Genomic DNA, 112,506 nt, shown 5'->3' on the forward strand with positions numbered 1-112,506 from the left:
CGAGATCGAGATGGCGGCCACCGCCGTCACCGAGATGAGCCAGGCGGTGGACGAAGTGGCCGGCAATGCCACCTCCACCTCGTCCGAATCGCGCCAGGCCGCCGATACCGCGCGCCAGGGCCAGCGGCAGCTGGGCGATACCCTGGGCGCCATCGAGGTGCTGACCGAGAACGTGCTGGGTGCCAGCGAACAGGCCCGCCAGCTGGCCGAGCAGACCCGCAACATCAGCCAGGTGCTGGACGTGATCCGCTCGGTGGCCGAACAGACCAACCTGCTGGCGCTCAACGCCGCCATCGAAGCCGCGCGTGCCGGTGATGCCGGTCGCGGCTTCGCCGTGGTCGCCGACGAGGTCCGCGCCCTGGCCCATCGCACCGGCGAATCCACCCGCGAGATCGAAGGCATGATCGGCAGCATCCAGTAGGGCACCGGCCAGACCATCGATGCCTTGCTGACCAGCGCCGACCAGGCGCGCCAGACCCGCGAGCAGGCGCAATCGGCCAACGCCGCCCTGGCCGCCATCGCCCAGTCGGTGTCGGGCATCGACGAGCGCAACCTGGTGATCGCCAGCGCCGCCGAAGAGCAGGCCCAGGTGGCCCGTGAGGTAGATCGCAATCTAGTGCGCATCCGCGATCTGTCGGTGCAGACCGCCGCCGGTGCCGAACAGACCCGCGCCGCCAGCCAGCAGCTCTCCGAGCTGGCAGTGGAGCTCAACGGCCAGATCCGCCGCTTCCGCGTGTGACCTGTCCGGCAGGGAAACCCCTGCCGGACCCCGTCGCGGTGGCAAAACCGGGAGGCGACCGCTACGCTGGCGCCTTCGCCCACCGCGCCTCTCTCGCATGAGCTATCGCTACGTCATCTTCGACTTCGACGGCACCCTGGCGGACAGCCTGCCCTTTCTGCTGAGCTGCCTGGGCGAGCTGGCGCGAACCCATGGCTTTCGCCAGCCGGCCGCCGACGAGTGGCCCCGGCTGCGCGCCGCCTCCCTGACCGGTCTGCTCGACAGCCTGGATATCCCCCTCTGGCAGGTGCCCCGCATCGCCCGGCACTATCGCCGGCTGCTGGCCCAGCGGGGCGATCAGGTCCTGCCCTTCGCCGAGATTCCCGCCACTCTCGACCGCTTGCAGGCCAGCGGCCTGCAGCTGGGCCTGGCGACCTCCAATTCCGCCGCGGCCGTCCACCAGGTACTGCCCCAGGCCGGACGTCTGTTCGCCGCTGGCGAATTCGACATCCCCCTGCTGGGCAAGGCCCGACGCCTGACCCGTCTGCTGCGCCGCCAGGGTGTCGCGCCGGCCGATGCGCTCTATGTGGGCGACGAGCTACGCGACCTCCAGGCCGCGCGCCACGCCGGTCTGGGCTGCGCGGCCGTGGCCTGGGGCTATGGCTGCCCGGCGACACTGCGCGCCCAACATCCCGATCTCTTCTTCGAACAGCCGGCCGAGCTGCTGCGGCTGACGCCCTCTCCCTGCTGAAGGAATGCCCATGAAGTCTCTGTTGCTGATCCCTGGTCTCTGTCTGAGCGGTCTCTTGCACGCCGCCGAACTGCAGGTGCGGGTCGAGACGGTCGACGCCTCGGGGGGCCAGCTGCTGCTCGCGGTGTTCGACAGCGAAGCGGCCTGGAAGGAGCACAAGACGCCAGTGGCTCAGGCCCATCTCGCTGCGCAGGCGGGTGCCCAGGAACAGCGCTTCGAGCTGCCGCCCGGCCGGTATGCCGTATCGGTCATCCACGACAGCAATGGCAACAGCCAGCTGGACACCAATTTCATTGGCATGCCCACCGAACAATACGGCTACAGCAACAATCCGCCGCTGCGCATGCGCATGGCCACCTTCGAGGAATGCGCCTTCACCCTGCCCGCCGCAGGCCTGCGCCAGCAGGTGACGCTGCGGTAGGCCACAGCTGTCATGCACAGGCTTCCAAACAGAAAATCAACAGAGTTACCCACAGGGCTTTTAGCGGCGATCGCTGAGACCGGCGCTGAACAGACGTGGATAACTCCTTGGGATGGCAGCAGAAATCCCTTGACTTGGGAATATACCGGGAAACTGGTCATTATTTGATCGATTCTCTGCAAGCCGCGCCAGCTCTGGCCTCTGTCAGTAGACGAACAACCTATCCACAGCCCTATGCAGCTCTATTGTGGGTTGTGGAAAACAGCCGAAAGTAGACTGATCATTTTTTGTACGATCCTCTGCAGGCCTTGCTAGTCATGGCGTACAGGTCAGGTCCCACATCTTTTCCACAGGCACGCACACAGTAGATGTGGGAAAACCCCGAGGCCGAGTCCACTTTCGATAGTTCAGACGACACGGACCGAATTGGTTATTTATTGAGCAATTTTACCTGAGCGATTTCTTGATCGGTTGCTGACAACTTGCCCAAGGCTTATCCACAGCCTTTACCTTTCAGGCAATGACGATAAATCGATCCGGTGTTCGTAGCCTGACTCGGCGGATCAAGCCGTAGCGGATTCGATCAACAGGCCGAATACCCGTCCAGCCCTTCTGGCACGCGGTTCTTCGTTGAAAGCGAACAGACTGCCCACAGGGTTATGCACAGCTTGCAGGTTGTCCAGGCATAAAAAAAGACCGCCTTAAGCGGTCTTTTGGAGAGCTGGCAAAGGCCTACCGCGCGGTGCGTACGCTGTCCGACAGCTGCTTGCAGAGGCCAAGCACGCCGTCGATGGCAGCGCCCGAGGACTCGGCCTTGGCGATCTGGTCGACGAACGCCGAGCCCACCACCACACCATCGGCGATGCGGGCGATCACCCGGGCCTGCTCGGGGGTACGGATGCCGAAGCCGACGGCCAGGGGCAGGTCGGTGAAGCGGCGCAGGCGTGCCACGGCGGCCTCGACGTGCTCGGTGGTGGCCGAGCCGGCACCGGTCACGCCGGCTACGGACACGTAGTAGACGAAGCCGGAGCTGGTGTTGAGCACGCGCGGCAGGCGGGCGTCATCGGTGGTCGGGGTGGTCAGGCGGATGAAGTCGATGCCGGCGGCCTGGGCCGGCAGCGCCAGCTCGGCGTCGTGCTCGGGCGGCAGGTCGACCACGATCAGGCCATCCACGCCCGCTTCGGCGGCTTCCGCCAGGAAGCGCTCCACGCCATAACGATGGATGGGGTTGTAATAGCCCATCAGCACCAGCGGCGTCTCGCCTTCCCCGCGGCGGAAGTCGCGCACCATCTCCAGGGTCTTGGCCAGATTCTGGCCCGCCTGCAGGGCCCGCAGGGCAGCGGCCTGGATGGCCGGGCCGTCAGCCATGGGATCGGTGAAGGGCATGCCCAACTCGATGACGTCGGCACCGGCCGCCGGCAGGCCCTTGAGGATGGCCAGGGCGGTGTCGTAGTCCGGATCGCCGGCGGTGGTGTAGGTGACCAGGGCCGCGCGGCCCTCAGCCTTCAGCGCGGCGAAGCGGGTTTCCAGGCGGCTCATAGCTTGTCTCCCAGGTGACTCATCACGGTCTGCATGTCCTTGTCGCCACGGCCCGAGAGGCAGATCACCATCAGGTGGTCCTTGGGCAGGTGCGGCGCGCGCTTGTAGGCCTCGGCCAGGGCGTGAGCCGTTTCCAGCGCCGGGATGATGCCTTCCAGGCGGCAGGTCTGGTGGAAGGCCTTGAGCGCCTCGTCGTCGTTGATCGGTACGTATTCCACGCGCTTCACGTCGTGCAGGTGGGCGTGCTCCGGGCCGATGCCGGGATAGTCCAGGCCGGCGGAAATAGAGTGGGCGTCGATGATCTGGCCATCGTCGTCCTGCAGCAGGAAGGTGCGGTTACCGTGCAGTACCCCGGGCACCCCGCCGTTGAGGCTGGAGGCATGCTTGTTGGTGTCGACGCCGTGGCCACCGGCCTCGACGCCGATGATGGCGACGTCCTGGTCATCGAGAAATTCGTGGAACAGGCCCATGGCATTGGAGCCGCCGCCGACGCAGGCGATCAGGCTGTCGGGCAGGCGTCCTTCCTTCTCCAGGATCTGCGCGCGGGTCTCGCGACCGATCACCGCCTGGAAGTCGCGGACCATGGCCGGATAGGGGTGCGGACCGGCCACGGTGCCGATCAGGTAGAAGGTGTCGGCGACATTGGTCACCCAGTCGCGCAGCGCCTCGTTCATGGCGTCCTTGAGGGTGCCGGTACCGGACGTGACCGGAATCACCTCGGCACCCAGCAGCTTCATGCGGAAGACGTTGGCCTGCTGGCGGTCGATGTCGGTGCTGCCCATGTAGATGACGCAGGGCAGGCCGAAGCGGGCGGCGACGGTAGCGGTGGCCACACCGTGCATGCCGGCCCCGGTCTCGGCGATGATGCGGGTCTTGCCCATGCGCTTGGCCAGCAGGATCTGGCCAATGCAGTTGTTGATCTTGTGCGCGCCGGTGTGGTTCAGCTCTTCGCGCTTGAGATAGATCTTGGCGCCGCCGAAGTGCTCGGTCAGGCGCTCGGCGAAGTACAGCGGATTGGGCCGGCCGACGTAGTCGCGCTGGAAGTAGGCCAGCTGCTCGAGAAACGCCGGATCCTCCATGGCGGTCTCGTATTCGCGCTGCAGATCGAGGATCAGCGGCATCAGGGTTTCGGCGACATAGCGACCACCGAACTGGCCGAACATGCCTTGAGCGTCGGGGCCCTGGCGATAAGCGAACTGGGTCATGGGGTTCTCCTATGAAGATGGGTTTACCTTACCTGCTTGAGTGCCGCTGATAAATCGATAAGATCGCGATGACCCGTCAGGAAATCTCACAGATGAGCGATCCCCGCGACCTGCCCCCGTTGAAGGCCCTGCGCGCCTTCGAGGCCACCGCTCGTCTGGGTGGCATGAGCCGCGCCGGGGACGAACTGCACGTGACCCATGGCGCCGTGAGTCGCCAGATCCGTGCCCTGGAGGAACAGTTGGGGGTGGCGCTGTTTCGCCGCGAAGGCCGGGGGCTGGCGCTGACCGAGGCGGGGCTGCGCCTACGCGAGGTGAGTGGCGAGGTCTTCGAGCGCTTGCGTGAGGTGAGCGCCGAACTCAAGGCCGGGAGTCGCCGGGGGCCGTTCGTGCTGGGCTGCCCGGGCAGCCTGGTGGCGCGCTGGTTCATTCCGCGGCTGGATCGCCTCAATCGGGATCTGCCGGAGCTGCGCCTGCACCTCTCGACCCGTACCGACGATACCCCGCTGGCCGCCGCCGGGCTGGACGCCAGTCTGCTGTTCACCGAGACGGCGCCGCCACAGGACGTCCTGCCCTATCACCTGGCGCCCGAGCGCATCGGGCCGGTGCTGAGTCCCTACTGCCCAGCCTATCTGCGGCTCAGGGAAGGCGATCTGCAGGCCTTGCTGGGCGAACGGCTGCTGCACACCCTGTCGCGGCCCCAGGCCTGGCCACAGTGGTTCGCCACCCAGGGCCTGGAGGCACCGGTTCTGGATTACGGGCAGGGCTTCGAGCACCTCTATTACCTGCTGGAGGCGGCGCTGTCGGGATTGGGCGTGGCGATCGCGCCGGAACCACTGGTGGCAGCGGATCTGAAGGCAGGCAGGCTGGTTGCGCCCTGGGGCTTCGCCGCGACGGGTGCGGAGTTGGCGCTATGGGCGCCGGGTCGGCTGGCGGATGAGCGGGTGGAACGGTTGGCGGCCTGGCTCAGAACCGAGCTGGCCGAGCGCTAGCGCCCGAGGCATCCCTTGGAGATGCCTCGGACTGCCACGATCAGTGGTCGCCGCGCAGCAGTGCCCAGCCGACCAGGACGGTTACGCCAGCGGCAATGCCGACGGTGGCCCAAGGATGTTCGCGAGCCACGCCACTGGCGGCGCGACCGTACTGACGGGTCAGACGACGCACGTCGTCATAGACTTCTTCCAGCGAATCGCCCGAATGATGCAGAGCGTCACGAGCGGTGCTCTTGAAGGAATTCAGGCTGCTACGGGATTCGCGTGCAGCGTTCTTCTTCAGCGATGCCAGCGAGTCGAGCAGGCTGTTGATTTCGTTCTCGATGCTGGCGATGGACGCCTGGTAATCGGTGTTACGGGCCATGACAACCTCCTGGGATGGACGGATTCAGGAAATGTGACTACCGAGGCGTTGGAAAGTGCTGCAAAGGAGTGGGCGAGAGCCTGGGCAGTGAACTTATCGGGGCCTTTCGCGGCCTCAAATGGCAGAAGCACCCTTCCCGGCGAGTCGACCGCGACACCGGTCAACGCGTTGCCGGCTGTCCGCTGCAGCGCCCGTCATTGCTGACCCAGGAGATTTTCATGTCCGATCATCACACCTACAAGAAGCTGGAAATCGTTGGCTCTTCCACCACCAGTGTCGAGGACGCCATCAATAACGCCCTCGCCGAGACGTCCAAGTCGGTGAAGAACATGGAATGGTTCGAAGTGGGTGAAATCCGCGGTCATATCCAGGACGCAAAGGTGGCGCACTATCAGGTCACCCTGAAGATCGGCTTCCGTATCGAAGCCAGCTAAGCAGCTACTCAAGACCTCCCTCCCTCGCAAAAGGATAGGCAAGATGCGTAGAGTCGTGATCACCCTCGGTTTGTTGGCCCTGAGCAGCGGTGCTTTCGCCGCTGGCACCTCGTGCGACACGGTCAAGGCCGATATCGATGCCAAGCTGCAGGCCAAGCAGGTAGCGCACTACAGTCTCGAGGTGGTGGACAAGGGCAGCGCCAGCGCCTCCGCCAAGGTGGTGGGCAGCTGCGAAGGTGGTAGCAAGGACATCGTCTACCAGCGTCGCTAGGTCGCTGACGGCGAGGCGCCGCTCAAAGGCGGCACCCTGGCCCTCGAAGAAACGCCCACGGTCGCCAGACCGTGGGCGTTTCTGCTTTCAGAGATCCGTGGCGGGACCAAAGAACTCGTGACGGATCTGCTGCTCAGGCACCCCCAGCTCCAGCAGATCGCGCCGCACCTGAGCCATGAAGGGCTGCGGGCCTAGCACGTAGGCGTCCAGGTCGCGGCCCTTGGGCAACCAGCGCTGCAGGCGCGCACGGTCCAGCCGCGAAGCGTAGGCCTCTTCCGCCACCGGCTCGCTGTAGCAGAAGTACAGCTGCAATTGCGGATGGTGGGCGGCCTGCTCTTCCAGCCAGTGGCCGAAGGCCTGCACCCCGACGTGGCGGGTGCAGTGGATCAGCTGGATCGGCCGCCCGCTGGGCAAGGCCGCTGACACCATGGGCAGCAACGGCGTGATGCCGACTCCGCCGGCGATCAGCAGCAGCGGCCGGGTGGAATCCTGCAGGACGAATTCGCCGGCCGGTGCGAAGACCTGCAGCACGCTGCCTTCATGGGCATCGGTGTGCAGGAAGCGCGAGACCACCCCACCCGGCTGATGCTTGACGCTGATCCGATAGCCACGGCCATCGCTGGCCGCCGAGATCGAATAGTTGCGCCGGTATTCCACCCCATCGAGGATCACACTCAGCCCCAGGTACTGGCCGGGCTGGGCAATGCTGGTGGGCAGGCCGTCCACCGGCTCCAGGTAGAAGGAGCTGATCTCCTCGCTTTCCGGCTCGATCCGGGCGATGCGGAACGGCCGCCCGCCACGCCAGCCACCAGGGGCCTCGGCCTGGGCCGCATAGCGTCGTTCCTCGGCGCCGATCAGCAGATTGGCCAGTTGGCCATAGGCGGCAGCCCAGGCGTCGATCACGGCAGCGGTGGCCACCTCGGCACCCAGCACTTCGCGGATGCTCTGCAGCAGGGCGATGCCCACCAGAGGATAGTGATCCGGCTGCACCTGCAGCGAGACGTGCTTGTTGACGATCTGCTCCACCAGCGGTCCCAGGGTGTCCAGCCGGTCGATGTAGCGGGCATACATGAGTACCGCCCGGGCCAGCGCCCGCGCCTGGGCGCCACTGGCCTGGTGGGCGCCGTTGAACAGCGGACGGATCTCGGGGTTGTCGCCGAGCAACTTGTCGTAGAAATGCCGGGTCAGGGCTTCACCGCCGGTCTCCAGCAGAGGGACGGTGGCCTTGATGATGGCTCTTTGGTCTGATGACAGCATGGCAGGGATCTCCAAACAGGACTGCCCTGGCCGTATCAGGAGTCGTGCCAACCAAAAAACTGCGCTAGAGCAGTCTTTTATCCGGGGAGCAGGCCATAATGACCAGGTCCCTATGACTCGCCGAGGTCAAATTGACCCGTACCACCCTGCTCGAAGCCATGGTGCCCCTGGTGGCGGATCTGGCCCGCGACCTGCCCAATCAGCAGCGCTATGCCAGCCTGCTCGACGCCCTGCGCCAGATCCTGCCCTTCGATGCGGTGGCCCTGTTGCGCCTGGACGGCGAGGTGCTGGTGCCCCTGGCGGTGCGCGGGCTCGCGGCCGACACCCTGGGCCGCCGCTTCAAGGTCGGCGAGCACCCGCGCCTGGCGTTGCTGCTGGCGAGTCGCGCGCCCACCCGCTTCGCCTTCGATTGCGACCTGCCCGATCCCTACGATGGGCTGGTCGAAGGCGTGCAGGGGCATCTGGAGGTCCACGACTGCCTGGGTTGTCCACTCTATGTGCAGGACCAGCTCTGGGGCCTGCTGACCCTGGATTCGCTGCAGGCGCAGAACGCCCAGCCCGAGGATCTCACCACCCTGGCGGCCTTTGCCGGGCTAGCGGCCGCCACCGTGGCCGCCGCCGAGCGCATCGGCCAGCTCTCCGCGCGCATCGTCAGCGAGCACGAGCTGACCGTGGCCTATCAGCAATCGGTGGGGCACCAGCGGCCTCGCGAACTCATCGGCCAGAGTCCGGCCAGCCTGCGCCTGCGCCAGGAAATCGAGACCGTGGCGGCCAGCGACCTGACCGTGCTCATCACCGGCGAGACCGGGGTCGGCAAGGAGCTGGTCGCCGAAGCCGTGCATGCCCGCTCGCTGCGCCAGCAGCGGCCGCTGATCAGCCTCAACTGCGCGGCCCTGCCCGAGGCGCTGGTGGAAAGCGAACTCTTCGGCCATGTGCGCGGTGCCTTTTCCGGGGCCGTCAGCGAACGCCGCGGGCGCTTCGAACTGGCCGATGGCGGCACCCTGTTTCTCGACGAAGTCGGCGAACTGCCACTGACGGTGCAGGCCAAGCTGCTGCGGGTGCTGCAGAGTGGCCAGTTGCAGCGGCTGGGCTCGGATCGCGATCTCAAGGTGGACGTGCGCATCATCGCCGCCACCAATCGCGACCTGGCCGACTGCGTGCGTGCCGGGCGCTTTCGTGCCGATCTCTACCATCGCTTGAGCGTCTATCCGCTGGCCGTGCCGACCATGCGCGAGCGTGGCCGCGACGTCCTGCTCCTGGCCGGTTTCTACCTGGAGCAGAATCGCGCCCGCCTGGCCTGCGCGGCCTCCGGCTGACTCCCGCGGCGCAACGAACCCTGCTGGCCTACGACTGGCCGGGCAACGTGCGCGAACTCTCTCACCTCATCAGCCGGGCGGCGCTCAAGGCCCATGCCGGCAGCGAGGAACGCGGCGGCATCCTGACCCTGGACAGCGATCAGCTCGGCCTGCCGCTGGGCAGCACGGCCCTGCCCGACGACGATCCCGCCCTGCCCGCCGCCTCCCTGCGCGAAGCCACGGAGGCCTTCCAGCGGCAGACCATTACCCTGGCCCTGGAACGGCATGGGCAGAACTGGACCCTGGCCGCCGCCGCCTTGGGGCTGGACCGCGCCAACCTCGCCCGCCTGGCGCGGCGGCTCGGGCTCAAGTAGCGCTCGGAGAACAGCGGTCAGAGCGCTTTCTGTACCGCCGGCAGGCCGGGCTGGCCGTCGCGGGTGGTGACCCCCTGCAGCCAGGGCTCCAGCACCTGGGGATGGGCCTTGAGCCAGGCCTTGGCGGCGGCGTCGTAGCTGCCGCCCTTGTCCCGCGCAGCGCTCATGACGGCGTTTTCCATGTCCAGGGTGAACTTCATGTTGGTCAGCAGCCGGGCCGGATTGGGGCACTGCTCGGCGTAGCCCTTGCGCGTCAGGGTGTTTACCGTGCCGGCGGTACCGAAATACTTGTCGCCCCCGGTCAGGTACTTGATCGGGTAGTCGACGTTCATGGGATGCGGCGTCCAGCCGAGGAAGACCACCCATTTGTCGCGCTTCACCGCCCGCCCGACCTGGGACAGCATGGCCTGCTCGCTGGATTCCACCAGCTGCCAGCCGCCCAGGCCGAATTCGTTGTCCTGGATGATCTTCTGCAGCGACTGGTTGGCCGGCGCACCGGCGCCGATGCCATAGATCTTCTTGCCGAACTGGTCGGCATGCTTGGCCAGGTCGTCGAAGCTCTTCACCCCGCCTTCCCAGACATAGGTGGGCACCGCCAGGGTGAATTCGGTCCCGACCAGATTCTGCGCCAGCTCGGTGACCTGCCCGGTCTTCACGAACTGATCGTAGTGCGCCTGCTGCGCCGGCATCCAGTTGCCAAGGAAGGCATCCACCTGCCCGTTGCGCATGCCGCCGTAGATGATCGGCACCGCCAGGGTCTCGACCTTGCCGGTATAGCCCAGCGCACTCAGGATCGCGCCGGTGAGGGCGTTGGTGGCGGCGATGTCGCTCCAGCCCGGATCGGCCAGGCGAACCGTTGCGCAGGCCTGGTCCTCGGCCTGGGCCGACAGGCTGACCAGGGCCAGCGTGAAGGTAGCGATGATTCCGTGTTTCATGGCCGTGCTCCAGTTAGCGGTTCAGGGTTGAGGGTAGCGGGCGCGACGCTCCAGGTCGTCGAGGTCGATGTGATTGCGCATGTATTGCTGGCTGGCATCGACGAAGGGCTGGTGATCCCAACTGGTCCGCTCGCCCTGCTCCAGGGCCGCCGCGACGAAGCGCCGCCGCCGCTGGCTGGACAGCACCTCGCCGTGCAGGCGCGGCAGGTCCCAGCGCTGGCGGACCTCGGCCTGGAAGCTGGCGAGCAGCTCGGCATAGTCGGGGCTGGCGGCCAGGTTTTCGCGCTCCAGCGGATCGTTGTGCAGATCGAACAGCAACGGCGGATCCAGTTCGCAATGGATGTACTTGTAGGCGCCGCGGCGGATCATCAGCAGCGGGCTGACGGTGCCCTCGGCCAGGTATTCGCCAATGACCTCGTCGTGCCCCGCCCGGCCTTCCAGGTGCGGCAGCAGCGAACGACCGTCCAGCGGCAGCTCGTCCGGCAACTGGCCGCCGGCCAGCTCGACGAAGGTCGGCAGCAGGTCCATGGTCGACACCGAGGCCTGCACCCGCGCCGGGGCGAAGCGGCCGGGCGCATGGATCAGCAGCGGTACCCGCGCGGCCATCTCGAACCAGTGCATCTTGTACCAGAGTCCGCGCTCGCCGAGCATGTCGCCATGGTCGCCGGAAAAGACGATCACCGTATCGTCGGCCAGGCCGCATTCTTCCAGGGTCTTGAGCAGGTGGCCGACCTGGGCGTCGACATAGCTGCAGGCACCGTAGTAGGCCTGGCGGGCGTCGCGGATCTTGGCCTCGGGCAGCGGTTTGTCCCACAGATCGATCACCTTGAGCAGGCGCTGGCTGTGGGGATCCTGCTCGGCCTGGGGAATGGCCCCTTCCGGCAGCGGGATGTCGACCTCGTTGTACAGGTCCCAGAATTCGCGGGGAATGGTGTAGGGATCGTGCGGGTGGGTCAGGGACACGGTCAGGCAGAACGGCTGGTCATCGCCGCGACGCACGTGATCGTAGAGGTACTGACGCGCCTTGAAGACCACCTCTTCGTCGAAATCCAGCTGGTTGGTGCGCACGCAGGGTCCGGCCTGCAGCACCGAGGACATGTTGTGGTACCAGCTCGGGCGCACGTCCGCCGCGTCCCAGTTCACCGCCCAGCCGTAGTCGGCGGGATAGATGTCGCTGGTCAGGCGCTCTTCGTAGCCGTGCAACTGGTCCGGTCCGCAGAAGTGCATCTTGCCCGACAGCGCCGTGCGATAACCCAGGCGCCGCAGGTGGTGGGCATAGGTGGGGATGTCGGCGGCGAAATCGGCGGCGTTGTCGTAGCCGCCGATCTTCGACGGCAGCTGGCCGCTCACCAGGGTAAAGCGCGAGGGTGCGCACAGCGGGCTGTTGCAATAGGCGGAATCGAAGACCACGGCGCGCTCGGCCAGGCGTTGCAGATTCGGCAGCTTGATCGGCGAGGCGGCGTCGTACAGCGGCAGGATGGGCGCCGCCATCTGGTCGGCCATGAGAAAGAGGATGTTCATCGGCTTGGACAAGAGCGCCTCCGCTAGGATCAGGGTTGCTTATGGGTAGTCCATCATCCGATGCCGAGAAATCTGCGTGAAGGCCATCTGGAGTGATGTTTCGGATAAGCTGGGCTTATGTCTGATCGCCATGGAAAAGCCCTCTTGGACGCCACCCTCCCAGTCGACCGCCCTGCCCTGGCGCTGGATAGCCTGCGCACCTTCGAGGTGGTGGCGCGCCGCCTGAGCTTTACCGCGGCGGCCAGCGAACTGGGCACCACCCAGCCGGCCATCAGTCAGCAGATCAAGCGCCTGGAGGCCCAGTTGCAGGTCCGGCTGTTCGACCGGGTCCATCGCGGCATCCTGCTCACAGAGGCCGGACGGCTGCTGCAGGAATATGTGGAAGCCGGCCTCGCCACCCTGGACGAAGGGGTGCGCCTGGTCACCGCCCGGCCCGCCCATGAAGTCCTGCAGGTGGCCACCGACTTCGCCTTCGCCGCCTATTGGCTGTTGCCGCGCCTGCCACGTTTCCATGCCCGCCACCCGGAGCTGGATGTCAGCCTGGTCACCAGTGATCGGGTGCCGCTGCCCGGTCCGGAGATCGACATCACCCTGGGCTTCGGCGACGGCCGCTTCAAGCATGGCGAAGCCTGGCCGCTGTTTCGCGAAGAGGTCTTTCCGGTGTGCAGTCCGCGCCTGCTCCAGGGTCGGCAGCCGCCGCTGCCCGCCATGGAGCTGGGGCGCTGGCCGCTGTTGCATCTCAAGGCGGCGCCCAACAGCCGCTGGTACGACTGGAAGACCCTGTTGCCGGCGCTGGACCTGGCGCCCCTGCCCGCGGCGCCGTCCGGCGCGGTGCTGAGCTTCGACAACTACACCCTGGTGATCCAAGCGGCCATCGCCGGCCAGGGGCTGGCGATCGGCTGGCGCCACCTGGTGGACGATCTGCTGCGGCAGGAACTGCTCTGTCGCCCCTTCGCCGGACTGGCCACCTCGCGCTATGGCTATTACGCCATCCTGCCCGAGCGCAAGCGGCGCCAGCGGCTGGTGCAGCGCTTTCTCGACTGGCTGCTGGAAGAGCTGGAGAGGCCGCGCGAGTCCCTGGCCGGCGCACGGCTGGCGACCTGAGCCGAACTCAGCGCTCGTAGACTTCCAGTGGCAGATCGTCCGGATCGGCGAAAAAGGTGAATCTCCTGCCGGTCATCTCGTCGGTACGGATCGGCTCGGTGACCACGCCATGGCCCTGCAGGTGGGCGACGGTGGCGTCCAGGTCAGCCACGGCGAAAGCCAGGTGGCGCAGGCCCTGGGCCTCCGGGCGCGACGGCCTGGGCGGGGCAGCGGGAAAGGAGAACAGCTCCAGCTGGGCATGCGTGCCCACTGCCAGATCCAGCTTCCAGGAGCGCCGGGCCTCGCGATAGGTCTCGGCGATCACCGGCAACCCGAGGATCTCGGTGTAAAAGTGCCGGGAGCGTTCATAGTCGGCGCAGATCAGCGCCACATGGTGCAGACGGTCGAAGTGGGTCATCAGGGTACCGCGACGAATTTGAGGTCGGACGGCGCGCCGACGTCCAGACTCTGCAGTTCATCGCCGAGCTTGCCGCTGTCTGGATCCCGGGCGAAAACCTTGAGCTGGTTGGATTTCTGGTTGGCCACCAGCAGGTACCGCCCGGACGGATCGATGGCGAATTCCCGCGGCGACAGGCCGTTGACCGGATGGCGCTCGACAAAGGTCAGGGTGCCGTCGGGATTCACCGCGAACACCGCCAGCTGATTGTCGGTGCCACGGCTGGCGACATAGAGGAAACGTCCGTCGCCGGACAGGTGCAGCGCACCGGCATCCCGCTCGCCGGTGAATTCCTGGGGCGTCAGGCTGTAGCTCTGCAACTGCCGCAGCATGCCGTCCTGGTGGGCGAAGGCCATGACCTGGCCGGCCAGCTCCAGGGTCAGGTAGGCGTAGCGGCCATCGGCGCTGAACACCAGGTGGCGCGGCCCGCTGCCTTCCGGCACCGGCACGAAGGGCGTCTCGGCGGCCACCAGCGGTCGCTCCGGCTGCTGCAGCAGATAGCGATAGACGAATACCTTGTCGGCGCCCAGATCCGGAGCGAAGACGAAGCGGCCATCCGGGGTCGTCACCGCCGCGTGCACATGGCTGGACTGCTGGCGCGGGTGCTGTTCGCTGGGCTGGTGGAATTCAATCTGCGCCACCGGGCTGAGCACGCCGCCGTCCTGAATCGGCAGCACCGCCAGGGAGCCCTCCGGCAGGCTGGAGTAGTTGGCCACGAACAGGAACTTGCCGTCGGTGCTGAGGCTGGAATGGGTCGGCTCGTCGCCCAGGCTCTTGACCTGGCTGACCTGCTGCAGGCGGCCATTGCCGGGTTCGAAACGATAGGAAGTGACCCGCCCGATGCTGTCGCCGCTCGAACCCCGGCCATTCTCATTGACGGCGAACAGGGTCCGGCCATCCCGCGACAGGGTCAGAAACGAGGGGTTGGACGCCTTGACGATACGCAGCGGGCCATCGATCTGACCATTGCGGCTGTTGAAGCGATAGACATACAGCCCCTGGCTGCTGCCCGCGGTGTAGCTGCCGACCAGCAGATTGAACAGACCGGGTTCGGCGCGGGCCGGGGCGTTGTACCCGACGAGCAGGGCGAACAGGGCCAGCGGCAGCAGACGGGGCAGAGCTCTCATGGGAAATCCTTGGCGAGCGATGGGCGTTGAGACCGATGCGGAGCGGCCCGGTTTCCCGACCGTCTGGAGGGGGAAGGCTGCCGCGCGCGGCGGCTATTCTACTGAAATCCGGGCTGGCACTGTGCCAGAGGCCTTTCGCCATTTATCGCCTGCGCCGGCGCGCTGGCGGTCTACGTCGGGTCAACCGGCGCGAGGAGGCCGCGCCAGAGCCTGCGGTGAATTCGGCACTGTCCGAGGGCTGCCGGTAAAAGAATTGGTCGGCTAGTCCAGCACGCCCTGCAGGATGGCCTAGACGAGCCCGGTGCCCACGGCAACCAGCACCATGTCGGTCCCCAGGCGGCGCCATTCGTAGCCTGGATAATCCGGCAGCTGGCGGGCGATACCCGGCGGCAGCGATCGGCCATACCCGGGAGGCAAGGGACGCCCGCGCTCCAGACGCAGCCCTGGCGGCAGGTCGCCACCGCGGCCGATCTGGCCGCGCAGTGCCTGGATGCGTTCCCGCGCCGGTCCCAGATCCGGCGGTCCACCCGCGGCCGGTCCGGCACCCGGGCGACCCTGGCCGCGCGATTCGGGACCCGGGCCCTGACCATGGGGGCCACCCTGCTCCTGCCAGCCCGGTCCATGCGGACCCTTGGGCCCGCCAGGTCCGTGATCCGGAGGCGCGGCCAGAGCCAGATTGCCGATCAGACAGAGGGCTGCAGTGGAGAGGAGGGTACGCATCGGGGAATTCCTCATAGGGAGCGACGGCAGCGGTTATCCACTTGGAGTCTGGTGGCTGAAAAAGACTCCCGGGGCATTCCCGGACGCACAGCCTGTGGATAAATCGGGGATAAAAGCGGTATAACTCCGTGATAAATCCCCAAATCCCGTTAGGGACCAAATAAAAATCCTTTATTATCAATGATTTAAAAATATGATCGGCTGGCTATCGAATCCGCTTTTTGTGGATAAAGCCTGGGACCCCCCCTGTGCTGACTCCCGTTTTCGCCTGCACTCAAGCCCTGCGCGGAGCGATTTTCTCCAGCCTGGAAACGGAAAAGCCGCGCCTGAATGACCGGGCGCGGCTTTTCTGGATGTCGCCTTTCGCTATTCCGGCTTCTTCAGCTTGGGATTGGGAAAGAACTGCACGGCCTGCACCTTGGGATCGGGCTTCTTGGGTTTCAGCGCACTGATATTGACCCGCGTCGGCAATTCCTTGGGGACCGAATTGCCGCGCTCGTCCAGGGTGTCGCTGTAGCCGCAGGAGACGCACTCGCGGTTGGGCGTGCCGTCCTGGGTCCACATCTTCAGGGTGTCCTGCGCCTGGCACGCCGGGCAGACCGCCCCGGCGATGAACCTCTTGCGGATCGGCTCGCTCACGCCGCCTCCTCGCTCAGCCCGGAATGGCGGAGCAGGGCGTCGATGCTGGGTTCGCGGCCGCGGAAGTCGACGAACAGCACCATAGGCGCCTGGGAGCCGCCGCGGGCCAGGATGGCTTCACGGAAGGCCCGACCGGTTTGCGGATTGAAGACGCCTTCCTCCTCGAACTTGGCGAAGGCATCGGCGGACAGCACTTCGGCCCACTTGTAGCTGTAGTAACCCGCGGCATAACCGCCGGCGAAGATGTGCGCGAAGCTGTTGGGGAAGCGGTTGTAGGCCGGCGGGCGGACCACCGAGATCTCGTCGCGGATGCCTTCCAGCACCTCGCGCACGCTGCGACCGTCGCCGTGGCTGGCGTGCAGTTCGAAGTCGAACAGCGAGAATTCCAGCTGGCGCAGCATCATCAGGCCGGACTGGAAGTTCTTCGCCGCCAGCATCTTGGCGAGCAGTTCCTGGGGCAGTGGCTCGCCGGTCTCGTAGTGACCGGAGATCAGCGCCAGGCCCTCGGGCTCCCAGCACCAGTTCTCCATGAACTGGCTGGGCAGCTCCACCGCATCCCAGGCCACGCCGTTGATGCCGGAGACGCTGGCATGCTCGACGCGGGTCAGCAGGTGATGCAGGCCGTGGCCGAATTCGTGGAAGAGGGTGGTCACCTCGTCATGGGTGAGCAGCGCCGGCTGGCCGGGGCTGGCCGGAGTGAAGTTGCAGACCAGGTAGGCCACCGGATCGATCAGCCGCCCCTGGGCATCGCGGCGCTTGTCGCGGGCACCGTCCATCCAGGCGCCACCGCGCTTGTTGGCGCGGGCATAGAGATCGAAGTAGAAGCGGCCGATGGAGGTGCCGTTTTCCTTGATCTCGAACAGGCGCACGTCCGGGTGCCACTTCTCGAAATCGCGCAGTTCGGCGATCTCGATGCCATAGAGCTTCTGCACCGTGGCGAACAGGCCGGAGAGCACCTTGTCCACCGGGAACCAGGCGCGGACCTCTTCCTGGGACAGCGAATAGCGCTGCTGGCGCAGCTTTTCGGCGAAATAGCCGGTGTCCCAGCTCTGCAGATCCTGCACGCCCTGTTCGGCGGCGAAGGCACGCAGTTCTTCCAGGTCGCGCTGGGCGAAAGGCTTGGAGCGCACGGCGAGGTCACGCAGGAAACCCAGCACCTGGTCGCTGCTCTCGGCCATCTTGGTGGCCAGCGACAGCTCGGCATAGTTGGCGTAGCCCAGCAGACGCGCCAGTTCCTGACGCAGATCGAGCAATTCCTCCATCACCGGGCCGTTGTCGAACTGGCCGGCGTTGGGACCCTGCTCGGAAGCGCGGGTGGCGTAGGCGGCATAGACTTCCTCGCGCAGGGCGCGGTCATCGGCGTAGGTCATCACCGCGTAGTAGCTGGGGAATTCCAGGGTCACCAGCCAGCCGTCCAGCTCCTTGGCCTGGGCGGCGGCCTGCAGCTGGGCCTTGGCCGATTCGGGCAGGCCGGCGAGGGCGGCTTCATCGGTGAGGTGCTTGGTCCAGGTCTGCGTCGCGTCGAGCAACTGGTTGGAAAACTTGCTGCCCAGCTCGGACTTGCGCGCCTGGATGGCGGCATAGCGCTGCTGCTCGGCCGGCGGCAGGTCGATGCCGGACAGGCGGAAGTCGCGCAGGGCATGTTCCAGGGTGGTCTTCTGGCCGGCATCGAAGCCCTTGGCTTCTTCGCTTTCGGCCAGGCGGCTGTAGGCCTGGAAGAGCTCCTTGTTCTGGCCGATCTCGGTGGAATAGGCCGACAGCTTGGGCAGGCAGGCCTCATAGGCGGCGCGCAGCTCGGCGCTGTTGCACACGGCGTTGAGGTGGCCGATGGGGCTCCAGGCCTGGCCCAGCCGATCGTTCAGCTCGTCCATCGCCAGCACCAGGCCGGCCCAGGTGGGGTGTTCCTTCTGCGTCTCCAGCAACTTGGCCAGGGCGGCGCGGTTCTCGGCCAGGACGGTGTCGATGGCCGGCTCGACGTGCTCGGGCTTGATGGCGGAAAAGGGCGGCAGGTCGTAGGACTGAAGCAGCGGATTGCTGGCGCTCACGGCGTTCCCCTCGGGGCGATGGCTTTGACAGTTATATATGGAGCCCATCCTAATAGGTCTCAAGACCCTTCCGACGAGAAAAGGTATCTATCGTGACCATAAGGACCTTCCAGGGTAAGACCCCGCACCTGGGCGAACGCGCCTTCGTCGATGCCACCGCCGTGGTGATCGGTGATGTCGAGCTCGGCGCAGACAGCTCGATATGGCCGCTGACGGTGATCCGCGGCGACATGCATCGCATCCGCATCGGCGCCCGCACCAGCATCCAGGACGGCAGCGTGCTGCATATCACCCACGCCGGCCCCTTCAATCCGGACGGCTATCCCTTGCTGATCGGCAACGACGTCACCGTCGGCCACCAGGTGACCCTGCACGGCTGCACGATTGGCGACCGGGTGCTGGTGGGCATGGGCAGCATCGTCATGGACGGCGCGGTGGTGGAGGACGAGGTGGTGATCGGCGCCGGCAGCCTGGTCCCGCCAGGCAAGCGGCTGGAAGGCGGCCACCTCTACGTCGGTCGCCCGGTCAAGCAGATCCGCCCGCTGGAGGAGAAGGAACGCGCCTTCTTCACCTACAGCGCCGGCAACTACGTGAAGCTCAAGGACCAGCATCTGGCCGAGGGCTATGGGGAGGAGGGGGCCTAGCAGGCCCGGTGTGTAGGAGCGGCCCAAGGCCGCGATTGACCGGAGGTTGGGTTGAGCGCAGCGAAGCCCAACAGCGTCGCGGACCTAACGCCGTAGCGTGGAAAACGGCGCAGCCTTTTCCACAGGTGACTCCGTGGCGCGAGGCTCGCCCTCACCCCAACCCTCTCCCAGAGGGAGAGGGGGCTATCCGAGCGGGTGGTCATCTTCCACATCTCCGACCCGATCGCGATCAGCTGTTATGACCCAGCCCCTAGGAGCGGTCGCGTCGGCCGCGATCTGCCAACCCCGCAGCGGACAGGCTTCACCCAAGCGCGAATACAGCACCCCAAGCAACGCCTGCAATTCGTCGATGCGCGCCTCGATGACCCGGAGCTTGTCGCGCAGCAGTTCCTGCAAATAGGCGTCGGGATCGGCAGCGCGCTCGACGTCCTCCAGGTTGGCGGCGATTTCCTGCAGGCTGAAACCCAGTCGCTGGGCGGTACGGATGTAGCCCAGCCATTCCACGGTTTCTGGCGGATAGTCACGATAGCCGTTGGCCCGCCGCCGCGCCTTGAGCAGCCCCTGGCGCTCATAGAATCTCAGGGTGTCGCGACTCAGGCCGGTGGCCTGGGCGAGGGTGCCGATACGCATCCGTTCTCCTTGACCCTGGACCTGGCTCCAGGGTCGACACTGGACTTCCTCTCGTTCAAGGAAGTCCGTCCATGTGGAAGCTTGCGCCCTATCTGCGGCTGGTCCGTGCCAGCGCCCTCTATGATCTGCTGGTTACCGCGCCCTTCGCCACCCCTTGGAGTCTCGCCTGGCTGCTGCGGCAGCTCGACGGTGTCGGCCAGGCACTGGGCCTGGCGCCCCTGGCGGAGTTCCCGCCGGAAGCCCTGCTGCTGGGCAATCTGCTGGGCTCCCTGGTGTGCGTCTGGTCTGTGCTACGCCTGGTCAGGCCTTCGCTGCTGCTGGGACGCTACGACGCCGTGGCCAGGGGCCTGTTCGCCTTCTGGCAGGCCTGGGCGCTGTACCAGGGCGCCAGTCCCTTGCTGGCAATGTTCCTGGTAGTCGAAATCGGCTTCGGCGTCGCCCAGGCGTGGCCGGTGGCTGTGGGCTCGTGCCCCTGCTCGTCGGGCTTCGGCGATAGAACCGCCTCGGCCCAACCTACGACGACGCTCCCGTAGGTTGGCGCTGAGCGCAGCGAAGCCCAACAGCGTCGCGGAACTAACCCAGCTGCCGCCGCAACTCCGCCAGCACTGGAGCGCTGTCGGGACGCACGCCGCGCCAGAGTTCGAAGGCCTCGGCAGCCTGTTCCACCAGCATGCCCAGGCCGTCCAGGGTGTGGAAGGCACCCTCGTCCTGCGCCCAGCGGTTGAAGGGGGTGAGATCCTTGCCGTACATCATGTCGTAGGTCACCGTCTGCGGGCCGATGACCGCCTCCGACAGGGGCGGGCGACCGCCACCGAGACTGGCCGAGGTGCCGTTGATGATGACGTCGAAGGGCTCTCTCAGGGTGGAGAAGGCCGCCACCTCGATGGTCCCCAGCTCGGCGAACTCCCGCGCCAGTTGCACCGCCTTGAGTTCGGTGCGATTGGCCAGCACCAGTTGTCCGGGGTTGCAGGCCAGCAGCGGCTCCAGCACGCCGCGTACGGCGCCGCCGGCGCCCAGCACCAGGACGCGCTGGCCGGCCAGTTGCAGCCCGGCGTTGACCGTGAGATCCCGGACCAGCCCGGCGCCGTCGGTGTTGTCGCCGAGCAGGCGACCATTGGCCTGGCGCTTGAGGGTATTCACCGCTCCGGCCCGCCGCGCACGCGGGGTGAGTTCAGCGCACAGCTGGAAGGCCTCTTCCTTGAAGGGCACCGTGACATTGGCGCCCAGGCCGCTCTGGAAGAAGCTGCGGGCGCTTTCGCTGAAGCCGTCCAGCGGCGCCAGCAGCGTCCCGTAGTGCAGGCGTTGGCCGGTCTGGTCGGCGAACAGGCTGTGGATCAGCGGCGACTTGCTGTGGGCGATGGGGTTGCCGAAGACGGCATAGCGATCCATGGTCTCTATCCTCCGGGCGTCGGGGCGAGCGCGAGCCAGTCGCGGTCGGTGAGAAAGAAATCGGTCAGCCGCGCTTCCGGCGAGCCGGGCACGGGTTGCCAGTCATAGCCCCAGCGCACCTCGGGCGGCAGCGACATGAGGATGGACTCGGTGCGCCCGCCGGATTGCAGGCCGAACAGGGTGCCGCGGTCATAGACCAGGTTGAATTCCACGTAGCGGCCGCGGCGATAGGCCTGGAATTCCCGCTCGGCCTGACCGTAGGGCTGGTCGCGGCGGCGCTGGACGATGGGCAGATAGGCGTCGACGAAGGCATCGCCGATGGCGCGCTGGAAGGCGAAGCAGGTGTCGAAGTCCCAGTCGTTCAGGTCGTCGAAGAACAGGCCGCCGATGCCGCGTGGTTCGCCCCGGTGCTTGAGGTGGAAATAGCGGTCGCACCAGGCCTTGTAGCGCGGATAGACGTCGGCGCCGAAGGGCGCGCAGGCGTCATGGCAGACCTGGTGCCAGTGCACGCAGTCGGCCTCGTTGCCGTAGTAGGGGGTGAGGTCGAGACCGCCGCCAAACCACCAGACCGGCGCCTCACCGGGCTTCTCGGCGAGAAAGAAGCGCACATTGGCGTGAGCGGTGGGGATATGGGGATTACGCGGGTGCATGACCAGGGAGACGCCCATGGCCTCGAAGCTGCGCCCGGCCAGTTCCGGGCGATGGGCGCTGGCCGAGGGCGGCAGGCTGTCGCCATGCACATGGGAGAAGTTCACGCCGCCCTTTTCCAGCAGGGCACCGTCGGCAATCACCCGGGTGCGGCCACCACCGCCGGTCGGCCGGGTCCAGGCGTCTTCGGCGAAAGCTGCGCTGCCATCCTCGGCTTCCAGTGCGGCGCAGATGCGCTCCTGCAGGTCGAGCAGATAGGCCTTGACGGCCTCCAGGGAGGGATTCATCGCAAGGATTTCCACAACAGGCGGGGAGGGCGCAGAGCATAACACCCGTATCCGACCGGTTGACGTGGCCCGCGGTTGCGGCTTGGATGAAGGCTCACCCCAAGAGAGCCCGGCCAAGGGCTCCAATCAGGAGACACTCAAGCATGGCCCAGCGCATCCAGTTCAGCCGCACCGGTGGTCCCGAAGTACTCGAACTTGTGGATTTCGAACCCGCCGCGCCCGGCCCCGACGAGGTGCAGGTGCGCAACCACGCCATCGGCCTCAACTTCATCGAGACCTATTACCGCAGCGGCCTCTATCCGCCGCCGGCGCTGCCCTCGGGCCTGGGCACCGAAGGGGCCGGGGTGGTGGAAGCGGTGGGTAGCGCCGTCACCCGCTTCAAGGCCGGCGATCGCGTGGCCTATGCCACCGGGCCGCTGGGCGCCTATGCCGAGGTACATGTGCTGCCCGAGCGGCATCTGGTGCACCTGCCGGAGGCGATCTCCTTCGAACAGGGTGCCGCGGTCATGCTCAAGGGGCTGACCGTACAGTACCTGCTGCGCCAGACCTATCCGCTGCAGGCCGGCGACACCGTTCTGTTCCATGCCGCGGCCGGGGGCGTCGGCTCCCTGGCCTGCCAGTGGGCCAAGGCCCTGGGCGTGCGCCTGATCGGCACCGCCGGCTCTCCGGAAAAGCTGGAAAAGGCCAAGGCGCTGGGCGCCTGGGCGGTGATCGACTACCGCCAGGAAGACGTCCCGGCGCGGGTCCGCGAATTGACCGAGGGCGCCAAGGTGCCGGTGGTCTACGACGGCGTCGGCAAGGACACCTGGGAGATGTCGCTGGACTGCCTGGCCCCGCGCGGTCTCATGGTCAGCTTCGGCAACGCCTCCGGCGCGGTCACCGGGGTCAATCTGGGCATTCTCTCGCAGAAGGGCTCGCTCTATGTGACCCGGCCGACCCTGGCCACCTACGCCGCCTCCCCCGAAGCCCTGCAGGACATGGCCGATCAGCTGTTCGAGCTGATCAGCGATGGCCGCATCCAGGTGGACATCGGCCGACGCTATCCGCTGGCCGAGGTGCAGGAGGCGCACCGCGCGCTGTCGGGTCGCGAGACCAGCGGCTCGACCATCCTGCTGCCCTGAGGCATGGCACCCGCGCGCCTGGCCGGGAAATCGTGACAGCCATTAAGTTTCCCGCAGCCAGGCGGCACGACGGAGGTAAACGCCGGTCTATCTCGGACAGTCAGGTCGTCTCGGCCTCGACGTTCTTTCCAGAATCGGCCGGATCGCTGCCCTCGTCATGCCTATCTCCAGCCCCCTCGCCAGCCTGCTCGACACCGCCACGGACACGGCGCTCATCACCCTGACCGCCGAAGGGCGGATCGGGCAGTGGTGCCCGAACGTCGCCCGGCTGCTGGGCTGGACGGCGCAGGACTGGCTCGGTGAATCCATCGTCGGTCTGCTGGTCCCGGAGCCGCCGGCCGACGACTGGCTGACCGCCCTCGAACGCTGCCAGACCCAGGGCCTGCGCCACCGCGACGGTCATCTGGTACGCCTCGACCTGCATCTGGTGCCGCTGCGCCGGGCCGAGGTCGCCGTGGGCTGGTTGCTGCATGTCTGGCAGGCTCCGGCGAGCCGTGCCCGTTTCGCCGCCCGGCGTAGCGCCGAGCGGGAGCTGCCGCAACGCCTGCAGGCGCTCGGCGAATGGTCACGGCGCCTCGGCGGTACCACAGATCTGGCCGCCTTGCGCCTGTTCGCCACCCAGGCCCTGCGGGACTTGGCCGACGATCCCCAGGCGCGGCTGCTGTCCGTGGCCGAGGCGGGCAGTCCGCCAGTGGGTGAGTTGCTCATCCCCTTCGGTCCTGCCACTCAGCCCCTGGGCTATCTGCAACTGGACGGCGCCGTCGAGGCGGACACCCGGCTGTTGCTGGATCAATTGGCCCTGCTGCTGGGCGCCCTGCTCATGCGGCAGCAGACCCAGGACCAGGTCCGCCACCTCGAACGGCGGTTGTCGCTGGAACAGGGGCTGCTGGCCAGCGTGCTGCAGCAGGCGCCTCTGGGCATCTCCATCACCGAGGCCGGCAGCGAAGAAGCGGTGATGCTCAACGACCGTGTCGATATCCTGCTGGGCAGACGTCCGGCCGGCGAGACGCTGGACGAACGCTATGGCGCCATCGGCGCCCTGCACGCCAACGGCCAGCCCTATGCGGTGGACGACTATCCCACGGTACGGGTGCTGCGCAGCGGCCAGGCGGTGGCGCCCGAATTGATGCGCTATCGGCGACCCGACGGCAGCATCCGGCTGCTGGAGGTCTCCAGCGCGCCGGTCCGCTCCGCCACCGGCGAGGTGATCGCCTCGGTCACCCTGTTCGACGACGTCCAGCAGCGCGTCGATGCGGAAACCGCCCTGCGCGAACACAGTGCGCGCCTGGCCAGCCTGATCAACCAGGCGGCGGTCGGCATCTGCCAGACCGACGCCCGCGGGCGCATCCTGCTCGCCAATCGTCGCTATTGCGAAATGCTCGATCGCAACGAGGTCGGGGTGCTGGAGCAGACTCTGCAGGCCCAGACCCATCCCGAGGATCGGGCCATCCTGGAGCGCCACATCGACACCCTGCGCGAGCGGGGCGACAGCTTCAAGCTGGACCAGCGCTTCCTGCGCCCCGACGGCACGGTGGTCTGGGTCAGCCTGCACGGCTCGCCGCTGCAGTCGGAGGTCGGCCAGGCGCTGTCGGTGAGTCTGGTGGTGGTGGATCTCACCCAGCGCAAGCAGGCCGAAGCCTCGCTGCACCTCTCCAACCAGCGCTTCCGCAATGCCGTGGAGGCGGTGCAGGGAGTGGTCTGGACCAGCAACGCCCAGGGCCACCTGCTCGGCGAACAACTCGCCTGGAGCACCCTGACCGGGCAGAGTTATGCGCAGTATCAGCAGGACGGCTGGGCCGATGCCCTGCATCCCGAGGATGCTCCCCGCACCCTGCGCCGCTGGCGCCTGGCGGTGCAGCAGCAGGTGGATTTCCACGACGAGCACCGCCTGCGCTGTCGCGATGGTCAATGGCGCACCTTCAGCGTGCGTGCCCTGCCGGTGCGGGAGAATGGCGTGGTCTGCGAATGGGTGGGCGTGCACACCGACGTCAGCGAGATCCGCATGGCCGAGCACCGCCTGCGGCGGCTGGCCGAATTGCTGGAACAGCGCGTCCACGAACGCACCGTCGAGCGTGACCGCATGTGGCGGGTCGCCGACGACCTGCTCGGCGTCATCCAGGGGCAACGCTGGCTCAGCCGCAATCCTGCCTGGGGCCGGACCCTGGGCTGGGACGACGAGGAATTGCGTCATCAGCCGCCGACCTCGCTGGAGCACCCGGACGATCCGCCGGTATTTCCGCGCCTGGCCGCCCTGCGCCACGGCGAGGTGCTCAGCGATCTGCCCGGGCGCCTGCGCACCCGCGACGGTCACTGGCGCCACATGATGTGGAAGGCCACCGCCGATCACGACGGACGCATCTATGTCTTCGGTCGCGACGTCACCGTTGAGCACGACGCCGCCCTGGCCCTGCAGAACGCCGAGGCCGCGCTGCGCCAGGCGCAGAAGATGGAAGCCATCGGGCATCTCACCGGCGGCATCGCCCATGACTTCAACAACCTGCTCACCGGCATCAGCGGCTCCCTGGAATTGCTGCGCCGCCGCCTGGACCAGGGGCGCCACGACAACCTGCAGCGCTACCTGGACACCGCCGAGCAATCCGCCACCCGCGCCGCTGCCCTGACCCATCGCCTGCTGGCCTTCGCCCGTCGGCAGACGCTGGATCCGCGGCCGGTAGACGTCAATGACCTGATCCTGTCCCTGGAAGAACTCTTCCAGCGCACCCTGGGCGAACGCATCAGCCTGGGCAGCAGCCTCGCGCTGCAGTTGCCACCGGCGCGCACCGACACCAACCAGCTGGAGAACGCCCTGCTGAATCTGGTGATCAATGCTCGCGATGCCATGCCCGAAGGCGGCCAGCTGACCCTGGAAACCGCCCTCGATCACCTCACCGACCTGGCCGCCGAGCATGACCTGCCGCCGGGCGATTACGTACGCCTGACCATCGCCGACACCGGCAGCGGCATGCCGGCCGAGGTGGTGGATCGCGCCTTCGATCCCTTCTTCACCACCAAGCCCATTGGCCAGGGCACCGGCCTGGGTCTGTCGATGCTCTATGGCTTCATCAAGCAGTCGGGTGGCCATGTGACCCTGGAGAGCGAATTGGGTAGTGGCACTCGCGTCAGCCTCTGGCTGCCCTGCGCCCCGCCCGAGCGGCCGGCGGCGAGCGACACGCCCCAGCCGGCCATCGCCCAGAGCCGGGGCGAACGCCTGCTGCTGGTGGAAGACGATGTTTCGGTGCGATTGCTGCTACGTGAGATGCTTACCGAGCTGGGCTATCGCGTGCGCACCGCCGCCAGTGCCTCGGCGGCGCTGACCCTGGTCGACGGCGATCTGCCCTGTGACCTGCTGATCACCGACCTCGGCCTGCCGGATCTCGACGGTGCCGAGCTGGCAGGGCGTCTGCGCGAGCGCTGGCCGGAGCTGCCGGTGCTGTTCGTCAGCGGTCACGCCGAGCGGCCGACCCCGAATGGCGAGCTCTCGCTGGCCAAGCCGTTCCAGATCGATGCGCTGGCGCGGTTGCTGCGCCAGCTGCTCGACTGACCTAGGGCCTAGGGCCGGAAGACCTTGCCGGTCACCAGGTCGCGAATCACGCTGGGATTCTTGCGCCCACCCAGTTCGCCCATGAGGATGCCGTCCAGGTTATCGGGAAAGTACTGCTGGACCCGCAGCCGGGTGCGCGCGGCCGGGCGCCCGGCGGGATTGGCCGAGGTGGAGATCAGCGGCCCGGTCAGGGCGCAGAGTTCGCCCACCAGGGGATGCTCGGAGACCCGCAACGCCACGGTGGCGTGGGCGCCGGTCACCCAGCCGGGCAGGCGATTGTGGTGCGGCACCAGCCAGGTGTTGGGTCCTGGCCAGGTGCTGGCCAGCTTGGCCAGGGAGGCCTCGGGCAGATCGTGGAGCAGGAAGTCGAACTGGCGGATGTTGTCGGCCACCAGGATCAGACCCTTTTCCAGCGGCCGCCGCTTGAGCATCAGCAGGCGATAGACCGCGGCCTGATCCCAGGGATCGCAGCCCAGGCCCCAGACGGCCTCGGTAGGGTAGGCCAGGACGCCCCCCTCGCGCACGATTCGCGCCGCCTGCCGCACTCGCCAGCTGTTATGCATCGCCTAGCCTCCGCCAAATCCCTGAAGTCTACCCGAGCGCGCTGCCGATACCAGTCATCCGCCGTTAGCCGAGCCGACTCCAGCTGCCCTGCTGCGCCACCACCCGGCCTTCCAGCTCCAGCTCGGTCAGCTGGACCAGGACCTCCGGCAGCGACAGGCCGCAGAGCCGCGCCAGCTCTTCGCTGTTGAGCGGTCCGGCGGTCAGGTGGCGCAGCAGGGGATGATCCTCCACTGCCGCGGTCGCGGCGAGCGGGGCCAGGCTGCGCCAGCCCTGCAGGGCGTCGAGGATGTGTTCCACGCTCTCCACCAGTTGCGCGCCCTCGCGGATCAGCTGATGACAGCCGCGGGCGCCGGGATGATGGATGGAGCCGGGCAGGGCGAACACCTCGCGGCCCTGCTCGGCGGCCAGTCGCGCGGTGATCAGCGAACCGCTGGAGGGACTGGCCTCCACCACCAGGGTACCCAGGCTGAGACCGCTGATGATCCGGTTGCGCCGCGGGAAGTTGGCGGCCTGGGGGGTGCAGTCCAGCGGCAACTCCGAAACCAGCGCGCCACCCTCGGCTAGCAGGCGCCGGGCAAGACCCAGGTGCCGGCGCGGATAGAGCTGCCGCAAGCCGGTGCCCAGCACGGCGACCGTGCCGCCGCCGGCCTCCAGGGCGCCCTGATGCGCGGCGCCATCGATGCCCAGCGCCAGGCCACTGGTGATGCAGAAGCCGGCCGCGGCCAGGCTGTGGGCGAAACGCCGGGCATTGTCCAGCCCCTGGGCACTGGCCTGGCGACTGCCGACCAGGGCGAGTTGCGGCCGTTCGAGCAACGCGACCTGTCCTTCGACGAACAGCAGCGGCGGTGGATCGGCGATCTCGGCCAGCAACGCCGGATAGCGCTCGTCAGCCAGGCAGAGCAGGTGGCGTTCGGGGCCGTCCAGCCAGGCCAGGGCCTGAGCGACCCGCTCGCGGGTCGCCGGGCTGCGACGGGCATCCGCGGCCACCGCCGGCAGGCGCAGGGCGCGCCAGGCCGAAGCGGGGGCACTGAGGGCGGCAGCGGCGCTGCCAAAGGCATCCAGCAGCAGGCGCTGGCGCACCGCGCCGAGTTCCGGCAGGGCATGCAGGCGAAGCCGGGCGTCCAGCTCGGCAGGGGAGAAGCTGGCCATGGTGTCGTCCTTGAGGGTTGGCCAGTCGCCGTCCTGGCGACCCGAAGGGGTAGCGGTTAGGGGTTGCGCACCTTGTCCATGATTTCCAGCTGGCGGGTGGCGGTCAGGATCAGGCCGTAGCTGATCTTGTCGTAGGTGCGAAACACCATCAGCAGGCCGGCGCGCTCGTCGGGGATCTTCACCAGCTCGCCGGTGATGCGATCGCGCACCGTCTCGCCGGTCTTGTTGACCGCCAGCACATTGCCTTCGGTCAGGCCATCGCGGGTACCCTTGTTCAGGGTCACCACATCGAACTGACCGACCTGAGTGACGCCACGGGGCACGTCGAGGATCAGGCCGCTGATGTCACGCGCCGGCGCGCTGGGCATGAAGGTGGAATTCACCAGCCGCTCCTCGGTGGGGAACAGCCGGTCGCCCAGGCGGACCTCCTGGGTGGTGCGGGTCAGCCGCAGGGTGGCGATGTCGCCTTCCTGGGTAACCAGATCGGCGCTGCCGATGAAGTCGCCGTTGATGCCGAGGAAGGCACCGGTCTTGGGATCGACATAGGTCTTGCCCTGGCGATAGATGCCATAGGCCGAGACGCCCGGTTGCAGCTTGCCGCGCACATAGATGCGATCGCCAGCGCCGCTCACCACGCGCTCGGCGTTGCCGGCCACCACATAGGGCGCCGCCTGGAATTGTTCGGCAGAATCGATGGCGCGATTCTGCAGCAGGAAGCTGTTGACCGCTTCCAGCGGAATGGCCGGGATGGCTTCGGCGATGGGCGTGCTGCGCACCGTGGGTGACAGCTTGACCGTGCCGCGCGAGGCGCCGCGGTTGAGCTGCAGGCGCGGCTGGCCGTCGACATAGCTCAGCATCAGGGTATCGCCGGGATAGATGAGATGGGGATTCTTGATCTGCGGATTGGCCTGCCAGATCTCCGGCCATTCCCAGGGTTTGCTGAGGAATCTGGCGGAGATGTCCCAGAGGGTATCGCCGCGGACCACGGTGTAGCTTTCCGGGTGATCCTGTCGCAGGGTGACCGCCGCATACGCCGACTGCAGGGCGCCCGCTGCAACCAGCGCCAGGGCGAACAAAGATTTCCTCATGCGTCGAATCCCTTTACACTTAGCTTTGAAGAACCGTCTTCACGCAAACGTCGGGGAATCGCCCCAGTCGTGCCCTGATCGCCACCTTTGTCGGCACCGGGCGGCGCAGGTGCCCATCCCCGTCGACCGACGTCATCCACCCTTCGGGACCAGCCCGAGCCGGGTGGAGACAACGCTGCGGCATCTTAGCAGCGCCCCTTGACTGTATTCCACAAGTGCCCTCAACGCCATGGCGATCCTAGACATCCTCGAATTTCCCGATCCCCGCCTGCGCACCGTCGCCAAGCCCATCGACACGGTGGACGACGCCCTGCGCCAGACCATCGACGACATGTTCGAGACCATGTACGAAGCGCCCGGCATCGGTCTGGCCGCCACCCAGGTCAACGTCCATCGTCGCCTGGTGGTGATCGACGTCAGCGAAGACAAGAGCGAGCCGCTGGTCTTCATCAATCCCGAGGCCGAGCCGCTCACCCAGGAACTGGGCGAGTACCAGGAAGGCTGCCTGTCGATCCCCGGTTTCTACGAAAAGGTCTGCCGCCCCGAGCGCGTCCGGGTCAAGGCCCTGGACCGCGACGGCAAGCCCTTCGAACTGGAATGCGACGGCCTGCTGGCGGTATGCATCCAGCACGAGATCGATCACCTCGACGGCAAGCTGTTCGTCGACTATCTGTCGCCGCTCAAGCGCGATCGCATCAAGAAGAAGCTCGAAAAGCAGCAGCGCCACAAGGCCTGATCGCCCTGGCGGACGGCGTCATCGGCGTCCGCCGCTCGCCCTTTCCGCCAGGTCCGCCATGTCCAGATCCCTTCGCCTCGTCTTCGCCGGAACCCCGGAATTCGCCGCCGTGCACCTGCAGGCGCTGATCGACGCCGGTTATCCCATCGCCGCCGTCTATACCCAGCCGGATCGCCCCGCCGGGCGTGGCCAGAAACTGGCCATGAGTCCAGTCAAGCAGCTGGCGCTGAGCCACGGCATCCCCGTGCAGCAGCCGCTGACCCTGCGCGATCCCGCCGCCCAGGCCACCCTGGCGGCGCTGGAACCCGATCTGCTGGTGGTGGTGGCCTACGGCCTGATCCTGCCCCAGGCGGTGCTCGACATCCCGCGCCTGGGCTGTATCAACAGCCATGCCTCGCTGCTGCCGCGCTGGCGCGGCGCCGCGCCCATCCAGCGCGCCCTGGAGGCCGGCGATGCCGAGTCCGGGGTCACCGTGATGCGCATGGAAGCCGGTCTGGATACCGGGCCGATGCTAAGCAAGGTGACCACGCCGCTGACCGCCACGGACACCGGAGGCAGCCTGCACGATCGCCTGGCCGCCCTGGGCGCCGCCGCCGTGGTCCAGGCCCTGCCGGGTCTGGCCGACGGCAGTCTGCCGGGCGAGGTGCAGGACGACAACCTGGCCACCTACGCCCACAAGCTCAACAAGGACGAGGCCCGGCTGGACTGGGGTCGTCCGGCGGCGGAGCTGGAGCGCCGTATCCGCGCCTTCGATCCCTGGCCGCTGTGCCACACCGCCCTGGCCGGCGAGCCACTCAAGGTCTGGGCCGCGGAACTCGCCGAAGGGCAGGGCGTGGCGGGCATGGTGCTGGATGCCGATCGCTCCGGCCTGCTGGTCGCCTGCGGTGAAGGTGCCCTGCGCCTGACCCGCCTGCAGCTGCCCGGTGGCAAGCCACTGGGCTTCGCCGATCTCTATAACGCCCGTCGCGAGCGCTTCGCCCCCGGTCAGGTGCTGGGTCTATGAATCCGCGACTGGCAGCTACCCGCGCCCTGGCGGCGGTCCTTGCCGGACGTGCCTCCCTGGGCAGCAGCCTGCCCGAGCAACTGGCCAAGGTCGATCCGCGTGACCGCGCCCTGGCCCAGGATCTGGCCTTCGGCACCGCCCGCTGGCAGCCGCGCCTGTCGCTGCTGGCGGAAAAGCTCATGGAAAAACCCTTCAAGGCCGGCGACCGCGATCTCGAAGCCCTGCTGCTGATCGGGCTCTACCAGCTGTTCCATACCCGCATCCCGGCCCATGCCGCCATCGGCGAGACGGTAGGCTGCGTCGACAAGCTGAAGAAATCCTCGGCCAAGGGTCTGCTCAATGCCGTGCTGCGCCGCGCCCAGCGTGAATACGACAGCCTGCTGCCAGGCCTGGAGCATGATCCGGCCGCGCGCCTGGCCCATCCACGCTGGCTGCAGAAGACGCTCAAGGCACGCTGGCCGGAGCAGTGGGAAGCCGTCGCCACCGCCAACAACCTGCATCCGCCGCTGATTCTCAGGGTCAATCGCCGTCAAGGCAGTCGCGACAGCTATCTGGCCGAGCTGGCCGCCGCCGGCATCGAGGCCGTGCCCTGCGCCTTCAGCGCCGACGGCATCCGCCTGCTGCAGCCCCAGGACGTCACCGTCCTGCCGGGCTTTGCCACGGGGCGTCTCAGCGTGCAGGACGAAGCCGCGCAGCTGGCCGCCGAACTCCTCGAGCTGGCACCCGGCCAGCGGGTGCTGGACGCCTGTGCCGCGCCCGGTGGCAAGACCTGCCACCTGCTGGAACGCGAACCGGGACTGGCCGAGGTGGTGGCGCTGGACGCCGATGCCGGCCGTCTGCAGCGGGTCGAGCAGAATCTGGCCCGCCTGGGCCTTACCGCCCGCACCCTGGCCGCCGACGGCCGCGCCGTGGCCGACTGGTGGGACGGCACGCCCTTCCAGCGCATCCTGCTGGATGCCCCCTGCAGCGCCACCGGGGTGATCCGCCGCCATCCGGACATCAAGCTGACCCGCCAGGCCAGCGACATCGCACCCCTGGTGCAACTGCAGGGCGAATTGCTGGACGCCCTCTGGCCGACGCTGGAGGTGGGCGGCATCCTGGTCTATGCCACCTGCTCGGTGTTGCCGGAAGAAAACAGCGACAACCTCGCCGCCTTTCTCGTTCGCACCTCGGGCGCCCGCGAACTGGACATTCCCGCCCCCTGGGGCCTTGCCCAACCCCATGGCCGCCAGCTCCTGCCGCAACCCGAAGGCCACGACGGCTTCTATTACTGCAAGCTGATCAAGATCGCCAAGTAGGAATCCCACCATGCTCGAATCCCTGGAGAAGATGCTCGCCCGCGGCCAGGACAACGCCCTGCTCAGATTCGGTCTGGGCAAGGGCTATCTGGATGCCGGGGAGCCCGCGCGGGCGATCGAGCACCTGGCGCGCTGCGTCGAATTCGATCCGGCCTATTCGGCGGCCTGGAAGCTGCTGGGCAAGGCCCATGAGGGGAGTGGCGACCTGGCCAGCGCCGAGGCGGCCTGGATCCAGGGTCTGCAGGCGGCGCAAGCCAAGGGCGACAAGCAGGCGGAAAAGGAGATGACGGTGTTTCTCAAGCGCCTGGCGCGCCGCGCTCAGTCGTGATCGCGCAGGAACCTGAGGCCCGCGCCGTCAGCGTCGGTGCGCATGACTTCCATGGTCACCTTGGGCGCCTCGATCGGCAGGTCGAGTACCTGGCCGACCACGCGGGTGCCCTGCGGTAGCCGGGTCAGCTCGGGATGCACCACATAGACGCCACCATCGGACAGGTCGCGGGTCTCACCGACGATCTCGCCATCCGGATAGGCGATCCACAGCCGGCACTTGAGTGGGGTACGGGTATGTTGGCGCTGATCGCGCGAATTCATCACCTGACTCCCTGGCTTGGGCGTTCCCTAGAGGTCCGGACAGCTTCCGGCAAAGCCCAGCGGCTGTCAGCCGCGCGCCGACCGAACGGTCCTGGCGAAGCGCCGAGCGATAGGTCGTAGGACCACCGCCTGCCCCTCAGCGCCCGGGCAGGACCTGGGCGAGAGACCTCAGTACCACTTCTCCTCGCCATCCGGGCGATTCTTGAACCTCTTCATGCTCCACATGTACTGGGTCGGATAGCGCCGTACGTAGCCGGCCAGCACTTCGCTCATGGCGGCCACCGAGACCTCCGGATCCGGGTCGTACATGGCTGGCGGCGCGGCCTCCAGGATCACCTTGTAGCCGCTGCCGTTTGCCAGGCGCACGGCATGGAAGAACACGCCGCGGGCCTTGCCGCGCGCCAGCAGCGAAGGCACGAACTTGCTGGTCAGGGCGGTGGTGCCGAGGAAGGGCACGAAGAGCCCGGCGCTGCGACTCGGCTCGGGATCGGCCGGAATCCCCACGGCGCCGCCGCGTCGGACTTCCTTGATCACGCTGATGATGCCTTCCGGGGTGGAGGGCGCCACGCGGTTGCCCAGCTGGACCCGCTGGCGCTTGAGCAGGTCGTCCACCGCCTTCAGCTTGGGCGGCCGATAGAAGATGATCGGCTTGGCATGGGAGCAATAGAAGTGGTTGAGCAACTCCCAGTTGCCCAGGTGGCTGGTGATGCCCACCACGCCATCGCCGGACGCCAGAGCCTCCTGCAGGACGTCCATGCCTTCCACCTCGCGCACCAGGCGCAGGGAACGCTGGGGCGACCAGATCCAGGCGCAGGCGCTCTCGGTCAGGGTCTTGCCGATGCCGCGCAGGCACTCGCGTGACAGCCGCTCCAGGCCGGCGGCGTCGAGCTCGGGAAAACAGTGGGCGAGGTTGATGCGGGTAACCTTGCTGGCGCGGGTCGGCAGCTTCCACATGCACCAGCCGATGAATCCACCCAGGCGCTGGACCAATGGCCAGGGCAGCAGAGCGAAAAGGCGCAGGAAGGCGATCATCAGCGCGCCTTTGAATCTTTCCAAAAGAGGGACTCCTGTCTGAATGCGCCGACAGTTTAGCGTCTACAAGTCCCGGAAACGTTAAGAAAGCGTAAGGTTCGCGCCAACTGACGCCTATACATTCGAATTTTCCTGCAGTTCTGCCGACGAGGACGCCAATTGGGCATGGCGGTCGCAATCGAGGGTATGGTCCATCACCAGGCCCATGGCCTGCATGAAGGCATAGCAGATGGTCGGCCCGACAAAGGTGAAACCGGCCCGCTTGAGCGCCTTGCTCATGGCCTCGGCTTCCGGGGTGATCGCCGGCACCTCCTGGCGATCGCGAAAGTGATTGATCCTGGGCGCACCACCGACAAAGGACCACAGCCAGCCGGAAGGGTCTTCGAGTCTCAGCCAGGCCTGGGCATTCTGACGAGCGGCGCGCAGCTTGGCGCCATTGCGGATGATGCCCGGGTCCTGCATCAGCACGGCGATCTCGGCATCGCTCAGCTGCGCCAGGCGCTGGGGATCGAAGCCGTGCAGCACCTGACGATAGCGCTCGCGCTTCTTCAGCACGGTGATCCACGACAGTCCGGCCTGGAAGCCTTCCAGCAGGAGGAATTCGAAGAGCACCGCCGGATCGCGCTGGGGCACGCCCCATTCATGGTCGTGATACTCGATGTACAGCGGATCGGCGGTGCACCAGAAACAACGCGGCATGGCGAAGGCTCGGACGGCGAGGGGAGACGTCACCTTAGCGCAGTTGGCCGCCAGCGGAGGCGAGTCATAACGGCCTCTGGAATGGGTAGCACGGCGAATGCGCTGAACGCACGTTTCTAACAGACTGCAGGCGCTGCTACCGTAGCAGCAGCTACCTATATCGCGGCCATGGGCCGTTCCTACAGGCCAACCCGTACCTGTAGGAGCGGCCCATGGCCGCGATAAAGCGCGCAGCCGGTCATCTCTGCCCAATACCGCCAGGCAGCCCTAATCCGCCCATGCGGCCACCCCCGGCTTTCAGCTATACTCCCCGGCTTTTCGTCGCAGCCGAACGGGTATCTTTCGTGAGCCAGTCCAAGCCCACCGTGCGCACCTTCCAAGACTTGATCCTGGCCTTGCAGCAATACTGGGCCGAGCAGGGCTGCGTGGTACTCCAGCCCTATGACATGGAAGTCGGCGCCGGTACCTTCCACACCGCCACCTTCCTGCGCGCCATCGGTCCCGAGACCTGGAACGCCGCCTATGTGCAGCCCAGCCGCCGCCCCACCGACGGCCGCTATGGCGAGAACCCCAACCGCCTGCAGCACTACTACCAGTTCCAGGTGGTCCTCAAGCCCAATCCGGACAACTTCCAGGAGCTCTACCTTGGCTCCCTGGCCGCCATCGGCCTGGATCCGCTGGTGCACGACGTGCGCTTCGTCGAGGACAACTGGGAATCGCCCACCCTGGGCGCCTGGGGTCTCGGCTGGGAAGTCTGGCTCAACGGCATGGAAGTCACCCAGTTCACCTACTTCCAGCAGGCGGGCGGTATCGAGTGCTATCCGGTGACCGGCGAGATCACCTATGGCCTGGAACGCCTGGCCATGTACCTGCAGGGCGTGGACTCGGTCTACGACCTGATCTGGGCCGACGGCCCCTTCGGCACCGTGACCTACGGCGACGTCTTCCACCAGAACGAAGTGGAGCAGAGCACCTACAACTTCGAGCACGCCAATGTGCCCAAGCTGTTCGAACTGTTCGACTTCTACGAGTCCGAGGCCAATCGCCTGATCGCCCTGGACCTGCCGCTGCCCACCTACGAGATGGTGCTCAAGGCCTCCCACACCTTCAACCTGCTGGACGCCCGCCGCGCCATCTCGGTGACCGAGCGCCAGCGTTACATCCTGCGCGTGCGCACCCTGGCGCGCAGCGTCGCCCAGGGCTACTTCAAGGCCCGGGCCCGGCTGGGCTTCCCGCTGGCCAGCCCCGCGCTGCGTGACGAGATCCTGGGTCGCGACGATGTCCAGGCGCTGCTCAAGGAGGGCGAATGATGAGCACCACTCTGGATTTCCTGGTCGAACTGGGTACCGAAGAACTTCCACCCAAGGCGCTCAAGACCCTGGGGGACAGCTTTCTCGCCGGTATCGAGAAGGGCCTCAAGCAGGCCGGTCTCGGCTATGCCGGCGCCCGCGCCTATGCCGCGCCGCGCCGCCTGGCCGTGCTGGTCGAAGCCCTGCAGACCCAGCAGCCCGAGCGGAGCGTCAACCTGGACGGCCCGCCGCTGCAGGCCGCCTTTGGCGCCGATGGCCAGCCGACCCAGGCGGCCCTGGGCTTCGCCCGCAAGTGTGGCGTCGACATCAGTGCCATCGATCGCAGCGGCCCCAAGCTGAGATTCTCCCAGAGCATTCCTGGGCAGCCGGCGGCCAGCCTGCTGCCCGGCATCGTCGAAGCCTCCCTGGCCGAGCTGCCGATTCCCAAGCGCATGCGCTGGGCCGCCCGCCGCGAGGAATTCGTCCGTCCCACCCAGTGGCTGGTGATGCTGCTGGGTGACGAGGTCATCGACTGCGAGATCCTCACCCGCCGTGCCGGCCGTGAGTCCCGCGGCCATCGCTTCCACCATCCCGACGCCGTGCGCATCAGCGCCCCGGCCCACTACGCCGCCGATCTGCGCGCCGCCCATGTGCTGGCCGACTTCGCCGAGCGCCGCCAGCTCATCGAATCCCGCGTAGCCGAACTGGCCGCGGCGGAGCAGGGCAGCGCCGTGGTGCCGCCTGCGCTGCTGGACGAGGTGACCGCCCTGGTGGAATGGCCGGTGCCCCTGGTCTGCGCCTTCGAGGAACGTTTCCTCGAGGTGCCCCAGGAAGCCCTGATCACCACCATGCAGGACAACCAGAAGTACTTCTGCCTGCTGGACGCCCAGGGCAGGCTGCTGCCGCGCTTCATCACCGTGGCCAACCTGGAAAGCAAGGATCCGGCGCAGATCGTCAGCGGCAACGAGAAGGTGGTCCGCCCCCGCCTCACCGACGCCGAGTTCTTCTTCAAGCAGGACCAGAAGCAACCGCTGGAAAGCTTCAACGAGCGCCTCAAGAACGTGGTCTTCCAGGCCCAGCTCGGCAGCGTCTACGACAAGGCCCAGCGCGTCGCCGCCCTGGCCGCCTTTATCGCCGAGCGTATCGGCGGTGATGCCGAGCGCGCCCAGCGTGCCGGCGTCCTCGCCAAGTGTGACCTGGCCACCGAGATGGTCGGCGAATTCCCCGAGATGCAGGGCATCGCCGGCTACTACTACGCCAAAAAAGGCGGCGAGGCCGAAGACGTGGCCCTGGCGCTCAACGAGCAGTACATGCCGCGCGGTGCTGGCGCCGAGGTGCCGCAGACCCTGACCGGCGCGGCCGTGGCCTTGGCCGACAAGCTCGACACCCTGGTCGGCATCTTCGGTATCGGCATGCTGCCCACCGGCAGCAAGGATCCCTTCGCCCTGCGCCGTCAGGCCCTGGGTGTGCTGCGCATCCTCATCGAGAAGGGCCTGGAGCTGGATCTGCCAGCCGCCGTCGCCTTCGCCATCGCCGGCTATGGCGAGCGGGTCAAGGCTGCCGGCCTGCAGGAGCAGGTGCTGGACTTCGTCTTCGACCGTCTGCGTGCCCGCTACGAGGACGAGGGCGTCGACACCGCGGCCTACCTGGCGGTACGCGCCCTGCGTCCGGCCTCGGCGCTGGACTTCGACCAGCGCGTGCAGGCCGTGCAGGCCTTCCGTCGCCTGCCCGAGGCCGAGGCCCTGGCCGCCGCCAACAAGCGCGTCTCCAACCTGCTCGGCAAGTTCGAAGGTCAGGTCGCCGCCCAGGCCGATGCCGCCCTGTTCGAGACCGACGCCGAGCGCACCCTGGCCGCCGCCATCGCCGAGGCCGAGCGGGATGCCGCGCCCCTGGCCGAAGCCCGTCGCTATGGCGCAGCCCTGGAGCGCCTGGCCAGTCTGCGCGCGCCGGTGGATGCCTTCTTCGACGAGGTGTTGGTCAACGCCGAGGACGAGCGTGTCCGCGCCAATCGCTATGCGCTGCTCGCTCACCTGCGTGGCCTGTTCCTCGGTATCGCCGACATCTCGGTGCTGGGCTAGGGCATGAAACTGATCGTGCTGGACCGCGACGGCGTCATCAATGTCGATTCCGATGACTACGTACGCAGCGCCGCGCAGTGGCAACCGCTGCCCGGTAGCCTGGCGGCCATCGCCCGGCTGAACCGGGCCGGTTGGCAGGTGGCCGTGGCCACCAACCAGTCCGGCCTGGCGCGCGGTTACTTCACTGAAGACGACCTGGCGGCCATGCACGAGAAACTGCAGCGGCTGCTGGCGGAGGAGGGCGGTCGGGTCGACCTGATCCTCCACTGCCCCCATGGCCCGGAAGCCGGCTGCGACTGCCGCAAGCCGCTGCCCGGCCTGTTTCGCGCCATCGCCCACTACTATGGCCGTACCGACCTGGGCGGTGTCCCGGTGGTGGGCGACAGCCTGCGCGATCTGGAAGCCGGCATGGCCCTTGGTTGCACGCCCTACCTGGTGCGTACCGGCAAGGGCGAGCGCACCCTGGCCAAGCCTTTGCCATCCGCTACCCGGGTCTTCGCCGACCTGGCGGCGGTGGCTGATCATCTGCTCGAGGAAGCGCCCTGATGCGGCTCTTGCGTACCCTGTTGTTCTATGTGCTGCTGGGGACCAGCGGCATCCTCTGGTCCTGCGTCAGCCTGCTGATCGCGCCCTTCCTAGCCCATCGCGCCCGCTATCGGCTGGTAGTCAAGGCCTGGACCGGTTTCGCCGTCTGGCTGGCCAAGGTCATCTGCGGCATCCGCTACGAGATCGACGGCCTGGAAAACGTCCCGGCGCAGCCCTGCGTGATCGTGGCCAACCACCAGAGCACCTGGGAAACCTTCTTTTTGTCCGCCCAGTTCGAGCCCACCTCCCAGGTGATCAAGCGCGAATTGCTCAGGATTCCCTTCTTTGGCTGGGCCTTTTCGCTGCTCAAGCCCATCGCCATCGACCGTGACAACGGCAAACTGGCCCTGCAGCAGCTGACCGAACAGGGCGGCCGTTATCTCGCCCAGGGCTGCTGGGTACTGATCTTTCCCCAGGGCACCCGCATCGATTACGGCCAGATGGGCAAGTTCTCCCGCGGTGGCGCCGCCCTGGCCTGCAGCCTCAACGTGCCCATCCTGCCCATCGCCCACGATGCCGGCGCCTACTGGCCCAATCGCTCCTGGATCAAGTCGCCGGGGACCATCAAGGTCAGCATCGGCCCGCTGCTCCATCCCCAGGGCCAGGATCCCCGCGCCATCGTCGATCTCAATAATCGCTGCTTCGCCTTCATCGAGCAGGCCCTGGCCCCCAAGCCCGATGCCGACCCGGCCGAGCGCTGCGTAGCCTGAGCGCCAGGCCGCAAGGCCTGGCTGTTTCCACCTCTTTTCCTCCCTTTTCCCACAGACTTATCCACAGGCTTTGCTGGGCTTTTCGCGCATCCGAATTTTGGGCTGCTAGCGCGGATTGACCGTCATCCACAAGTACCGACAAGCTTATTCCCAGGCTTATCCACAGGAACGTCCTTTATATCCTGTGTCTCTATGCCGCATGGCACGGCCCCTTTACGGATATTTTCGGCGTTGATCAAAAGCGGCTGAGGAAAACTATCCACAAAACCTTCGGCTATAAGATGAACGGCGTTGGTTGTCGTGGAACGAAACGGCACGACTCTCTAGCCAGAATGTTTTCCACAAAAAAGCCCCGCATGGCGGGGCTTGTGCATAACCGCAGTCGATCAGACGTCGAGGTTCGATACCGCCAGGGCGTTGCTCTCGATGAAGTCGCGACGCGGCTCCACGTGATCGCCCATCAGGGTATTGAAGATCTGATCGGCAGCCACGGCATCCTCGATGGTGACCTGCAGCATGCGCCGCACGTTCGGGTCCATGGTGGTTTCCCACAGCTGATCCGGATTCATCTCACCCAGGCCCTTGTAGCGCTGGATGTTGAATCTCTTGCTGGTTTCGTTCATCAGCCATTCCCAGGCTTCCTTGAAGGTGCTGACCGGGCGACGGCGTTCACCGCGCTTGGCATAGGCGCCTTCTTCCAGCAGGTTGTCCAGCTGGGCGGCCAGCTCGGTCACCAGGCGGTAATCGTTGCTGCCGAAGAAATCCCGGTTGAAGGTGACGTAGCTGGACAGGCCATGGGCGCGGGTTTCCACCTCTGGTAGCCATAGGCCTCGCTCGCGGTCCTCGCGCAAGCTGACGCGGTAGGTAGTGCCAGAGCGTTCGGAGGTCTGCAGGCGTGCGCTAAGGCCTTCCAGCCACTGACGCATCGCCGCTTCATCAGCCAGCTGATCGACACCGACCCGCGGCAGGTACAGCAGGTGTTCGCTGACGGCGGCCGGATACAGCCGCGACAGGCGCTTGAAGGTCTTCATCACCTGGCGATAGCTGTTCACCAGCTTCTCGAGTTCCACGCCGGACAGGCCCGGGGCATTCTCGTTGACGTGGAGGCTAGCCTCTTCCAGGGCGGTCTGGGTCAGGTATTCCTCCATCGCCTCGTCGTCCTTGATGTACTGCTCCTGCTTGCCACGCTTCACCTTGTACAGCGGCGGCTGGGCGATGTAGATGTAGCCCCGCTCGATCAGCAGCGGCATCTGGCGGAAGAAGAAGGTCAGCAGCAGGGTACGGATGTGCGAACCGTCCACATCGGCATCGGTCATGATGATGATGTTGTGGTAGCGCAGCTTGTCGATGTTGAATTCTTCGCGGCCGATGCCGCAGCCCAGTGCGGTAATCAGGGTGCCCACTTCCTGGGAGGAGAGCATCTTGTCGAAGCGCGCCTTCTCCACGTTGAGGATCTTGCCCTTGAGCGGCAGGATCGCCTGGGTGCGCCGGTTGCGGCCCTGCTTGGCCGAACCACCGGCGGAGTCACCCTCGACGATGTAGAGTTCGGACAGCGCCGGGTCCTTCTCCTGGCAGTCCGCCAGCTTGCCCGGCAGGCCGGCGATATCCAGGGCGCCCTTGCGGCGGGTCATCTCGCGCGCCTTGCGCGCCGCTTCCCGGGCCCGGGCCGCGTCGATCATCTTGCCGACAACCGCCTTGGCTTCGTTGGGGTTCTCCAGCAGGAAGTCGGAGAAGTGCTTGCCCATCTCCTGTTCCACCGCGGTCTTCACCTCGGAAGAGACCAGCTTGTCCTTGGTCTGGGAGGAGAACTTGGGATCCGGCACCTTGACCGAGATGATGGCGGTCAGGCCTTCACGGGCGTCGTCACCGGTGGTGGCCACCTTGAACTTCTTGGCCAGACCCTCGGCCTCGATGTAGCTGTTCAGGTTGCGTGTCAGCGCCGAGCGAAAGCCCGCCAGGTGGGTGCCGCCATCGCGCTGGGGAATGTTGTTGGTGAAGCAGAGGATGTTCTCGTTGAAGCTGTCGTTCCACTGCAGTGCCACTTCCACGCCGACGCCATCGTCTTCGCGCTGCACCTGGAAGTGGAATACCTCGTTCACCGCGGTCTTGTTGGTGTTCAGGTAGTCGACGAAGGCACGCAGGCCGCCCTCGTACTTGAACAGCTCTTCCTTGCCACTGCGCTCGTCGCGCAGGACGATGCCGACGCCGGAGTTGAGGAAGGACAGTTCGCGAATCCGCTTGGCCAGGATGTCCCAGCTGAACTGGATGTTGTTGAAGGTCTCGGCGGACGGCTTGAAATGCACCTGGGTACCGGTGGTGTCGGTCTCGCCGATCACTGCCAGCGGCGCCTGGGGTACGCCGTGCACATAGACCTGCTCCCACAGCTGGCCAGCGCGGCGAATGGTCAGCCGCAGCTCCTCGGACAGGGCGTTCACCACCGAGACACCCACGCCGTGCAGGCCGCCGGACACCTTGTAGGTGTTGTCGTCGAACTTACCGCCGGCGTGCAGCACGGTCATGATGACCTCGGCCGCCGAGACGCCTTCCTCTTTGTGGATGTCCACCGGGATGCCGCGGCCGTTGTCGCGCACGGTGATGGATTCATCCATGTGGATGGTGATGCTGATCTCGCTGCAGAAGCCGGCCAGGGCCTCGTCGATGGAGTTGTCCACCACCTCGAAGACCATGTGGTGCAGGCCGGTGCCGTCATCGGTGTCGCCGATGTACATGCCGGGGCGCTTGCGCACGGCATCCAGTCCCTTCAGCACCTTGATGCTGGAAGAGTCGTAGGTATTGGTCTCGCTCATGCTTGGCTCCCGCTAGTGTGGGTCTGCTTGATATGGCCGTGTTCCACGTGAAACACGCTGACCTCTGTCTCCGGCCGCCAGGCGGCCTGTAGCGTCTCGCGCTCGACACAGGTGATGAAGACTTGGCACTCCAGTGCCTCCAGCAGCCGGCACAAGGCCAGCCGGTGTCCCTCGTCCAGTTCCGAGGGCAGGTCGTCGATGAGATAGACGCACTGGCCCCGCTTGACCTGGTTGACCAATCGCCCCTGGGCGATGCGCAGTGCGCACACCACCAGCTTCTGCTGGCCGCGCGACAGGATGTCCGCCGCGTTGTGATTGCCGATGCGGATGCGCAGGTCGGCGCGCTGGGGCCCGGCCTGGGTATGTCCCAGCTGCAGATCCCGCGGCAGACTGTCCGCCAGCACCTCGCGCAGATCGCGCTCGCGGTCCCAGCCGCGGTAGTAGCTCAGGGTCAGGCCATCGAGCTGGATCAGCTCGGCCAGTACCGCGGTGAATTCCGGCTTCAGTCGCTGGATATAGGCCTGGCGAAAGCCATCGATCTCGGTGCTGGCCAGGGCCAGTTCCTGATCCCAGGCGGCCTGCGCCGCAGGGTCGATTTTACCACGTCTGAGCCAGTGATTTCGCTGCCTGAGCGCCTTTTGCAGACGTTGCCATAGCGGCAGAAATCGCTGTTCCTCGTGGAACACACCCCAGTCGAGAAATTGCCGCCTGATCTTGGGGCTGCCTTCGAGCAGCCGGAAGCCGTCGGGGTTGATCAACTGCAGCGGCAGCACCTCGGCCAGCTGCGCCGCGCTGCGGGCATTCTCGCCATTGATGCGAATCTGGTAGTCGCCGCCGCGCTCGCGCTGGATACCCAGGTTGCAGTCCTGGCCACCGGGCAGCCGCACCTGGCCAAACACCGTGCAACTGGCCTGCTCGTGCTGGATGACCGGCGCCAGCTTGGTGCTGCGAAAGGAGCGGGCCAGGCCCAGCAGGTGGATGGCTTCCAGCAGGCTGGTCTTGCCGCTGCCGTTGGCGCCATGCAGGAGGTTGACCCGGGGCGAGGGCTGAAGCGCGACCGCCTGCAGATTGCGCAGGCGGTCGGCGTTGAAGCGGATCAGCGTCATCGAGCGGCGATCAGAGGCGCATCGGCATCACGACATAGGAGGAGTCGTCGTTGCCCGCCTCCTGCAACAGCGCACTGCTGCTGGAATCGGACAGGGTGATACGCACCTGGTCGGTGGTCATCACGCCGAGCACGTCGAGCAGGTAGCTGACGTTGAAACCGATCTCCAGGCTGCCGCCGTCGTAGTCGACCTGCAGTTCTTCCTCGGCCTCTTCCTGCTCAGGGTTGTTGGCCTGGATCTTCATGAAGCCGTTTTCCAGCTGCAGGCGGATACCACGGTACTTCTCGTTGGAGAGAATGGCGGTGCGGCTGAAGGCTTCGCGCAGATGCTGGCGCTCGCCCAGTACCAGCTTGTCGCCATGCCGCGGCAGCACGCGCTCGTAGTCGGGGAACTTGCCGTCCACCAATTTGGAGGTAAAGGTGAAGTCGCCGGTGGTGGCGCGGATATGGTGCTGGCCCAGGACCACGTTGACCGGCTCTTCCGGCTCCGTGAGCAGGCGCGACAATTCCAGGATGCCCTTGCGCGGCACGATGACCTGGTGCTTCTCGGCCTGGTCGACGTCGGCCTCCAGCATGCACATGGCCAGGCGGTGACCATCGGTGGCCACGGCGCGCAGGCGCCCGGTGCTGGCTTCCAGCAGCATGCCATTGAGGTAGTAGCGCACGTCCTGCTGGGCCATGGCGAAGCCGGTGCGCTCGATCAGGCGGCGCAGGCGGCCCTGGGGAATGCTGAAGTTAAGCGAACCCGGACCTTCCTCCACGGTGGGGAAGTCGTTGGCCGGCAGGGTGGACAGGGTGAAACGGCTGCGTCCGGCGCGGATCAGCAGCTTCTGCTCCTCGGTGCGGATGTCGATCAGCGCATCCGGCTGCAGGCTCTTGCAGATGTCCATCAGCTTGCGCGCCGGCACAGTGATCTCGCCGGCTTCGGCGGCTTCTTCCAGATCGACCCGGCCAACCAGTTCGACCTCCAGGTCGGTACCGGTCAGCGAGAGGCGCTGCCCTTCCACGACCAGGAGTACGTTGGACAGCACCGGCAGCGTTTGCCGACGTTCCACGACACCGGCCACCAGCTGCAGCGGTTTCAACAGGGCTTCGCGTTGAATGGTGAAATGCATGGTCAGGTCCTTGCCAGGGCCGCGTCCGTCAGGTGGTCAGGGTACGCAGCAGGTTCTTGTAATCCTCGCGGATATCCGCGTCGGATTCCCGAAGTTCGGCGATCTTGCGACAGGCGTGCAACACCGTCGTGTGATCGCGTCCGCCAAAGGCGTCGCCGATTTCCGGCAGGCTGTGGTTGGTCAGTTCCTTGGACAGCGCCATGGCGACCTGCCGCGGCCGGGCGACCGAGCGCGAGCGGCGTTTGGACAGCAGATCGGCGATCTTGATCTTGTAGTACTCGGCCGCGGTGCGCTGGATGTTGTCGATGCTGACCAGCTTGTCCTGCAGCGCCAGCAGATCCTTCAGCGACTCGCGGATCAGCTCGATGGTGATGTCGCGGCCCATGAAGTGGGCATGGGCGATCACCCGCTTGAGCGCGCCTTCCAGTTCCCGCACGTTGGAGCGGATGCGCTGGGCAATGAAGAAGGCGGCGTCGTGGGGCAGGTCGACCTTGGCCTGGTCGGCCTTCTTCATCAGGATCGCCACCCGCGTCTCCAGCTCCGGCGGCTCCACGGCCACGGTGAGCCCCCAGCCGAAGCGCGACTTGAGCCGCTCTTCCAGGCCATCGATCTCCTTGGGATAGCGGTCGCTGGTGAGGATCACCTGTTGTCCACCTTCGAGCAGGGCATTGAAGGTGTGGAAAAACTCTTCCTGCGAACGCTCCTTGCGGGCGAAGAACTGGATGTCGTCGATCAGCAGCGCATCCACCGAGCGGTAGAAGCGCTTGAATTCGTTGATGGCGTTGAGCTGCAGCGCCTTGACCATGTCGGCGACGAAGCGCTCCGAATGCAGATAGACGATCTTGGCGTTCGGATTGCGCTTGAGCAGGTGGTTGCCCACCGCGTGCATCAGGTGGGTCTTGCCCAGACCCACGCCCCCATAGAGGAAGAGCGGGTTGTACCCGTGCTTGGGATTGTCCGCCACCTGCCAGGCCGCCGCGCGGGCCAGCTGGTTGGACTTGCCCTCGACGAAGTTCTCGAAGGTGAAGGTACGGTTCAGATAGCTGGTGTGCTTGAGCGCACCCTCCACCTGCACGGTACGTTCGGTCTTGACGACCGGCTCGTCGGCCAATTCCGCCGTCACGTCTTCCAGGGCGACGCCCGCGGTGACGATGTCCGACTGGATCGGTTGCGGGGCCTGCACCGGTGGTGGCAGCGGAGTGCTCTGGCTGCTCGGCGTCTGGACCGCGCGCGGCTTGTTACTGCGCTTGCTGCCGATCAGCAGGGACAGCACCGGGGCGATACCGTCGTCGGCATGCTCCTCGAGCAATTCGAGCAGGCGACCCAGGTATTTCTCGTTGACCCAGTCGAGCACGAAGCGGTTGGGCGCGAACACCCGCAGCTCATCCCCTTCCGCTTCCACCTGCAGTGGCCGGATCCAGGTATTGAATTGTTGCGAAGGCAGCTCGTCGCGCAGCACATCCACGCAACGTTGCCAGAGTTCGACCGACACAGCGTCTCCCAAGAACTGGAGCGGCCCGGACGGGCCATGAGCAAACGCCCATTGTATCCCTCCCCACCTGGGTTATCCACATGACTGCGCAGTTTCCCGGCAGATAGCCGCCTCAAGCGTCGCGACCGGGCGTATGACCGTCAGCACTGTGGATAAGGCCGTCTGACCTCTCTGGACATCCCGGGGTTTTTCTCTGTGGATAATCCGGCTGTGCGTAACAGCTCTGCTTATCCACAGCTCCTGGACAGCCTGACCACCTTCGGCACACCTGTTGAAAACAGACTTTCCGCTGCCGCTCCGACCAGGCTGGACCCGGGCTGCCACGTTCTATCCACAGAAAACCGCTGCACCATACATATTCACTTCAACAGTCTTTTAAAACCTTCTGACCTGTTGATTTTATTTACGCGCTCGTCTGCCAGCCGGTGCTGGTTGGAAATTGACCTGTACCGAGGCTTTCTCTAGAATCGCCGGTCTCTTTGCGCGGGGCACTCATGCCTTGCCGCTTTCACCTAGGTAAAAGTCCATGAAACGCACCTTCCAACCCAGCACCCTGAAGCGCGCCCGTGTCCACGGTTTCCGTGCTCGTATGGCAACCAAGAACGGCCGTCAGGTTCTCGCCCGTCGCCGTGCCAAAGGCCGCAAGCGTCTGGCGATCTGATTGCCCGGTCAGGTGGTGAGTCAGGGTTTCGGTCGGGACAGGCGCTTACTGAGCTCCCAACAGTTCCAGGCGGTCTTTGACTCTCCCACCCACAAGGCATCCGGCAAGCACCTGCTGCTGCTCGCCCATGCCAATGGGCTCGACCATTCCCGCCTGGGGCTGGTCATCGGCAAGAAAAGCGTCAAGCTTTCTGTCGAGCGCAATCGCATCAAGCGGGTCATCCGGGATTCCTTCCGGCTGAATCAGGACCGCCTCGGCAGCTTCGATCTGGTCTTCGTCGCCCGCAAGGGACTCGGCGAGGTCGACAATCCCGAATTGCACGATCAGCTGCTGCAACTGTGGAAACGTCTCAATCGCCAGGCGAGCAAGACGATTGCCCACCCCATTGACAGTCCCGACGGTGCTCATGCGTAAACCGGCCCTGCTGCTGATTCGCTTCTACCGTTATGCCATCAGCCCCTTGATGGCCAGTCACTGTCGTTTCTATCCGACCTGTTCCGGTTACGCCCTCGAAGCCATCGAGTGCCACGGACTGCTGCGTGGTGGCTGGCTGACCACACGGCGACTGTGCCGGTGCCATCCCTGGCACTCAGGCGGATACGATCCCGTTCCTCCCGCAAAGAACCCAGCCCCGACCTCTTCGATGGCCGAGTAAACATGGATATCAAGCGCCCGCTACTCATTGCCGCCTTGGCGATCGTGTCCTACACCCTGGTTTTCCAGTGGAACAAGGATTACGGCCAAGGCGATCTGCCCACGGCCAAGACGCAGACCAGCGTCCTGCCGGGCGATACCCCCAACGTGCCCACCGACGTCCCGGCCGATGCCAAGGCAGCAGCCCCGGTGGACAACGCGGCTGCCCAACCGAGCACCGCGCTCATCAAGGTGCGTACCGACGTCCTGGATCTGGCCATCGACCCCCGCGGCGGCGACATCGTCCAGCTCGGCCTGGTGCAGTACCCGAGCCGCCAGGACCATCCCAACGATCCCTTCATGCTGTTCGACAACAGCGCCCAGCGTCTCTACCTGGCGCAGAGCGGCCTGACCGGTGCCAACGGTCCCGATGCCAACAGCGCCGGTCGTCCGCTGTACACCTCGGCGCAGTCCAGCTACGTGCTCGCCGATGGCCAGCAGCAGCTGGTGGTGGATCTCAAGTACCAGGCCAATGGCGTCGACTACATCAAGAGATTCACCTTCCACCGGGGCCTGAAGGTCGACTGCTCGGACGCCGAGAAGGCGCAGAAGAAGATCGCCTGCATCAACCCGGACGCCTACCAGATCCAGGTCAGCTACCTGATCGACAACCACAGCGCCAGCGCCTGGAACGGCGTGCTCTATGCCCAGCTCAAACGTGACAAGAGCGGCGATCCCTCGGCCACCACCGCCACCGGCGTGTCCACCTACCTGGGCGCCGCGGTCGGTACCCCGGCCGAGCCCTACCGCAAGGTGTCCATGAGCGACATGGACAAGAATCGCCTGCAGGAAGCGGTGCAGGGTGGCTGGGTCGGTTGGCTGCAGCACTACTTCGTCACCGCCTGGGTGCCGAACAAGGACGAGCAGCACCAGATCACCACCCGCAAGGACGCCCAGGGCAACTACATCGTCGGCTTCACCGGTCCGCAGTTCAGCGTGCCGGCGGGTGGCAAGGGCGAGACCTCGCTGACCCTCTATGCCGGTCCGAAGATCCAGGAGCACCTCAAGACCCTGTCCCACGGTCTGGAACTGACCGTCGACTACGGCTTCCTGTGGTTCATCGCCCAGCCGATCTTCTGGCTGCTGCAGCATATCCACAGCATCCTGGGTAACTGGGGCTGGTCGATCATCGTCCTGACCATCATCATCAAGATGCTGTTCTTCCCGCTGTCCGCCGCCAGCTACCGCTCCATGGCCCGCATGCGTGCCGTCGGCCCGCGACTGCAGGCGCTGAAGGAGCAGCATGGCGACGATCGCCAGAAGATGTCCCAGGCGATGATGGAGCTCTACCGCAAGGAGAAGATCAATCCCCTGGGTGGCTGCCTGCCCATCGTAGTGCAGATGCCGGTGTTCCTGGCGCTGTACTGGGTGCTGCTGGAAAGCGTCGAGATGCGCCAGTCGCCCTGGATGTTCTGGATCACCGACCTGTCGGCCAAGGATCCCTTCTTCATCCTGCCGATCATCATGGGCGGCACCATGCTGGTGCAGCAGATGCTCAACCCGGCACCGCCGGATCCCATGCAGGCCAAGGTCATGAAGATGATGCCGATCATCTTCACCTTCTTCTTCCTGTGGTTCCCGGCTGGTCTGGTGCTGTACTGGATCGTCAACAACTGCCTGTCGATCCTGCAGCAGTGGTACATTACCCGGAAGATCGAGGCGGCCAGCAAGAAGGCCTGACCCCGCTCACCCTGTCCACACGACGCCCCTTGATTGGGGCGTCGTGCTTTCTGGAGGATCGTCATGTCCCTGCCTTCCGACAGCATCGCCGCCATAGCCACCGCTACCGGGCGCGGCGGAGTCGGTATCGTCCGCGTTTCCGGGCCCCTCGCCGCCCCCCTGGCACGGGCGATCTGCGGCCGTGAGCTGCCCCCGCGACATGCCCACTACGGCAACTTCCTCGCCGCCGACGGCAGCGTGCTGGACGCCGGCATCGCGCTGTTCTTTCCCGGCCCCAACTCCTTTACCGGCGAAGACGTGCTGGAACTCCAGGGCCATGGCGGCCCGGTGATCCTCGACCTGCTCCTGCGCCGTACCCTGGAAGAGGGCGCGCGCCTGGCCCGCCCGGGCGAGTTCAGCGAACGCGCCTTTCTCAACGACAAGCTCGACCTGGCCCAGGCCGAGGCCATCGCCGATCTCATCGAGGCCAGCACCGAACAGGCGGCGCGCAATGCCCTGCGCTCGCTGCAGGGCGAATTCTCCCGTCGCGTGGCAAGTCTGGTCGAGCAACTCATCCAGCTGCGTATCTACGTCGAGGCCGCCATCGACTTTCCCGAGGAAGAGATCGACTTCCTCGCCGACGGTCGGGTCCAGGGCCTGCTGGAGGGGGTCCAGGCCGAATTGCAGGAGGTCCGTCGCGAAGCAAATCGCGGTGCCCTGCTGCGTGACGGCATGACCGTGGTGATCGCCGGCCGCCCCAATGCCGGCAAGTCCAGCCTGCTCAATGCCCTGGCCGGCCGCGAAGCCGCCATCGTCACCGACATCGCCGGCACCACCCGCGATGTCCTGCGTGAACATATCCACCTGGATGGCATGCCGCTGCACGTGGTCGATACGGCCGGTCTGCGCGACACCGATGACCGGGTGGAACAGATCGGCGTCCAGCGGGCCCTGGACGCCATCGTCGGAGCCGATCGCGTGCTGCTGGTGGTGGACGCCAGCGCACCGGAAGCCCGCGATCCCCAGGCGCTCTGGCCGGAACTGCTGAGCGCCAGGCCGCCGCTGGACAAGCTGACGGTGATCCGCAACAAGGCCGACCTCACCGGTGAGCCCACCGGCTTGCTGGCGTCGACCGCACCCGTGGAGATCGCCCTCAGCGCCACCGATGGCGGCGGGGTCGAGGCCCTGCGCGAGCATCTCAAGGCCTGCATGGGCTTCGAGCAGACCACCGAGGGCGGCTTCAGCGCCCGCCGCCGCCATCTGGATGCCCTGCAGCGGGCGGCCAGCGCCCTGGACCACGGCTATCGCCAGCTCACCCTGGCCGGTTCCGGCGAGCTCTTGGCCGAGGATCTGCGCCAGGCCCAGCAGGTACTCGGCGAGATCACCGGTGCCTTCAGCTCCGACGATCTGCTCGGCCGCATCTTCTCCAGCTTCTGCATCGGCAAGTAACGCCCGCTCCGCGGTAGCAGGCCTGTGCAATGCAGGCCTTGTCTGTCCTCACTTCCCCCTTCCAGAGCCCTGTTGATAACCCTGCCTGAGGTCTGCCCATAAATCGGTGCACGACCTGTCCATGCTTGCCACTGTGGATAAGCGGGCAAAGGGTCCACAGGATGCTGATAGCTTGTGTTCATCCACAGCACAAGACGTACACCGGGTTCAGTTTTTCCCCAGCCAGGCCTGCCAAGGGCTAGATAAGCTTATCCACAGCGAAGGGCCTGCATATACATAAGCTCTATATCAGTCCTTTTAAAACTTTCTTCTCTATTGTTTATATTGAGCGTCTACCAAGCCGGCTGGTCATTTTTTGGCCAGGGCCCCTTCTGCAAGACTGGCCTAGGCCTTATACTTGCCGGCTTTCCTTCGAATTCCTGCCAACAGGCACGAGGTGCGTGGTGGACTTTCCTTCCCGTTTCGACGTCATCGTGATCGGTGGCGGCCATGCCGGTACCGAAGCGGCCCTGGCGGCCGCTCGCATGGGTGTGCGCACCCTGCTGCTCACGCATAATGTGGAAACTCTCGGCCAGATGAGCTGCAATCCCGCCATTGGCGGCATCGGCAAGAGCCATCTGGTCAAGGAGATCGATGCCTTGGGCGGCGCCATGGCCGCGGCGACGGATCTCGCCGGCATCCAGTTCCGCATTCTCAACAGCCGCAAGGGACCTGCCGTCCGCGCCACTCGCGCCCAGGCCGATCGCGTGCTGTACAAGGCGGCTATCCGCTACACCCTGGAAAACCAGCCCAACCTGTGGATATTCCAGCAGGCCTGTGACGACCTCATCGTCGAAGGTGATCGGGTCGCCGGCGTGATCACCCAGATGGGCCTGAAATTCCATGGCGACAACGTGGTGCTGACCGCTGGAACCTTCCTCGGTGGTCTTATCCACATCGGTATGCAGAATCACAGCGGTGGACGAGCGGGAGATCCGCCCGCCATCGCCCTGGCCCAGCGCCTGCGGGAACTGCCGCTGCGGGTCTCCCGCCTGAAGACCGGCACGCCACCACGGATCGACGGCCGCTCGGTGGACTTCTCGGTGATGACCGAGCAGCCCGGGGATACCCCGCTGCCGGTGATGTCCTTTCTCGGCAATCGCGAGCAGCATCCGGCGCAGGTCAGCTGCTGGATCACCCACACCAACGCCCGCACCCACGACATCATCCGCGCCAACCTGGATCGTTCGCCCATGTACTCGGGCGTGATCGAAGGGGTAGGGCCGCGCTACTGTCCGTCCATCGAAGACAAGATCCATCGCTTCGCCGACAAGGACAGCCATCAGGTCTTTCTCGAACCCGAGGGTCTGACCACCCACGAGCTCTATCCCAACGGCATCTCCACCTCGCTGCCCTTCGATGTGCAGCTCGAGGTGGTGCGCTCCATGCGTGGCCTGGAGAACGCCCACATCCTGCGACCCGGCTACGCCATCGAGTACGATTTCTTCGATCCGCGGGATCTCAAGTACAGCCTGGAAACCAAGGTCATCGCCGGCCTGTTCTTCGCCGGCCAGATCAATGGCACCACCGGTTACGAAGAAGCCGGCGCCCAGGGTCTGCTCGCCGGTGCCAACGCCGCGCTGCGCGCACAGGACCGTGAAGCTTGGTGTCCGCGCCGCGACGAGGCCTACCTCGGCGTGCTGGTCGACGACCTCATCACCCTGGGTACCCAGGAGCCCTACCGGATGTTCACCTCCCGCGCCGAGTACCGGCTGATCCTGCGCGAGGACAACGCCGACCTGCGCCTGACCGAAAAGGGTCGCGAGCTGGGTCTGGTGGACGACCAGCGCTGGGCGCTGTTCGAAGCCAAGCGCGAGGGCATCGCTCTGGAAGAGCAGCGTCTCAAGGCGATCTGGATCCGTCCGGGCACCCCCGAGGGCACGGCGGTGGCCGAGCGCTTCGGCACGCCGCTCAATCACGAATACAACCTGCAGAACCTGCTGGCCCGCCCGGAGATCGACTACGCCGGTCTGCTGGCCGCGGTAGGCCAGACACCGGCCGAGACCCAGGTCGCCGAGCAGATCGAGATCAAGACCAAGTACGCCGGCTACATCGATCGCCAGCAGGACGAGATCCAGCGCCTGCGCGCCAGCGACGCCGTGGTGCTGCCGGCGGAGCTCGACTACGCCACCATCTCCGGACTGTCCAAGGAGATCCAGCACAAGCTGGCCCAGGCCCGTCCCGAGACCCTGGGCCAGGCCTCGCGCATTCCGGGCGTCACGCCAGCGGCGGTCTCGCTGCTGCTGATCCACCTCAAGAAGCGCAGCGCCGGTCGCAGCCTGGAGCACAGCGCCTGATGGCCAACGCGATCCAAGCCAACGAACTGCGCCAGGGCGCCGAGACCCTCGGCGTGGCCCTGAGCGCCGCCGTGGAAGAACGGTTGCTGGGCTACCTGGACCTGCTGGTCAAGTGGAACAAGGCCTATAACCTCACCGCGGTGCGCGATCCCGACGAGATGGTCTCGCGGCACCTGCTGGACAGCCTCAGCATCGTCCCCTACGTGGGCGCGGGGCAGTGGCTGGACGTGGGCAGCGGCGGCGGCATGCCGGGCATTCCCCTGGCGATCCTCTTTCCCGAGTCACGCTTCACCCTGCTCGACAGCAACGGCAAGAAGACCCGCTTCCTGACCCAGGCCAAGATCGAGCTGGGCCTGGCCAATCTCGAGGTGGTCCACGCCCGCGTCGAGGCCTTCCAGCCTGCCGCGCCCTTCACCGGCATCGTCTCGCGGGCGTTCAGCGCCATCGACGACTTTGCCACCTGGACGCGCCACCTGGGCGACAACCAAACACAGTGGCTGGCGATGAAGGGACTGCACCCCGACGACGAGCTGGCCAAGCTACCAGCGGATTTCCGGGTTGCGGCGGCGCACGTCCTCGCGGTTCCCGGTTGCCAAGGCCAGCGGCACTTGCTGATACTGCGCCGCACGAACGGAGAGGGGTAAGGCGGTACATGGCCAAGGTTTACGCGATAGCCAACCAGAAGGGCGGGGTGGGCAAGACCACGACGTGCATCAATCTCGCCGCTTCTCTGGCCGCCACCAACCGGCGCAAGGTGCTGCTGATCGATCTCGATCCCCAGGGTAACGCCACCATGGGCAGCGGGGTGGACAAGCACGCCCTGGAGCATTCGGTGCTGGACGTCCTCACCGGGGCCTGCGGCCTGCTCGACGCCATGCACTTCTCCGAGCACGGCGGCTACCAGCTGCTGCCCTCGAACCGCGACGTCACCGCCGCGGAAGTCGAGCTGCTGGAGATGACCGGGCGCGAGAGCCGGCTGCGCGACGCCCTGGCACCCGTGCGGGACAACTACGACTACGTGCTCATCGACTGTCCGCCGTCGCTGTCCATGCTGACCATCAACGGCCTGGTGGCCGCCGATGGCGTGATCATTCCCATGCAGTGCGAGTACTTCGCCCTGGAAGGCCTGACCGATCTGGTCGGCAGCATCCAGCACATCGCCCAGCGGCTGAATCCGCAGCTGAAGATCGAGGGCCTGCTGCGCACCATGTTCGATCCGCGCATCGGCCTGGCCAACGACGTCGCCGCCCAGCTCAAGCAGCACTTCGGCGACGAGCTCTACGAAACCATCATTCCGCGCAACGTCCGCCTGGCCGAAGCGCCCAGCTACGGCATGCCCGCCCTGGTCTACGACAAGAGTTCCAAGGGGGCCGCGGCCTACCTGGAACTGGCCAGCGAGCTGGTCAAACGTCAGCGCAAGGCGGCTCGCGTCGCCAAGACTGCCTAAGGAATCCCCATGGCTGTGAAGAAACGAGGTCTGGGCCGCGGTCTCGACGCCCTGCTCGGCGGTGCCAGCGTCAAGGTCCTGCAGGAGCAGGCTGCCGCCACCCCGGTCAGCGAACTGCAATCGCTGCCGCTGGACATCATCCAGCGCGGCAAGTACCAGCCGCGCCGGCACATGGATCCAACCGCTCTGGAAGAGCTGGCCAACTCCATCCGCGTCCAGGGGCTGATGCAGCCCATCGTGGTGCGTGCCATCGGTGAAGGTCGTTACGAGATCATCGCCGGCGAACGCCGCTGGCGGGCCAGCCAGCAGGCCGGTCTGGAGCGGATACCGGCGCTGGTGCGCGATGTGCCCGATCAGGTGGCGATCGCCCTGGCGCTGATCGAGAACATCCAGCGGCAGAATCTCAATCCGCTGGAAGAGGCCATGGCCCTGCAGCGGCTGCAGGACGAATTCGAGCTGACCCAGGCCCAGGTGGCCGAAGCCGTCGGCAAGTCGCGCTCGGGGGTCACCAACCTGCTGCGCCTGCTGGCGCTGGCCGAAGACGCCAAGGAAATGCTGGCCAGGGGCGAGCTGGAGATGGGCCATGCCCGGGCGCTGCTCGGTCTGCCCAAGGCGCGCCAGGCCGAAGGGGCGCGGCACGTTGTCGCACGGGGCCTCACTGTCCGCCAGACGGAAGCCCTGGTGCGCCAGTGGCTCAGCGGCGCGGAGCCGGAGGAGAAGGCCGCGGTGGTCGATCCCGACATCAGTCGGCTGGAGCAGCGTCTGGCCGAACGTTTGGGCGCCAACGTGCAGATCCGCCATGGCGAGAAAGGCAAAGGCCAACTGGTGATCCGCTACACCTCTTTGGACGAACTTCAAGGCGTACTGGCGCACATTCGCTGACACAAATGCCTGCGAGCCTGGACGGCAATCTGTCCGGGGTGGCTTGAACCACTCTGGACGCGCCCCTATACTTTGCCCGCTTTTTGTCGGCACAAAGCATGCCAGTGAAAACAACTATTAAGCCGACACCAGAGGACTTCGAGCCGATGGACCGCCGCACGCCCAAACGCCTGCCTTTCCATCACCAGCCTGCCTTTCGCCTGCTGCTCGTCCAACTGGCTGTCGCGTCGTGTGCCGCCGTTGTCTTGTATTGCTTCGTCGGTAAGGTCGCCGGTTATTCCGGATTGTTGGGCGGGCTGATTGCCTGGCTGCCCAATCTGTATTTTTCGTTCAAGGCGTTCCGCTATCGTGGCGCCCATGCCGCCCAAGACATCGTCCGTTCTTTCTACTCGGGCGAAGCGGGCAAACTGATTCTCACGGCAGTGCTCTTTGCACTGACGTTTGCTGGGGTAAAACCGCTTTCGGCTCCTGCACTGTTCGGCGTCTACCTGTTGACGCTGATGGTCAATGCCGGCGCGCCCCTGCTACTGAAAAAACCGACTAGACCTTAAGGCATTCGAGGCACACATGGCAGCAGACTCCGCTTCGGGCTACATCCAGCACCACCTGCAGAACCTGACCTATGGTATGCACCCGGTGAACGGCTGGAGCTTCGCCCACACCCCCGCTGAAGCTAAGGAAATGGGCTTCTGGGCCTTCCACGTGGACACCCTCGGCTGGTCGGTCGCCCTCGGCCTGATCTTCCTGGTGCTGTTCCGCAGCGTCGCCAAGAAGGCCACCAGCGGTCAGCCCGGCGGCCTGCAGAACTTCGTCGAGGTGCTGGTCGAATTCGTCGACGGCAGCGTCCGCGACACCTTCCATGGCAAGAATCCGCTGATCGCGCCCCTGGCCCTGACCATCTTCGTCTGGATCTTCCTGATGAACCTGATGGACCTGGTGCCGGTGGACTGGCTGCCGTCCGTGGCCGGCATGCTGTTCGGCGAGCACACCTACTTCCGCGTGGTGCCCACCACCGACCCGAACGCAACCCTGGGCATGGCCCTGTCGGTGTTCGCCCTGCTGATCTTCTACAGCATCAAGATGAAGGGTCTGGGCGGCTTCTTCGGCGAGCTGACCCTGCATCCCTTCAGCAGCAAGAACATGCTGCTGCAAATCATCCTGGTCCCGATCAACTTCCTGCTCGAATTCGTCACCCTGATCGCCAAGCCGATCTCGCTGGCGCTGCGACTGTTCGGCAACATGTATGCTGGCGAGCTGATCTTCATCCTCATCGCCATCATGTTCGCCAACGGTCTGGCGCTGGGTGGCCTGGGTATCGTGCTGCAGTGGGCGTGGGCGGTGTTCCACATCCTCATCATCACCCTGCAGGCCTTCATCTTCATGATGCTGACCATCGTCTACCTGTCGATGGCGCACGAAGAAAGTCACTAAGGAATGGCCCCCGGACGCTGCTGACGGCGTCCGGAGGCGGTTCTGCCGTGAGTCCCGGAGGACGTTGTCCGCCGGGTAACTTGGGAAAACTTTTTCGCTTCAACCTTAACCAAGACGACTAAAAAAGTCGGGAGGAAAGATGGAAACTGTAGTTGGTTTGACCGCGATCGCCGTTGCTCTGCTGATTGGCCTGGGCGCTCTGGGTACCGCCATTGGCTTCGGTCTGCTGGGTGGCAAGTTCCTCGAAGGCGCCGCTCGTCAGCCGGAAATGGTTCCGATGCTGCAAGTCAAGATGTTCATCGTCGCCGGTCTGCTCGACGCCGTGACCATGATCGGTGTTGGTATCGCCCTGTTCTTCACCTTCGCTAACCCCTTCGTTGGTCAGATCGCCGGCTGATCACCCTCACGGGTGTAGGCAGGACTGATGGACAACGAACGAGCGAGGTGTTGGCGTGAACATTAATGCAACCCTGATAGGCCAGTCCGTTGCCTTCTTCATCTTCGTGCTCTTCTGCATGAAGTACGTGTGGCCGCCGATCATCTCGGCGCTGCGTGAGCGTGAGAAGAAGATTGCCGATGGCCTTGACGCTGCCAACCGCGCGGCTCGTGATCTGGAAGTGGCACAGCAGCAAGCCAACCAGAAAGTGAACGAAGCCAAGGGTCAGGCAGCCGAGATCATCGAGCAAGCCAACAAGCGTGCCGCTCAGATCGTCGAGGACGCACAGGCCAAGGCCCGTGCCGAAGGCGACCGGATCAAGGCGCAGGCTCAGGCGGAAATCGAGCAGGAAATCAACACCGCGAAGGACGCCTTGCGTGCTCGCGTCGGCGTGCTGGCCGTGGCCGGTGCCGAGAAGATCCTCGGATCGACCGTTGATGCCAATGCTCATGCCCAGTTGGTCGACCGACTGGCAGCGGAAATCTAAGCGAGGCCACCAATGGCAGAACTGAACACGCTGGCCCGGCCCTATGCCAAGGCGGCTTTCGAGTTCGCACAGTCCCAGCAGCAGCTGACCCAATGGTCGGCCGCGCTAGGGCTGCTCGCCGCGGTATCCCAAGATGGGGCCGTGCGCCAGCTGCTTCAGCAGCCGCAGTTGACTGCGGACGCCAAGGCCGGATTGCTCATCGATGTATGTGGCGATCAGCTGGATGCACAGTCCCAGAACTTCGTTCGGACCGTGGCAGAAAACAACCGGATCGACCTGTTCCCGGCCATCGCCGAGATCTACGAGGCGTACAAGGCCGAGCAGGAAAAATCCATCGAGGCGGAAGTCACCAGTGCTTTCGCCCTGAGCGACGAACAGCAAGACAAACTCGCCAAGGCTCTCAGCGCAAGGCTAGGTCGACAAGTGCGACTAAATGCATCCGAGGATGCGAGCCTGATCGGCGGTGTGGTTATCCGCGCCGGCGACTTGGTAATCGATGGCTCCGTTCGCGGCAAGCTCGCGCAACTGGCCGAAGCGTTGAAACCTTGAGTTTGAAGGGGCAGTAGCATGCAGCAACTCAATCCTTCCGAAATTAGTGAAATCATCAAGGGTCGCATCGACAAGCTCGACGTGACCTCGCAAGCCCGCAACGAAGGCACCATCGTCAGCGTGTCTGACGGTATCGTGCGGATCTTCGGTCTGGCCGACGTCATGTACGGCGAAATGATCGAATTCCCCGGCGGCATCTACGGCATGGCGCTGAACCTGGAGCAGGACTCCGTCGGCGCCGTGGTCCTGGGTAGCTACCTGGGTCTGGCCGAAGGCATGAGCGCCAAGTGCACCGGCCGCATCCTGGAAGTCCCGGTTGGTCCGGAACTGCTGGGCCGCGTCGTCGACGCCCTGGGCAACCCCATCGATGGCAAGGGTCCGCTGAACGCCAGCGCCACCGACGCCGTCGAGAAGGTCGCACCGGGCGTGATCTGGCGTCAGTCGGTCGACCAGCCGGTGCAGACCGGCTACAAGGCCGTCGATGCCATGATCCCGGTAGGCCGCGGTCAGCGTGAGCTGATCATCGGTGACCGTCAGATCGGCAAGACCGCCATGGCGATCGATGCCATCATCAACCAGAAGAACAGCGGCATCCGCTGCGTCTACGTCGCCATTGGTCAGAAGCAGTCGACCATCGCCAACGTGGTGCGCAAGCTGGAAGAGAACGGCGCTCTGCACAACACCATCGTGGTGGCGGCCAGTGCGTCCGAATCGGCTGCCCTGCAGTTCCTCGCGCCCTACTCGGGTTGCACCATGGGCGAATACTTCCGCGACCGCGGTGAAGACGCCCTGATCGTCTATGACGATCTGTCCAAGCAGGCCGTGGCCTATCGCCAGATCTCCCTGCTGCTGCGTCGTCCGCCGGGCCGTGAAGCCTATCCCGGCGACGTGTTCTATCTCCACAGCCGTCTGCTCGAGCGCGCTTCCCGGGTCTCCGCCGACTACGTCGAGAAGTTCACCAACGGCGCCGTGACCGGCAAGACCGGCTCGCTGACCGCGCTGCCGATCATCGAGACCCAGGCCGGCGACGTGTCCGCCTTCGTTCCGACCAACGTGATCTCCATCACCGACGGCCAGATCTTCCTGGAAGCCGGCCTGTTCAACTCGGGCATCCGCCCGGCGGTCAACGCCGGTGTCTCGGTATCCCGTGTGGGTGGTGCGGCCCAGACCAAGATCATCAAGAAGCTGTCCGGCGGTATCCGTACCGCGCTGGCCCAGTACCGTGAACTGGCGGCCTTCGCCCAGTTCGCCTCGGACCTGGACGAAGCCACCCGCAAGCAGCTCGAGCATGGTCAGCGCGTCACCGAGCTGATGAAGCAGAAGCAGTACGCGCCCATGTCCATCGCCGAGATGTCCCTGAGCCTGTACGCCGCCGAGCGTGGTTTCCTAAGCGATGTGTCCCTGGACAAGATCGGTAGCTTCGAGCAGGCCCTGATCGCCTACTTCAACCGCGATCACGCCGACCTGATGGCCAAGATCAACGTGAAGGGCGACTTCAACGACGAGATCGACGCCGGCATCAAGGCGGGAATCGAGAAGTTCAAGGCCACGCAAACCTGGTAAGCCGCGACGGGGGCGCCAGCCCCCGTTTGCCAACCCGATAGGTGTCACATGGCAGGCGCAAAAGAGATTCGCGGCAAGATCGCGAGCATCAAAAGCACACAGAAGATCACCAGCGCCATGGAAAAGGTTGCGGTCAGCAAGATGCGTAAGGCTCAGGCCCGCATGGCTGCCAGCAAGCCTTATGCCGAGCGCATCCGCGCTGTGATCGGCCACCTGGCCAACGCCAATCCCGAGTACCGCCATGCCTTCATGGTGGAGCGCGAGGTCAAGCGCGTCGGCTACATCGTGGTCAGCTCCGATCGGGGTCTGGCCGGTGGTCTGAACACCAACCTGTTCAAGGCTCTGGTTCGCGACATGAGCGACCAGCGCGGCAAGGGCGTGGAAATCGATCTGGCGGTGATCGGGGCCAAGGGTGCCTCCTTCTTCCGCAGCTTCGGCGGCAACGTGGTCGCGGCCATCAGCCACCTCGGCGAAGCCCCGGCGATCGGCGATCTGATCGGCAGCATCAAGGTGATGCTGGATGCCTACCTGAACGGCCGTATCGACCGTCTGTACGTGGTGTCCAACGTCTTCGTCAACACCATGACCCAGAAGCCGACCATCCAGCAGCTGGTGCCGCTGGTGCCAAGCGAGGGCGGTGAGCTGCAGGGCAAGCATTGGGACTACCTCTACGAGCCCGACGCCAAGACCCTGCTCGACGGTCTGCTGGTGCGCTACGTGGAATCCCAGGTGTACCAGGCCGTGGTCGAGAACGCTGCCAGCGAACAGGCCGCGCGGATGATCGCGATGAAGAACGCCACCGACAACGCCGGCGATCTCATCAAGGACCTGCAGCTGGTCTACAACAAGGCTCGCCAGGCTGCGATCACCCAGGAAATTTCGGAAATCGTCGGCGGCGCCGCCGCGGTCTGACGGACAGCTTAAACATTCGAGGAACGCGAAATGAGTAGCGGACGTATCGTACAAATCATTGGCGCCGTGATCGACGTGGAATTCCCGCGCGACGCGGTACCGCGCGTCTATGACGCCCTCAAGGTGCAGGGTGCCGAAACCACCCTGGAAGTCCAGCAGCAGCTGGGCGACGGCGTGGTCCGGACCATCGCCATGGGCAGCACCGAAGGCCTCAAGCGCGGCCTGAACGTGGGCAACACCGGCGAGGCCATCAAGGTCCCGGTCGGCGTCAAGACCCTCGGCCGCATCATGGACGTGCTGGGCAACCCCATCGACGAAGCCGGCCCCATCGGCGAGGAAGAGCGTTGGGAAATCCACCGCAAGGCCCCGTCCTATGCCGAGCAGGCCGGTGGTAACGATCTGCTGGAAACCGGCATCAAGGTCATCGACCTGGTCTGCCCCTTCGCCAAGGGCGGCAAGGTCGGCCTGTTCGGCGGCGCCGGCGTGGGCAAGACCGTCAACATGATGGAACTCATCCGTAACATCGCCATCGAGCACAGCGGTTATTCCGTGTTCGCCGGCGTGGGCGAGCGTACCCGTGAAGGGAACGACTTCTACCACGAGATGAAGGATTCCAACGTCCTGGACAAGGTCGCCCTGGTCTATGGCCAGATGAACGAGCCGCCGGGCAACCGTCTGCGCGTGGCCCTGACCGGTCTGACCATGGCCGAGAAATTCCGTGACGAAGGCCGTGACGTCCTGCTGTTCGTCGACAACATCTACCGCTACACCCTGGCCGGCACCGAAGTGTCCGCGCTGCTGGGTCGTATGCCGTCCGCGGTGGGCTACCAGCCGACCCTGGCCGAGGAGATGGGTGTCCTGCAGGAGCGCATTACCTCTACCAAGCTGGGTTCGATCACCTCCGTCCAGGCCGTTTACGTCCCTGCGGATGACTTGACCGACCCGTCCCCGGCGACCACCTTCGCCCACCTGGACGCCACCGTGGTTCTGTCCCGTGACATCGCCTCCCTGGGTATCTACCCGGCGGTCGATCCCCTGGACTCCACCTCGCGCCAGCTGGACCCGAACGTGATCGGCCAGGAGCACTACGACACCGCTCGCGGTGTTCAGTACGTGTTGCAGCGCTACAAGGAGCTGAAGGACATCATCGCGATCCTGGGCATGGACGAACTGTCCGAGTCCGACAAGCAGCTGGTATCCCGTGCTCGTAAGATCCAGCGCTTCCTGTCCCAGCCGTTCTTCGTGGCCGAGGTCTTCACCGGTTCGCCTGGCAAGTACGTGTCCCTCAAGGACACCATCGCCGGCTTCTCCGGGATCCTGCGTGGCGACTACGATCACCTGCCCGAGCAGGCGTTCTACATGGTCGGCGGCATCGACGAAGCCATCGAGAAAGCCAAGAAACTGTAACTGCCGCGCCCGGCGACGGGCGCTCTTAGAGGCACGCTATGGCCAAGACAGTCCAATGCGACATCGTCAGCGCGGAAGGGGAAATCTTCTCCGGCGCGGTGGAGATGATCATCGCCCACGGCCACCTGGGTGATCTGGGTATCGCCCCGGGCCATGCGCCGCTGCTCACCGATCTGAAACCGGGCCCCATCCGCCTGGTCAAGGCCGGGGGCGTCGAGGAGGTGTTCTACATCTCCGGTGGTTTCCTGGAAGTGCAGCCGAATGTCGTCGAGGTGCTGGCCGATACCGCCAGCCGCGCCGGTGACATCGACGAAGCTGCCGCTCTGGAAGCCAAGCAGCGCGCCGAGGCAGCCCTGAGCGACAAGGGCACGGAGTTCGACTACACCGCTGCCGCCACTCAGCTCGCCGAAGCCGCCGCCCAGCTGCGCACCATTCAGCAGCTCAAGCGGCAGGCCAAGCGCTAAGCGCAAGGTCAGGCTGTAACGACAAGGGTAGCTTCGGCTACCCTTTTCTTTTGTCGCCCGAAAAGTGGGCGAGAAATTTCGCGTGGTCGGACTCGAAGGGTGCCTGTCGCCTTCGGTCGCCGGCCCGACTCTTCCTCCTGTCTCCGAGGTTCCGATGTCCCTGGAAATCGTCATCCTGGCTGCTGGCCAGGGCACCCGCATGAGATCCGCTCTACCCAAGGTGCTGCATCCTGTGGCCGGTCGCAGCATGCTGGGGCATGCCCTCGACCGCGCCCGTGAATTGCAGCCGGCCGGCATCCACGTCGTCATCGGGCATGGCGCCGACCAGGTCCGCAGCCAGCTGGCCGCCGACGACGTGAGTTTCGTGGTCCAGGCCGAGCAGCTCGGCACCGGGCATGCCGTGGCCCAGGCGGCGCCGGCGCTGACGGCGGAGCGGGTGCTGATCCTCTATGGCGATGTCCCCCTGATCCAGACCGAGACCCTGCAACGCCTGCTGCAGCAGGTGGATGACGGTCACCTGGCGCTGCTGACCGTGGAGCTGGACGATCCCACCGGCTATGGTCGCATCCTGCGCGATGAGCAGGGGCGGGTCACCGCCATCGTCGAGCACAAGGACGCCAGCGACGTCCAGCGCGCCATTCGCGAAGGCAATACCGGCATCCTCGCGGTACCCGGTCGGCGACTGGCGGACTGGCTGGGCCGCCTGTCCAACAGCAATGCCCAGGGCGAGTATTACCTGACCGACGTCATCGCCCTCGCGGTGGCGGACGGCCTGACCATCGCCACCAGCCAGCCGGCGGATGCCATGGAAGTCCAGGGCGCCAACGATCGCCGGCAACTGGCCCAGCTGGAGCGGCACTTCCAGCAGCGCGCCGCCGAGCGCCTGATGCTGCAGGGCGTGACCCTGCTGGACCCCCTGCGCTTCGATCAGCGCGGGCAGGTAGAGGCCGGCCGCGACGTCTCCATCGACGTCAACGTCATTCTCGAGGGTCGGGTGGTGCTGGAGGACGGCGTGAGCATCGGCCCGAATTGCGTGATCAAGGACAGCGTGCTCAAGCGCGGCGCCATCATCAAGGCCAACAGTCATCTGGACGGCGCCGTGGTAGGGGAGGGCGCCGACGTCGGTCCGTTCGCTCGCCTGCGCCCCGGCAGCGAACTGGGCAGCAAGGCCCATGTGGGCAACTTCGTCGAACTGAAGAACGCCCATCTGCAGGCCGGCGCTAAGGCCGGGCACCTGAGCTACCTGGGTGATGCCAGCATAGGTCCGGACAGCAACATAGGGGCAGGCACCATCACCTGCAACTACGATGGCGCCAACAAGTTTCGAACCGAAATCGGCGCGGATGTCTTTGTGGGTTCCAACAGTTCGCTGGTGGCTCCGGTCAGCCTCGGCGCGGGCGCGACCACGGCGGCTGGCTCGGTCATCACGGCAGATGTCCCCGCCGATACCCTGGCGCTGGGGCGGGCCCGGCAGGTCAACAAGACCGGCTGGCAGCGACCGAAGAAGGCCCCCAAGACTTGACGGCCGCTCGCTATTAGGTTTTGATTCGATCTATTATCTTTCGAATCGAAATTTATGACCCGTCGCAATACCGCGCAGCGCCGTCATGCCATCCTCGCCCAGCTCCAGGAGCAGGGCGAGGTCAGCGTGGATGGGCTGGCCCGTCAGCTGGAGACCTCCGAGGTCACCATCCGCAAGGACCTGGCCGCCCTCGAGCGCAATGGCCTGCTGCTGCGTCGCTACGGCGGCGCGGTGGCCATGCCCCAGGAACTGCTGGCCGAGGCACCGCCCCAGGCGTCGCCCTTCAAACAGGCCATCGCCCGGGCCGCGGCCCAGCGCCTGCGCGAACATGCACGGATCATCATCGACTGCGGCAGCACCACGGCGGCGCTGATTCCCCAGCTTGATCGCCGCCCGGGGCTGGTGGTCATGACCAATTCCCTGCAGGTGGCCATGGCGCTGCGCGAGCTGGAGCAGGAACCCATGCTGCTGATGACCGGCGGCACCTGGGATCCGCATTCGGAATCCTTCCAGGGCCAGGTCGCCGAGCAGGTGCTCAGATCCTACGACTTCGACCAGCTGTTCATCGGCGCCGACGGTCTCGATCCGGAGCGTGGTACCACCACCTTCAACGAGCACCTGTCGCTGTCGCGAGTGATGGCCGAGGTAGCGCGGGAAGTGGTGGTCATGGCCGAAGCAAGCAAGCTGGGCAGGCGAATTCCCAATCTGGAACTACCTTGGGAAAGGGTGGACGTGCTCATCACCGATGAGCGCCTGCCCGCCGAGGCAGCCCGGGCGATCGAAACCCGGGGGGTGCAGGTGGTCTGCGCCCCTGTGGAAAACTAGACAATCAGGTCATCCACAGGCGGCCCTGCCGGGTCGCTGTGGATAAGACGGCAACGGGAGGTAAGCATGTGTGGAATCGTCGGCGCCATTGCCGAGCGTAACATCACCGCCATTCTGGTCGAGGGTCTCAAGCGCCTGGAATACCGTGGCTACGACAGTGCCGGTCTGGCGCTGCTGGATGCCCAGGGCGAGTTGCAGCGCCTGCGCCGCATCGGCAAGGTCAGCGAGCTGGAAGCGGCGCTGCTGGCCGATCCCCTGGCCGGTCGCCTGGGCATCGCCCACACCCGCTGGGCTACCCATGGTGCACCCACCGAAGCCAATGCCCACCCGCATTTCTCCCAGGGTGAGGTGGCGGTGGTGCACAACGGCATCATCGAAAACCACGAAGCCCTGCGCGCTCAGCTCAAGGCTCAGGGCTATGTCTTCACCTCCCAGACCGACACCGAGGTCATCGTCCACCTGCTGCACCTCAAGCTGCAGGACAGCGGCGACCTGACCACGGCGCTCAAGGCAGCGGTCAAGGAGCTGCACGGCGCCTACGGCCTGGCGGCGGTCTGGCGCCAGCAGCCGGATCGCCTGGTGGCGACCCGCAGCGGCAGTCCCCTGGTGATCGGCCTGGGTCTGGGCGAGAACTACCTGGCTTCCGACCAGCTGGCGCTGCGTCAGGTGACCGACCGTTTCGTCTACCTGGAAGAGGGCGACGTGGCCGAGATCCGCCTGGATCAGGTCCACCTCTGGGACGTGAACGGCGTGCCGGTCCAGCGCGAGACGGTGCAGTACCACGAAGGCAGCGAGGCGGCCGACAAGGGCGCCTATCGCCACTTCATGCTCAAGGAGATCCACGAGCAGCCCAGCGTGGTCCAGCGCACCCTGGAAGGGCGCCTGGGTGATGGGCAGGTGCTGCCCGAGGCCTTTGGTCCCTCGGCGTCCGCCTTGTTCGCCAAGGTGCGCCAGGTGCAGATCGTCGCCTGCGGCACCAGCTTCCACGCCGGTTCGGTGGCGCGCTACTGGATCGAGGAATACGTAGGGATTCCCTGCCAGGTCGAGGTGGCCAGCGAATTCCGCTATCGCCGCGTCGCCGTCAGCCCGGATACCCTGTTCGTCACTATCTCCCAGTCCGGCGAGACCGCCGATACCCTGGCCGCGCTACGGATGGCCAAGCAATCCGGCTATCTGAGCAGCCTGGCGATCTGCAACGTGGCGACCAGCTCGCTGGTACGCGAATCCCAGCTGAGCTTCCTGACCCAGGCCGGTCCGGAGATCGGCGTGGCCTCGACCAAGGCCTTCACCACCCAGCTGGTCTCCCTGCTGTTGCTGACCCTGAGTCTGGGACGCTGCCAGCAACGCCTGGATGCCGGTGTCGAAGCCGAGCTGGTGGCCGAGCTGCGCCGGCTGCCGGCGCGCCTGGACGAAGCCCTGGCCATGGACAAGACGGTCGAGAAGCTCGCCGAGTCCTTTGCCGAGAAGCACCACACCCTGTTCCTGGGGCGGGGCGAGCAGTATCCCGTGGCGATGGAAGGCGCGCTCAAGCTCAAGGAGATTTCCTACATCCACGCCGAGGCCTATCCGGCCGGCGAACTCAAGCACGGTCCCCTGGCGCTGGTGGATGCCGACATGCCGGTGGTGACGGTGGCGCCCAACAACGAGTTGCTGGAAAAGCTCAAGTCCAACCTGCAGGAGGTGCGGGCGCGCGGTGGTCAGCTGATCGTCTTCGCCGACGAGCGCGCCGCCTTCGAGGAGGGCGAGGGCACGCGGATCGTGCCCATGCCGCACATCCACGACGCCCTGTCGCCGATCCTCTACACCATCCCGCTGCAGCTGCTGTCCTATCACGTGGCCGTGTTCAAGGGCACCGACGTGGATCAGCCGCGCAACCTGGCCAAGTCGGTGACCGTGGAATAAGCGGTTCCACGTGGAACCTCAGGGTACGCGCCAGCTACCCTGATTCTGCTGACTGCAGGCGACGGCCAGGAAGCGGCCGTCGCCGGGCTCGCCGTAATAGTGGATGTCCTGCCGATAGGGCACACCCGGGCTGCGTGCACCCTGGCAGATACCGATCTCGCCCACCGGGCAGCGGTCGACGAAGCGCACCTCGGTCTGCTGACCCTTGAGCTGCGGCTGGCAGAAGCCGTCACGAAACAGCTGGGCGGGGATATCGATGTTGCTCTGGCAGATCTGCACGTCCACACTGGCCTGACGACTGCGAATCACGCAGGCATCGGCGAGTGCCAGTGACGGCAACAGCAGCAGCGGGATCAGCGATCGCCACATTCCAGCCCCTCTCCTCGATCAAATCGCCACTCTAGCACTCGACCTCCCGCCATGCGCCTCGCCGATATCAAGACCCATGTGATCGCCGGTCCTCTGGGGGCCGGCAAGACCACCCTGATCCGCCAGCTGTTTGCCCAGCGTCCCGCCCATGAACGGTGGGCGATCCTGGTCAATGAATTCGGCCAGGTCGGACTCGATGCGGCGCTGATGACCCCGGACGACGAGGGCCTGAGTATCGCCGAGGTCCCGGGTGGTTGCCTGTGCTGCGTCCAGGGCGTGCCCCTGCAGGTGGCCCTCACACGGCTGTTGCGACGCGCCCGGCCGCAGCGGCTGTTCATCGAGCCCTCCGGTCTCGGTCATCCCGCCAGCCTCTATCGGCAACTCCAGGCCTCGCCCTGGGCCGGGGTGCTGAGCCTGCAACCCCTGATCTGGGTAGTGGATGCCCGGCAGGTGCTGCAAGGCCAGCCCCTGCCGGAGGCCCAGCAACAGGCGCTGGAGCAGGCCGGTCTGGTCGTGCTCAACAAGAGCGCCGGTCTGGATCGGACGCTCCTGCCTGCGCAACTCGGCGACCGGCCGCTGTACTGGACCGAGGGCGGACAGATCCCCTTAACTGAACTACCCCTGGCAAATGCCGAGGCATCGACTGGCAGCGAGCTGCCCGAGCCTGGTGCCGTCATCAGCCCGCAGGCACTGCTGCTGCCGGGGCGTCCGCTGCGCTTCAGCCATATTCAGGAGGGGCACCAGGCCGTCGGTTGGCGCTGGCATTCCAGTCACAGCTTCGATGGGCCGGCGCTGCTGGCCCTGCTGGGAGGTCTTCCTGGCCTACTCAGACTGAAGGCGGTCCTGCAGCTGGCGGACGGCTGGCAGGCCTATAACGGTCTCGCCGGAGAAGCTCGCTGGGAACCGACCCTGTGGCGACGTGACAACCGGCTGGAGCTGATCCTGAAGGAGAGGCCGGATCTAGAGGCGCTTGAAAAGGCGCTGCGCGGGACCATTCGCGACATTTGAGGTTGCCAAATTTGTTCAGTTAATGATAATGATTATTAAATTTACTTCCTCTGCGTATTGCTCCCATGGCTCCGACGTCGCTTGCCAAGCCTGAACCCATTGTAATCGCTGCGCGTTCCGACGGTGACGAGGTGGAATCCGTCCAGGGACCGGTCAGGGCCGCCCTGACCGACGACGTGGAGCCGGTGGCCGGGGTCAATGCCGAGCGAAGCGAGCCCTCTGCCACCATCCTGTCGTTCCGCATGCCCGAGCGTAACGAAGAGATCCTGACACCGGTACTGACCCCGGTCGGTGCGGCCGAGCCGGGCGAGCAGCCACCGCGTGGCCGCGGCTGGGGCGCCGCCTCGGCGCTGTCGCTGATCATGCATGCCAGCATGGCAGCGGCACTGTTCATGGTGGTCCAGGCGCCGCCGGAGTTGAAGATCGCCAAGGGTGACGAACCCATGCAGGTCAGCTTCATCCAGTTGCCCAAACCGGTTCCTGAACCCCCGGCACCGACCCCGGCACCACCCGCGCCGCCGCCGCCACAACCCGAACCGCCGCCCCCGGAGCCTCCCAAGCCCGTGGAGCCACCGAAGCCGGTGGAGCCGCCCAAGCCGGTGGTGGAAAAGCCCAAACCCAAGCCGAAGCCCAAGCCGGTCGAACACAGCCAGCAGAAGCCGCTGCCGAAAAAGGTCGAGCCTGCTCCGGAGCCCGTCGCCCAGGCCGCGTCGTCACCGGCACCCGCGCCTGCGGCCACCGCTGCACCCAGTCAGCCGGCGCCGGCCGCGGCGGCGTCCGGCCCGCCAAAGACCGCGGGTCTGCCTAACGGCAGCATCGACGACGCCGATATCCGGCCGGTCAAGATGACACCGCCGGAATACCCGGAAATGCTCCGTCGTCGCGGTGTGGGTGGCGAGGTGCGGGTGATGTTCACCGTGACCGCTGACGGTCGACTGGCCGACATCCAGGTGCTGGAAGCCTCCAACAAGCAACTGGAGCGCGCCGTGCTCGAGGTGCTGGGCGAGTGGCGCTTCGCCCCACGGGTTTCCGGTGGTCAGATCGTGCCGCGCAAGGCGACCAAGACCTTCAACTTCAAGATCCAACGTCGTTAGATCACCAGGCTGCGGAGTCCCTGGCCGCTGGGGTCGCTCTAGGTCTGGATAACGGGACGCGCCATGGTCGAGCATTGCCCGAGCCCGAGCCCGATGCCGTCGAACGACGGCAACCTAACCAGCAACACTCAAAAGGTTTCCTTGAGTGCCTGATAGCGCTCTTGAAGTTCCCGGCGGATCTGCCGACGCTGCTGGGCCTGCACACAGCGCCGCTTCTCGTCCGTCGTCGCCGGTTCTAGTTGGGGAACCGGGCAGGATTTGCCGTCTTCGTCCACGGCGACCATGGTGAAGAAACAGCTGTTGGTATGGCGTACCGAGCGTTGCTGGATGTTCTCGGTGATGACCTTGATGCCGATCTCCATGGAGGTGGTCCCGGTGTAGTTCACCGAGGCGAGAAAGGTCACCAACTCACCGACGTGGATAGGTTCGCGAAAGATCACCTGGTCCACCGATAGCGTGACCACGTAGCGCCCGGCATAGCGGCTGGCGCAGGCATAGGCCACTTCGTCGAGATACTTGAGTAGCGCGCCCCCGTGGACCTTGCCGGAAAAGTTGGCCAGGTCCGGGGTCATCAGGATGGTCATGCTCAACTGGTGGTTGCCGGCTTCCATGGGCGAATCCTCGAGGGGAAATCCTGTAGACGGCGCAGCGGCGCCGTCTGTCACAGCCATCAACGGCCGGCGGAGAGACCGAAGTCGATGGGCAGGTCGGCGCCGGAAATGGCTGCCGCCTGGGGCTGGCAGAGGAAATAGACGAACTCGGCCACCTCTTCCGGCTGGATGAAACGCGCGGTTTCGCCCTGCGGATAGCGATTGAGCAAATTGCGACGATAGCCCGCCGGATCGCCGCTGCCGTAGTGGGCAGCCTGGAAGTCCAGCATGGGGGTGTCGATGTCGCCTGGCGAGACGGCGTTGACCCGCACACCATCGCGCGCCAGTTCCACCGCCAGATTCTGGCTGAAGAAGCGCACCGCCGCCTTGGCTGCACCATAGGCCGCCGCACCAGCGATGGGTTGACGCCCGGCGCCGCTAGCGACATTGATGATGACGCCGCGATTTTCCTTGAGGAAGGGGATGGCCGCCGAGCACATGAAGAAGGTGGCCTTGAGATTGACAGCCATCACCAGGTCGTAGTCGTCCTCGGTAAAGGTCTCCACCTCGCCTTCGCGCCAGATGCCCGCGGCATTGATCAGGGCATCCAGGCGCCCGGTACGGGCCATGACCTTGCTGACCAGGGAGCGGCAGCCCTCGGCGCTGGAGATATCGGCGGTCACGCTGGAATCCAGGCCGACGATGCCGTTCAACCCATGCAGGCCCTCGGCATCGCGGTCGGCGGCGGCGACGCGCCAGCGACTCTGGGCGAAGCGTTGCGCCAGGGCGCGGCCGAGGCCGCCCGCAGCGCCGGTGATCAGGACGACAGGAGTGCTCATGACGCATCCTCCGTAAGTGATGGCCTTATCCAGACCCATGTCGGGCAGGGTCGTTCAGTACCGGCCCGGTCAGCCTTCCAGCCAGACGTCGCGGGCCCAGATCCACACCGAATCCCAGGATTCGTCGGTCAGGTCGCCGTCTTCCCACAACAGTACCTCGCCTTCCTGGCTGACGCAGTAGTAGCCGTCATCGCTGGCGCAGAGGGGAATGTACTCACGCGGCAGGCCTTCGTCCCAGGCGGTGGCGGCCACTTCCGGCAGATAGGTGTGGGACTGCGGATCGGTGACGGTCACCGGCTCGATACGGCCATAGACCACGTCGCTGGCGGTCAGCAGGAATTCACGGAATTCCGGCGGCAGACTGATGAGCAGTTCTTCCTCGATCTCGACCAGCAGGTCTTCGTCGGGCAGCTCCAGGGGTACGGGAACGGGTTCGTTTTCTTCACGCAGGCGTTCGATGACGTCTTCCATAGCAGGCCTCTCTCGAAATGCGCACCGGATAAAGGGAAAAGAGGCGCGCAAGGTTAGCAGTTCAGTCCGGGATAACGGCAGCTTCCGTGCGGACTTGATAGCGGTTTCGAGAGATGTTCGGCAGGCGGCGCCCATGAAAAAGCCCGGCGTAGAGCCGGGCTTTTCGATGAAGCGCCCTTATCAGGCGTTCTGGCGGATACCGGCCAGCAGCCAGGGCTGGTTCTCGCCGGCCATGCGCTCCATGCGCCAGCTTTCGCTGAACGGCTGACCCTGGTCGAAGCGCGATTCCTTGGAGACACCGTTGAAGGTGATGGTGGCGATGGTCTTGCCTTGCAGGTCCTCGACACCGTCCAGGGTAGCGTTCAGGTTCTCGATGTAGGTGGACTGGAAGCCTTCGCCCAGCGCAGCGCGCTCGTCACGCAGCCACTGCAGCATCTGCGGGGTGACGAACTCGGAGATCTTGTCCATCTCGTTGGCGTCCCAGTGCTGCTGCAGGCTCATGAAGTGATCGCGACCGGCGGCCACGAAGCGCTCGGCATTGAACCAGCTCGGGGCGTTGATCACCGGCGCGGCACCGGCAGCGGCACCGCCGAACAGACCGCCATTGCCGGGCTGGTTGGGTATCTCGCGCTGCATGGGTGCATGACCGGCCACGGCGGGCTGCGGACCGGCCTGCTGCTTGCGACGGGCGATCAGGCGGAAGATCACGAAGGCGATGAGGGCCAGGATCAGGAAGTCGAAGAACTGGAAGCCTTCGAAGCCGTCACCCATGAACATGGAGGCCAGCAGACCACCGGCGGCGATACCGGCCAGCGGGCCGAGCCAGCGCGAAGCGCCACTGGGACGGGCAGCGGCAGCGGCGCCAGCACCGGCGGCGGGAGCGGCCATGCCCGGCTGCTGGGTCGGCGCGGCCTGGCGGGTCTGGTGGATGGGCGCGGCGCCAGCGGACTTGCCGGCGCCCATGCGTTTGGCATTGGCATCCAGGCTGAGCGTGAGGCCCAGGCACAGGATCATGAAGATGCTCATCAGGCGTTGCATGTGGTGTTCTCTCTGTGAAGAGTCTGGTGTTGGATACATCTTGCGCTGCCCGGTCAAGTACAGCCAGCGTGAATTGTTTCGGTATTTTGCCCTGTCGGCGTTCCCTGGAAGCAGGCCGCCAAGTGCCTGCAACCGTTAAAAATTTTCAAGCACATCAATCTGTTACAGATTTTTGCAAAGTCCGTCACAAGAGTTTGCAGCTGCTAGTCTTGGTCTCCAGTCAGCGCAGGTGTCGGGAGAGTGCCCGGCCCGTCAGAGGAGGGCCCGGCCGATGCATGCTCTAGCTTTTATCCAGGACATGGCCGTCATCATGCTGGTGGCCGGCGTGGTGACCATCCTCTTCCATCGCCTCAAGCAGCCCGTGGTCCTGGGCTATATCCTCGCCGGCTTCATCATCGGACCCCACACCCCGCCATTCGGTCTGATCCACGACGAAGAAAGCATCAAGACCCTCGCCGAGGTGGGGGTCATCTTCCTGATGTTCAGCCTTGGCCTGGAATTCTCGCTGCGCAAGCTGTTCCGGGTGGGCGCCACGGCCTTCATCGCCGCCTTCCTGGAGATCAGCCTGATGCTCTGGCTGGGGTACCAGGTAGGGCAGATGTTCGACTGGTCGCACATGGATTCGCTGTTCCTCGGCGCCATCCTGGCCATCTCCTCGACCACCATCATCGTCAAGGCGCTCAACGAGCTGAAGATGAAGCACGAACGCTTCGCCCAGCAGATCTTTGGCGTGCTGATCGTCGAGGACATCCTTGGCATCGGCATCATCGCCCTGTTGTCGGGCCTGGCGGTGAGCGGCTCGGTGGCGCCGGGCGCGGTAGCCTCGACCCTGGGCAAGCTGAGTCTGTTCATGATCGTGGCCCTGGTCATCGGCATCCTGCTGGTGCCACGCCTGCTGGCCTACGTGGCCAAATTCGAAAGCAACGAGATGCTGCTGATCACGGTGCTGGGGCTGTGCTTCGGCTTCTGCCTGCTGGTGGCCAAGCTGGAATACAGCGTGGTGCTGGGTGCCTTCCTGATCGGCGCCATCATGGCCGAATCGCGCCAGCTGCTGCAGATCGAGACACTGGTGGAGCCGCTGCGCGACATGTTCAGCGCCATCTTCTTCGTCGCCATCGGCCTGCTGCTCGATCCCAAGGTGCTGGTGGAATACGCCTGGCCGATCACCGTGATCAGCGTCGCCGTGGTCCTGGGCAAGATCCTCGCCTGCAGCCTGGGGACGCTGATCGCCGGCAACGACGGCCGGACTTCGCTGCGGGTCGGCATGGGTCTGGCGCAGATCGGCGAGTTCTCCTTCATCATCGCCACCCTGGGGATCACCCTGGGCGTCACCAGCCATTTCCTCTATCCGGTGGCGGTGGCCGTGTCGGCGGTCACCACGCTGCTCACCCCCTATCTGATCAGGGCCGCCGATCCGCTGGCGCTGTGGATCGGCCGCTGGCTGCCGCAGCCCCTGCAGCGGGTGCTGGGCATCTATGGCGAATGGCTGCGCAGCATCCAGCCCCAGGGCGAGAAGGCGGTCCTGGCCGGCATGATGAGACGCATCCTGCTGCAGGTCGGCATCAACCTGTCGCTGGTCATCGCCATCTTCCTCGGCGGGGCCTATTTCGCCGGCGGCCTGGCGGGCTGGCTCGGCACCTGGATCGCCGATGCCGATCTGCAGAAGGCCTGCATCTGGGGTGGCGCTCTGCTCTTGTCGCTGCCCTGCCTGATCGCCGCCTATCGCAAGCTCAAGGCCCTGGCCATGCTGATGGCCGAACTCAGCGTCAGGCAGAACCAGGCCGGGCGCTACACGCAACCGGTGCGGCGACTGGTCAGCGAGTTGATCCCGCTGCTGTCGCTGGCCGGCATCCTGGTGCTGCTGGCGGCTCTGAGCAGCAGCATCCTGCCACGCGGCGAGCTGTTGCTGCTGATCGGCCTAGTCGCCGTGGTGGTGATCGCGGTGCTGTGGCGCTGGTTCATCCGCGTCCATTCGCGACTGCAGATCGCCTTCATCGAGACCCTGGAGCAGGACAAGGGCGGACACCATTAGCCCGCTTTTGCGCAATCCAGCCATTGCCGGCTGGGGATCGACGCGGCAGAATCGCTCTAAGTCGCCCGTTTGAATGAACGGGACGATGGCAAGGGAATGCGCAATGCAGGAAATCGGCTTGGCCGCTTTCTGCCGTCCGGCAATCTCCCACCGGCGGTCAGGCCCTTTTCCTGCGCCCCTTCAAGGTCGCCAGGCGAGCAGCAGCACGCCCCCGCCGATGGCGGCGATGCCGCACCACTGGCGCAGGTCCAGGCGCTCACCCAGCAGCGCCACGCCAAAGATCGCCACCAGCACCACGCTCAGCTTGTCCACTGGCGCCACCAGCGATGCCGGGCCCAGCTTGAGCGCCCGGTAGTAGCACAGCCAGGACAGGCCGGTGGCCACACCCGAAAGCAGCAGGAACAGATAGCTGCGCCCGGCGATGCTGGCCAGGGGTTGCGCCTGTCCGGTGGCCAGGACGATGGCCGCCAGGACCACCACGACCACCAGGGTGCGCAACAGGGTGGCGAAATCGGCGTTGACGTGTTCCACGCCCAGCTTGCCGAAGATGGCGGTCAGGGCGGCGAAGGCCGCCGCCAGGAGCGCCCAGAACAGCCAGGAGGTGGTCATCGCTAGAGGGGTTCGAGCTTGGCGTAGCTCACCATCAGCCACTTGCTGCCTTCGGACTTGAAGTTCACCTGCACCCGGGCATGGGCGCCGGAGCCCTCGTAGTTGAGGATGACGCCTTCGCCGAACAGCGCATGACGCACCGGCTGACCGAGACTGAAGGTGGTTTCCGGCACCGGTGCCTGGGCGAAGAGGTTGGGACGACTGCCGGCGAAGGGCTGCTTGACCGCATTGGACAGGCGCACCTCCTGGATCAGGCCGTCCGGTACCTCGCGCACGAAGCGCGACACCTTGTTGTAGGTCTCGCTGCCGTAGAGACGGCGGGTCTCCGCATAGCTCATCACCAGGCGGCGCATGGCCCGGGTGATACCCACGTAGGCCAGGCGACGTTCCTCTTCCAGACGGCCGGGTTCCTCCAGGCTCATCTTGTGCGGAAACAGCCCTTCTTCCATGCCGGCGAGGAACACCAGGGGGAATTCCAGGCCCTTGGCGCTGTGCAGGGTCATCAGCTGGACGCTGTCTTCGTGGCTGTCGGCCTGGGTGTCCCCGGATTCCAGGGCGGCGTGGTCGAGGAAGGCCGCCAGGGGCGTCATCTCCTCGTCGCCGCTGAAATCGAAGGAACGCGCGGCGCTGACCAGTTCTTCCAGGTTTTCCACCCGTGCTTGGCCTTTCTCGCCCTTTTCTTCCTTGTGGAAGGTGACCAGGCCGGTCTGCTCGATGATCTGTTGCACGAGATTGTGCAGGGACAGGTCCTCGGCCTTGAGGGCCAGGGTATCGACCAGCTCGACGAAGACGTTGAGCGCCGAGGCGGCGCGACCCGACACCGCGCGGGCGCCGACCAGGTCGTGCAGCGCCTGCCATAGCGAGGTGTTCTGCGCCCGCGCGGCGCTGCGCAGGGCCTCCACGGTCTTCTCGCCGATGCCCCGCGGCGGCACGTTGATCACCCGCTCCAGGGCGGCGTCGTCGTGGCGATGCTGGATCAGCCGAAGGTAGGCCATGGCGTTCTTGATCTCGGCGCGCTCGAAGAATCTCAGACCGCCATAGATGCGATAGGGGATCTTCTCGCGCAGCAGCGCCTCTTCCAGCACCCGCGACTGGGCGTTGGAGCGGTAGAGGATCGCCATCTCGCTGCGCCGGCTGCCCTTCTTAAACTCGCTCTCGATGGTTTCGACGATGTAGCGGGCTTCGTCGTGCTCGTTGAAGCCGGCATAGAGGGTGATCGCCTCGCCTTCGCCGGTGTCGGTCCACAGCTCCTTGCCGAGGCGACCGAAGTTATGGGCGATCAGGCCGTTGGCGGCCTTGAGGATGGTGTCAGTGGAGCGATAGTTCTGCTCCAGGCGGATGATCTCGGCCGAGAAATCCTCGTTGAACTGCTGGATGTTCTCGATCTTGGCACCGCGCCAGCCATAGATGGACTGGTCGTCGTCGCCCACCACCATGAGGCTGGCGCCGTTCTGGGCGAGGTGCTTGAGCCAGGCGTACTGGACGGCGTTGGTGTCCTGGAATTCGTCCACCAGCAGGTGCTGGAAGCGCCGCTGGTAGTGTTCCAGCAGGCTGGGATTGTTGCGCCAGAGATCCAGGGCGCGCAGCAGCAGCTCGGAGAAGTCGATCACTCCAGCACGGGCGCAGGCCGCCTCGTAGGCTTCGTAGATGCTGCGCATGGTGCTGAGGAAGAGATCGCCTGCGGCCTGGATATGCTGCGGCCGCAGGCCCTCGTCCTTCTGACCGTTGATGAACCACTGCGCCTGGCGCGCCGGCCAGCGCTGCTCGTCGAGGCCCAGCTCGCGGATCACCCGCTTGACGATGCGCTGCTGGTCGTCGCTGTCGAGAATCTGGAAATTCTGCGACAGTCCAGCTTCCTGCCAGTGGGCCCGCAGCAGACGGTGCGCGAGGCCGTGGAAGGTGCCGACCCACATGCCCTGGGGACTCATGCCGAGCAATTGCTCGATGCGGTGGCGCATCTCGGCGGCGGCCTTGTTGGTGAAGGTCACCGAGAGGAGGGAGTGCGGCGAGGCGCGCTCGACCTGGATCAGCCAGGCGATGCGGTGCACCAGCACCCGGGTCTTGCCCGAGCCGGCACCGGCCAGGACCAGTTGGCGACCCAGGGGCGCGGCCACGGCCTGACGCTGGGCATCGTTGAGGGAATTGAGCAGCAGGGAGATGTCGTCATTCATCGCCGCATTCTACCGATGCGGTAGAAGGAGCGCCAAACCGGACGGATGGGAGGCGAGGCGGGGGTTCGGGGGAAGGCGTGGGAGCGGCGCCTCAGGCGGCGATCGGCGAGCGCCAGTCATCGGAACCGGAGGTACCGGAGACCTCGTGGGTCCAGACGATCTTGCGGTAGGTGAAGTAGACGTCTTCCAGGTGGGTGAAGTGCGCCATGCTCGGGTCCTGGCAGTTGGGCATGCGCGACTGGACGTCGACGATGATGGCGTCCTCCAGTTCGATGGTGAAGTAGTGCTCCTGGGTGCCGGTGGCCGAGGTGCGGTACCACTCCAGGCGGCACTTGCCGAGGCGTTCGCCGGAGGTGAGGGCATTGAAGATTAGCGGCGAGGCCTTGTCGAAGACCTTGGTGATCATCAGCGGCTTGTGCACGCGCTGGCCGGTGGGCTGACCCGACTGGGGATCGCGGGGAATGATCACCTGGTGATTGAAGGCCTGGACCAGGATCTGGTCTTCGTGGCCTTCCTGGAAGATGTTGCCGACCGAGTCTTCGGTAAAGGTGCCGGCGGTGATCAGGCCTTGCTTGGTGCCTTCGAGGGACAGATACGCGGGGGTTGGCATGGTGCTCTCCTTGCCTGGTGATAGGGCTTCATGGCCCGGGTACCAGGTCTTAACAAAGGCCGCGCCAGAACCGAAAAATCCTTTCTGATCAGTGACTTGTAAAAGGACTACAAGACGGGGGCGGACTACTGTGCGCCATTGCTCGGGAATCTGCGCAAGGCCTTGCGCAGAGCGGTTCAAAAGCTGCTCGGGCTCAGGTAGTCGCCTGTCCGGGCGACTACCAAGTACTGGCGCGAGGGCGAAAAAGACCCTGCTGAATCGTAATGACCAAGAGCCTTGGCGATCGTTATGTAGTATAAGTGCGACGCACTACATCCGCCCGCTAGACGAGATACGCCTGTGAACCTCATGCAACACATTGCTCAATCCCGCCACCTGCTGCGCAAGTCGGAGCTCAAGGTCGCCGAGCAGGTCATGGTGGATCCGGCTGCCGTCATGCACAGCTCCATGGCCGACCTCGCCCACAACGTCGGCGTGAGCGAACCCACCATCGTGCGTTTCTGCCGGGCCATCGGTTGCGATGGCTTCCAGGATCTCAAGCTGCGCCTGGCGCAGAGCCTGGCGGCGGGGGCCAGTTTCGGCCAGTTCGCCATCCACGAGAACGATGCGGTGGAAGACTTCAGCTTGAAGATCTTCGACACCACCCTGCACACCCTCATGGACGTGCGCGAGCGCCTGGACATGCGGGCGCTGGAAACGGCCATCGAGGCGATCGCCAAGGCCCAACGGGTGATGTTCTACGGCTTCGGCGCCTCGGGTTCGGTGGCCAACGACGCCCAGCACAAGTTCTTTCGCCTGCAGCTCAGCGCCACCGCCTATTCCGATCCGCACATGCAGGCCATGTCGGCGGCGACCCTGACACCGTCCGATGCGGCCATCTGCATCTCCCAGTCGGGGCGTTCCAAGGACCTGCTGATCACCGCCAATCTGGTGCGCGACAACGGCGCGGCGCTGATCACCATCTGCCCGGGCCAGACGCCGCTGGCCGACCTGTCCACGGTCAACATCGCCATCGACGTGCACGAAGACACCGACATCTATGTGCCCCTGACCTCGCGCATCGCCCACCTGGTGGTGATCGATGTACTGGCCATGGGCGTGGCCATGTCCCGTGGTCCGGCGCTGGTCGAGCATCTCAAGAGCGTGAAGCGCAGCCTGCGCAGTCTGCGGCTGTCGTCGAAGTCGACCAAGCACAGCGACACCCAATAGTCGTCTCGCTGTCGCCAAACCGTCACCTGTTGGGGTGAAGCTGCCCATTCCGATCCCAGCCCGGAGGAATTGGCATGACCGCTCTCATCCAGCAATCCAGCGTTCGTCTCGACAGCAAGACTCGCAGAAAGCTCCAGGATCAACGGCGGATGAAATTCCGCCGAGCCATCGAGGCCCGAGCCGAGGAACAGCGGCTTGCCGTGGAACTCGATGAACTGCTGTTTCTCAATCAGCTGCTGGACGAGCGCCAGGCCCAGCGCCGGCAGCAGGCTCCAGGGCAATACCTAACGCATTGATCAGGCTGCGCTGGCCGCGCAGATAGTCGACGAAAGCCTGGGCCACCGGCGACAGCGGCTTGCCGCGGACCTGGACCACGCACCAGGAACGGCGCAACGGCAGCTCGGCGACGTCCAGCTCGACCAGGCTGCCGGCGGCGAGATCGCTGCGAATGGCCTGGCGCGGCAGCAGGGCCAGCCCGAGTCCGGCGCGGACCGCCTCGCGTTGCGCTTCGAAGGCGCCGATCTCCAGCTGTTCGGCGAAGTGCGCGCGCTTCTGCTTGAGGTAGTCCTCGCAGGCCTGGCGCGTGCCGGAGCCGACCTCGCGCACCAGCAGCGGATAGGCCGTCAGATCACGCAGGCTCAGGCCATGGCGGCCGGCCAGGGCATGGCCCGGGCGCGCCACGGCGACGATGGCGTTGTCCAGCAAGGGCAGGAAATCCAGATCCGCGCCACTCGGCACCCCCGACATCAGCGCCACGTCCTCGCGATTCTCCGTCAGCCGACGCAGCACCCGGGCATGGTTGCCCACGGTCAGCGCCAGGTCGACCTGGGGATGGCTGCTGCGGAACTGGCTGAACAAGTGCGGCGCCAGGTATTGGGCGCTGCTTTCCACCCCCAGGCGCAGCTGGCCGTGCAGGGCGCCGCGCAGATTCGACAGCTGCATGTCCAGGCTGCCCAGCCGGGCGAAGAGATCGCGACCGGTCTGGCGCAGGGCCTCGCCGGCCTCGGTGAGGTAGAGGGTGCGATTGAGGTAGTTGAACAGGGGCGCACCCACCACCTCTTCGAGCTGACGCACCTGCAGGCTCACCGCCGGCTGGGTCAGCGCCATGATGTCGGCCGCCCGGCTGTAGGAGCAGGCCTCGCAGACGGGCTCGAACACCTGCAACTGGCGAAAGGTGAGTCGCATCAACGGCTTGCGCATGGGCATCGGCGAGATCCATAAGGAATGACTTATGGAGTATCCAACAATTATTTATTTTCCATAAGAGAGGCCCTGGCGTAGCTTCAGGTCACCGGCAATAACAAGCGGCTGCAGGCTGCAGCAGACAAGGAGCCAGGTGTGATCAAGAAGATACTTATCGCCAATCGGGGCGAGATCGCCGTGCGCATCGTGCGTGCCTGTGCCGAGATGGGCATTCGCTCGGTAGCGGTCTACTCCGACGCCGATCGCCAGGCGCTCCACGTGAAACGTGCCGACGAGGCCCATGGGATCGGCAGCGATCCGCTGGAGGGCTATCTCAATCCGCGCAAGCTGGTGAACCTCGCCGTGGAGACCGGCTGCGATGCCCTGCATCCCGGCTATGGCTTCCTTTCCGAAAATGCCGAACTGGCGGAAATCTGCGCCCAGCGCGGCATTCGCTTCATCGGACCGTCCGCCGAGGTCATCCGTCGCATGGGCGACAAGACCGAGGCGCGGCGCAGCATGATCGCCGCCGGCGTGCCCTGCACCCCCGGCACCGAGGGCAACGTGGCGGACATCGCCGAGGCCCTGCGCGAAGGCGATCGTATCGGTTATCCGGTGATGCTCAAGGCTACCTCCGGCGGGGGCGGACGGGGTATCCGCCGCTGCAACTCCCGCGAGGAACTGGAGCAGGCCTATCCACGGGTGATCTCTGAGGCGACCAAGGCCTTCGGCTCGGCCGAGGTGTTCCTCGAGAAGTGCATCGTCAATCCCAAGCACATCGAGGCGCAGATCCTCGCCGACAGCCACGGCAATACCGTGCACCTGTTCGAGCGTGACTGCTCCATCCAGCGGCGCAACCAGAAGCTGATCGAGATCGCGCCCAGCCCCCAGCTGACCCCCGAGCAGCGCGCCTATATCGGCGACCTGGCGGTGCGCGCGGCCAAGGCGGTGGGTTACGAGAACGCCGGTACCGTGGAATTCCTGCTCGCCGAGGGCGAGGTGTATTTCATGGAGATGAACACCCGGGTGCAGGTGGAGCACACCATCACCGAGGAAATCACCGGCATCGACATCGTGCGCGAGCAGATCCGCATCGCCTCGGGGCTGCCGCTGTCCTTCGCCCAGGAAGACGTCCTGCACCGTGGTTTCGCCCTGCAGTTCCGCATCAATGCCGAGGACCCGAAGAACAACTTCCTGCCGAGCTTCGGCAAGATCACCCGCTACTACGCGCCGGGCGGACCGGGGGTGCGCACCGACACGGCCATCTACACCGGCTACGTGATCCCGCCGTACTACGACTCCATGTGCCTCAAGCTGATCGTCTGGGCGCTGACCTGGGAAGAGGCCATGGATCGCGGCCTGCGCGCCCTGGACGACATGCGTGTGCAGGGGGTAAAGACCACCGCGCCCTATTACCAGGCCATCCTGCGCGATCCGGAATTCCGCAGCGGGCGCTTCAACACCAGCTTCGTGGAAAGCCATCCGGAGCTGACCCAGTACTCGATCAAGCGCAACCCGACGCACCTGGCCATTGCCATAGCCGCCGCCATCGCCGCCCACGCCGGTCTGTAAGGACGACAGAACAATGAAAAGCATCCAGATCACCGACACCATCCTGCGCGACGCCCACCAATCGCTGCTGGCGACCCGCATGCGCACCGAAGACATGCTGCCGATCTGCGCCAAGCTCGACCAGGTCGGCTACTGGTCGCTGGAAGTCTGGGGCGGCGCCACCTTCGACGCCTGCGTGCGCTTCCTCAAGGAAGATCCCTGGGAGCGTCTGCGCCAGTTGCGCCAGGCACTGCCCAACACCCGGCTGCAGATGCTGCTGCGCGGCCAGAATCTGCTCGGCTACCGGCACTACAGCGACGACGTGGTCGAGGCCTTCGTCGAGCGCGCCGCGGCCAATGGCACCGACGTCTTCCGCATCTTCGATGCCATGAACGATGTGCGTAACCTGGAAACCGCCATCCGCGCGGTCAAGGCCAGCGGCAAGCATGCCCAGGGCACCCTCTGCTACACCACCAGCCCGGTGCACACGGTGGCGGCCTTCGTCGACCAGGCACGGCGCATGGCCGACCTGGGCGTGGACTCCATCGCCATCAAGGACATGGCCGGTCTGCTGACGCCCTATGCCACCGGCGAACTGGTCAAGGCGCTCAAGGCGGCCCTCAGCCTGCATGTGGTGGTGCATTCCCACGACACCGCCGGGGTGGCCGCCATGTGCCAGCTGAAAGCGGTGGAAAACGGCGCCGATCGCATCGATACGGCGATCTCCAGTATGGCCTGGGGTACCAGCCACCCGGGGACCGAGTCCATGGTCGCGGCCTTGCGCGACACGCCCTACGACACCGGTCTGAACCTGGAACTGCTGCAGGAAATCGGCCTGTACTTCCATGCGGTGCGCAAGAAGTACCACCAGTTCGAGAGCGAATTCACCGGGGTCGACACCCGGGTACAGGTCAACCAGGTGCCGGGCGGCATGATCTCCAACCTGGCCAACCAGTTGCGCGAGCAGGGCGCCCTCAATCGCATGAACGAGGTGCTGGAAGAGATCCCGCGGGTACGCAAGGACCTGGGCTACCCGCCCCTGGTGACCCCGACCTCGCAGATCGTCGGCACCCAGGCCTTCTTCAACGTGCTGGCCGGCGAGCGCTACAAGACCATCACCAACGAGGTGAAGCTCTATCTGCAGGGTCGCTACGGCAAGGCGCCGGGCGCCATCTGCGAGCAGCTGCGCAAGCAGGCCATCGGCCAGGAAGAGGTGATCGAGGTGCGTCCGGCCGATCTGCTCAGCCCCGAGCTGGCGCGCCTGCGTGCCGAGATCGGCGACCTAGCCAAGAGCGAAGAGGACGTGATGACCTTTGCCATGTTCCCTGACATCGGGCGCAAGTTCCTCGAGGAGCGCGTCGCCGGGACCCTGGTGCCGGAAGCCCTGCTGCCCATGCCGTCGGCCGATGGCGTGGCCGCGGTGGGTGGCCAGGGCGTGCCGACCGCCTTCAGCGTCGACGTGCATGGCGAGACCTATCAGGTGGACATCACCGGTATCGGCCTCAAGAGCGAGGGCAAGCGGCACTTCTACCTGTCCATCGACGGGGTGCCGGAAGAGGTGGTGTTCGAAGCCAGCGGTGAGTTCGTCGCCGAGGGCGGTCAGCGGCGGCGCCAGGCGGAGCGTCCGGGTGACGTCAGCACCACCATGCCGGGCAACATCGTCGAGGTGCTGGTCAAGGAGGGTGATCAGGTCAAGGCCGGGCAGGGCGTGCTGGTCACCGAAGCCATGAAGATGGAAACCGAGATCCAGTCCCCCATCGCCGGCACCGTCACCGCGGTACGGGTGGCCAAGGGCGACCGGGTCAATCCGGGCGAGGTGTTGATCGAAATCGAAGGCTGAGATCACTTCGATTTCCCTTGGGGCCCTCGGGCCCCTTTTTTGTTTGACGATGACTCCAGCCCAGCACTTCGCTGGACTGCGCCCAGGCCCGCTACATCAGGTTTATCAAGGACTTAGGCGAGTCCATCATATGCCGGTGCTTTCCGAAACTTGACCCGGCTTCCGGTCGCGTGGCTCCCATGTGGCTCTTGGAAACCGAGGTTTCCGAGGAGTCCTCATGGCAAGAATCAAACTCACCAAGTCCGCCGTCGATGCCGCCAAGCCTCAGGCGCAGGCCGTCGAACTCCGAGACACCGTGGTGCCCGGCTTCCTGTGCAAGATCACCCCGGCCGGCCGCAAGGTGTTCATGCTCCAGTACCTCACGAACGCCGGCGAGCGCCGCAAGCCCGCCCTGGGCCAGTACGGGGAACTGACCGTCGAGCAGGCCCGCGTTATGGCGCAGGAGTGGCTGGCCGAGGTGCGCCGGGGCGGCGACCCGAGCGCGGCCAAAGCTGCGGCCCGCAAGGCGCAGACCATGAAGGAGTATTGCCTCACCTTCATGGAGGACTACTCCAGGCAGCGCAACAAGCCCAGCACTCAGCGGGGCTATCAGGGCGTCATCGACCGCTGCATCATCCCGATCATGGGGCGGATGAAGGTGCAGGACGTGAAGCGCCCGGACGTGGCCGCGCTGATGAAGAAGCTGGCCCACAAGCCGGCCGAGGCCAACCGCACCTTCGGCGTGCTGCGCAAGATGTTCAACCTGGCCGAAGTGTGGGGGCTGCGTCCGGACGGCACCAATCCGTGCCGCCACGTCCCGATGTTCCCGGCCGGCAAGGAAACCCGGCTCATCGTGGACGACGAGCTGGTGAGGATCTTCCGGCATCTGGAACACCTGGAGGCGGAAGGATTGGAGAACTACGTCATCCCGCTGGCGATCCGCCTGCAATTCGAGTTCGCCGCCCGCCGCTCCGAAATCTGCCCGCTGGAGTGGGACTGGGTTGATCTGGAGAAGCGCCGAGTGGTCTGGCCCGACAGCAAGACCGGCGGCATTTCCAAGCCCATGAGCGAGGAAGCCTATCGGCTGCTTTCGACGGCGCCGCGCCGGGGGAACTGCCCCTACGTCCTGCCGTCGCCCAACGACCCGGCCCGGCATCTGACGCATGGCGAACACTATGGCGGCTGGAAGCGCGTACTCAAGGCCGCCGGTGTGCCACATGTCGGCACGCACGGTATCCGCCACCGGGCCACGACCGACATTGCCAATTCGGGCGTGCCGACCAAGGTCGGCATGAAGCTGACGGGCCATAAGACGGTGGCGATGTTCATGCACTATGTCCACACCGAGGACAAGCCGGTGCGGGATGCGGCCGAACTGGTGGCGAGCCGGCGGCAGGCCATCACGGGTGCGCGGCGCCCTGCGGAGGTGACGGCATGAAGAGGAAGACGCCTACGGCGGCGGGGGACACCCCCGCCGCCTTGCCGGTCGGCTACGCCGGTATCCATAGCGGCATTGTGGAAGTGCTCGATGCCGCCCGCCACGCGGCAGCACGCAGCGTCAATGCGCTGATGACCGCCAGCTATTGGGAAATCGGCCGCCGCATCGTGCAGGCCGAGCAGCAGGGCAAGCGGCGAGCGGGCTACGGCGAACAGTTGATCGAGCGGCTGTCCGCCGACCTGACCGCGCAGTTCGGGCGTGGGTTCAGCCGCCCGAACTTGCAACAGATGCGGTCGTTCTTCCTGACCTGGCCAATTCGCCAGACAGTGTCTAGCGAATCTTCTCCGGCGCCGGTGGCGCGTCCCTGGCGCCTTGATGAGCTGGCCCAGGTCTTCACGCTGCCGTGGTCGGCCTACGTCCGGCTGCTGTCGGTAAAGGATGAACACGCCCGCCAGTTCTACGAGGCCGAAGCCCTGCGCGGCGGTTGGAGCGTGCGCCAGCTTGATCGGCAGATCAACAGCCAGTTCTACGAACGCACGGCGCTGTCGGAGAACAAGGCGGCGATGCTGGTCAAGGGCGCCGTGCCGAAGGCCGAGGATGTCGTCACCCCCGACGATGCAATCAAAGACCCGTATGTGCTGGAGTTCCTCGACCTCAAGGACGAGTATTCGGAGTCCGACCTTGAGCAAGCCTTGATCCGGCGGCTGGAGGACTTCCTGCTCGAACTCGGCGACGGGTTCGCCTTCGTCGGGCGGCAGCGTCGGTTGCGCATTGACCAGACCTGGTATCGGGTCGATCTGCTGTTCTTCCATCGTCGGTTGCGCTGCCTGGTCATCATCGACTTGAAGCTCGGTGCGCTGACCCATGCCGACGTGGGCCAGATGCACCTATATTGCAATTATGCGAAGGAGCACTGGACGTTTGCCGACGAGAACCCGCCCGTGGGCCTAATCTTGTGTACGGACAAGGGACACGCCCTGGCGCGGTACGCGTTGGAGGGCTTGCCCAGCAAAGTAATGGCAGCGAATTACCGGCTGGTGCTGCCGGATGCCGAAGTGCTGCAAAAGGAACTGGAGAACACGCGGCGTCTGATCGAATCTCGCGGAACGATTGTCCCCAAGAAGCGCAAGCGATAACCGGGCGTCCCGGCGCGCCGCCGTCGGGTTCGCGGGTCGCGCCCCGTGCTTCGTGCCGAATCGCGGCTATTCCGGCGGTGACTCCTGACGCCTCTCTCCCAGCTCGCCGGTCTTTGAACCGCGTGCTTCGACTCCCCAAAAGGCGAAAATTATGCAGTTCGAGGGGCATGTTGTCACCGACTGCACGTGCCGGGACTAGCAAGAACTTCTAGAATGGCAAAAAGCCTCCTGGTTCAATGCGGAAAGTCATGAACTGGGTAAGGCCATCAGAACGGTCTACGACCGGCAATAACGAAGGGGGAGACGAATGATCGGTCGTGGATCTGAATGGCGTCGTTGGGAACCGCATATCCATGCGCCGGGCACCGTTCTCAACAATCAATTCGGTGGTGGCTCTGCTTGGGACACTTATCTCGAAAGCCTTGAGGCCGCGACGCCGAAGATCGAGGCGCTTGCGGTAACAGACTACTATCTCACGGACACCTACGAAGAGGTCTTGTCGCACAAAGCGGCGGGCCGTTTGCCCAATGTGCAGCTCATCTTCCCAAATGTTGAACTGCGCCTAGACGTCGCCGCCAAGACTGGCTTTGTCAATTTGCACCTTCTCGTCAGCCCCGAAGACTCAAATCACGTCGCTGAGCTGCATCGCATTCTTCAACGGCTCCAGTTTCAGGCGCATGGCGACACATTCAACTGCACCCGAGCCGACCTGATCTCACTCGGCAGGAAGGCCGACACAAACATCACCGATGATCGCGCGGCCCTTGCGCACGGCGCAACTCAGTTCAAAGTCAATTTCGACCAACTCCGTCGTGTCGTGCGCGAAAGCGAGTAGGCGAAAGCGAACATCCTCATCGCCGTGGCGGGCGCCGCCGGCGACGGCACGTCGGGACTGCGTCAGGCGTCCGATACGACGATGCGCGAAGAGATCGAGAAGTTCGCGCACGTCATCTTCTCAAGCACTCCAGCGCAACGGGAGTTTTGGTCCGGACGTCGGAGCCTGACGCTCGATCAACTCCGCGAGCGATTTGGCGGATGCAAGCCGTGCCTGCATGGAAGCGACGCTCACGACCAGAAGACGGTCGGCCGACCCGTCGAAGATCGCTTTTCGTGGCTCAAGGGTGGCCTCGAATTCGATGCCCTGCGCCAAGCCTGCATCGACCCCGAAGGCCGCGCCCATGTCGGTACGGAGCCGCCGCGCACTGCGCTTCCGTCGCAGGTAATCTCGCATGTAACGATCGCCGATGGGGACTGGGCGACCACTCCTGACATCCCGCTAAACCCGGGCCTTGTCGCCATTATCGGCGCGCGTGGCTCCGGCAAGACCGCTCTTGCTGACATGATTGCAGCAGCATGCGATGCGATAACGCCCGTGGCATGGCGCGTGAACGAGAACGCCAGCCCCTCATTCTTGGTCCGTGCTCGCAAGCTACTAGGCGAATCGTCCGCCACGCTGACCTGGGGCGGCGGCGCGACGGTCACGCGCTTTCTCGACGGTCGCGACGCGAACAGCCACCTGTCCTTTCCACGCGCCCGCTATCTCTCACAACAATTTGTCGAAGAGCTGTGCTCTGCGAATGGAGTGTCGGACGGACTTATTGCTGAGATCGAACGGGTCATATTCGAGGCCCATCCGCAGGACGACCGCGAAGGCGCCATCGATTTCGCCGAGTTGCGCGACTATCGCACCGCTCGCTTCCAGCAGGCGCGCGAGCGAGAGGCCGATGCGATCGCGGACGTCTCCGATCGCATCGCCGCGGAATTCGAGAAAGAAGCATCGATTGCTTCCCTAACGGCCCAAGTCGCGCAGAAGACCGGACAAATCAAGAGCTACAACCAAGACCTCGCCAAGCTCGTAGTCAAAGGCACCGAAGCTCAAGCCCAGCGGCACACGCAGCTAGGCCAGGCCGTCCAGGCGATCCGCGGGACGATTCAGGCCTACGGTAACCAGCGCCGGACCTTTCTTGCCCTGCAGGACGAAGTCGCCAGCACGCGCGCAACCAAGGCCCCGGAACTCTTGCGCCAGGCCAAGGAGCGCCACCAGCACAGTGGCTTGAGCCCGCAGCAATGGGACGAGTTCTTGCTCATCTACAAAGGCGACGTGGACAAGAGCCTGGCCGGCTACGTGGCTTGGGCTGACAAGCAGATCGCGACCCTTACCGGCCCGCCCGTTCCCGCGGGCGACCCGACTACGCCGTTCTTCCCGGACACGGTCGACCTGACGACACTCACCCTGAACACGCTTCAGGCTGAGATGACCAGACTTGAAGCATTGGTCAGCGCCGACAATCTCGTGCGAAAGCAGTATTCCGCTCTCTCGCAGCGCATCGCTCAGGAAAACACCGCTCTTCAGACACTCCAGGCACGCCTGACCGACGCGCAGGGCGCCGCCGCCCGCCGCAAGGATTTGCAGACCGAACGCGATGCAACTTACAGCCGGGTCTTCCAGGCAATCATCAATGAGCAGACGGCACTTGCCGATCTCTACGCGCCCTTGATGGCGCGCCTCACGGCATCGACCGGCACGTTGCGCAAGCTCGGCTTCTCCGTTCGGCGCGTCGTCGATGTCGGAGCCTGGGCGGCCGTGGCCGAGGAAGAGCTTCTCGACAGACGAAAGGCGGGGCCGTTCCAGGGGCGTGGAGCCTTGATGTCCCTGGCGGAAACCGCTCTTCGGCCTGCCTGGGAAACAGGATCAGCGTCTGACGTGCAAGCGGCTATGGCAAGCTTCATCTCGCTCTATATGCGGGACTTGATCGACCATGCGCCCTATGCGCAAAATCAGCAGGCGGAGTTCCGAAGCTGGCTAAAACAGTTCGCACATTGGCTCTTCGACACCGACCATATCTCAGTCCGCTACGAAATCGTCTACGACGGCATAGATATTCGCAAGCTCTCGCCCGGCACGCGAGGCATCGTGCTGCTTCTACTCTATCTTGCGTTAGACGATGCTGACGACAGGCCGCTCATCATCGATCAGCCAGAAGAGAACCTTGATCCGAAGTCCGTATTCGACGAACTGGTTGCGCTGTTCATCGCCGCCAAGGCAAAGCGCCAAGTAATCATGGTCACGCACAATGCGAACCTAGTCATCAATACTGACGCGGATCAGATCATCGTCGCCGATGCTGGCCCTCATCCTGCCGGGGGGCTGCCTCCTATCAAATACATGGCTGGCGGTCTCGAAAACGCGGCCATCCGCACAGCCGTTTGCGACATCTTAGAAGGCGGTGAGGAAGCTTTTCGCGAGCGCGCACGCCGATTGCGGGTTAGGCTGGATCGCTGAGGAGATTCCTTTACAAGGCCGGGCCTGACTTCTTGGCTAACGCCAGTTGCGTCTACTGGAATAGCGCAGAGGAAAATGGGCGGCATACTCTCGATAACCTTGGCTCGGCTGCAATCGTTGGCGGTCCATCAAAAGTTGGACGGGCTTGGTTTTTCTTGCCGAGCACCTGACGTCGAACAACGGTAGCTTGGCGAGAAATTTGAGGTGCTATCGGTGCGTCCCGGCGTGCCGCCGTTGGGTTCGCGGGCTGCGCTCCGCGCTTCGTAGCGAATCGCGGCCATGCGGCGCTGACCCCTGACGCCTTCGGCCCTGCCGGGCCTACGCGCTCCGCTTGTAGCGATCGCAGGGAGGCATGGGCGGCTTGCTGTTCCTTTCACCGTACCACGGCGTTCTCGCCGTGCAAGGACTGCGCGTGCTCGCACGCTTGCGGCCATGGCTGGCTGCGCTCCTGTGACGGCTTGCGCTGCGCCGTGAAGCGCCGGTTCCGGGCAATTCCGCCCGAGCAACCGGAGCACGATCATGTCGCAACTGATCCTTTCTCCCGATACTCCGCTGATGGTGCGTGACGGGCGTGGCCACTATCGGCGTGCCGACGCCGATCAGATTCTGGAAGCCGCGCGCCAGGTCATCGAACAGAAGATGCAGCGCGGCGAGGCATTCACTTCGCCAGTGGCGGTGAAGGACTACCTGCGCACCAAGCTGGCCGGCTTCGAGCATGAAGTCTTCGCCGTTCTGTTCCTCGATACACGTCATCGGCTGATCGAGTACCGGGAGATGTTCCACGGTACCATCGACAGTGCTTCGGTGTATCCGCGCGAAGTGGTCAAGGAGGCGCTGCGGCTCAACGCGGCGGCAGTCATCCTTTCGCACAACCATCCGAGCGGAATCCCGAGCCGTCGCAGGCCGACAAGGTATTGACGCAGCGGCTCAAGGAGGCTCTTGGGTTGGTGGACGTGCGCGTGCTGGATCACGTCATCGTCGCAGGCAGCGGTACGGCATCCTTCGCCGAGCGCGGCCTGATTTGACCCAGGGGCTTCGGCCCCCCTTTTTGCTGCGCCGGGCGCTGGCCGGTCGAAAACGCTGCCCCAGATTTCCGCGACAGCGTTTCGGAAATTCATGCGACCTGTGTGGAGGGTACGGGGCGGTCTTGCTGATCCCCCCAGTTACTGCTGATCGTCCCCCGGCCGCGAAGACCATGCCGATGGCACCAGGCCTTTACCACGCCACACCTCAACCAGGTGGACGTTTGCAAGTTCACCCCATACCTCTTCGTCCGCATGATCAAGCACAACAATCTGCATGCGGCCATCGGTACGACTGATGACATGATCAAGGAGCGTGAATACCTTCCTCACCGCCACGACATCTTCACTCCTCCATTCGGGTTCAGGTTCGACCGCGTTAGAGCTCTCTGTCCGACGCGCGGGAAAATAAACCTGACTTGGCTGGTCGTAGATGAGTAGTCCCGGCACTGGATGATGCGGCAACCTGAGGAAGAATCCCTGCAACGCAAGAGTCAGTGCCACATGGTACGCGAGCCAGTTCGCTCCACTGCCAATTTCCCAGAGATAATCATCTCGCGTCCCCCTGATGACCTTGACCGTCAGATCTTGAATCACCAAGCGAATCGGTGCGTCAGGCCATTCGCCATCAAGCTGTGGAATCAGGCGGCCTGAAATCTCTTGTACGGTATTGATGGCATTCTCAAGTTTTCGCCCGATCTCGTGTTCGGATACCAACTTCGCAAGGGTGTCGACCTGCGCCTTCAACGCCGCAATCTCTTCGCTAAGCGTCGATGACTTGTCTGCAGCTTCATAAAGCCGCAACGCTTCCTGCAGGCGGCCGAGGAAGCGCGAGATTTCCTCGCCGCGGGTCGTAATCCTGCGCGCCTCATCTGACTTTCCTTCTAGAGAACGAATCTCCTGGCGCACCGCCGCAAGTTCACCCAAGACGCCTTCCACTATCTCGCGCTGCCGAAGCGTTTCCCGACCCAGTGACTCTGCGGCGGTGGGTTGGGAGCGAAGTCGCAGTTCGATCCCCTCCAGAACCTCGCATAGTTGGTCAATCCTGGCCCGCGCGGCCTCACCCGGCTCCAAGGTGGCCATCGGCTGTGTCGATGACAGACCGCGAATCCATGAAGAGAGACTCAGACGATCCCGCTGAATGCGAAGGCCGTTGCCGTAGGCATCGGTACTTTCATCCAATCGTCGCAACTCATGCAACCGCCGCCTTGACTGATTGAGGGTTGCCGCCAAGTTGGACTCTGCTGCACGAAGCTCTGCGAGTCGGGTCATGATGACATCCATAGATGCCAGCGTTGGGATTGCCACCCTGGCATCGCTTTGCAAGGCGGCGCGCAACAGATCAACAGTGGAAGGCCAATCGTCGGGGACAACCGTGTCTGCCGGGAGCAATCCGTATTCAATGGCAAGGCGCACCCATGCAAAACCCTCGCGTTGCCACGCCGATCCCGATTCCCGCCGTGCCCTCAGCTCACTTTCTTTTCGTCTGAGCATACGCTGCACGCGATCGAGTTCATGCCGGGCCTGCAACACCTCTGGACTAACGGCTCCAAGGACGTAGGGAAAGATGGTCTTTAGCTTCTCGCGATGCTCGGTAGTGTCTGCCTTGAAGAACATCACGTCCGGGTTGGCGACGATGTTCTGTGGCTGAAACAAGAAAGCCATCAGGTCGCGGAAGCTGGGGCGAAATTTGAACCGGTCTTCGGTGCCTGGCTCGAACTGGAGATTCGATAAACCGGCCAGCCGATTCAAGAGTGCCTTGACGTTCTCGACGTTCTGATTCTTGGCAAGTACTTCCCGTGGCGGGTCGATCTCTGGTGCTTCAAGAACAAACATCTCACCGGAACTTTTCAATTCGCCAGGCTCCCGACGAGCCAACAGTTTCTGGCCTTCAACCGTATCGACGAGCACACCGAACCACGAGCAGGTCTCGCGAATAACGCCGACCGGGATCGCGCATTTATCCGATCCCAGGCAATAGTCGATGATTGGGATGACCGAAGACTTTCCGGTTTTCGACGCGCCGCTGATGACGTTGACCATTCCCGGCTCAAAATGGACGACTCGCGGCTCGCCACCACCTCGCGGCCACAAGATGACCTGTCGCAGTTGAAAGTACATCAGAACTCCACTTTGAGAGTGTGGGCTATCTGCTGATCGGATAAGTCAGCGAACCAGTATCCAATTTTCTCGGATGCCGGACCAATACGCCGAATTCGCTCGGACAACGACGGTGCTGTCATGTCGTCATGGGGTCCTATCGCCCACATCGTCGCCGTTGTCGGGTCTATGCGAAGCAGTCCCGACTGTTCGGAACGCATGAGCGATTCGAGACTGAGTTGGCGCAACGCTAGCGCGCGCTCATGAACGGCGAAAAGTTCCTCTCGCTGTTCACCCAACTTTGCCGCGAAAAGATGCAGGCCTGAGCTCTTATAGGTGCTCAGCACCATACCCAAGGTCGGAGCATGCAGGACCAGCGGAAGAACCATGAACGCCAGTGGCAACGTGGCCGCTCGGCTGTCACGTTCCTGAAATCCCAATCCAAACTTCCACAGCACGTAGGCGCCCAGCGCCTCGTTCTGAACAAGCGCCGCTTCGCTCAGTTGGACCTGTCGCTCAGTTCCGCTCATTCCTGATCATCCTTATCCAAGAGATCCTTGTGCTCGGAATGCCAACCAAGCAGTCGACGCTCGGCCAGATCGTTGAAACTCCCGTGAGTAAAGTGGCCCGGCAATGCACGGCTATCAAGTGGCAAATCGAGTATCGAGCAGCGGTTGTAGACAGTGCGGCCCTGAATGATCTTCGTCTTGTCTGCGAACACGTCATTGACTTCGCCCTGGATGGCGGCATGTCGCCGCACCAGTGACTCCTCCCAATCATCGAAACTGCCGTCGTAGACAAGCCCTTGCTCCGCCCATGTCGCTTTGTCGCCCGAGGTCCGCATAAAATCGCTGGCGGCGCGAAGCTGCTGTTCTTCCGTTGCCTCCACCAACTGCAACTGCCTGATGAAGATGGGCCGGTTCTTCAATACTGTCTGCGCATCGCTCGCACTCAGCGCTGCGGTGAATGTGGGGAGATATCCCGGAAGATTGTTTCTCTGAATGAAGGCGTGAAAATTTCTTCGGAAATCCGCGACGCTGATTTGCGCTGCACCACCTTGGCGGAGGCGTTGATCGGCCCACTCCTTAGCAATCCCGATCGCCGACTGGCAGATGATGTCGATTGAAGTCGCCGGAACTGTAGGAGCTAGAAGCGTACGAAGAGGCTCAATCGGATCCACGTCAGCGCTGATGGCCGAGAACCTCGCAACCAGCGCATCGCGGCAGGCTTCAGATGCGCCCAGGAACTTTTCAACATGCGCAGCGCACTTGGGTGGCTGCGCGCGTGCGTTCAGCTTTTTCTCGACATCTTTGACCAGCGCATGCGTGGCCAATGGCTCGCTGGCGGCGTGCATGGTCGAGCTGACTTTCCCCGTTCGTGGGGGTGTCACATAGAGCTGGAACGAGGTCTTGGCAGCATCTACTTTTCCCGACTCGATCAATTCGATCCAATTCGCCAGCGCCTTCCAGAAATCCTCAGACCAATCAGAAAGAGCGTTATGGGACAAAGCGCTTTTGCACTGCTCCAAGAGCAACGTCCCATCGGCATGGTGAACGGCAACGTCATCCAGCAACTCAAGCGACACGCTTGAATCCAATGGGCTACTAAGGAGGAAGTAACACAGCCGGACAGGCTGCAGTGCAAATCCGAGATACGGTCCCGGTGCACTGTGCTTGACCAGCCCAGTCATGACTTTGGGTTCGCGCGCATATGGCCGCTAATAGCCAGCCAGCGATTAAACGTAGGGTCCATTACGCCTCCTCCATGTCAGTGCTCGTTAACACATTGGGTGTTCACGCTTTGTTACGTAGAGATTAGCAGCAATGTCATGCGGATAATTCGTCACCCAGTCGGGCAAGGGCTATGCATGTCTTTCCGACGCGTGCGTCCCCGGCCAAGGCACATGGCCGGTCGCGCTGTCGTGCGCCCGACGCATCGAACCCCCTGCGGGGTTTCGCCCCTGACGGGCTTCCATCGTTCCCTCGCGCTGCTCGGCTGACGCCTCCGGCCCGGCTTCCAGCTTCGGGCCTGCGCGCTTCGCTTGCCGTGCAGTCAGCACATAGGGATGGCCGTTGCCTTGTCCAGCCGTCTCCCCTGACTTCATCACCTTGTCCGCGACTGTAGCCCGCCCCGTGTGCCGTCAAGGCGCGCAGGGCCGTGTCCTCGGCTGCGCCTGCGGGCCGCACCAACCCTGCGCTTGTTTCCTTGACGGCCCCCGTCCGCGCGCTCCTGACCGTCGCGGGCGATGAACTCAGGAAAGACGGTGGCAACAGGGCCAACCGGGTTCCTCGTGCCGACCGCACCAAACAGCCGAAAGGCTGGGCTCCGAATCTAGGAATCCGGTGTGCGGTTTGAACAGCAAACCCTTTTCGTCAGGAGAAATGCCATGCAACTCGCATCCCGATTCGCTTCCCGTTCCCCGTCGCTGCGTAGCGATTACCCGCTGTCCGACGATCAAATCCGCAGGGTCGCGCCGTCCATCTTCGCGGACGCCCCACACGAAAGCCGTTCCGAACGGTACGCCTACATCCCCACCGCGGCCGTGCTGGCGGAACTGCGTAAGGAAGGGTTTGAACCCTTCATGGCAGCACAGACCCGCGTGCGGCACGACGACCGCCGCGACTACACCAAACACATGCTGCGCCTTCGCCATGCCAGCCAGATCAACGGCGCGGAAGCTAATGAAATCGTGCTGTTGAACTCGCATGACGGCACGAGCAGCTATCAGATGCTGGCCGGCATGTTCCGGTTCGTGTGCAGCAATGGCCTTGTCTGCGGCGACACAGTGGCTGATGTGCGCGTTCCCCACAAAGGCGACGTGGCCGGTTCCGTCATCGAAGGCGCTTACGAAGTCTTGCGCGGCTTCGACCGCGTGCATGAATCCCGCGATTCCATGCGCGCCATCACCTTGAACGATGGTGAATCCGAAGTGTTTGCCCGCGCCGCGCTGGCCCTCAAGTACGACGACCCCGACAAGCCCGCGCCCATCACGGAATCGCAAATCCTGATGCCGCGCCGCTTTGATGACCGCCGCCCGGACTTGTGGAGCGTGTTCAACCGCACGCAAGAGAACCTGACCCAAGGCGGCCTGCGTGGGCGCAGCGCCAACGGACGCCGCCAGCAAACCCGCCCGGTGCAGGGCATCGACCAGAACATCCGCCTCAACCGTGCGCTTTGGCTGCTGGCCGATGGCATGCGCCAGTTGAAAGCCTGAATCCCCACGCGGCAGGGGCAGGCAGCAGCCCTTGCCGCTTCTCTCGCTGCTGCATCCCAACCGCTAGGAGTGATCACCATGAACACCGTTACCCAAAATCGAAACCCGTGCCATCGAAACCGCCGCACCGCTGGAAGTGGCCGACCCGACCAAGAACCTGATTTTGGTTCCGCTCTCGCAGTTGCTGCCGCGCCGCTCCAAGCGCAACGCACGCAAGACTGGCGCAGGCCGTGGGGCTGGACATGGCCGCATGGTGGCAGCCCACCGCAGACGGGTATTTCCAGCATGTGTCGAAGGCCGCGATTCTGGAAGCCGTGGGCAAGTTCGCACCTTCGCACGCTGCCCGACTGGCGAAGTTGAAGAAGGCCGACATTGCCAGCGAGGCGGAACGGCTGGCCGATGGTACGGGCTGGATGCCCGCCATCTTCAAGACCGAAGGCCCGGAAGCTGCGCCGCAGGAAACGCAGGAGCAGGACGCCCCGGAGGATGCCGAGGCAATGGCGGATGAACCCGCCGAGGCACTGGCCGCTTGACCCGCGCCGAAGGCAAGCGCCCCGGCCTCGACCGGGGCGCTTCGCTTGAAGGAGAAGCCCCCATGACCCGCACCACCACCAGCCGCCCGCACATGGCGGCGACCTATGCGCCCGACACGGTACGCGCCCGCCCCTGGCACGGCGAAGGCGACGTGCGTGGCTACCGTCCGCCCTCGGGCTGGACAGCCTGCGCTGACCTGACCGACTTGCATCCCATCACGGGCCGCGCCTTGCCGCGTGCCGTGTGGTGGATCATCGAAACCAAGGAATAACGAGCAGCACCGGCCCCAAGCCGTTCCGCCTGGGGGCCGGTTCCAGCGTCCAGAGCAAAATCGCCACGTCGCCGCCTTCGACCAGGCGGCGACGTGGCGGACGTGCAAGTGCCTTGCACGCCGTACAGCCATCGGCGCCCGCTGGCGCGGGCAAGGTTTCGATGGCGACCCGCCGCAATGGACGGGGCTTGTGGGGCTACGCCCCGGCTTGCTGCGGCAGGTTGTGCCAAAGCGTGCCGTCCTCGACGCTGGCGGTTCGCGCCTGTACGTCACGAAGGACGGTTCACCGACACGCCACCCGGCTTCGCTATGGAGCATCCACGCCACGCCTCAACCATGTCGTCGCAATCTGCGGCAAAGAGCGTCCTCGCTCGTCGTTGGGGTATTGGCCTTGCCCGCGTCAGGGCGCAGGCCGGTGAAGCCGTCATGCGGGGATGCCGAGTCTGCCACGTCTCCATTCGGGAGCGGGCGGCCGGTGCGTCCTTGGCTTGTCGTGAATCCTGGCGAGGGAACGGCTGCGCCTTGGGCTTCATGGCCGCAACCTTCCAGCGAAAACAATTTCCTCTGCGCTGCGCGCATTCCTCGCGGGACAAATTCTTTTCGCTTCCAGGCTCTCCACGGTGTTGCGACCGCTGCGCGGTGCGGCCAGCCCATCCCCCGCCGGCCGGATCACAACAAGGACGCACTGGCGCGACCTTGTTCAACCCGAAAGGAGAAACATCATGGCTAACATCGGCACCTTCACCGCAGAGAAAGACGGCTTCACCGGCACGGTCCGCACCCTGACGCTCAACGTCAAGATCAAGCTGATTCCCAACGACAAGGGCGACACCGAGAACGCCCCCGACTTCCGCCTTCAGGCGGCCGGCCACGACATCGGCGCGGCGTGGAAGAAGACCAGCGAAGCCGGGCGGCCCTACGTGTCCGTATCCCTCGACGATCCTTCGTTCCCGGCGACGGTCTATGCCCGCCTGATCGAGAACGAGGACGGCACGCACGACCTGATCTGGTCGCGCAACAAGCCCAAGGCGGCCTGACGGCCGCAGGCCGCGCCCGCACATACAGCGAGGCGCGGTGCTGGCTCGCTGCGAAACGTCAAGGCGAAATCAGGGTTCACCACGCTACTTCACCGGCTGAAGGCTAATCAAGGCATTGTCTGAAAGAGTGCCGAATTCAGGAGGAAGACGTGCCGCTCTCGCAAGGTAATCCGTTACGAGCACACTGAATCTTGCAGCTTGCGGGGACTCAACGCATAAAGACTTGGCAAATGTGAGACTACTGTCGCCATTGAGCATTGCGAAGCCTACTTCCCTCAATATAAGTGGAATATTCTGAACAGCGGCGGGGGCATCGAGAAGCTGACGAGCAAGGCGCAAAAATCTTTCCCACTCTGGCAACGAAAGATCTGGCACTGAAGCCTCGCCGCCACGTGCTTTCACCATTTTGTAAAGTTCGTTTCGATGTTGATATGCCTCCCGCCCACCGTAAAGCATGATCAGTAATGCTTCAGACAGATCGCTAGATGAGGCTGGATGCAAATAAGCCTTGAAAAGCTGGCTGACAATCAGAGCAACAGACCGGGAGAACAATGCGCACAAATCCATAAACAGCGCCATGTGTGATGCCTGAGCTGGGTCAAGTTCAGTGCTCAAACTTCGCAGCATCGCAAGGGTCTTACGACAAGCTTCCGTGGCATCTTCGATCATCCAATATGTGGCGCGTGCATAGAGAACACCATCACGCAGCGCAGGAAACTGCTTTGGAATGTTGTTGAATTTATCCCAAGAATCAAGCTGACCAACGTAGCTAGAAATAGCTGAAGCAGGGCCATGCACTGCCTTAGCATACAGATCAAATTCATCTTCCGAAAGCAGAATCACGCCTCGCTTTCCAGCCATAAGGCGATGATCCATGTTGATCATGCCGCCTTTCTTTAAAATACAAAACCCCTGATCAGCACCCATTCTTTCCATCACGCCAACCAGCCAAAGTGCGCGATTGACAGCGGATTCTTTCGCTTTGGTTTTGCAGTCAAACACTACAGATCTGTATCCGGCGAACTGATCGGGGATTGACGCAAAAACATCCAGATCGGTGACAGCGGAAACCTTACTTGCAAGCATGGCACCCGGCGCCACTTCAAGCTCCAGCTGAGGGAACCAACGGTGGGTGAGGCAAAATTGAACTGCCTTTCCCTTTTGATCTCTGTCTTTAATCATCGTTATTTCAGGAAAATTAGTTCGAGTTGCTGTTGCTGCTCTTGGGAGAGCGGCACTTTTTCTCGCTTCACCAAATCGCCGGATGCGATTTGCGACTCAACGTATGATTGATCTTTCTGTAGCAGCTCTCGCGTAGCTTCATCAACCTCTGTCCCTACTGCTGATCCCGCATCCACTAAGTCATAGGCAATGCGAAGTGCTTCACGATTCTCCGGCGTGTCGATGATGTGTAGCTCGCTGAAACCAGTGCTGCCGATTGGTACCAATCGAGCTACTCGCAATACGGTCAATTGCCGATATTGAGCGGTCGCCTCTGTGGTTGCGCGAGACAGCTTTAGATCTGTTTTAAGTTTGTAGAGCACTGCTCCGGGGGATCGGATGGCATAGCGATTAGGCAAAAACTGACCCTGCCGGACTGCTGCGACGATGGCCATTGCTTTCTCATAGATTTCTCTTTTTGTTGGGGCCAAACCTGCATTGCCTGGCGTTGGCGTGAAGAGAAAATAGTTGCTCCCGGCGTGAGGGGTGCTGATGCTAGGGGGGCGTACCGCACCATCTTGAGCAAGACGCTTCAGCATATTTATTTGCTGCGGAGTTAGCTGGACTCCACCGATCTCGCTCTGCTTCTCCACTAAGGAAAGTGGAACTCCTTGAACTCGACGAAGCGCATCAAGGACTACACGAACGTCACTTGCACCAGCCCCTGCCACCATGTCTGCGAATACGTCAGCATTCTCAGAGAAAAACGCAGGGCTCAGTGCGATGTTTCGTCCCCGAGTGCGATGGACTCGTAGATAAGCCCCCTCTTGGCCCACAGTGAATGCGCGCTCAAGAAGAGGCTTATCTGCACCAAGGTGACTCGTGAGTGAGTCTATGTTTTCAGGACTCTTGGCGAGGCGACAGAGAATCTCTATGCTGAGTTTCTCGGCTTCATTAAAGCCTTCTGTTGTACCAAAATCTCCGAGTGTTGAATAAACCTCATCGTAATATGGCACGTTCGGCACAACCACATTGATCGTTTTTCCGGTCGTCTGCAACTTTACGAATTCGACCTCGGCCAACAACTCTACGATGCGTCGAAGAGCTACAGATGGAATATTAAGATAGTGATTGGCTACCAGTCGTAGAGTTTCGTATTTCAGGGCAGGGAGCCCTTGAATATGTAGCGCCAAGCGCACACCCATGCCGACGGCACGAAGCGTGTCAAATTCTGGAACCTCTGTAGCACCAAGACCGGTTTGAATCTCATGCGCGCGAGCTGCGATATCAGCAGCAGAGGGCTGTTCCTTATTTTTGGTTGGTTTCATTTTTGCTCTCTATGATTCCATTCAGCTCTTGGCGGACTCGCGCCAGCAACTCGTCGGTCTTGCGTGTGCTATCGCCGGCATAGGCCAGCGTCAGCAACGTCAGCGGATGCACGTCCATGACCGCGCACAGCTCGGTCAGCTTGTGCATCGTCGGGCTTTTTAGGTCGCGCTCCAGCGAACTCATGTAGGTACGGCTGGACACGTCGGAGAACGCTTCCTGGCTCAAGCCGCGCGCTTTCCTGACTGTCCGTATGGCCGTCGCCAATGAGTGTTTCGCTGCCACCAACTTGGTTTCTCCTAGAAAACCAAGATGACAGCCCATTGCACCCAATAGGGCTACAATCTATAGTGTTCATTCCTGCTGAGCAATCCGTTTCTATCGTTACGGAAATCCGCAACCGTGTCTTTCCTGGCCCGCGTAATTCCGCTTCTGCGAATCCGTGCATGTACGGATTCGATGACTTGCGCCTTCGCGCTTTCCCGCCAAAGCACGCACCCGCTTCGGCGGTTCCGCGCATCGATGGAAAATCGTATCCGTGCATCCTCGGATGCGTGGGGATTCGGGCCATGACCCAGCCGCTCGTCACCGCTGAACAGCTGGCGGAACTGCTTGCCGTCGGCGCGGCACGCGCCACTGGCCGAAGCATCGACCCGATGCCGGCGGTGCGACTGTTCACCCCTGACGCGCACGCCACCTGGCTGCTGGCCGCGCTCGACCCCGCCGATGGCGATACGGCATGGGGACTGATCGACCTGGGAATAGGCATGCCCGGCCTGGGCTATGTGAAACTGTCTGATCTAGCGTCCATCGTCGGGCCGCGCAAGCAACCTGTGATGCGCGATCGCTACTTCCAGCCCGTGCGGCTGCTGTCGGAGTACCTGCGGCTGGCCGAGGAAAACGGCTCGATCACCGACTGAGCAGTGCCAGCCAACGACGGCGCATTCTGACTATTTCAGTCTTACCCAAGACCTGCGCGGTCTGAATCCGCACTCTTGCACCGAAGCGGTGCGCTTCTGTTGCAAACAGTCATGATCTTTGGCGCGGGCTGCTGCACGGTGCTCCATGCTGTGCACCATTTTTATGGCGGCGCAGCCGTCGCATTGAGACGATTTCCGCAATGCCTTGGAGCGAATCAGTCTTGACACCAGCAGTTACAGCCTACCCCGATTTCGATGACGACTTGATGGCGACTCGATAGCTCCTGCACGCCGGAATCCGTGGCGACGTTCCTGCTGAATGACAGGAGGCCGCGTCATGGCTGACCCGAGCGCCGAACACTGGTATCCGACCGCAGCGTATCTCTACACGCTGCATCTCGACGGCCCCGCGCTGGCGTGGGAATACCTACGCCGCCACCCTGACTACCGCCGCGACTGGCTGCGCCGGCGCCGCCGATCGGAGGCCGCCGCGCGCTGGGGACTGCGCCTGCTGGAAGATCCCGCCCTGGATGCGCGCGACGCACATCCGGCCTGGTTCCCCGATCACGATGCGGTGGTGCAGCTCTACCCGGACGCCGACCCGCCGCCCGACGCGGTGACCTTCGCGTTCTGGCGCATTCCCGGCCAGAAACGCCTGATTCACGATGGCAAGCGCCTGGTGCTGCTGACACGCTGGCCGGGCTGCTGCCTGCGGCTGATGATCGCTCCCGGCCTGGCCGATGGCATGGCCTACGCCTATGCCATCCGCGCCTGCGCCACGCCCTGCGGGCGCTATCAGGCGCTGGCGGCCGAACTGGACAAGCTGGCCGCCGCTGGCGATGCAGCGCCAGCGGGAACGGCACGGTCGCGGCCGGCACCCGCAGCGTTGCTGGAGTTGAACACGCTCCAAGCGCTCGATGGCACCCTCGCGGGCGCGTCTCTGCGCGACGTGGCCGAAGGGCTGTTCGGCGCCGATGCGGTCGCAGATGACTGGCACGCGGACAGCGCCTTGCGCGCTCGCGTTCGCCGGCTGGTGCGCCGGGGCGAAGCGCTGATGCGCGGCGGCTATCGCCGTCTGGCACAGCTTCCGTCCGTTGCACAGGGACGCGCCGCATCCCCTGCATAACGTCCCTGAGCAGGAAGCCTTGCTTTCTTGAAAGTGCCTCTATCCGGCTGCGTGGTGTGGCCGGGCTCGATGGAGGTACATCCCATGCGACCCGCTCCCTTGCGGCCTGCCGCCGCTGCTGTCGCTGCGCCCGTGCAGCCCCAACGCTACCTGACCAACGACGAAGCCGCCGAATACCTGCGCCTGTCGCCGCGCACGCTGGAGAAACAGCGCGTGATCGGCGGCGGGCCAAAGTTTCGCAAGTTCGGCCGCCGCGTCATGTACGCGGTGGCCGACCTCGATGCGTGGGCCGACCAGCGCAGCTACGAGGCTACGTCCGACCCGGAATACGCCGAGCGCCACGCAGGCGACTATCGCGATGGCCGCTGATCGTCGGCTCGCCGGTGGCCATCGTCATGTCCAGCCCATCGCTGCCATCGGGGCAGCGATCGCAGCAGCGGGAACAGCTCGACCTGTTCCGCGCGCTGCCGGGCGACGGCATGGCACCGCGCGACAGCCAGGACTTGATGGCCTTTCCGTTTTTCTCGCTGGCGAAGTCGCGGCGCACGGCGCCGATCGACTTCCGCAGCGGGAACATCACCATCCGCGTGGAAGGCACGGCCGAGCATGGCATCGCCACGATATGGGACGCCGACGTTTTGATTTGGGCGGCCTCGCAGATCGTGGAAGCGCGCGACGCAGGCATTCGCCCGTCGCGCTGGATACACGCCACCCCATACGAAATCCTGCGCTTTATCGGGCGCGGCACGTCCCTCAACGACTACCAGCGCCTGAAAGCCGCACTCGACCGGCTGCAATCGACCAGCGTGGCGACTTCCATCCGCGAAACCACTGGGCGGCGCTTGCATCGCTTTTCGTGGGTGAACGAATGGCGCGAGCTGGCGGACGCCGGCGGCACGCCGCTGGGCATCGAACTGATCCTGCCGGACTGGTTCTATGCCGGCGTGCTCGATGCCGCCCTGGTGCTGACCATCGACCCGGCCTATTTCCGCTTGAAGGGTGGCATCGAACGCTGGTTGTACCGTCTGGTGCGCAAGCACGGCGGGCGGCAGGAACACGGCTGGCAATTCGACTTCCGGCACCTGCACCGCAAGTCCGGCAGCGCGGCGCGCTTCTCGGACTTCGCCTACGACCTGCGCGTGCTGGTCGCGCGTCAGTCGCTGCCCGGCTACGTCCTGGGCATCGAGCCGATGCCGGGCGAAAGGCTGGAACTGCTGACCTTCCGGCCCGTGCCGTCCACGGCACGGGGATAACTGCGGGAAAAGGTGTGGACGGCCTCGTGCTATCAGGAGTACCGGGTATCGTGCTATCGGGAGTACGCCTATCGTGCTATCAGGAGTACGAAAACGCCGGAAAGCCAGTAACGGCGCGGGTTTGCGTCCCCTCTAACTTACTTAACTATAAATCTCTAACTTTTGGTAGAAGCGCGCCGCTTCGGTGGACAACCACGAAACGGCACGGCCAGGCCGGCTTTCCAGCAGGGAGGGCCGCGTCATGATCTTCGCGTTTCTCAACCAGAAAGGCGGCGTCGGCAAGACCACGCTCGCCACCCACATCGCGGGCGAGCTGGCGATGCGCGGCCTGCACGTCATCCTGCTGGATGCCGACCCGCAAGGTTCATCGCTGGACTGGACGCAGCGGCGTAGCCAGCAGGGCTTGCCACGGTTGTTCAGCGCCGTGGGCCTCGCCCGCGAAACGCTGCATCAGGAGGCGCCAGAACTCGCCAGGCGGGCCGATCACGTCATCATCGACGGGCCGCCGCGCATCGCCGCCTTGGCGCGCTCCGCGCTGCTGGCGGCCGAGCGCGTGCTGATCCCGGTGCAGCCCAGTCCCTATGACGTGTGGGCCAGCGCCGAGATGGTGGCGCTGATCCGCGAGGCGCAGGTGTTCCGGCCTGCGCTGCGCGCGGCCTTCGTCATCAACCGGCGCGTCAGCACCACCATCATCGGCCGCGAGGCGCGGCAATCGCTGGCCGAACAGCCATTGCCTGCGCTGCGCGCCGAGGTTCGGCAAAGGATCGTCTTTGCCGACAGCGTGGCCGCTGGCCGGCTCGCCCGCGAGACGGCGCCCGACAGCGCCGCCGCACGTGAGATCGCCGTGCTCACCGATGAACTGCTGCGGTGGCCGACATGAGCGGCCCGCGCAGCAAGCGCGTCGGCATCGGCGCACGTCCGCCCGCGAATCCGCACGCCGAGGCGTGGATTCGCCAGGGCGATGCCGATGCGCTCAACAAAGGCGACCTTTACACGGCCCGCCTGACGCTCGACGTGACGCCCGCGCTGCGCGCGCGCATCAAGATCGCCGCCTTCGGCCAGGGCGTGACCGTGGCCGACCTGCTGCGCGGCCTGCTGGAACAGGAGTTTCCCGACAAGCGCCCGGAGAACCTGCCATGAACGCATCCGCCTTGCCTGCCGCTCACGCGGCGACGGCTGCACCGGCTGCTGCGCCGCCGCCTTCGCTTTCGACGCTCGCCGGCCAGGCTGGCAACGTGCCGCTGACTCGCGTATCGCTCGCCTACATCGAACCGCGCTTCAAGCTCTACCTGCGTTTCGGCGAACCGGCGCGCACGCTGCGGCTCGACCGCTGGCGGCGCTGCGCGGTGTTCCTGCCGCGTGCAATGTTCTGCCGCGTGCGCTGGGAAGCAAACGACTACGGCACGATCCGCTGGCAGCTCATGGTGATGCAAGCCGCCACGCCGCTGGACGACATGCAGCGCATCCCCGGCGTGCGGCCGGGCGCACGCCTGCTGCTGCACGCCGAAGGCGAGAACGCGGTGCGTGCCGTGCTGGAACGCATCGACGGCATCGACGCGCAGGGCATCGCCGCCATCGACGTGTCGCCCGCGTACTGGCGCACGCTGGGCAACCGTCTGGCGGCCCGCCTGCCGCTGCCCGAATACACCGCCGAGCGGCACGCCGCCTGGCTGGCCGAGAGGGCGCTGCCATGACGACCCAATCCAACACCACATGCACGCACGAAGCCGCGCCGCATCCTCGCTCGCGCCTGCGCGTTCGCATCGTGCTGGCGGGCTTTGCCGCCGTCGGCCTCGTTGCGCTGTCCTGGGCGGCGTTCGTGCAACCGCTGCCGCGTCTGACCTACAACCCGTCCGACAGCGTGGCGGTCGGCTGGTATCGCATCGAACCGTTCGACCCGCGCACCGCCTCGCTGCCACGTCCGCTGTCCGTGGACAGCATCGTGCTGGTGCCGCTGCCCGACAGGGCCGCCACGCTGGCTGCGCAGCGCGGCTACCTGCCGACGCGCGTGCCGCTACTCAAACGTGTGGGCGCGGTCGCGCCGCAACACGTTTGCATCGTCGCCGGGCAGGTACGCATCGACGGTGTGCCTGCGGCCGCCGCGCTGCCTGCCGACCGGCTGGGTCGGCCGCTGCCATCCTTGCAGCTTTGCCGCCGCCTCGAACCGGGCGAGCTGTTCCTGTTGAGCGTGACCAATCCGGCATCGTTCGACAGCCGTTATTTCGGCCCGGTCAGCGCATCCGCCGTGATCGGCGTCGCGCATCCGGTCTGGCTGGAGACGCGCCCATGATGACCGCCGATTCGCTGCACGTTGCCGTGCCTCTCATCGTGCCATCGGGCATGCCGTTCCGGCTGCTGCCGCCGTGTCGTCGCGCGTGCAGCGCGGGCGCATCCGCGCCGCACTTCGCGCAACATCCGGCGCAGCCGTCCAACGTGCAGGCGTCTTGCCTCGAACGCGCTCGGCCTACGGCCATTGGCGCGTTCGCCGGCGGGCTGGCTGCAAGCAGCACAGCGCCGCCGGGCCGCCGACGCCCGGAGCGACAGCGAAGGGCAAAGGCGGAAGGCAAGACAAAAGGACGCGGCACCTGGCCGCGTCGAAAGCCAGTCTGCACGTGGGGTTGGCGCGGCACGCAGCGGCTTCGCCGCCGTGCCGCGTTCGGTGCGAGGGTCGCGCCAATGCAGGCATGTCCGCGTGCTTCGCATGACCGGACACGCCAGAGCTTGTCGGGAGAACGGCCATGACCGACCGCCGCGACGACGATTTCCGGGTGCGTCCGAGCGCCCCGAAGATCCGGGGCAAGGGCCAGCGGCAGAGCTTCGTCTCCAAGGTACTCAAGCAGGCCGGCAAGGCCAGTGGTGGCAAGTCCACGGTGCGCCGTTCGGCATCGGCGCATGGCACCGGCCAGCGTCCCGGCTCGCGCTTGGGACGCGGCCATACGGCAGCGCGCTTCGCCGGGGCGAAGCTGACGCCCCTGTCGCGGCGCGTGACCATCAAGACCTTGCTGGTTAATCACCAGCGGGCCAGCCCGCAATCGCTCGCCAAGCACCTGCGTTACGTCGAGCGCGACGGCGCGGGCCGCGATGGCGTACCTGGGCAGGCCTATGGGCCGCAGGCCGACGAAGCCGACCTCGATGCCTTCAAGGAACGCTGCGCCGACGACCGGCACCATTTCCGCTTCATCGTTTCACCGGAAGCCGGCGAGGAACTGGACGACCTGCGTACCTACACCCGGCACCTGGTGAACCGCATGGAAGCCGACCTGGGCACGCGACTCGATTGGGTGGCGGTCGATCACTGGAACACCGACAACCCGCACACCCACCTGATCGTGCGCGGGCGCGACGATACCGGCAAAGACCTCATCGTCGCGGGCGACTACATCGCCCACGGCTTCCGCCATCGCGCCGCCGAACTGGCGACAGAATGGCTGGGGCCGCGCACCGAACTGGAGATCCAGCAAACCTTGGGGCGCGAGGTGGAACAGGAGCGGTGGACGAGCCTGGACCGCACGCTGCAACGCGAGGCTGGCGAGGACGGCCGGGTGCAGATCGAACGCTTCAACGAACCCCGGATGCAACGCCAGCGCTTGCTGCTGATCGGCCGCCTGCAACGCTTGCAGCGCCTGGGCCTGGCCGACGAGATGCAGCCCGGCACTTGGGCCGTCCACGCCGATGCCGAGAAGACCTTGCGTGCCCTGGGCGAGCGCGGTGACATCATCCGCACGATGCAGCGGGCCATGAGCGGCCAGCCGCGTGAGCTGGTCGTGTTCGAGCCAGGCCAGAATGACGATGGAAGCGGCCGCAGCATCATCGGCCGCGTGGCCGCGAAGGGGCTGGCCGACGAGCTGCACGACCGCGGCTATCTGGTCATCGACGGCGTGGACGGCAAGGCCCACTACGTTGCACTGAACGCTCGGGATGAGCTGGCGAACTACCCGATCGGCGCCGTGGTGGAGGTGAAGGGATCGGCTGACGTGCGCGCGGCCGACAAGAACATCGCCGCGCTGGCGAACGATGGCATGTACCGCGCCGATCACCACCTGGCCATCGAACAAGGCCGGGCCAAGCCCGGTCGCGACCCGCAGGAAGTGGTCGCCGCCCATGTCCGGCGGCTGGAAGCCCTGCGCCGGGCCGGCATCGTGGAACGCGTGGCCGAGGGGCTATGGAAGGTGCCAGATGACCTGACCGAGCGTGGTCGCCAATACGACGCGCGGCGCCTGGGCGGCGTCGCCGTGGAGCTGAGATCGCACCTGCCCATCGAGCGGCAGGCCCGCGTCATCGGCGCAACCTGGCTCGATCAGCAGTTGATCGGCGGCGGTCGAGGACTGGGCGACCTGGGCTTTGGTGGAGACGCCAAGCAAGCGATGCAGCAGCGCGCCGTCTTCCTCGAAGAACAGGGGCTGGCGCAGCGGCACGGGCAGCACGTGATCCTGGCACGCAATCTGCTGGGCACGCTGCGCAATCGGGAGCTGGCGCAGACCGCCAAGGACATTGCGGCGGAAACCGACCTGGAGCATCGCCCCGTAGCCGATGGGCAACGCGTGGCGGGTATATACCGGCGCAGCGTCATGCTCGCCAGCGGGCGCTACGCGATGCTCGATGACGGCATGGGCTTCTCGCTGGTGCCATGGAAGCCGGTGATCGAACCGCGGCTGGGGCAGCAGCTCGCCGCGACGGTGCGCGGTGATGGCGTGTCTTGGGAGCTTGGGAGACAGAGGGGGCAATCCATTTCATGAGACGCGACTTCTTTCTTCCCAAGGAGGCTCCGGCAAAAACCGTTCGGCCAGCAAATCCACCACGCGCCGTACCTTGGCCGACAGATGTCGGTTCTTCTGCCAGACCGCATGGATCGGGAATCCCTGGGTTCGGACCTCGGGCAATACACGCAGCAACCGTCCCGCGCGGAGGTGCTCGGCAACCAGCCAGTCGGACAGCAACGCGATGCCGTGCCCGGCCAACGCTGCGTCCAGGATGGCCTCGCTATGGTTCAGGCCCAGCCGCCCGCGCACTGTCAGAGGTTGATTGCGGCCTTTGCTGTCAAGGAAGTGCCAGGGCCGTGTTTGCCCGCCGCTGCCAAAGGTGATGCAGGCGTGTCCATGCAGATCGTCCGGGGTTTGCGGCTGGCCGTGCCGGGCCAGATAGTCGGGATGCGCGATCAGTACGGCCTGCTGAACGCCCAAGGGTTTGGCGACCAGTGTGGCGCTGTCTTGCAGCGGCCCGATGCGGATCACCAAGTCAATGCTGTCTTCGACCAGATCGACTTGGCGGTCGGTCAGGCTGACATCCAGTTCGAGCGCGGGGTGTTCTGCGGCGATTTCCAACAACGCCGGCAACACCCAGCGCCGGCCGAAGACCACGGGCAGATCGACACGCATGCGTCCTGCCAGTTCCTGGCGCTGGGCAGTCACCAGCGCCTGTGCGCTTTCCAGTTCAGCGACGGCGCGCAAGCATCCGTCGCTGAACTGGCGACCTTCCTCGGTCAAGTTCAAGTGGCGCGTGGTCCGCTGGAACAGGCGCACGCCCAGCGCGGCTTCCAGGCGGGCGATGCTCTTGGCGACGCCCGACTTGCTCATGTCCAGTCGCTCGGCCGCCAAGGTGAAGCTGCCAGCCTGCACGACCTGCATGAAGACGGCGATGCCCCGGAAAGGGTCTGGCGTATTCATAGCGCTCCTATTGACGAATTTTAGTCAACTGTATTTCGATTTCACAAGCATATATCGAATATAGATTCGTCAATAAACTCTTTCGCTGGAACAGCCTGTTCGGGCTGTCGATCTTTCTGCGAGGGTCTGATGCCGCCACCGGCCGTTACGTCCGCATTTCGCCCAAATGGCGCGTTGCTGCTGCTGGCAACCTGTGCCGGGCTGGGTGTCGCGAATGTCTATTACCTGCAACCCGGTCTGTCCCTGGTGCAGGCCGAGTTCAGCGCAAGTCCGGAACGCGTCGGCTGGGTGCCGACCCTGACGCAGATCGGCTATGCCTTAGGCATGCTGTTGCTGGCTCCACTCGGAGACGTGGTGCCGCGACGGCGGCTGATGCTGGTCAAAGCGGTGCTGCTGGTGCTGGCCCTGCTGGCGGCGGGCATCTCGCCCGGCCTTGGTTGGCTGCTCATCGCCAGCGTCGCCGTTGGCCTGCTGGGCAGCATCGGCCAGGATTTCGTACCGATCGCCGCGCAACTGGCTCCCGACGAACAGCGGGGACGCGCCGTGGGCACGGTCACGACCGGATTGCTCACCGGCATCCTGCTGTCGCGCACCCTGGGCGGCTGGGTCGCCGAGTCCTTGGGCTGGCGTGCCATGCAGTTCCTGGCAGCCGGCCTGATGCTGGGGGTCATGACGATCGCCTGGCGCACTGTGCCGAACCTGCCGCCTGCCAGCCGCAGCCGCTACGGCGCATTGATCGCCAGCTTGTGGACGTTCTGGCGGCAGCACCGCACGCTGCGACTGGCGGTGGTGTCGCAGGCGCTGCTCGCGTCTACCTTGGGTGCGTTCTGGTCCACGCTGGCCCTGGTGCTGGCGGCACCGCCGTTCCATCTGGGAGCCGGCGTGGCAGGCACCTACGGCATCGCTGGCGCGGCCGGCGCACTGGCTGCACCTTGGTTCGGCCGCCTCAATGACCGCCGTGGGCCGCTTCCCGCCATCCGCCTCGGATGTGCGCTGGTGATCGTGGCGTTCCTCGGTATGGAAATCCTGCCGCCCAGTCTCTGGAGTCTGGCGGTCGGCGCCGTGGTCTTCGACCTGGGCGTGATGGCGGCGCTCGTTTCGCACCAAACCATCGTCAACGGGCTGGACCCGCAGGCTCGCAGCCGTCTCAACGGTCTGCTGATGACCGGCGCCATGGTCGGCGTCGCCGCGGGTGCCGCCATCGGCAGCGCCGCATGGGCGGGCATGGGCTCGCTTGGTCTCTACGGCTTCGCCGCAGCCGCAGGAATCGCGGCGCTGGCCGTGTCTTTTCTTCACCATCCCCCTGGAGAACACCGCCATGACTAAGACTGTCGAGGAACGACTTTTCCGCGCTCCCTATCTGCAACCCCAGCCCGGCAGCGACCGGCCGCTCACCGTGTTGTGCTCTCTGCTTTCTCGGGCCGACAACACGCCGCTGACCGAGCGCCGGCGCGCCGAAGGGCACGTGCTCGATCATGCCGGTAACGTCATCGCCGACCCGGCGGCAGAGCCGTCGGCCAATGCCTTCGAGGGCAACCCGAATCTCAACTTCGAGCACTGGGGCGAGTATTGGCGCAAGGTGCATGGCGTGCGTTTCATCCACGCCGAGGAAGCGGACGACCGTACCCTGGAACGGCTGCTGCGCTACGACCAGTTGCACCGCTTCGCGCCAGCACCGACCAACACCGATGCACCGCCGTACCGCGCTCCGGTCGATGAACAAGGCCGCTTGTGGCCCGCCGTCGTCGGCCATGTCGAACCCTACCGCCGGCCGCGCTGGGATGGCATTGCTTACCTGAATTTCGCCAGCCCCGAGGACATCGCCGTGGTGTTGGGCAATGACCGGGTGCGCGAGAAGATCCTGCCCGAAGATCAGGCGATCTTCCGCGATATCGCGCCGGTACTGTCACGCCAGTACGTCATCGTGCCGAGCGACACGGGTAATGAGGCCATCACGCTGGTCAAGCTCCACGTGCGCAATCCAACGGTCAGCCGCGACGCCTTCCATCAGTGGTGGCTGCGCGATCATGCGCCGCTGGCCGCAGCGCAGTCCAAGGACTGGGCGCGACGCTACGTGCAGCTGCACAACATCGGGCCGACCGAGCCGGGTCAGCCGCTGTACCACCCACAGGCAAGCACCATCGACGGCGTGACGCTGATGAATTTCGTCAGCGTGAACGATCTAGAGGACTTCCTGCGTAGCCCGGAATACAAGGCGATCGCCGAGGACGAAGCGCGGCTGACGGACGCGACGGCTGGCGAATGGTGGACGACCATCGGCATGGTGCTGGTCAACCGCATCGCCCCGGAGCGGGCGACGGACTTGGACGCATGAGTTAGCGGCGGACGAGGCAGCTGTCTATGGAACTTCGCCATCTTCGCTGCTTTCTGGCCGTCGCCGAAGAACTGCACTTCGCCCGCGCGGCGGAGAAGCTGCACATCGAGCAGTCGCCGCTGTCGCGTGCCATCAAGGAATTGGAAGAAGAATTGGGCGTGGTGCTGTTCGCCCGCACCACGCGCAGCACGCGGCTGACCCGTGCGGGCAAACTGTTCCTGGATCATGTGCCGCGCGTCTTCGCGGCCTTGCAGCAGGCCCGCGATAGCGTGAAGGCGGCCGCCAATGGCTTCAACGGCCAGTTGCGCATCGCGCTGTCCGACGGCATCACGCCTTCGCGGTTACCGGCCTTGCTGGCACTGTGCAGGCAGGATGAACCTGAAGTCGAAATCCGCCTTTTCGAGGTGCCGCTGGCGCAGCAGATCAAGGGCCTACACGACGACCTGTACGACGTGGGGTTTGCTCGCGCTGATGAAGCCGGCGATGGCATCGTCGCTGCGCCCGTCTGGAGTGACCCGCTCATGGTGGCCGTGCCGGCACGCCATCCCTTGCTGGCGCACAAGCGCATCCCCTTGGAAGAACTGCTGCGCTATCCGCTGGTGCTGTGCGACCCGGTAGCATGCGAAGGCCATGCGCGGCAGGTGGATCGCCTGCTGCGCCGCGTGGACATGGAACCACTGGTGGCCGAGCGAGTGGCGACCTGCGATCTGATGATGGCGCTGGTCTCCGCCGGTTTTGCCCTGGGGCTGACGGGCGCCGCGCACATCACGGCCAGCCGAGAACAGGGGGTGGTCGCACGGCCGCTGGCGGGATGCTCGCCCGTGCTCACCACCTATCTGCTGCGCGTGGATGCCGACCCCTCGGAGACGCTGGCTCGCTTCATCGAGCGCGTGCAGGCCATCGACTCGCCAGAGTCTGCCCGGCCCGCGTCGGGCCTTAATTCCGACTCCCCTGAGGAAGCCACGCCATGAAGAAGATCATCCCGTTCTTTTTCGCGTCCCTCCTGGCCGCCTGCGGCCAGTCCGAAGCGCCACAGAAGCCCTCCGATTCCGCAGCCAACATTCCAACAGTGGAAGAGCTGGCATCCGATCCCGCGCAGCTCAAGGAACTGCGCCAGCAATGCAAGACGGATCGCCCCAAGCTGGGCGATGTGCTCTGCAACCGGGTCGCCGAAGCCACGCGTAAGCGGTTCTATGGCGACGGCAAGGTGCCATATACGCCACCGAAGGAACCGCCCAAGTTCTGATTGTTGGCGGCTTGCCGCATCACCTTCTTTTTCTGCTCAACACGCCGCAATGCGACCGCATTTGCGGCGTTTTCCTTTGACTCGCCACCGCACGAATTCTGTCCTTTTGCTCGACTTTCCTGCTTGAAACGGTCTTTGACCGGCACTGACCCGACACCGATTCTCACGCTATGCGGCACGTTCTTGTGCCGAGTTTGAACGAGGAATAGCGCAGGAATCGGAGGCCAGTCATGCAAGGTCAGGGCGTGTTGTTCGGGCAGATCGCCGCCGTCTTCGGCATCGTGATCGCCGGTGTGTGGAGTGCAACGCAATGGACAGCCGCCGCCCTGGGCTATCAACTGCGCCTTGGTTCGCCCTGGTTCGATTTCCTCGGAACGCCGGTCTATCACCCCTGGCGGCTGTTCGAGTGGTGGTTCTTCTTCGATGCCTATGCGCCGCATGTCTTCGACATAGGTGGGGCCATCGCGGGCGGCAGCGG

The 112,506-nt window shown here is 64.9% G+C and carries 104 protein-coding genes and 9 pseudogenes (1 of these 113 only partly in view); 73 read left to right on the plus strand and 40 right to left on the minus strand.

Annotated features, from left to right (window positions below; all coding sequences use genetic code 11):
• The 4 genes and pseudogenes from GSQ95_RS26940 to GSQ95_RS00045 form a co-directional block, all read left to right on the plus strand.
• Positions 1-418 (plus strand): annotated as a pseudogene (locus tag GSQ95_RS26940) (methyl-accepting chemotaxis protein); the annotation flags it as partial.
• Between the two features lie 27 nt (positions 419-445).
• The gene (locus tag GSQ95_RS26945; RefSeq protein WP_372240040.1) at positions 446-739 is read left to right on the plus strand and encodes a hypothetical protein; all 294 of its coding nucleotides are present in this window, start codon (positions 446-448) and stop codon (positions 737-739) included.
• Positions 740-836: 97 nt separating this feature from the next.
• Positions 837-1,469: an HAD hydrolase-like protein gene (locus tag GSQ95_RS00040; RefSeq protein ID WP_158890096.1), complete on the plus strand. Its 633-nt coding sequence runs from the start codon at positions 837-839 to the stop codon at positions 1,467-1,469.
• Positions 1,470-1,479: 10 nt separating this feature from the next.
• Positions 1,480-1,890 carry a DUF2141 domain-containing protein gene (locus tag GSQ95_RS00045; RefSeq protein ID WP_158890094.1) on the plus strand — a complete coding sequence of 137 codons (411 nt, stop codon included), beginning with the start codon at positions 1,480-1,482 and terminating at the stop codon, positions 1,888-1,890.
• A 732-nt stretch (positions 1,891-2,622) separates the two neighbouring features.
• Here the strand turns inward: GSQ95_RS00045 and trpA are convergent.
• Both trpA and trpB read right to left on the minus strand, forming a co-directional pair.
• On the minus strand, positions 2,623-3,429 hold the full coding sequence (gene trpA / locus GSQ95_RS00050) for a tryptophan synthase subunit alpha (RefSeq protein ID WP_007160173.1): 807 nt from the start codon (positions 3,427-3,429) through the stop codon (positions 2,623-2,625).
• The gene (trpB, locus tag GSQ95_RS00055; protein WP_158890092.1) at positions 3,426-4,634 is read right to left on the minus strand and encodes a tryptophan synthase subunit beta; all 1,209 of its coding nucleotides are present in this window, start codon (positions 4,632-4,634) and stop codon (positions 3,426-3,428) included. Before trpB ends, trpA begins: the two co-directional genes overlap by 4 nt.
• A gap of 92 nt (positions 4,635-4,726) precedes the next feature.
• Here trpB and GSQ95_RS00060 point away from each other — a divergent pair, with 92 nt between their 5' ends.
• Entirely contained in the window at positions 4,727-5,623 is an 897-nt protein-coding gene (locus tag GSQ95_RS00060) for a LysR family transcriptional regulator (protein WP_158890090.1), read from the plus strand.
• A 40-nt stretch (positions 5,624-5,663) separates the two neighbouring features.
• Here GSQ95_RS00060 and GSQ95_RS00065 read toward each other — a convergent pair whose 3' ends face one another.
• Positions 5,664-5,987, minus strand: coding sequence for a YqjD family protein (locus GSQ95_RS00065; protein WP_158890088.1), 324 nt, complete (start codon positions 5,985-5,987; stop codon positions 5,664-5,666).
• Between the two features lie 218 nt (positions 5,988-6,205).
• On the opposite strand from GSQ95_RS00065, the gene GSQ95_RS00070 reads away from it, so the two are divergent.
• Complete coding sequence (locus tag GSQ95_RS00070; protein WP_158890086.1) at positions 6,206-6,421, plus strand: dodecin; 216 nt, start codon at positions 6,206-6,208, stop codon at positions 6,419-6,421.
• A 43-nt stretch (positions 6,422-6,464) separates the two neighbouring features.
• Positions 6,465-6,692: a DUF1161 domain-containing protein gene (locus GSQ95_RS00075; protein WP_158890084.1), complete on the plus strand. Its 228-nt coding sequence runs from the start codon at positions 6,465-6,467 to the stop codon at positions 6,690-6,692.
• A gap of 87 nt (positions 6,693-6,779) precedes the next feature.
• Here GSQ95_RS00075 and hmpA read toward each other — a convergent pair whose 3' ends face one another.
• A complete protein-coding gene (hmpA, locus tag GSQ95_RS00080) occupies positions 6,780-7,949 on the minus strand; it encodes an NO-inducible flavohemoprotein (RefSeq protein ID WP_158890082.1) in 1,170 nt (389 codons plus the stop codon).
• Between the two features lie 131 nt (positions 7,950-8,080).
• Between hmpA and norR the strand changes: the two are divergent.
• Positions 8,081-9,618, plus strand: a pseudogene (gene norR / locus GSQ95_RS00085) (nitric oxide reductase transcriptional regulator NorR).
• A gap of 17 nt (positions 9,619-9,635) precedes the next feature.
• On the opposite strand, the gene GSQ95_RS00090 reads toward norR, so the two are convergent.
• Positions 9,636-10,553 (minus strand): choline ABC transporter substrate-binding protein, encoded by a 918-nt coding sequence (locus tag GSQ95_RS00090; RefSeq protein ID WP_158890080.1) that lies wholly within the window; start codon positions 10,551-10,553, stop codon positions 9,636-9,638.
• Positions 10,554-10,574: 21 nt separating this feature from the next.
• Complete coding sequence (gene betC / locus GSQ95_RS00095; RefSeq protein WP_158890098.1) at positions 10,575-12,074, minus strand: choline-sulfatase; 1,500 nt, start codon at positions 12,072-12,074, stop codon at positions 10,575-10,577.
• A gap of 117 nt (positions 12,075-12,191) precedes the next feature.
• Here betC and GSQ95_RS00100 point away from each other — a divergent pair, with 117 nt between their 5' ends.
• Positions 12,192-13,178, plus strand: a complete 987-nt coding sequence (locus GSQ95_RS00100) for a LysR substrate-binding domain-containing protein (RefSeq protein WP_158890078.1) — start codon at positions 12,192-12,194, stop codon at positions 13,176-13,178.
• A 7-nt stretch (positions 13,179-13,185) separates the two neighbouring features.
• Here GSQ95_RS00100 and GSQ95_RS00105 read toward each other — a convergent pair whose 3' ends face one another.
• The 5 genes from GSQ95_RS00105 to prlC form a co-directional block, all read right to left on the minus strand.
• Entirely contained in the window at positions 13,186-13,575 is a 390-nt protein-coding gene (locus GSQ95_RS00105; RefSeq protein ID WP_158890076.1) for a VOC family protein, read from the minus strand.
• Complete coding sequence (locus GSQ95_RS00110; protein ID WP_158890074.1) at positions 13,575-14,741, minus strand: lactonase family protein; 1,167 nt, start codon at positions 14,739-14,741, stop codon at positions 13,575-13,577. The genes GSQ95_RS00105 and GSQ95_RS00110 overlap by 1 nt, the downstream gene beginning before the upstream one ends.
• A gap of 288 nt (positions 14,742-15,029) precedes the next feature.
• The gene (locus tag GSQ95_RS00115) at positions 15,030-15,461 is read right to left on the minus strand and encodes an anti-virulence regulator CigR family protein (protein ID WP_158890072.1); all 432 of its coding nucleotides are present in this window, start codon (positions 15,459-15,461) and stop codon (positions 15,030-15,032) included.
• A gap of 366 nt (positions 15,462-15,827) precedes the next feature.
• A complete protein-coding gene (locus GSQ95_RS00120; RefSeq protein WP_158890069.1) occupies positions 15,828-16,100 on the minus strand; it encodes a YheV family putative zinc ribbon protein in 273 nt (90 codons plus the stop codon).
• Positions 16,097-18,193 (minus strand): oligopeptidase A, encoded by a 2,097-nt coding sequence (prlC, locus tag GSQ95_RS00125; RefSeq protein WP_178123831.1) that lies wholly within the window; start codon positions 18,191-18,193, stop codon positions 16,097-16,099. Before prlC ends, GSQ95_RS00120 begins: the two co-directional genes overlap by 4 nt.
• 44 nt (positions 18,194-18,237) lie before the next feature.
• On the opposite strand from prlC, the gene GSQ95_RS00130 reads away from it, so the two are divergent.
• Positions 18,238-18,789: a gamma carbonic anhydrase family protein gene (locus tag GSQ95_RS00130; RefSeq protein WP_158891459.1), complete on the plus strand. Its 552-nt coding sequence runs from the start codon at positions 18,238-18,240 to the stop codon at positions 18,787-18,789.
• A 288-nt stretch (positions 18,790-19,077) separates the two neighbouring features.
• On the opposite strand, the pseudogene GSQ95_RS00135 reads toward GSQ95_RS00130, so the two are convergent.
• A pseudogene (locus GSQ95_RS00135) lies at positions 19,078-19,419 on the minus strand (MerR family transcriptional regulator); the annotation flags it as partial.
• Between the two features lie 71 nt (positions 19,420-19,490).
• Between GSQ95_RS00135 and GSQ95_RS00140 the strand changes: the two are divergent.
• Complete coding sequence (locus tag GSQ95_RS00140; protein ID WP_178118388.1) at positions 19,491-19,952, plus strand: hypothetical protein; 462 nt, start codon at positions 19,491-19,493, stop codon at positions 19,950-19,952.
• A 40-nt stretch (positions 19,953-19,992) separates the two neighbouring features.
• Here GSQ95_RS00140 and aroE read toward each other — a convergent pair whose 3' ends face one another.
• Positions 19,993-20,808, minus strand: coding sequence for a shikimate dehydrogenase (gene aroE / locus GSQ95_RS00145; protein WP_158891457.1), 816 nt, complete (start codon positions 20,806-20,808; stop codon positions 19,993-19,995).
• A gap of 5 nt (positions 20,809-20,813) precedes the next feature.
• A complete protein-coding gene (gene hemF, locus GSQ95_RS00150) occupies positions 20,814-21,743 on the minus strand; it encodes an oxygen-dependent coproporphyrinogen oxidase (RefSeq protein WP_158891455.1) in 930 nt (309 codons plus the stop codon).
• A gap of 143 nt (positions 21,744-21,886) precedes the next feature.
• On the opposite strand from hemF, the gene GSQ95_RS00155 reads away from it, so the two are divergent.
• The 4 genes and pseudogenes from GSQ95_RS00155 to GSQ95_RS26960 form a co-directional block, all read left to right on the plus strand.
• Entirely contained in the window at positions 21,887-22,864 is a 978-nt protein-coding gene (locus tag GSQ95_RS00155; protein ID WP_158891453.1) for an NADPH:quinone reductase, read from the plus strand.
• Between the two features lie 1,126 nt (positions 22,865-23,990).
• A pseudogene (locus tag GSQ95_RS26950) lies at positions 23,991-25,505 on the plus strand (PAS domain S-box protein); the annotation flags it as partial.
• A gap of 201 nt (positions 25,506-25,706) precedes the next feature.
• Positions 25,707-25,943: pseudogene (locus tag GSQ95_RS26955) on the plus strand (ATP-binding protein); the annotation flags it as partial.
• Positions 25,944-26,087: 144 nt separating this feature from the next.
• Positions 26,088-26,405: pseudogene (locus tag GSQ95_RS26960) on the plus strand (response regulator); the annotation flags it as partial.
• Positions 26,406-26,413: 8 nt separating this feature from the next.
• On the opposite strand, the gene GSQ95_RS00165 reads toward GSQ95_RS26960, so the two are convergent.
• The 3 genes from GSQ95_RS00165 to GSQ95_RS00175 form a co-directional block, all read right to left on the minus strand.
• Positions 26,414-26,968, minus strand: coding sequence for an L-threonylcarbamoyladenylate synthase (locus GSQ95_RS00165; protein WP_158891449.1), 555 nt, complete (start codon positions 26,966-26,968; stop codon positions 26,414-26,416).
• A gap of 64 nt (positions 26,969-27,032) precedes the next feature.
• The gene (gene dprA, locus GSQ95_RS00170) at positions 27,033-28,118 is read right to left on the minus strand and encodes a DNA-processing protein DprA (RefSeq protein ID WP_158891447.1); all 1,086 of its coding nucleotides are present in this window, start codon (positions 28,116-28,118) and stop codon (positions 27,033-27,035) included.
• Between the two features lie 56 nt (positions 28,119-28,174).
• Positions 28,175-29,206 carry a LysM peptidoglycan-binding domain-containing protein gene (locus GSQ95_RS00175; protein WP_158891445.1) on the minus strand — a complete coding sequence of 344 codons (1,032 nt, stop codon included), beginning with the start codon at positions 29,204-29,206 and terminating at the stop codon, positions 28,175-28,177.
• Positions 29,207-29,435: 229 nt separating this feature from the next.
• Between GSQ95_RS00175 and def the strand changes: the two genes are divergently transcribed.
• Genes def through GSQ95_RS00195 form a run of 4 tightly spaced genes read left to right on the plus strand, consistent with a single transcriptional unit; the run spans position 29,436 to position 32,571 of the window.
• Positions 29,436-29,942, plus strand: a complete 507-nt coding sequence (def, locus tag GSQ95_RS00180; protein WP_007160149.1) for a peptide deformylase — start codon at positions 29,436-29,438, stop codon at positions 29,940-29,942.
• Between the two features lie 58 nt (positions 29,943-30,000).
• Positions 30,001-30,945: a methionyl-tRNA formyltransferase gene (fmt, locus tag GSQ95_RS00185; RefSeq protein WP_158891443.1), complete on the plus strand. Its 945-nt coding sequence runs from the start codon at positions 30,001-30,003 to the stop codon at positions 30,943-30,945.
• Positions 30,942-32,243: a 16S rRNA (cytosine(967)-C(5))-methyltransferase RsmB gene (rsmB, locus tag GSQ95_RS00190; RefSeq protein ID WP_158891441.1), complete on the plus strand. Its 1,302-nt coding sequence runs from the start codon at positions 30,942-30,944 to the stop codon at positions 32,241-32,243. The genes fmt and rsmB overlap by 4 nt, the downstream gene beginning before the upstream one ends.
• Before the next feature lie 10 nt (positions 32,244-32,253).
• Complete coding sequence (locus GSQ95_RS00195; RefSeq protein WP_158891439.1) at positions 32,254-32,571, plus strand: tetratricopeptide repeat protein; 318 nt, start codon at positions 32,254-32,256, stop codon at positions 32,569-32,571.
• Here the strand turns inward: GSQ95_RS00195 and GSQ95_RS00200 are convergent.
• From GSQ95_RS00200 to GSQ95_RS00210, 3 genes are all read right to left on the minus strand, one after another.
• Entirely contained in the window at positions 32,562-32,834 is a 273-nt protein-coding gene (locus GSQ95_RS00200; RefSeq protein WP_158891437.1) for a PilZ domain-containing protein, read from the minus strand. The two genes, GSQ95_RS00195 and GSQ95_RS00200, sit on opposite strands and share 10 nt — an antisense overlap.
• Positions 32,835-33,002: 168 nt before the next feature.
• Complete coding sequence (locus GSQ95_RS00205) at positions 33,003-33,890, minus strand: lysophospholipid acyltransferase (protein ID WP_158891435.1); 888 nt, start codon at positions 33,888-33,890, stop codon at positions 33,003-33,005.
• A gap of 90 nt (positions 33,891-33,980) precedes the next feature.
• Positions 33,981-34,565, minus strand: a complete 585-nt coding sequence (locus GSQ95_RS00210; RefSeq protein ID WP_158891433.1) for a DNA-3-methyladenine glycosylase I — start codon at positions 34,563-34,565, stop codon at positions 33,981-33,983.
• 344 nt (positions 34,566-34,909) lie between these two features.
• Between GSQ95_RS00210 and glyQ the strand changes: the two genes are divergently transcribed.
• Genes glyQ through GSQ95_RS00230 form a run of 4 tightly spaced genes read left to right on the plus strand, consistent with a single transcriptional unit; the run spans position 34,910 to position 39,227 of the window.
• Positions 34,910-35,875 (plus strand): glycine--tRNA ligase subunit alpha, encoded by a 966-nt coding sequence (gene glyQ / locus GSQ95_RS00215; RefSeq protein ID WP_158891431.1) that lies wholly within the window; start codon positions 34,910-34,912, stop codon positions 35,873-35,875.
• On the plus strand, positions 35,875-37,932 hold the full coding sequence (glyS, locus tag GSQ95_RS00220; protein ID WP_158891461.1) for a glycine--tRNA ligase subunit beta: 2,058 nt from the start codon (positions 35,875-35,877) through the stop codon (positions 37,930-37,932). The genes glyQ and glyS overlap by 1 nt, the downstream gene beginning before the upstream one ends.
• 3 nt (positions 37,933-37,935) lie before the next feature.
• Complete coding sequence (gene gmhB / locus GSQ95_RS00225) at positions 37,936-38,478, plus strand: D-glycero-beta-D-manno-heptose 1,7-bisphosphate 7-phosphatase (protein ID WP_158891429.1); 543 nt, start codon at positions 37,936-37,938, stop codon at positions 38,476-38,478.
• Complete coding sequence (locus GSQ95_RS00230) at positions 38,478-39,227, plus strand: 1-acyl-sn-glycerol-3-phosphate acyltransferase (RefSeq protein WP_158891426.1); 750 nt, start codon at positions 38,478-38,480, stop codon at positions 39,225-39,227. The genes gmhB and GSQ95_RS00230 overlap by 1 nt, the downstream gene beginning before the upstream one ends.
• Before the next feature lie 386 nt (positions 39,228-39,613).
• Here the strand turns inward: GSQ95_RS00230 and gyrB are convergent, their stop codons facing one another.
• Genes gyrB through dnaA form a run of 4 tightly spaced genes read right to left on the minus strand, consistent with a single transcriptional unit; the run spans position 39,614 to position 45,746 of the window.
• A complete protein-coding gene (gyrB, locus tag GSQ95_RS00235) occupies positions 39,614-42,034 on the minus strand; it encodes a DNA topoisomerase (ATP-hydrolyzing) subunit B (protein WP_133860228.1) in 2,421 nt (806 codons plus the stop codon).
• Complete coding sequence (recF, locus tag GSQ95_RS00240) at positions 42,031-43,140, minus strand: DNA replication/repair protein RecF (RefSeq protein WP_158891425.1); 1,110 nt, start codon at positions 43,138-43,140, stop codon at positions 42,031-42,033. The genes gyrB and recF overlap by 4 nt, the downstream gene beginning before the upstream one ends.
• A 10-nt stretch (positions 43,141-43,150) precedes the next feature.
• A complete protein-coding gene (gene dnaN / locus GSQ95_RS00245) occupies positions 43,151-44,254 on the minus strand; it encodes a DNA polymerase III subunit beta (RefSeq protein WP_133860226.1) in 1,104 nt (367 codons plus the stop codon).
• Between the two features lie 28 nt (positions 44,255-44,282).
• On the minus strand, positions 44,283-45,746 hold the full coding sequence (gene dnaA / locus GSQ95_RS00250; RefSeq protein WP_133860225.1) for a chromosomal replication initiator protein DnaA: 1,464 nt from the start codon (positions 45,744-45,746) through the stop codon (positions 44,283-44,285).
• 526 nt (positions 45,747-46,272) lie between these two features.
• On the opposite strand from dnaA, the gene rpmH reads away from it, so the two are divergent.
• From rpmH to glmS, 21 genes are all read left to right on the plus strand, one after another.
• Positions 46,273-46,407: a 50S ribosomal protein L34 gene (rpmH, locus tag GSQ95_RS00255; RefSeq protein ID WP_017641476.1), complete on the plus strand. Its 135-nt coding sequence runs from the start codon at positions 46,273-46,275 to the stop codon at positions 46,405-46,407.
• 12 nt (positions 46,408-46,419) lie between these two features.
• Positions 46,420-46,821: a ribonuclease P protein component gene (rnpA, locus tag GSQ95_RS00260; RefSeq protein ID WP_133860591.1), complete on the plus strand. Its 402-nt coding sequence runs from the start codon at positions 46,420-46,422 to the stop codon at positions 46,819-46,821.
• Positions 46,814-47,062 (plus strand): membrane protein insertion efficiency factor YidD, encoded by a 249-nt coding sequence (yidD, locus tag GSQ95_RS00265; protein ID WP_133860224.1) that lies wholly within the window; start codon positions 46,814-46,816, stop codon positions 47,060-47,062. Before rnpA ends, yidD begins: the two co-directional genes overlap by 8 nt.
• A gap of 2 nt (positions 47,063-47,064) precedes the next feature.
• Positions 47,065-48,780, plus strand: coding sequence for a membrane protein insertase YidC (gene yidC / locus GSQ95_RS00270; protein ID WP_158891423.1), 1,716 nt, complete (start codon positions 47,065-47,067; stop codon positions 48,778-48,780).
• Positions 48,781-48,843: 63 nt separating this feature from the next.
• A complete protein-coding gene (gene mnmE, locus GSQ95_RS00275; protein WP_158891421.1) occupies positions 48,844-50,208 on the plus strand; it encodes a tRNA uridine-5-carboxymethylaminomethyl(34) synthesis GTPase MnmE in 1,365 nt (454 codons plus the stop codon).
• A 443-nt stretch (positions 50,209-50,651) separates the two neighbouring features.
• Positions 50,652-52,544, plus strand: coding sequence for a tRNA uridine-5-carboxymethylaminomethyl(34) synthesis enzyme MnmG (gene mnmG, locus GSQ95_RS00280; protein WP_158891419.1), 1,893 nt, complete (start codon positions 50,652-50,654; stop codon positions 52,542-52,544).
• On the plus strand, positions 52,544-53,188 hold the full coding sequence (gene rsmG, locus GSQ95_RS00285) for a 16S rRNA (guanine(527)-N(7))-methyltransferase RsmG (protein WP_158891417.1): 645 nt from the start codon (positions 52,544-52,546) through the stop codon (positions 53,186-53,188). Before mnmG ends, rsmG begins: the two co-directional genes overlap by 1 nt.
• 8 nt (positions 53,189-53,196) lie before the next feature.
• Positions 53,197-53,991, plus strand: coding sequence for a ParA family protein (locus tag GSQ95_RS00290; protein ID WP_133860219.1), 795 nt, complete (start codon positions 53,197-53,199; stop codon positions 53,989-53,991).
• A 9-nt stretch (positions 53,992-54,000) separates the two neighbouring features.
• Positions 54,001-54,873: a ParB/RepB/Spo0J family partition protein gene (locus GSQ95_RS00295; RefSeq protein ID WP_158891415.1), complete on the plus strand. Its 873-nt coding sequence runs from the start codon at positions 54,001-54,003 to the stop codon at positions 54,871-54,873.
• 146 nt (positions 54,874-55,019) lie between these two features.
• Positions 55,020-55,424: a F0F1 ATP synthase subunit I gene (locus tag GSQ95_RS00300; RefSeq protein ID WP_133860217.1), complete on the plus strand. Its 405-nt coding sequence runs from the start codon at positions 55,020-55,022 to the stop codon at positions 55,422-55,424.
• A gap of 16 nt (positions 55,425-55,440) precedes the next feature.
• Positions 55,441-56,304 (plus strand): F0F1 ATP synthase subunit A, encoded by an 864-nt coding sequence (gene atpB, locus GSQ95_RS00305; RefSeq protein WP_133860216.1) that lies wholly within the window; start codon positions 55,441-55,443, stop codon positions 56,302-56,304.
• Between the two features lie 139 nt (positions 56,305-56,443).
• Positions 56,444-56,701, plus strand: coding sequence for a F0F1 ATP synthase subunit C (gene atpE / locus GSQ95_RS00310; RefSeq protein ID WP_003097235.1), 258 nt, complete (start codon positions 56,444-56,446; stop codon positions 56,699-56,701).
• 55 nt (positions 56,702-56,756) lie between these two features.
• A complete protein-coding gene (locus GSQ95_RS00315; RefSeq protein WP_007160122.1) occupies positions 56,757-57,227 on the plus strand; it encodes a F0F1 ATP synthase subunit B in 471 nt (156 codons plus the stop codon).
• Between the two features lie 12 nt (positions 57,228-57,239).
• Complete coding sequence (locus tag GSQ95_RS00320) at positions 57,240-57,776, plus strand: F0F1 ATP synthase subunit delta (protein WP_158891413.1); 537 nt, start codon at positions 57,240-57,242, stop codon at positions 57,774-57,776.
• An 18-nt stretch (positions 57,777-57,794) separates the two neighbouring features.
• A complete protein-coding gene (gene atpA / locus GSQ95_RS00325; RefSeq protein ID WP_017641467.1) occupies positions 57,795-59,339 on the plus strand; it encodes a F0F1 ATP synthase subunit alpha in 1,545 nt (514 codons plus the stop codon).
• A gap of 48 nt (positions 59,340-59,387) precedes the next feature.
• Positions 59,388-60,251, plus strand: coding sequence for a F0F1 ATP synthase subunit gamma (atpG, locus tag GSQ95_RS00330; protein ID WP_158891411.1), 864 nt, complete (start codon positions 59,388-59,390; stop codon positions 60,249-60,251).
• A 30-nt stretch (positions 60,252-60,281) separates the two neighbouring features.
• A complete protein-coding gene (gene atpD, locus GSQ95_RS00335) occupies positions 60,282-61,658 on the plus strand; it encodes a F0F1 ATP synthase subunit beta (protein ID WP_059228664.1) in 1,377 nt (458 codons plus the stop codon).
• Positions 61,659-61,696: 38 nt separating this feature from the next.
• Positions 61,697-62,122 (plus strand): F0F1 ATP synthase subunit epsilon, encoded by a 426-nt coding sequence (locus GSQ95_RS00340; protein WP_133860214.1) that lies wholly within the window; start codon positions 61,697-61,699, stop codon positions 62,120-62,122.
• Between the two features lie 154 nt (positions 62,123-62,276).
• Positions 62,277-63,644 carry a bifunctional UDP-N-acetylglucosamine diphosphorylase/glucosamine-1-phosphate N-acetyltransferase GlmU gene (glmU, locus tag GSQ95_RS00345; protein WP_158973723.1) on the plus strand — a complete coding sequence of 456 codons (1,368 nt, stop codon included), beginning with the start codon at positions 62,277-62,279 and terminating at the stop codon, positions 63,642-63,644.
• Between the two features lie 54 nt (positions 63,645-63,698).
• Complete coding sequence (locus GSQ95_RS00350) at positions 63,699-64,469, plus strand: DeoR/GlpR family DNA-binding transcription regulator (RefSeq protein ID WP_133860212.1); 771 nt, start codon at positions 63,699-63,701, stop codon at positions 64,467-64,469.
• Positions 64,470-64,535: 66 nt separating this feature from the next.
• Positions 64,536-66,371 (plus strand): glutamine--fructose-6-phosphate transaminase (isomerizing), encoded by a 1,836-nt coding sequence (gene glmS / locus GSQ95_RS00355; RefSeq protein ID WP_158890703.1) that lies wholly within the window; start codon positions 64,536-64,538, stop codon positions 66,369-66,371.
• A gap of 18 nt (positions 66,372-66,389) precedes the next feature.
• Here glmS and GSQ95_RS00360 read toward each other — a convergent pair whose 3' ends face one another.
• Positions 66,390-66,740, minus strand: coding sequence for an NADH:ubiquinone oxidoreductase (locus GSQ95_RS00360; protein WP_158890705.1), 351 nt, complete (start codon positions 66,738-66,740; stop codon positions 66,390-66,392).
• A 51-nt stretch (positions 66,741-66,791) separates the two neighbouring features.
• Here GSQ95_RS00360 and GSQ95_RS00365 point away from each other — a divergent pair, with 51 nt between their 5' ends.
• Complete coding sequence (locus tag GSQ95_RS00365; RefSeq protein WP_158890707.1) at positions 66,792-67,748, plus strand: GTP-binding protein; 957 nt, start codon at positions 66,792-66,794, stop codon at positions 67,746-67,748.
• Positions 67,749-67,879: 131 nt separating this feature from the next.
• The gene (locus tag GSQ95_RS00370) at positions 67,880-68,842 is read left to right on the plus strand and encodes an energy transducer TonB (RefSeq protein ID WP_158890805.1); all 963 of its coding nucleotides are present in this window, start codon (positions 67,880-67,882) and stop codon (positions 68,840-68,842) included.
• Between the two features lie 128 nt (positions 68,843-68,970).
• On the opposite strand, the gene GSQ95_RS00375 is transcribed toward GSQ95_RS00370, so the two are convergent.
• The 4 genes from GSQ95_RS00375 to GSQ95_RS00390 all read right to left on the minus strand — a co-directional run bounded on the left by GSQ95_RS00375 (position 68,971) and on the right by GSQ95_RS00390 (position 71,780).
• Entirely contained in the window at positions 68,971-69,453 is a 483-nt protein-coding gene (locus tag GSQ95_RS00375) for an acyl-CoA thioesterase (protein ID WP_133860207.1), read from the minus strand.
• A 59-nt stretch (positions 69,454-69,512) separates the two neighbouring features.
• Complete coding sequence (locus GSQ95_RS00380) at positions 69,513-70,271, minus strand: SDR family NAD(P)-dependent oxidoreductase (RefSeq protein WP_027598710.1); 759 nt, start codon at positions 70,269-70,271, stop codon at positions 69,513-69,515.
• Between the two features lie 69 nt (positions 70,272-70,340).
• A complete protein-coding gene (locus GSQ95_RS00385) occupies positions 70,341-70,742 on the minus strand; it encodes an SMI1/KNR4 family protein (RefSeq protein ID WP_158890709.1) in 402 nt (133 codons plus the stop codon).
• A gap of 180 nt (positions 70,743-70,922) precedes the next feature.
• Positions 70,923-71,780, minus strand: coding sequence for a Tim44 domain-containing protein (locus tag GSQ95_RS00390; protein ID WP_158890711.1), 858 nt, complete (start codon positions 71,778-71,780; stop codon positions 70,923-70,925).
• A gap of 271 nt (positions 71,781-72,051) precedes the next feature.
• Here GSQ95_RS00390 and GSQ95_RS00395 point away from each other — a divergent pair, with 271 nt between their 5' ends.
• A complete protein-coding gene (locus GSQ95_RS00395; protein ID WP_158890713.1) occupies positions 72,052-73,812 on the plus strand; it encodes a cation:proton antiporter in 1,761 nt (586 codons plus the stop codon).
• Between the two features lie 180 nt (positions 73,813-73,992).
• On the opposite strand, the gene GSQ95_RS00400 is transcribed toward GSQ95_RS00395, so the two are convergent.
• The 3 genes from GSQ95_RS00400 to GSQ95_RS00410 form a co-directional block, all read right to left on the minus strand.
• On the minus strand, positions 73,993-74,421 hold the full coding sequence (locus tag GSQ95_RS00400; protein ID WP_007160104.1) for an EamA family transporter: 429 nt from the start codon (positions 74,419-74,421) through the stop codon (positions 73,993-73,995).
• A gap of 2 nt (positions 74,422-74,423) precedes the next feature.
• The gene (gene uvrD, locus GSQ95_RS00405; protein WP_158890715.1) at positions 74,424-76,592 is read right to left on the minus strand and encodes a DNA helicase II; all 2,169 of its coding nucleotides are present in this window, start codon (positions 76,590-76,592) and stop codon (positions 74,424-74,426) included.
• A gap of 91 nt (positions 76,593-76,683) precedes the next feature.
• Positions 76,684-77,202, minus strand: a complete 519-nt coding sequence (locus GSQ95_RS00410; RefSeq protein WP_017639168.1) for an Hcp family type VI secretion system effector — start codon at positions 77,200-77,202, stop codon at positions 76,684-76,686.
• Between the two features lie 339 nt (positions 77,203-77,541).
• Here GSQ95_RS00410 and hexR point away from each other — a divergent pair, with 339 nt between their 5' ends.
• Positions 77,542-78,411: a transcriptional regulator HexR gene (gene hexR / locus GSQ95_RS00415; protein ID WP_017639169.1), complete on the plus strand. Its 870-nt coding sequence runs from the start codon at positions 77,542-77,544 to the stop codon at positions 78,409-78,411.
• A 74-nt stretch (positions 78,412-78,485) separates the two neighbouring features.
• Positions 78,486-78,707, plus strand: coding sequence for a PA3496 family putative envelope integrity protein (locus tag GSQ95_RS00420; RefSeq protein WP_081594569.1), 222 nt, complete (start codon positions 78,486-78,488; stop codon positions 78,705-78,707).
• Here GSQ95_RS00420 and GSQ95_RS00425 read toward each other — a convergent pair.
• Entirely contained in the window at positions 78,637-79,611 is a 975-nt protein-coding gene (locus GSQ95_RS00425) for a LysR family transcriptional regulator (RefSeq protein WP_178118377.1), read from the minus strand. The two genes, GSQ95_RS00420 and GSQ95_RS00425, sit on opposite strands and share 71 nt — an antisense overlap.
• Before the next feature lie 138 nt (positions 79,612-79,749).
• On the opposite strand from GSQ95_RS00425, the gene GSQ95_RS00430 reads away from it, so the two are divergent.
• The 6 genes and pseudogenes from GSQ95_RS00430 (at position 79,750) to radC (ending at position 89,845) form a co-directional block, all read left to right on the plus strand.
• The gene (locus GSQ95_RS00430) at positions 79,750-81,165 is read left to right on the plus strand and encodes an acetyl-CoA carboxylase biotin carboxylase subunit (RefSeq protein ID WP_158890719.1); all 1,416 of its coding nucleotides are present in this window, start codon (positions 79,750-79,752) and stop codon (positions 81,163-81,165) included.
• Positions 81,166-81,178: 13 nt separating this feature from the next.
• The gene (oadA, locus tag GSQ95_RS00435; protein WP_158890721.1) at positions 81,179-82,984 is read left to right on the plus strand and encodes a sodium-extruding oxaloacetate decarboxylase subunit alpha; all 1,806 of its coding nucleotides are present in this window, start codon (positions 81,179-81,181) and stop codon (positions 82,982-82,984) included.
• Positions 82,985-83,201: 217 nt separating this feature from the next.
• A complete protein-coding gene (locus GSQ95_RS00440) occupies positions 83,202-84,401 on the plus strand; it encodes a site-specific integrase (protein ID WP_158890723.1) in 1,200 nt (399 codons plus the stop codon).
• Positions 84,398-85,537, plus strand: a complete 1,140-nt coding sequence (locus tag GSQ95_RS00445) for a YhcG family protein (protein ID WP_158890725.1) — start codon at positions 84,398-84,400, stop codon at positions 85,535-85,537. Before GSQ95_RS00440 ends, GSQ95_RS00445 begins: the two co-directional genes overlap by 4 nt.
• Positions 85,538-85,844: 307 nt before the next feature.
• Positions 85,845-88,820 (plus strand): annotated as a pseudogene (locus tag GSQ95_RS00450) (TrlF family AAA-like ATPase).
• A 519-nt stretch (positions 88,821-89,339) separates the two neighbouring features.
• Positions 89,340-89,845 (plus strand): annotated as a pseudogene (radC, locus tag GSQ95_RS00455) (DNA repair protein RadC).
• Between the two features lie 138 nt (positions 89,846-89,983).
• Here the strand turns inward: radC and GSQ95_RS00460 are convergent.
• Genes GSQ95_RS00460 through GSQ95_RS00470 form a run of 3 tightly spaced genes read right to left on the minus strand, consistent with a single transcriptional unit; the run spans position 89,984 to position 93,527 of the window.
• On the minus strand, positions 89,984-91,963 hold the full coding sequence (locus tag GSQ95_RS00460) for a DUF3732 domain-containing protein (RefSeq protein WP_158890727.1): 1,980 nt from the start codon (positions 91,961-91,963) through the stop codon (positions 89,984-89,986).
• Positions 91,963-92,472 carry a three component ABC system middle component gene (locus tag GSQ95_RS00465; protein WP_158890729.1) on the minus strand — a complete coding sequence of 170 codons (510 nt, stop codon included), beginning with the start codon at positions 92,470-92,472 and terminating at the stop codon, positions 91,963-91,965. Before GSQ95_RS00465 ends, GSQ95_RS00460 begins: the two co-directional genes overlap by 1 nt.
• Positions 92,469-93,527, minus strand: coding sequence for an ABC-three component system protein (locus GSQ95_RS00470; RefSeq protein WP_158890731.1), 1,059 nt, complete (start codon positions 93,525-93,527; stop codon positions 92,469-92,471). Before GSQ95_RS00470 ends, GSQ95_RS00465 begins: the two co-directional genes overlap by 4 nt.
• Before the next feature lie 801 nt (positions 93,528-94,328).
• Between GSQ95_RS00470 and GSQ95_RS00475 the strand changes: the two genes are divergently transcribed.
• From GSQ95_RS00475 to GSQ95_RS00490, 4 genes and pseudogenes are all read left to right on the plus strand, one after another.
• Entirely contained in the window at positions 94,329-95,156 is an 828-nt protein-coding gene (locus GSQ95_RS00475; protein WP_158890733.1) for a DUF932 domain-containing protein, read from the plus strand.
• Between the two features lie 212 nt (positions 95,157-95,368).
• Positions 95,369-95,689: pseudogene (locus GSQ95_RS00480) on the plus strand (chromosome partitioning protein ParB); the annotation flags it as partial.
• 62 nt (positions 95,690-95,751) lie between these two features.
• Positions 95,752-95,961 (plus strand): hypothetical protein, encoded by a 210-nt coding sequence (locus GSQ95_RS00485; protein ID WP_158890735.1) that lies wholly within the window; start codon positions 95,752-95,754, stop codon positions 95,959-95,961.
• A gap of 722 nt (positions 95,962-96,683) precedes the next feature.
• Positions 96,684-96,998 (plus strand): DUF736 domain-containing protein, encoded by a 315-nt coding sequence (locus tag GSQ95_RS00490; protein ID WP_158890737.1) that lies wholly within the window; start codon positions 96,684-96,686, stop codon positions 96,996-96,998.
• 84 nt (positions 96,999-97,082) lie between these two features.
• On the opposite strand, the gene GSQ95_RS00495 is transcribed toward GSQ95_RS00490, so the two are convergent.
• Genes GSQ95_RS00495 through GSQ95_RS00505 form a run of 3 tightly spaced genes read right to left on the minus strand, consistent with a single transcriptional unit; the run spans position 97,083 to position 99,770 of the window.
• Complete coding sequence (locus GSQ95_RS00495) at positions 97,083-98,180, minus strand: hypothetical protein (protein WP_158890739.1); 1,098 nt, start codon at positions 98,178-98,180, stop codon at positions 97,083-97,085.
• A gap of 2 nt (positions 98,181-98,182) precedes the next feature.
• Positions 98,183-99,487 (minus strand): hypothetical protein, encoded by a 1,305-nt coding sequence (locus tag GSQ95_RS00500; protein WP_158890741.1) that lies wholly within the window; start codon positions 99,485-99,487, stop codon positions 98,183-98,185.
• Positions 99,468-99,770, minus strand: a complete 303-nt coding sequence (locus GSQ95_RS00505; protein WP_158890743.1) for a helix-turn-helix domain-containing protein — start codon at positions 99,768-99,770, stop codon at positions 99,468-99,470. Before GSQ95_RS00505 ends, GSQ95_RS00500 begins: the two co-directional genes overlap by 20 nt.
• Positions 99,771-100,054: 284 nt before the next feature.
• On the opposite strand from GSQ95_RS00505, the gene GSQ95_RS00510 reads away from it, so the two are divergent.
• The 9 genes from GSQ95_RS00510 (at position 100,055) to GSQ95_RS00555 (ending at position 107,520) form a co-directional block, all read left to right on the plus strand.
• The gene (locus tag GSQ95_RS00510) at positions 100,055-100,405 is read left to right on the plus strand and encodes a DUF2958 domain-containing protein (protein WP_158890745.1); all 351 of its coding nucleotides are present in this window, start codon (positions 100,055-100,057) and stop codon (positions 100,403-100,405) included.
• 337 nt (positions 100,406-100,742) lie between these two features.
• Complete coding sequence (locus GSQ95_RS00515) at positions 100,743-101,531, plus strand: DUF2285 domain-containing protein (RefSeq protein WP_158890747.1); 789 nt, start codon at positions 100,743-100,745, stop codon at positions 101,529-101,531.
• Between the two features lie 84 nt (positions 101,532-101,615).
• A complete protein-coding gene (locus GSQ95_RS00520; RefSeq protein ID WP_026069907.1) occupies positions 101,616-101,900 on the plus strand; it encodes an AlpA family transcriptional regulator in 285 nt (94 codons plus the stop codon).
• Positions 101,901-101,926: 26 nt separating this feature from the next.
• A complete protein-coding gene (locus GSQ95_RS00525) occupies positions 101,927-102,784 on the plus strand; it encodes a replication initiator protein A (RefSeq protein WP_178118376.1) in 858 nt (285 codons plus the stop codon).
• Positions 102,785-103,025: 241 nt separating this feature from the next.
• Positions 103,026-103,664 (plus strand): ParA family partition ATPase, encoded by a 639-nt coding sequence (gene parA / locus GSQ95_RS00535; protein WP_158890753.1) that lies wholly within the window; start codon positions 103,026-103,028, stop codon positions 103,662-103,664.
• The gene (locus GSQ95_RS00540) at positions 103,661-103,924 is read left to right on the plus strand and encodes a chromosome partitioning protein ParB (protein WP_158890755.1); all 264 of its coding nucleotides are present in this window, start codon (positions 103,661-103,663) and stop codon (positions 103,922-103,924) included. Before parA ends, GSQ95_RS00540 begins: the two co-directional genes overlap by 4 nt.
• On the plus strand, positions 103,921-104,478 hold the full coding sequence (locus GSQ95_RS00545) for a DUF2840 domain-containing protein (protein WP_158890757.1): 558 nt from the start codon (positions 103,921-103,923) through the stop codon (positions 104,476-104,478). Before GSQ95_RS00540 ends, GSQ95_RS00545 begins: the two co-directional genes overlap by 4 nt.
• Positions 104,475-105,074: a S26 family signal peptidase gene (locus GSQ95_RS00550; protein WP_158890759.1), complete on the plus strand. Its 600-nt coding sequence runs from the start codon at positions 104,475-104,477 to the stop codon at positions 105,072-105,074. Before GSQ95_RS00545 ends, GSQ95_RS00550 begins: the two co-directional genes overlap by 4 nt.
• A gap of 448 nt (positions 105,075-105,522) precedes the next feature.
• Entirely contained in the window at positions 105,523-107,520 is a 1,998-nt protein-coding gene (locus tag GSQ95_RS00555; RefSeq protein ID WP_158890761.1) for a relaxase/mobilization nuclease and DUF3363 domain-containing protein, read from the plus strand.
• Here GSQ95_RS00555 and GSQ95_RS00560 read toward each other — a convergent pair.
• Positions 107,515-108,447 carry a LysR family transcriptional regulator gene (locus GSQ95_RS00560; RefSeq protein WP_158890763.1) on the minus strand — a complete coding sequence of 311 codons (933 nt, stop codon included), beginning with the start codon at positions 108,445-108,447 and terminating at the stop codon, positions 107,515-107,517. The genes GSQ95_RS00555 and GSQ95_RS00560 overlap by 6 nt on opposite strands.
• 129 nt (positions 108,448-108,576) lie before the next feature.
• Here GSQ95_RS00560 and GSQ95_RS00565 point away from each other — a divergent pair, with 129 nt between their 5' ends.
• The 5 genes from GSQ95_RS00565 to GSQ95_RS00585 all read left to right on the plus strand — a co-directional run.
• Complete coding sequence (locus GSQ95_RS00565) at positions 108,577-109,773, plus strand: MFS transporter (RefSeq protein WP_218580182.1); 1,197 nt, start codon at positions 108,577-108,579, stop codon at positions 109,771-109,773.
• Positions 109,766-110,782 (plus strand): EthD domain-containing protein, encoded by a 1,017-nt coding sequence (locus tag GSQ95_RS00570; protein ID WP_158890765.1) that lies wholly within the window; start codon positions 109,766-109,768, stop codon positions 110,780-110,782. Before GSQ95_RS00565 ends, GSQ95_RS00570 begins: the two co-directional genes overlap by 8 nt.
• A gap of 26 nt (positions 110,783-110,808) precedes the next feature.
• The gene (locus tag GSQ95_RS00575) at positions 110,809-111,753 is read left to right on the plus strand and encodes a LysR family transcriptional regulator (RefSeq protein WP_158890767.1); all 945 of its coding nucleotides are present in this window, start codon (positions 110,809-110,811) and stop codon (positions 111,751-111,753) included.
• Entirely contained in the window at positions 111,750-112,028 is a 279-nt protein-coding gene (locus tag GSQ95_RS00580) for an entry exclusion lipoprotein TrbK (protein ID WP_158890769.1), read from the plus strand. Before GSQ95_RS00575 ends, GSQ95_RS00580 begins: the two co-directional genes overlap by 4 nt.
• Before the next feature lie 230 nt (positions 112,029-112,258).
• A protein-coding gene (locus tag GSQ95_RS00585; RefSeq protein WP_158890771.1) for a conjugal transfer protein TraG crosses the window boundary here: on the plus strand, positions 112,259-112,506 show its start. It continues 1,753 nt past the right edge of the window; the window shows 248 of its 2,001 coding nt (coding positions 1-248); the start codon lies at positions 112,259-112,261; its stop codon lies off the right edge, out of view.

The organism is Pseudomonas sp. BAV 4579, from assembly GCF_009765395.1.
GTDB lineage: Bacteria > Pseudomonadota > Gammaproteobacteria > Pseudomonadales > Pseudomonadaceae > Chryseomonas > Chryseomonas aestiva.

Bases quoted from the DNA above. Each gene is read 5' to 3' on its own strand.
- GSQ95_RS00075 (WP_158890084.1), top strand. From the start codon at position 6,465: ATGCGTAGAGTCGTGATCACCCTCGGTTTGTTGGCCCTGAGCAGCGGT.
- GSQ95_RS00390 (WP_158890711.1), bottom strand. From the start codon at position 71,780: ATGCAACGCCTGATGAGCATCTTCATGATCCTGTGCCTGGGCCTCACG.
- prlC (WP_178123831.1), bottom strand. From the start codon at position 18,193: ATGGGCTCCATATATAACTGTCAAAGCCATCGCCCCGAGGGGAACGCC.
- GSQ95_RS00300 (WP_133860217.1), top strand. From the start codon at position 55,020: ATGGACCGCCGCACGCCCAAACGCCTGCCTTTCCATCACCAGCCTGCC.
- GSQ95_RS00155 (WP_158891453.1), top strand. From the start codon at position 21,887: ATGGCCCAGCGCATCCAGTTCAGCCGCACCGGTGGTCCCGAAGTACTC.
- GSQ95_RS00175 (WP_158891445.1), bottom strand. From the start codon at position 29,206: ATGAGGAAATCTTTGTTCGCCCTGGCGCTGGTTGCAGCGGGCGCCCTG.
- GSQ95_RS00510 (WP_158890745.1), top strand. From the start codon at position 100,055: ATGACCCAGCCGCTCGTCACCGCTGAACAGCTGGCGGAACTGCTTGCC.
- GSQ95_RS00495 (WP_158890739.1), bottom strand. From the start codon at position 98,180: ATGATTAAAGACAGAGATCAAAAGGGAAAGGCAGTTCAATTTTGCCTC.
- GSQ95_RS00195 (WP_158891439.1), top strand. From the start codon at position 32,254: ATGCTCGAATCCCTGGAGAAGATGCTCGCCCGCGGCCAGGACAACGCC.
- GSQ95_RS00580 (WP_158890769.1), top strand. From the start codon at position 111,750: ATGAAGAAGATCATCCCGTTCTTTTTCGCGTCCCTCCTGGCCGCCTGC.
- GSQ95_RS00290 (WP_133860219.1), top strand. From the start codon at position 53,197: ATGGCCAAGGTTTACGCGATAGCCAACCAGAAGGGCGGGGTGGGCAAG.
- GSQ95_RS00340 (WP_133860214.1), top strand. From the start codon at position 61,697: ATGGCCAAGACAGTCCAATGCGACATCGTCAGCGCGGAAGGGGAAATC.
- aroE (WP_158891457.1), bottom strand. From the start codon at position 20,808: ATGGATCGCTATGCCGTCTTCGGCAACCCCATCGCCCACAGCAAGTCG.
- dprA (WP_158891447.1), bottom strand. From the start codon at position 28,118: ATGGCCAGCTTCTCCCCTGCCGAGCTGGACGCCCGGCTTCGCCTGCAT.
- rsmB (WP_158891441.1), top strand. From the start codon at position 30,942: ATGAATCCGCGACTGGCAGCTACCCGCGCCCTGGCGGCGGTCCTTGCC.
- GSQ95_RS00040 (WP_158890096.1), top strand. From the start codon at position 837: ATGAGCTATCGCTACGTCATCTTCGACTTCGACGGCACCCTGGCGGAC.
- GSQ95_RS00490 (WP_158890737.1), top strand. From the start codon at position 96,684: ATGGCTAACATCGGCACCTTCACCGCAGAGAAAGACGGCTTCACCGGC.
- GSQ95_RS00105 (WP_158890076.1), bottom strand. From the start codon at position 13,575: ATGACCCACTTCGACCGTCTGCACCATGTGGCGCTGATCTGCGCCGAC.
- GSQ95_RS00295 (WP_158891415.1), top strand. From the start codon at position 54,001: ATGGCTGTGAAGAAACGAGGTCTGGGCCGCGGTCTCGACGCCCTGCTC.
- GSQ95_RS00140 (WP_178118388.1), top strand. From the start codon at position 19,491: ATGTGGAAGCTTGCGCCCTATCTGCGGCTGGTCCGTGCCAGCGCCCTC.
- atpA (WP_017641467.1), top strand. From the start codon at position 57,795: ATGCAGCAACTCAATCCTTCCGAAATTAGTGAAATCATCAAGGGTCGC.
- yidC (WP_158891423.1), top strand. From the start codon at position 47,065: ATGGATATCAAGCGCCCGCTACTCATTGCCGCCTTGGCGATCGTGTCC.
- GSQ95_RS00065 (WP_158890088.1), bottom strand. From the start codon at position 5,987: ATGGCCCGTAACACCGATTACCAGGCGTCCATCGCCAGCATCGAGAAC.
- GSQ95_RS00575 (WP_158890767.1), top strand. From the start codon at position 110,809: ATGGAACTTCGCCATCTTCGCTGCTTTCTGGCCGTCGCCGAAGAACTG.
- betC (WP_158890098.1), bottom strand. From the start codon at position 12,074: ATGAACATCCTCTTTCTCATGGCCGACCAGATGGCGGCGCCCATCCTG.
- yidD (WP_133860224.1), top strand. From the start codon at position 46,814: ATGCGTAAACCGGCCCTGCTGCTGATTCGCTTCTACCGTTATGCCATC.
- GSQ95_RS00515 (WP_158890747.1), top strand. From the start codon at position 100,743: ATGGCTGACCCGAGCGCCGAACACTGGTATCCGACCGCAGCGTATCTC.
- GSQ95_RS00570 (WP_158890765.1), top strand. From the start codon at position 109,766: ATGACTAAGACTGTCGAGGAACGACTTTTCCGCGCTCCCTATCTGCAA.
- GSQ95_RS00565 (WP_218580182.1), top strand. From the start codon at position 108,577: ATGCCGCCACCGGCCGTTACGTCCGCATTTCGCCCAAATGGCGCGTTG.
- atpE (WP_003097235.1), top strand. From the start codon at position 56,444: ATGGAAACTGTAGTTGGTTTGACCGCGATCGCCGTTGCTCTGCTGATT.
- GSQ95_RS00520 (WP_026069907.1), top strand. From the start codon at position 101,616: ATGCGACCCGCTCCCTTGCGGCCTGCCGCCGCTGCTGTCGCTGCGCCC.
- GSQ95_RS00110 (WP_158890074.1), bottom strand. From the start codon at position 14,741: ATGAGAGCTCTGCCCCGTCTGCTGCCGCTGGCCCTGTTCGCCCTGCTC.
- GSQ95_RS00375 (WP_133860207.1), bottom strand. From the start codon at position 69,453: ATGGAAGCCGGCAACCACCAGTTGAGCATGACCATCCTGATGACCCCG.
- GSQ95_RS00555 (WP_158890761.1), top strand. From the start codon at position 105,523: ATGACCGACCGCCGCGACGACGATTTCCGGGTGCGTCCGAGCGCCCCG.
- GSQ95_RS00425 (WP_178118377.1), bottom strand. From the start codon at position 79,611: ATGCGCAAGCCGTTGATGCGACTCACCTTTCGCCAGTTGCAGGTGTTC.
- GSQ95_RS00385 (WP_158890709.1), bottom strand. From the start codon at position 70,742: ATGGAAGACGTCATCGAACGCCTGCGTGAAGAAAACGAACCCGTTCCC.
- recF (WP_158891425.1), bottom strand. From the start codon at position 43,140: ATGACGCTGATCCGCTTCAACGCCGACCGCCTGCGCAATCTGCAGGCG.
- hmpA (WP_158890082.1), bottom strand. From the start codon at position 7,949: ATGCTGTCATCAGACCAAAGAGCCATCATCAAGGCCACCGTCCCTCTG.
- GSQ95_RS00365 (WP_158890707.1), top strand. From the start codon at position 66,792: ATGCGCCTCGCCGATATCAAGACCCATGTGATCGCCGGTCCTCTGGGG.
- GSQ95_RS00230 (WP_158891426.1), top strand. From the start codon at position 38,478: ATGCGGCTCTTGCGTACCCTGTTGTTCTATGTGCTGCTGGGGACCAGC.
- GSQ95_RS00440 (WP_158890723.1), top strand. From the start codon at position 83,202: ATGGCAAGAATCAAACTCACCAAGTCCGCCGTCGATGCCGCCAAGCCT.
- GSQ95_RS00460 (WP_158890727.1), bottom strand. From the start codon at position 91,963: ATGTACTTTCAACTGCGACAGGTCATCTTGTGGCCGCGAGGTGGTGGC.
- gmhB (WP_158891429.1), top strand. From the start codon at position 37,936: ATGAAACTGATCGTGCTGGACCGCGACGGCGTCATCAATGTCGATTCC.
- uvrD (WP_158890715.1), bottom strand. From the start codon at position 76,592: ATGAATGACGACATCTCCCTGCTGCTCAATTCCCTCAACGATGCCCAG.
- GSQ95_RS00545 (WP_158890757.1), top strand. From the start codon at position 103,921: ATGAACGCATCCGCCTTGCCTGCCGCTCACGCGGCGACGGCTGCACCG.
- GSQ95_RS00200 (WP_158891437.1), bottom strand. From the start codon at position 32,834: ATGAATTCGCGCGATCAGCGCCAACATACCCGTACCCCACTCAAGTGC.
- GSQ95_RS00550 (WP_158890759.1), top strand. From the start codon at position 104,475: ATGACGACCCAATCCAACACCACATGCACGCACGAAGCCGCGCCGCAT.
- GSQ95_RS00420 (WP_081594569.1), top strand. From the start codon at position 78,486: ATGACCGCTCTCATCCAGCAATCCAGCGTTCGTCTCGACAGCAAGACT.
- GSQ95_RS00060 (WP_158890090.1), top strand. From the start codon at position 4,727: ATGAGCGATCCCCGCGACCTGCCCCCGTTGAAGGCCCTGCGCGCCTTC.
- GSQ95_RS00485 (WP_158890735.1), top strand. From the start codon at position 95,752: ATGACCCGCACCACCACCAGCCGCCCGCACATGGCGGCGACCTATGCG.
- hemF (WP_158891455.1), bottom strand. From the start codon at position 21,743: ATGAATCCCTCCCTGGAGGCCGTCAAGGCCTATCTGCTCGACCTGCAG.
- GSQ95_RS00400 (WP_007160104.1), bottom strand. From the start codon at position 74,421: ATGACCACCTCCTGGCTGTTCTGGGCGCTCCTGGCGGCGGCCTTCGCC.
- dnaN (WP_133860226.1), bottom strand. From the start codon at position 44,254: ATGCATTTCACCATTCAACGCGAAGCCCTGTTGAAACCGCTGCAGCTG.
- GSQ95_RS00380 (WP_027598710.1), bottom strand. From the start codon at position 70,271: ATGAGCACTCCTGTCGTCCTGATCACCGGCGCTGCGGGCGGCCTCGGC.
- GSQ95_RS00360 (WP_158890705.1), bottom strand. From the start codon at position 66,740: ATGTGGCGATCGCTGATCCCGCTGCTGCTGTTGCCGTCACTGGCACTC.
- GSQ95_RS00560 (WP_158890763.1), bottom strand. From the start codon at position 108,447: ATGAATACGCCAGACCCTTTCCGGGGCATCGCCGTCTTCATGCAGGTC.
- GSQ95_RS00525 (WP_178118376.1), top strand. From the start codon at position 101,927: ATGTCCAGCCCATCGCTGCCATCGGGGCAGCGATCGCAGCAGCGGGAA.
- atpB (WP_133860216.1), top strand. From the start codon at position 55,441: ATGGCAGCAGACTCCGCTTCGGGCTACATCCAGCACCACCTGCAGAAC.
- GSQ95_RS00465 (WP_158890729.1), bottom strand. From the start codon at position 92,472: ATGAGCGGAACTGAGCGACAGGTCCAACTGAGCGAAGCGGCGCTTGTT.
- gyrB (WP_133860228.1), bottom strand. From the start codon at position 42,034: ATGAGCGAGACCAATACCTACGACTCTTCCAGCATCAAGGTGCTGAAG.
- trpA (WP_007160173.1), bottom strand. From the start codon at position 3,429: ATGAGCCGCCTGGAAACCCGCTTCGCCGCGCTGAAGGCTGAGGGCCGC.
- GSQ95_RS00045 (WP_158890094.1), top strand. From the start codon at position 1,480: ATGAAGTCTCTGTTGCTGATCCCTGGTCTCTGTCTGAGCGGTCTCTTG.
- GSQ95_RS00540 (WP_158890755.1), top strand. From the start codon at position 103,661: ATGAGCGGCCCGCGCAGCAAGCGCGTCGGCATCGGCGCACGTCCGCCC.
- GSQ95_RS00445 (WP_158890725.1), top strand. From the start codon at position 84,398: ATGAAGAGGAAGACGCCTACGGCGGCGGGGGACACCCCCGCCGCCTTG.
- GSQ95_RS00165 (WP_158891449.1), bottom strand. From the start codon at position 26,968: ATGCATAACAGCTGGCGAGTGCGGCAGGCGGCGCGAATCGTGCGCGAG.
- GSQ95_RS00100 (WP_158890078.1), top strand. From the start codon at position 12,192: ATGTCTGATCGCCATGGAAAAGCCCTCTTGGACGCCACCCTCCCAGTC.
- GSQ95_RS00500 (WP_158890741.1), bottom strand. From the start codon at position 99,487: ATGAAACCAACCAAAAATAAGGAACAGCCCTCTGCTGCTGATATCGCA.
- atpG (WP_158891411.1), top strand. From the start codon at position 59,388: ATGGCAGGCGCAAAAGAGATTCGCGGCAAGATCGCGAGCATCAAAAGC.
- GSQ95_RS00090 (WP_158890080.1), bottom strand. From the start codon at position 10,553: ATGAAACACGGAATCATCGCTACCTTCACGCTGGCCCTGGTCAGCCTG.
- glyS (WP_158891461.1), top strand. From the start codon at position 35,875: ATGAGCACCACTCTGGATTTCCTGGTCGAACTGGGTACCGAAGAACTT.
- GSQ95_RS00410 (WP_017639168.1), bottom strand. From the start codon at position 77,202: ATGCCAACCCCCGCGTATCTGTCCCTCGAAGGCACCAAGCAAGGCCTG.
- fmt (WP_158891443.1), top strand. From the start codon at position 30,001: ATGTCCAGATCCCTTCGCCTCGTCTTCGCCGGAACCCCGGAATTCGCC.
- rpmH (WP_017641476.1), top strand. From the start codon at position 46,273: ATGAAACGCACCTTCCAACCCAGCACCCTGAAGCGCGCCCGTGTCCAC.
- GSQ95_RS00070 (WP_158890086.1), top strand. From the start codon at position 6,206: ATGTCCGATCATCACACCTACAAGAAGCTGGAAATCGTTGGCTCTTCC.
- glmS (WP_158890703.1), top strand. From the start codon at position 64,536: ATGTGTGGAATCGTCGGCGCCATTGCCGAGCGTAACATCACCGCCATT.
- GSQ95_RS00395 (WP_158890713.1), top strand. From the start codon at position 72,052: ATGCATGCTCTAGCTTTTATCCAGGACATGGCCGTCATCATGCTGGTG.
- mnmE (WP_158891421.1), top strand. From the start codon at position 48,844: ATGTCCCTGCCTTCCGACAGCATCGCCGCCATAGCCACCGCTACCGGG.
- rsmG (WP_158891417.1), top strand. From the start codon at position 52,544: ATGGCCAACGCGATCCAAGCCAACGAACTGCGCCAGGGCGCCGAGACC.
- GSQ95_RS00350 (WP_133860212.1), top strand. From the start codon at position 63,699: ATGACCCGTCGCAATACCGCGCAGCGCCGTCATGCCATCCTCGCCCAG.
- def (WP_007160149.1), top strand. From the start codon at position 29,436: ATGGCGATCCTAGACATCCTCGAATTTCCCGATCCCCGCCTGCGCACC.
- trpB (WP_158890092.1), bottom strand. From the start codon at position 4,634: ATGACCCAGTTCGCTTATCGCCAGGGCCCCGACGCTCAAGGCATGTTC.
- GSQ95_RS00320 (WP_158891413.1), top strand. From the start codon at position 57,240: ATGGCAGAACTGAACACGCTGGCCCGGCCCTATGCCAAGGCGGCTTTC.
- atpD (WP_059228664.1), top strand. From the start codon at position 60,282: ATGAGTAGCGGACGTATCGTACAAATCATTGGCGCCGTGATCGACGTG.
- GSQ95_RS00115 (WP_158890072.1), bottom strand. From the start codon at position 15,461: ATGCGTACCCTCCTCTCCACTGCAGCCCTCTGTCTGATCGGCAATCTG.
- GSQ95_RS00475 (WP_158890733.1), top strand. From the start codon at position 94,329: ATGCAACTCGCATCCCGATTCGCTTCCCGTTCCCCGTCGCTGCGTAGC.
- parA (WP_158890753.1), top strand. From the start codon at position 103,026: ATGATCTTCGCGTTTCTCAACCAGAAAGGCGGCGTCGGCAAGACCACG.
- GSQ95_RS00210 (WP_158891433.1), bottom strand. From the start codon at position 34,565: ATGCCGCGTTGTTTCTGGTGCACCGCCGATCCGCTGTACATCGAGTAT.
- glmU (WP_158973723.1), top strand. From the start codon at position 62,277: ATGTCCCTGGAAATCGTCATCCTGGCTGCTGGCCAGGGCACCCGCATG.
- oadA (WP_158890721.1), top strand. From the start codon at position 81,179: ATGAAAAGCATCCAGATCACCGACACCATCCTGCGCGACGCCCACCAA.